Source organism: Streptomyces sp. NBC_01306, from assembly GCF_026340465.1.
GTDB lineage: Bacteria > Actinomycetota > Actinomycetes > Streptomycetales > Streptomycetaceae > Streptomyces.
In genome coordinates, this window is the sequence record NZ_JAPEPC010000001.1 from 1,712,228 (window position 1) to 1,825,426 (window position 113,199).

Below are 113,199 nucleotides of genomic sequence, written 5' to 3' on the forward strand. Positions count from 1 at the left end.
GCCGCCGCGTTCGTACTGCCGCTGGCCTGGCTGGTGCTGGCCTCGTTCGACGACGGGGCGAACCTGCGGGTACGGGTGCCGGCGTCGCCCACCCTGGACAACTTCTCGGCGGTCCTCACCGACGAGATCACCTTCACGCCGATGCTCAACAGCCTGGTGCTCTGCGGCAGCGCGACGGTGCTGACGGTGGTCTGCGCGGTCCTCGCGGCGTACCCGCTCTCCCGCTACCGCTCGCGGTTCAACCGGCCGTATCTGCTCACGATCCTCTTCTCGACCTGTCTGCCGATCACCGCGGTCATGGTCCCGGTGTACGGACTCTTCGTCCAGGTCAATCTGATCGACACGGTGTACGGCACCGCCCTCTTCCTCGCCACATCCCAACTCCCTTTCGCCATCTGGCTCATGAAGAACTTCATGGACGGTGTCCCGAAGGTGCTGGAGGAGGCGGCCTGGACGGACGGGGCGTCCATGGCACAGACTCTGCGGCGGGTGGTGCTGCCGCTGATGGGGCCGGGGGCGACGGTCGTGATGATCTACACGTTCATCATGCTCTGGGGGAACTTCTTCGTCCCGTTCATGCTGCTGCTCAGCCCGGACCAGCTGCCCGCGTCCGTCACGATCTTTACGCTCTTCGGCAACTACGGATCAGTGGCCTACGGTCAGCTGGCGGCCTTCTCGATCCTCTACTCCACGCCCGTTCTGGTGCTGTACATCCTGATCTCACGGCGGCTGGGCGGCGGCTTCGCGCTGGGAGGGGCGGTCAAGGGGTGAGCCCGGAGGGAGGCGAGACGGAGATGGCCACCCCCCGTACTTTTCTCCACATATCAAGACTGTGTGAACAACCCGTATTCGCGGGACCACACTTGCCCTTACCGTGTGCCCGTGCACCAGACCCCGCCCTTCGATGCTCCCGCCGCACGCCGCCTCCGCGAGGCGCTGGGCATGGCACCCGGCCACGTCGCCTACGGGCTCCGTGCCCAGTACGGACTGCTCGTCACGCCGGATGTGGTGGCCGCCTGGGAACGCGGCCTCCAGTCACCGACCGCACGGGAACTGACGGCGCTCGCCGGGGTGCTGTGGTGCTCCCCCGGTGACCTGCTGATGGAGGCGGTCACCCTGCGCGAACACCGGCTGGCCCGCGGGATGGCGCCGGAGGACGTCGCCCAGCAGGTCGGCATGGACACCGGGGCGTATCTCAAGGCCGAGGAGTCGGGCCGCTGGCGGGGCAACGAACGCCAGTCGGCCGCGCTCGCCGAGGCCCTCTCGCTGACCCCTGCGGCGTTCCTGACCGCGACGGGCCGCGACGGCGAGCTGGCCGGGATCCTGACCAGTGCGGTGACAACACGCTGGCAGGCCCACGTCAAAGCCATGGCCAAGCTCGTACCGCTGTCCCGCCCCGAGCTGGAGCGGGTGCTGGAACAGCTGCACTCCGACTACCAGGCGCTGATGGTGGCGACCCTCAGCTGGGGGTCGACGGAGTCGGCCGGTGCGGGCGACGCGGGGCAGGCGTTCCTGGACGCGATCGTGCCGCGGTTCTGGGAGCTCGCCGGGGACTGAACAGGGGACTGGACAGGGGACTGGACAAAGGGCCCTAGAAGACCGACTCCGCCTCGTACATCCGGCTCTCGTCGACCGTCTTCAGATGGGTCACAGCGTCCGCCAGCGGCACCATCGCGATGTCCGTGCCGCGCAGCGCCGTCATGTTGCCGAAGTCGCCGCGGTGCACCGCCTCCACCGCGTGCCAGCCGAAGCGCGTCGCCAGGACGCGGTCGTACGCGGTGGGGGTGCCGCCGCGCTGGACATGGCCGAGGATGACCGGCCTGGCCTCCTTGCCGAGCCGGGTCTCCAGCTCGACGGCGAGACGGGTGCCGATACCGGCGAAGCGCTCGTGTCCGAACTGGTCGATGACGCCCTTCTCGTACGGCATGGATCCCTCCGCCGGGTGTGCGCCCTCGGCGACGCAGATGACCGCGAACCGCTTCCTGCGGGAGAAGCGCTCCTCGACCATCTTCACCAGGTCGTCGACCTCGAAGCGGCGCTCCGGCAGGCAGATGCCGTGGGCGCCGCCCGCCATGCCGGACTCCAGGGCGATCCAGCCCGCGTGCCGGCCCATGACCTCGACGACCATCACCCGCTGGTGCGACTCGGCAGTGGTCTTCAGCCGGTCGATCGCCTCGGTCGCGACACCGACGGCCGTGTCGAAGCCGAAGGTGCGGTCGGTGCCCGAGATGTCGTTGTCGATGGTCTTGGGGACGCCCACCACGGGCATCCCGGCGTCGGAGAGCATCCGGGCCGCGGTGAGGGTGCCCTCGCCGCCGATCGGGATGAGCGCGTCGATGCTGTACCGCTCGGTCAGCTCGGCGCAGTTCTCGGCGGCCTCGCGCAGCCGGTCGCGCTCCAGGCGGGCGGAGCCGAGGATGGTGCCGCCGCGGGCGAGGATGCCGCTGACCGCATTGAGGTCGAGGGGGCGGTAGTGGCCGTCCAGCAGGCCCTTGAAGCCGTCCTCGAAGCCGATGACTTCGTCGTTGTGCCCGGCCACGGCACGGTGCACGACCGACCGGATGACGGCATTGAGACCGGGGCAGTCGCCGCCCGCGGTGAGGACTCCGATGCGCATCGTGCTGATTCTCCTGCTCCTAGTGGTACCTGCGAGCCGTGCCGATTCTTCCACGGCCGCTCACCGTGGGGTCGTCGCGGCCGTCCCGTACGCAGGCGTGGACAGGCGGCCTAGCCAGCCCCGAGGGTACTGTCAAGAGGGCGCGCGGGGCCCCGGCGAGCGCCCCCCGGGTCCCGGCGGCGCTGTCCGGGAGGCCCGGAAACACCAGCACGAGGCACATGAGGCAGAGGACGGAGAACACGCGTGACGCGCAGCGTGTACGTGACCGGGATCGACCGCGGCGACGGCCGCCAGGTCGTCGAGCTGGGGGTCATGGAACTCCTCACACGCCAGGTGGACCGGGTCGGGATCTTCCGGCCGCTGGTGCACGACGGTCCTGACCGGATGTTCGAGCTGCTGCGGTCCCGCTACCGGCTGAGCCAGGACCCGGCGTCGGTGTACGGCATGGACTACCACGAGGCGTCCGCCCTCCAGGCCGAGCAGGGCACCGACGAGCTGGTCTCGCACCTGGTCGGCCGCTTCCACGAGGTGGCGCGCGGGTACGAAGTGGTGCTCGTCCTCGGCACCGACTTCGCCGCCACCCAGCTCCCCGACGAGCTGGCCCTGAACGCCCGGCTGGCGAACGAGTTCGGTGCGTCCGTGATCGCCGTCGTCGGCGGCAAGGGGCAGCCGCCCGAGTCCGTACGCTCCGAGACCCGTAACGCCTACCGCGCGTACGAGGCGCTGGGCTGCGACGTCATCACCATGGCGGTGAACCGGGTGGCCCCGGGCGACCGCGCCGAGCTGGCCGCACAGCTCGCCACGCAGCTTCCGGTGCCGTGCTCGGTGCTGCCCGACGAGCCGGCGCTGGCCGCGCCGACGGTCGCCCAGATCAGCCACGCGCTGGGCGGCACCGTCCTGCTCGGCGACGAGGCGGGGCTGGCCAGGGACGCGCTGGACTTCGTGTTCGGCGGGGCCATGCTGCCGAACCTGCTGAACGCGCTGACGCCCGGCTGCCTGGTCGTCACCCCCGGCGACCGGTCGGACCTGGTGGTCGGCTCGCTCGCCGCGCACAGCGCGGGCACCCCGCCGATCGCCGGTGTGCTCCTGACGCTGGACGAGCGTCCCGGTGAGGCGATCCTCAAGCTGGCCGGGCGGCTGGCGCCCGGCACCCCGGTGGTCGCCGTGACGGGCGGTTCGTTCCCGACCGCGGGTGAGCTGTTCGCCCTGGAGGGCCGGATGGACGCGGCGACCCCGCGCAAGGCGGAGACCGCGCTCGGCCTCTTCGAGCGCCATGTGGACACCGCGGAGCTGCTCGACCGGCTCTCGGTGGCCCGCAGCGGCCGGGTCACTCCGATGATGTTCGAGCACGAGCTGCTGGAGACCGCGCGGGCCGACCGCCGCCGGGTGGTGCTGCCCGAGGGCACCGAGGAGCGGGTGCTGCGCGCCGCCGACATCCTGCTGCGCCGCGGGGTCTGCGACCTGACGCTGCTCGGTGATCCGGAGACCGTCCGCAAGAAGGCGGCCGACCTGGGCATCGACGTATCGCTCGCCGATGTCACCGACCCGGTGACATCGGAGCTGCGCCAGCGGTTCGCCGAGGTGTACGCGAAGCTCCGCGCGCACAAGGGCGTCACGGTCGAGCTGGCCTACGACGTGGTCGCCGACGCCTCGTACTTCGGCACGCTGATGGTCCAGGAGGGCCTGGCCGACGGCATGGTCTCGGGCGCGGTGCACTCGACGGCCGCCACGATCCGCCCCGCCTTCGAGATCATCAAGACGAAGCCGGACGCGTCGATCGTCTCGTCGGTGTTCTTCATGTGCCTCGCCGACAAGGTGCTCGCGTACGGCGACTGCGCGGTCAACCCCGACCCGGACGACCGGCAGCTGGCGGACATCGCGATCCAGGCGGCGGCGACCGCCGCGCAGTTCGGTGTGGAGCCGCGCATCGCGATGCTCTCGTACTCGACCGGCACCTCGGGCTCGGGCGCGGACGTCGACAAGGTGCGCCGGGCCACCGAGCTGGTCCGGGCGGCCCGGCCGGATCTGCTGATCGAGGGGCCCATCCAGTACGACGCGGCGGTCGAGCCGTCCGTTGCCGCCACCAAACTGCCCGGGTCGCCGGTCGCGGGACAGGCCAGCGTGCTGATCTTCCCCGACCTCAACACCGGCAACAACACCTACAAGGCCGTGCAGCGCTCGGCCGGCGCCGTGGCGGTGGGCCCGGTGCTCCAGGGGCTGCGCAAGCCCGTCAACGACCTGTCGCGCGGCGCGCTCGTCGAGGACATCGTCAACACCGTCGCGATCACCGCGATCCAGGCTCAGGGCGAGGGCCGGAGCCGGGCCCAGGAGGGATCCGTATGACCGCCACCCGTGTTCTCGTTCTCAACTCCGGCTCCTCGTCGCTGAAGTACCAGCTGCTGGACATGGCGGACGGCAGCAAGCTGGCGACGGGGCTGGTCGAGCGGATCGGCGAGGCGGCCTCGCGCTGTGTGCACACGCTCCTCGCACACGGCGGCTCCACCCGAGACTCCACCCGTGAGCAGAGCGGCCATATCGCGGACCACGCCGCGGCGCTGAAGGCCATCGCGGCCGAGCTGGACGCCGACGGGCTCGGTCTGGACTCCCCCGAGCTGGCGGCGATCGGCCACCGGGTGGTGCACGGCGGGCTGCGGTTCACCGCTCCGACCGTCGTGGACGACGCGGTGCTCCAGGAGATCGAGCGCCTGGTGCCGGTCGCCCCGCTGCACAACCCCGCGAACATCATCGGCATCCGCACCGCCCGCGAGCTGCGCCCCGACCTTCCCCAAGTGGCCGTGTTCGACACCGCGTTCCACACGACGATGCCGGAGTCCGCGGCCCGGTACGCCATCGACGTGGAGACCGCGGACGCCCACCGCATCCGCCGGTACGGCTTCCACGGCACCTCCCATGCGTACGTCTCGCGGAAGACCGCCGCGCTGCTGGGCCGGACACCCGACGAGGTCAACGTCATCGTGCTGCACCTCGGCAACGGGGCGTCGGCGTCCGCGGTGGCGGGCGGGGTCTGTGTGGACACCTCCATGGGGCTGACGCCGCTGGAGGGCCTGGTGATGGGGACGCGTTCCGGTGACATCGATCCGGCCGTGATCTTCCATCTCACCCGGGTGGCCGGAATGTCCGTGGACGAGATCGACGCGCTGCTCAACAAGAAAAGCGGTCTGGTCGGGCTCTGCGGGGACAATGACATGCGGGAGATCGTCCGCCGGATGGACGAGGGCGACCGGCGGGCGGAACTCGCATTCGCCATCTACATACACCGGCTGAAGAAGTACATAGGGGCTTATACCGCGGTACTCGGCCGGGTGGACGCGGTGGCATTCACCGCGGGCGTCGGCGAGAACTCGGCTCCGGTGCGTGCGGCCGCCGTCGCGGGGCTCGACGGGCTGGGTCTCGCGGTCGACGCCGGGCTCAATGCCGTGCGTTCCGACAAAGCCCGGCTGATTTCTCCGGAGGGTTCCCGGGTGGCTGTGGCCGTGGTTCCGACGGACGAGGAACGTGAAATCGCGCAGCAGGTATACGCCTTGGTGAATGACTGACACCTGAGCGCCCTGCCGCCCATTTGTACTTTCCGCCAGACGGAATATTCCGTTGCGAAACAAACCGATAGGATCCGCCTCATGCGCCGTTCCAAAATCGTCTGCACACTGGGCCCAGCCGTCGACTCCTATGAGCAGCTGAAAACGCTCATCGAGGCCGGCATGAATGTGGCCCGTCTGAATATGAGCCACGGGTCCCACGCGGAGCACGAGGAGCGGTACCACCGCGTCCGCAAGGCTTCCCAGGACACCGGCCGCGCCGTGGGGGTACTCGCCGACCTCCAGGGCCCCAAGATCCGCCTGGAGACCTTCGCCGAGGGCCCCGTCGAGCTGGTACGCGGTGACGAGTTCACCATCACCGCCGACGACGTCGCGGGTGACAAGACCATCTGCGGCACCACCTACAAGGGCCTGCCCGGCGATGTCGTCAAGGGCGACCCGATCCTGATCAACGACGGCAACGTCGAGCTCAAGGTCGTCGAGGTCGAGGGCCCCGAGGTCAGGACCATCGTCATCGAGGGCGGTGTCATCTCCGACCACAAGGGCATCAACCTGCCCGGCGCAGCGGTGAACGTCCCGGCCCTGTCCGAGAAGGACATCGACGACCTGCGGTTCGCGCTGCGGATGGGCTGCGACCTGGTCGCGCTCTCCTTCGTGCGGGACGCGAGCGACGTCATCGACGTGCACAAGATCATGGACGAGGAGGGCCGCCGGGTCCCCGTCATCGCCAAGGTCGAGAAGCCGCAGGCGGTCGCCCACATGGAGGGTGTCGTCGCGGCCTTCGACGGGGTCATGGTCGCCCGTGGCGACCTGGCCGTCGAGTACCCGCTCGAAAAGGTCCCGATGGTGCAGAAGCGCCTCATCGAGCTCTGCCGCCGCAACGCCAAGCCGGTGATCGTCGCGACCCAGATGATGGAGTCGATGATCACCAACTCGCGCCCGACGCGCGCCGAGGCGTCCGACGTCGCCAACGCCATCCTCGACGGCGCCGACGCGGTCATGCTCTCCGCGGAGTCGAGCGTGGGCGCGTACCCGGTCGAGACCGTCAAGACGATGTCGAAGATCGTGGTCGCCGCGGAGGAGGAGCTGCTCTCCAAGGGCCTCCAGCCGCTGGTGCCCGGCAAGAAGCCGCGTACCCAGGGCGGTTCGGTGGCCCGTGCGGCCTGCGAGATCGCGGACTTCCTGGACGCGAAGGCGCTGGTCGCCTTCACCCAGTCCGGCGACACGGCCCGCCGCCTCTCCCGCTACCGCACCTGCCAGCCGATCCTGGCCTTCACCACGGACGAGGCGACCCGCAGCCAGCTCGCGCTGAGCTGGGGCGTCGAGGCGTACGTGGTCCCGCACGTGGACAACACCGACGCGATGGTCGAGCTGGTCGACGCCGAGCTGCTGAAGCTCAAGCGCTACAGCGACGGCGACCGCATGATCATCACCGCGGGCTCGCCCCCCGGCGTCCCCGGCACCACCAACATGGTCCGGGTGCACCACCTGGGCGGCGAGGACACCCAGAGCTGACCCCCCGCTCCGTACGGCTGTGGCCCGCACCCCCTCACCGGGGTCGCGGGCCACAGCCGTACGGGGCGGACACCGGTTGGTCTGCTTGCTTCACACGGCTGCTTCACGCGACTGCTTCACGCGACTGCTTCACACGGCTGCTTCACACGGCTGCTTCACACGGCACACGGAGTCGTGGCCGGGAGGCGGCCGGCGCGGAAGGCCGCCGGTGACACTCCCATGAGTGTGTGGAAGTCGGCCGTCATATGGGACTGGTCGTAGTAGCCGGTGTCGGATGCGAGGCCCGCCAGCCTCGCGGAGCCCGCCCCGGCCAGTACGGTGCGGACGCGCTGGATCCGGGCGAAGCGCTTGGGCGGCAGACCGATCCGGTCGGTGAACAGATGGCGCAGGTGGCGTTCGCTGACCGACAACCGCCGGGCGAGCGCGGCGACCCGTTCGCCCGTGGTGGACAGCGAATCGACGGCCTCGCGGAGCAGCAGGTCGTGGGCGTCCGTGCCGCGTGACTCCGATCCGTGGTGCAGGCTTTCGAGCAGTGCCTCCTCGATGCTCCGCAGAGCCGGTCCTGGGGCGGTCAGCTCGTTGAGCCGGTGTGCGAGCCGGGTCGCCCGGTCGCCCCACAGGTCGGTGAGCGGTACGGCCCGGTCGCGCAGTTCGCTGACCGGGACACCGAACACCGGCCTGGCCGCGCCAGGACGCAGCCGGACCCTGACGCACATCGGCAGTTCCTTGCCCGGATGGCAGGAGGCCCGGCTGCGCGGGCCGACCACGCGCAGGTCGCCGTCCCGCGCGCCGGTCCTGCGGTAGACCAGTGCGGTGGCGGCGTCGGGCAGGTGCACCAGTGGCAGAGCGCTGTCGGGCCGCATCAGCGTCACGTCCGCGATCCAGGGCCGGAGCGCGGGCGTCGGGATCATCGCGTTCACGCCGGCCGCTCCGGGGCACTGCCGATTTTTCCTATAGCCGTGCGGCAGCGGGCGGCAGAGTGCTCGGCATGATCCTTGTTACGGGTGCGACAGGCACCATCGGCACTGAAGTGGTCCGGATCCTGGCAGAGCGCGGCGAGCGGGTCAGGGCCATGACGCGGAATCCTCAAGGCGCGCGTCTGCCCGCGGAGTTGGTACAGGCGGTACAGGCGGATTACGGCAACCGTGACTCCCTCGACGCCGCGGTGGCCGGGGCCGACGCGGTCTTCCTGCTGAACGCGCCGGGTCCCTGGATCGAGCAGCACGACCTGGCGATGCTCGACGCCGTACGGTCCCACGGCGTCGGAAGGGTGGTGAAGCTGTCGGCCATCGGCACCGGCGAGAACACCGGGCTCCGGGTCGGCGCCTGGCACCTTCCCGGCGAGCGGGCGCTGCACCAGGGCGAGGCGGCCTGGACGGTCCTGCGGCCCAGCAGCTTCGCCACCAACACCCTGCACTGGGCCTCCCTGATCCGGTCGGGGCAGCCGGTTCCCAATCCGACCGGCGACGGCGCCCAGGGCGTGATCGATCCACGTGATGTCGCCGAGGTCGCGGTCGCGGCGCTGACCACGCCGGACCACGCGGGCAGGACGTACACCCTGACAGGTCCCGAACTGCTGAGCCTGCCCGACCAGGTGGACGTCCTGCGGAAAGTGCTCGGCCGCCCGATCGAGATCGTCGACGTGCCGCTGGACGTGGTGAAGCAGCAGCTGATCGCCGCCGGCCGGGACCCGGAGTTCGCCGAGGGCGCGGTGCACGGACAGCGGTTCATCGCCGAGGGGGGAAACGCCCGGCTGACCGGTGACGTGACGGCCGTGCTCGGCCGCGCGGCGCGCACCTACGCCACCTGGGCCGGCGACCACCGGGACACGTTCGGCGTATGAGGACTGCCCCGCCGCCCCCGGCTTCCCGTTCACCACCCGCCCCTGCCGGACATGAGTGGGTCCCCCGCTCTCTCAGGAGTGCCGGTGATAGGCCTTGTTGGCGATGCGCCAGCTGTTGTCGGCGCGCGCCAGCAGGAAGATATCGGTGAACGTGTCCGCGCCGTGCCGGAGGGTCATGGTGGCGGTCGCGACGGTGCCGTGGACGTCGACTGCGTCGATGCGGCGGGAGCGGGCCGGTTCGTCCGGGGCGGGCCGCCCCTGGAAGAGAGCGCAGTACTCCGCCAGGCGCCACGAGACGAATGCGCCGTCCCGGATTCCCTCGATATGGGCGGTGGGCAGGAACGCGTCGCGGAAGTGGACGGGGTCGCCGGTGGCGTGTCCGCGGATGTACGCGCGGAGCGGTTCGAGCACCGCGTCCTCCACGGCGGGGACCGTGGCGGCGACGGCGAAGTCGGCCTCGGGGCCGGCCGGGGTGTGGGCCAGGCCGGCCGCGCCGCGCAGGGGGGTGTCCGACGCGGCGGCCAGCAGGTCCATGTCCTTGGCCAGCGCACCGATGGTGAATTCGGCCGTACCGGCGTCCGGCCGCTCGGCGAGGAAGGAGCGTTTGCGGGCCACGAGCCCACCGAGCTGGCCCAGTTCGAGAACGTCCAGCGCCTGGGCGCGGCTCAGTCCGATGGCCTCGGCCTGCCGCAGTGAGTCGCGCAGCGCGAGTACGGCCCCGGCGAGGCTGTTGTTGGCGATCAGTTTGAGCGCGGCGGCGGTGGAGGCGTCGTCGACGCGTCGTACGGTGCCGAGCGCTTCCAGCACCGGCCGGGCCCGGTCGAGTGCGTCCTGTCCGGCGGCGGCGAGAATCCTCAGGGTGCCGGCGGCGGCAGCCGGTACGGAGCCGAGCACGGGCGCGTGGATGTAGGACGGGCCGCACTGCCGGGCCAGCTCCGACGCCTCGGCGGGAGCAACGGTGCTGGTGTTCAGCACCACCGTGTCCGTGCGCAGCGCGTCGCGGACGTCGTCGAGAACCTGCCGGCAGGCGGGCCCGTCGAACAGTGCCAGGAGTACGAGATCGGCCTTGGCCACGGCTTCGTTCGCGTCGCCGGTCACCTCGGCGGTGCCCGATGTGCGCCCGGAGCGTGTCCAGCCGACGACATCCCAGCCCTGGGCGGCGAGTCGTGCGGCCATCGCGCCGCCCATGCGCCCCAGGCCGAGGACAGCGACGGTGTATGGCGTGTGTGGTGCGGTCATGCACGCAAGAGTGGTGCAGGGCGAAGGCTGCGACAAGCGCAGATTTCGCAGGCCGGCCATGCGAGTTGGGCATACCGTCTGCGCATACCGGCTGTGTGCACCGGCTGTGTGCACCGGCTGTGTGCACCGGCTGTGTGCACCGGCTGTGCATACTCGCCTCCATGGAACTGAGTGTGTGGCGAACGTTCGTGACCGTGTGCCGCCTCGGGTCGCTGTCGGCGGCGGCGGCCGAACTCAGCCACACGCAATCGGCGGTCTCCCGGCAGATAGCCGGGCTGGAGCGGCAGATCGGGGTGCCCCTGGTGGAGCGCCATGCGCGTGGTGTGCGTCCGACAGCTGCCGGCGAGGTGTTCCGGCGCCACGCCCTGGCCACGCTCCATGAGGCCGACCGCGCCGTACGTGCCGCACGGGACGTTCGCGACGGGGCGTTCAGCCGGCCGCTGGCCGTCGGCGCCGCGCCCTCGCTGGCCGCCGGGATCGTTCCCGAGGCCATCCGGGCCCTGCTGGAGCAGACCGGGTCCGTCCGCTGGAGCCTGGTCCCCGGTCTGAGCGCGCAGCTGCACCAGCGTGTGATCGGCGGCGATCTGGACATCGCTGTCGTCACCGACGCACCACCGGGGCTGGCCCATGACCCGCGGGTGGAGCGGCGGTTCCTCGGCCTGGACGAGATGGTCGTCGTCCTGCCCGCCGGCCATCCGCAGGCCGGGGAAGGCCTGGTGCACATCCGGACGCTGGCCGACCAGACCTGGGCCGAGGACAACGACGGCTCGGCGGCCCTGCTGCGCCAGCACGCGGCCCGTGCCGGAGTCAGCGCCCGCATCGACCTCACCGCGGCCGATCTGCTGGGCAAGCTGGCTCTGGTGGCAACAGGGCACGCCATCGCGCTGATACCCGGGGTGCTGACGTGCGCGCTGCGGGCCGACGTCACCACCGTGGGCCTCGTCGATCCCCCGACCCGCGGCATCTACACGATCGCACCACGCCGTGACCCGCACCCCGCCGCGGAGACCCTCCACAGGCAGCTCGCCACGCTGGTCACGGACCGGCCATGACCGGGGCCTTCGTTGGGATCAGGCCGGGCTCGCGGGCCACAGCCGTGTCCCGCGGGCCGTGTGGGGGTCACTCCGGGCCGGACTCACCGGCCCGCCGGTAGTGCAGCAGGACGACGCCGTTACCGAAGCTCCGTGACTCCGCCAGGTCGAGACCGGCGAAGGCCCCCGCCGCCGGGAAGAGCGGCGTGCCCCCGCCGATGAGCACCGGGTGGACGTAGATGTGGAACTCGTCGATCAGCCCGTGCGCCATGAAGGACGCGGCGAGACCGGCCCCGCCGAGCGACAGGTCCCCGCCGGGCCGGGCCTTGAGCGCGCGCACCTCGTCGGGGACCACTTCCCGTACGACGGTGGTGTTCCAGTCGGCCCGCTCCAGGGTCCTGGAGTACACGGTCTTGGGCATCTCGCGCCAGATGGCGGCGAACTCCTTCATCGGCTCGCTGATGGACGGGTCGGCGTCCGCGGTCGGCCAGAAGCCCGCCATCAGCTCATGGGTCACCCGACCGTCCAGGAAGCCGCCGAGCGTCGCCAGGTACGCGTTGACGTGACGGTGGACTTCGTCGTCGATCCGGTGCCAGCTGATGTCCCGCCCGGGTCCTTCGCTGTACCCGTCCAGGGACATCGACATCGTCAGGATGATCTTTCGCATCGCGGTCCTCGCAGGGGTCCGGCCGTAACGGAGTCTCCCGTAACAGGATGGACCGGAACAGGATCACCCGTAACGGGATCTGCCCGGAATGTCACGGGCGGCCCGGAGAATACGCCCGCCCCGCCCGGAAAACCCGTCAACCCGCCACGGCCGCAGCGGACTCGCCGCCCGGCTGCCGGGAGCGGACGGACGCGGCCGCTCCGAGGACCAGCGCGAGGCCCACGGCCAGCAGATGCTCGCGCCCCGCGAGGTTCGGCCTGAGCATCGAAGGGACGACGATCACCGCGGTGGTCAGCAGGGCGAGCACCGGGGCGCGCCGGACCACGGCCAGATAGGCGAAGAGTCCCGCCACGGCGGCGGACGGGCCGGTGTCGAGGACGTGCGCGGTCTCGGGCGGCAGTCCCAGCGGGCCGTGCCCCAGCGCGATCATCACCCGGGCGCCCAGCGTGCCCGCGAGGGACGTGGCGCAGGCGATCAGCAGCGTACGGGTGCGGCCGAGGACGAGTTCGGCGAGCGCGAAAGCGAGAAACAGCTTGGGCAGCCCCGCCCACACGGGCAGCCCGGGGTCCGTGAGGACCAGTGAGACAGGGGTACGCAGCAGGACGAGCGGCAGGGGCAGATCGCCCCGGACCTCGCCGGTCAGCCGTATCGCGACGGCGCCCGTACGGGTCCGTATGAGCTCATGGACGACGATCACCGCGAGGACGGCCAGGATGCCGAGTGCGACGCCGGGCACCCCGCGCCTTCTGAACTCCCGCGCGGGCTCGACCACGATCCGCAGCCACTCGCCGCGCAGCAGGTCCTTGCCGTACGCGGTGAACCGGCTTGCGGCGGCGCGCAGTTGTATTCGCCTGGCGGATCCGTCTGTTCGCCCGGCGGGCTCGGGTATTCGCCCCGCGGGCTCCGGTATCCGCCCGGCGGGCCCGCTCCCGTCGTCGCCGGTCGCACGGCAGCCGTCGACAGCCCCCACCGCTCACTCCCCCATGCTCCCCGCCACCCGATGACACGGGCCACGGCCGCGCCCCCGGACGCCCGCACGACTCCGCGATTCTGCCCCACCGGCCCGGTAGTGCGTGGACTGTAGCCGAGGGGGCTACAGCCTGGGGTCGATCACGATCTTACCGACCTCGGTTCCGTCCAGCACGTACTGCTGGCCGGGCGCCAGGGCGTTGACGGCCTCTTGGGCCCTGGCCATCGGCAACCGGTGCGTGACCAGGGATTCCGCCGCGGCGCCCAGTCGCTCCACCATCAGAAGGGCGCGGTGGAACGACTCGGGGGTGTAGCCGGAGACCGCCACGAGCCGCGCGTCCTTGGCGAGCAGGTGCCGGTAGGGATTGATGCTGGCCTCGCCCACATCGGAGAAGTGCCCGAGCTCCAGGTAACTTCCCCCCTTGCGAAGGCAGGAGAGACCCTCCGGCAGAACCGCGGGAGCCCCCACACACTCCGCAACCGCGTCGAAGCCCAGGCCGCCCGGGCTGGCGGCGATGGCCAGCCGCACGCGTTCCTCGGGGTCGGGCGTCCCGTCGATGCTGATGGTGGTGTCGGCACCGAGCTCTTCGGCGATGCGCAACCGGCGCTCGGGGCCACCGATCGCGACGATGCGGGCGGCGCCCAGAGCCTTGGCCGCGGCGACCGCGAGCAGGCCGATGGTGCCGGTGCCCTGCACGAGCACACTGTCACCGAAGGCGACACCTGCCCGGCGCATACCTTCCACCGGGGTGGAAGCAGGCTCCGCCAGAACCGCCGCTTCCGGGCTCGCCTCGGTGACGAACACCCGCGCCCTGCTGGAGTTGCACAGCACGTACTGTCCCCAGCCGCCGCCCGCTTGACGCTCTTCGGGGACCGAGAAACCGATGACGTCGAAGTTGTCGCAGTCGGGGACCGGCCGCGCACGGCGGCAGGACGGACAGGTGCCGTCCGGAGTCGCCGGCATCACCACAACCCGGTCGCCCGGCCGCACCGGCCGGCCCGTGACGTCCGTCGTGAAATCGGCGCCCGCCTCGGCAACCGTGCCGACGACCTCGTGACCCGGTGTGACGGGGTAGCGGAATCCGGGAATGTCGCCCTGACAAATGTGCAGGTCCGTGGCACAGACGCCGGAAAGCTCGACGCGTACGAGGAGATTGTCCCGCTGCACCTTAGGCATCGGCTGCTCGCGCACGTCGAGGGCGGCGCCGGGGCCTTCAAGCGTGACTACCTTGTTGGTATTCATTTCTCAGCCTTTCTTGTCCTGCTGCTCATGCGATGAGGTGCTCTGTCGTGCTTCCTACGGCCGGGTCGCCGCTTGTTCCGGGTCGGGGTCCTGCATGAGAGCCGACCTGCCACCGTCGACGAGCAGGCTGGTACCGGTGATGAACCCGGCCTCCTGCTCATCGGCAAGGAAGCGGATGGCCCGCGCAACGTCCTGGGGCATGCCGATGCGCCGCACAGGATGCAACGCCTCGACCCGGGCCCGTTCGCGCGCAGGGTCGGCGAAGCCGCCGAAGTACGTTTCGTTGATCGGGGTGTCGATGTAGCCGGGGCACACCGTATTGACGCGGATGCGCTCCGGCGTCAGTTCCAGCGCGAGCGACTGCCCGAGGGCGACCACTCCTGCTTTCGCGACGTTGTACGGGAAGGAGCCGGCCATGGTGGAGAAGGCGTGGTTCGACGCCACATTGACGATGGCGCCCGGCCGTTCCAAGGAGCGCGCCGCAGCCTTCGAGCACAGCCACACGGCTCGCAGATCGAGGTCCATGGCATGCTGCCACTGCGCGATCGACGTGCCGAGCGTCCCGGTGAAGACGTTCGCCCCCGCGTTGTTGACCAGCACGTCGAGTCGCCCGTACACCGCGTGGGCGGTATCGATCAGGTGCTCAGCGGCCCCCTCCTGCGTGAGGTCGGCCGTGGCGACACCGGCGTGGCCGCCCGCACCACGGATGGCACGCAGCGTCTCGTCGCACTCCTCGCTCCGTATACCGTGAACGACCACGCGGTACCTGCTCGCCGCGAACAGTTCGGCCGTCGCCCGGCCGATGCCGCGGGTCGAACCGGTCACCAGGACGACGCGTTCCGACGAATTCATTCCACTCCTTCGTTGCCCCGGGGGACGAACGTCCCGTCACGCAGGCTCGACTCGATCTGTTCCAGGGAGCGCCCGGTCGTCTCGGGCACCCGGAACACGACGAAAACGATCGCGGCGACGTTCAGCGCCGCGTACACCCACAGCATTCCGGTCAAGGAGATGCTGTCGACCAGGGTCAGGGTCGTCATGGAGACCAGGAGGTCGGCCCCCCACAAGGTGGTCGCGTGGGCGCTCATCGCCTTGCCCCGTACCGGAAGCGGGAACAGTTCCGACCCCATGAGCCAGGCGACGACCTGCATGCCCAGGCTGTTGAACGCCATGTAGAGCAACATGAACAACATGACCGCCCACCCGGCGTTCCCGGCGAGTGAAGCCGCGCCCATGACGACAAGGCTCAGCGCGGAGCCAGGCAGGGTCCACAGCATCAGCCGACGCCGGCCGATACGGTCCACGGTCATCGCTCCGAGGATCACCATCAGCGTCTCGACAGCACCGACACCGACGGTCCCGAGCAGTGCAGTCGACTCCCCGAACCCGGATTCGGAAAGGAAGGTCGGCGCGTAATAGACGATGGCGTTGATGCCTGTGACCTGCGCGAACAAGGCCACGCCGAGTCCTGCCAGCAGCGCGGGGCGCAGCCATCGCGCGCTCAGCTTCTCCTTGCGTTTCCCCTGCTCAGGAAGGGCGCTGACCTCGCGAAGCTCAGCTTCCGCCTCTTCGGGGCTCGTGCGCAGCCGACGCAGCACGTTCCTGGCCCGCTCGGGTTGACCGTGCGCGACCAGCCAGCGCGGGCTCTCCGGGAGAAAAGCCGTGGCTGCCACCAGCAGCAGCGCGGGGATGACCGCGACCGCGACCATCCACCGCCAGGACCAGGAGCTGTGGGTCGTATAACCGACGACGGCGGACACCAGCACTCCCGCCGCGATGAGTACCTGGTACATCACCACCAACCGCCCGCGCCGGGACGCGGGCGCGATCTCGGCGATGTAGATGGGGATGACCTGAGACGACCCTCCCACGGCCAAGCCCAGGACGAGGCGCGAGCCGATCAGTATCTCGACATCGGGGGCGAGCGCGGAGCCGACGGTTCCGATCGCGAAGACGGCCCCGACCAGCACGGCCGCGAACTTCCGCCCCCGGCGCTCCGACAGCCGGGCCGAAACGAGGGCCCCGACGATGGCGCCGGCCAGGATCGAACTGGTCACCAACTCCTTTCCCTGGGAGCTGAGATGAAAGTCCTGCGTGATGGACAACAGGGCGGTCGAGATGATGCCCGTGTCGTAACCGAAGAGCAGTCCGGCGACCGCCGCCACGCCCGCGGCGACGCCCAGCAGCCGCCCGTCCCCGGATGCCGCGGATTGCTCTGTTGCCTTTGCGACGCTGTCCGGTGGCATTGGCATGGCCTGAACCTTTCGAAGCAATGGTAGTATCAAATGACTATCAGCGCCGGAGTGCGGGAGTCAAGATCCAGTCGCAGTGACTTGAGGACCGGGTTTCCGGTGTGCATGCCCGCGGCAGCAGCCCGAGCCGTTTTCGCGTCGGGCCGGGGGCGCGGGCCATCGGCCGCACGACCCCGCGGAAGGCCGCAACGTCCCGGTCAGCAGCGCTGCGCCATCAGGCCGGAAGGGATTCCCGGCCCGCTCGCCAGCGGTTCGAGGAGGACGGCGTCAATGAGTGCGGCGAGGGCGGAGCCCTCCGCGGCCGTACAGTCCGGGGACGCGCTCCCTCAGAGCAGTTCTTCCGTCTCGGTCCGGGCGCCTGCCAAGATCGCCCGCAGTTCGCGCAGTTGGGCGGCACGGACGGGCGAAGTGAGCCGCCGGCGGATCACCTGCGGATCGTAGAGATTCCATTCAGCCGGCGGTCGCACCGTGATGCCTGCGGGGCCGGCTCGGGGGATCCAGCAGCGCCCTGTCGGGTGACACGCGCTCTCGGGGACGCGAGCGGGCTCGGCGGCCCGCATACGGCTGTGGCCCGCGCCCTCGAAGCAGAGGGTGCGGGCCACAGCCGATTCCGCGGCTCCCGGACGTTCTCGCGCCGGCGGATCAGGCGCCGGTGAAGTAGTTCTGGAGACCTGGCACATGGAGCGTGCCGCCGAACTGGCCGGCCTGCTTCACCGTTACGTTCGTGAAGAACGCAAACGGCACGTTGATCGGCGGCGGGGTGTCCGGGCTGAACGTGATCGGGATGAGGCCGAAGAGGTTGCCCTTCAGCGACTCCGTGTACATCGTCACCTGGCCGTCGCGGATGGTCGACGTCGAGCCCGCCGCGCCCTTCACATGGCCGGTGGCCCCGTTCGGGCCGACGGTCATCTGGTGCAGGTCCTTGATGTCCAGCGAGGACGCGGTGAACTTCAGGACCTTCTTGATCTTGCCGCTGCCCGTCCTGACCTCGACGATGCCCTTGTAGTCCAGGCCGTTGAGGGTCAGCATCGAGCTCTTCAGCGTCCACGGGTCGTCGGGCAGGGCCGGGATGCCCTGTTCCAGATCGGCCGCGGCGAGTGCCTTCGGGTCGGCGGTCGGGCACGGGTAGGACGGCTTGGCGCCGTCCGGGATGGCCGTGTCCTTCTTGGGGTCGAGGCCCTTGGCGTCCGAGGGGAGTTCCTTGACCGTCTTGCCGGCCTCGGCGGCCGCCTCGCGGATCTTCTCGGCGGTCTTGTCGGCCGTGCTCTTCGCCGCGCCGGTGACCTTGCCGGCCGCGTCCGCGACGGAGCCCGCTGCCTTCTTGTCCGCCGCCTTCTTCTCGGCGGCCTTCTTCTCGGCAGCCTTCTTCTCAGCGGCTTTCTTCTCCGCGGCCTTCTTCTCGGCCGCGGTCTTGGCCGTCGCGGAGGACGACGGGTCCGGGGACGGGCTCGCGGTGTCCTTGTCCGGGTTGAACAGGTGCTTGAGCGCGTCACCCACACCCAGCGGGTCCAGCGGGTTCTTCGACTCGGTCGCGGCGGGCGACGGGGACGCCTGGTCCGAAGCGGACGAACCCGACGTGGATTGCGTCGACTTCTTCGTGGAGCCGGTCGCCGACGGTGTGGCCGACGGGGACGGGGCGTCACCGGCCTTGGCGTCCTTCTTGGCGTTGGCGTCCTTGGCGTCCTTGGCGTCCGTCTTGGCCTTGTCCGAAGCCGACGGGCTCGGCGAGTCCGACGCGCTGTCCGACGGGCTCGGCTCGTCGGAGCGGGACACACACGGTCCGGACGCGAACGGGATGTCGCCGTGGTCGTCGGCCATCGCCAGCTTGGGGGTGAGACCCATCCCGACGAACACCGCGGTGGGCATGGCCGCCAGGGCTATCGCCTTGCTCGTGGGTATGTGCAGCTTCGTCAGCAGCGACTTCCTGGGGGCCGCGTGACGGCCGCCTCTTCTCTCCGGGAAGTCGTCGCCTTCGGTGGTACTCAGCTGCGCTTCGTCACCCCGCACGGTGCCTCCCACCGTTGGCATCCACTGTCGTGTCCTTGTCATACGCCCGGGACGGCTGCTCCGGGACGGCCGGTGCGTGGCCGAAGGGGAGGAACTCGTCCACGGGAGCCGTGCCTTCGGGCGTGCTTCCGTGCGGAGTCCCGTCCTCGGAACCGCCCTGGGCCGGCACCGCCGGGTCGGCGTTGGGCTTCGCGGGCGCCCAGGAGAGCGAGAGCGCCCCACCGACCATCGACAGCAGGAAGCCGACGACGAAACCGCCGATGTTCGCCACCGGGAGGGAGATCAGCGCCAGCAGGATCGCCGCTACCCCCGCGAACGCCTTGACAGCGGCGTGGTACCACATCGTCACACCGAGCGTGACGAGCAGCACGCCGATGATCAGCGACCCGGCACCCGCGGTGGTGGACATCGCCAGCGTCACATTGCCGAGGTGCATGTTGGCGTACGGGAAGTAGGCGATCGGCACGCCTCCCGCCATGGTGAACAGGCCCGCCCAGAAGGGTCGGTTTCCCCGCCATGCGCGGAAGCGAAGCCGCCAGTGGGTGAAATCGCGGGAACCTGTGGACTCGGCGCTCATGGAAAACAGCTCCCTGGTACCGGTGTTGCTCTGAGAAGTAGGGGGTTCGGGCGGCCGCAGCGCCGACTGCGCGCTCCGGCCGCCCGGGTGTGCTTAGTAGCACTCCTGGACGCCCGGCTTGAGCCTCAGGCTCAAGTTGCTGAGCTTGAAAGTGCCGGCCGTGGTCGCCCACGCCGTCTGCTTCACGTGCTTCAGCGTCGCCTCATCGGCGCGCTGCGCGAAGCCGTTCGGATTGACGGCCTTCTCCGTGCCGTGCTCGATGCCCGTCTTGTTCGACGGGTCACCGGCCGCTACACCGATGTCGATGTTCTTGAACGTCGCATCGGCGTCGAGGCTCGCGACATCGAGGTACAGATTCGTCGCCTCGACCGGCTTCTTGGCGTCGGTGCCCGCGTGCAGCTGCAGCGTGACGCTGCCAAGGCCGAACGGCAGGTTGGGTGTGACCACCGACTGGCACATGTTGTTGATCGTGGCGCTGCTGAACCCCGACACGGCCACCGCGTGGGCGGCGCTCTTGCCGTTCAGGTCCTTGCCGGTCGCGACACTGCCGTACTGGACGAAGTCCTGCCCGACCAGCTGGTCGGCACTGACCTTGAAGCTCTGGCCGGACACGCTGAACGAAGCGGCGAGCGCACCCTGCGCGAGGCCGACGCCCACCGCAGCGGTGGCGACCACGCTCGGCACCATGACAAGCGCGAACCGCTTCCATCTGGTTCCGCCACGTACCTGGGAACTCACTTAGTTTCCTCCTTCTCGGACGTACATCTCCGGATCGGGTTCGAAGCCCGTCCTGGGATGGGAGAAGTGCTACGTCCTCGGGAAGGAGAGCGCCCGGTTCAGAAGCGCGAACCGCGTCCGAAGCACCGGCGATCACCCCCGAGCGACAACCACTGGCCACGCCTTCGCGCAACCGCTGGACAGGCCCCGCCGGGTGGCAGGAACCCCCCTGTCCCGCAGCCGGCGCCACTGCCGCCGACCGGCTCGGTGGGGACCCAAGCGGCCACGCCGCGACCGGATGTCGCGCCGGTGCGTGATTGGACCGAGCCTGGCCGATCGTGGTGCATTCGCGGCTGTGACACAAGGGGCTCGTTACCGGCTAGTAACGGCTCGATAACCGAACCGCGACCGGCCGATATCGCGCGGACACACAGGGTGGGGCCGACGCCGGCGCTACATCGGGCGGTAGGCGACCATAACCGGGCAGAAGGAGGTACCTGATTTACTCGGAGTAACAGACGGCCGCAATTGCCAAGCTTTGGCAAAGTACGGCCGTCGGTTATCGCTGTGTCGCCAAATCGTCAGCATCAACCCGCCGACGCCGCGCGTTTAGTGACTGTTCAGAACCCTCGTCAGAACAACACGCGCGCCAGGGCGGAACGGGCGGCGGTCACCCTCGGGTCGTCGGATCCGATCACTTCGAAGAGCTGGAGCAGATGGACCCGTGCGGCCTCGCGGTCGTCACCCACCGTCCGCTGCACGGTCTGGACCAGACGGCCGAAGGCGTCCTCGATATGACCGCCCACCAGATCGAGGTCGGCCGCGGCGATCTGCGCCTTGACATCGGCGGGGCTGTCGGCCGCGTCCTTCCGGACCTGCTGGGGGTCCAGACCCTGGACCCGGCCGAGCAGTTCGGCCTGGGCGAGGCCGAGCTTGGCCTCCTCGTTGGCCGGGTCCTGCGAGAGGACATTCCGGTACGCCTGGACCGCGCTGTCGAAGTCATTGGCGTCCAGCGCCTGTACGGCCGCTTCGAGCAGTGCGTCATAGGGGCCGGCCGGCACCTCGGCGGGCTCGGCGTCCGCGGCGGGCGGCTCCGCTTCCGGGTCCACCGGGATCCCGGTGATCCCGAAGCGCTCCTCGCCGACCTGGATCAACTGGTCGAGGGTCTGCCGGATCTGGGCCTCGGGCGCCGCACCCTGGAAGAGCGGGAGGGCCTGCCCGGCGACCACGGCGAAAACGGCCGGAATCCCCTGGATCCCGAACTGCTGCATCAGCATCTGGTTGGCGTCGACGTCGACCTTGGCGAGCAGGAAGCGGCCGTTGTACTCGACGGCGAGGCGCTCCAGCAGCGGGCCGAGCTGCTTGCAGGGCTCGCACCACTCGGCCCAGAAGTCGATGACGACCGGGACCTCGGCGGAGCGCTGGATGACATCGCGCTCAAAACCGGCTTCGTCGACGTCGATCACCAGCGAGACGGGCGAGACGGCCGCTGCGCCGCCCTGCCTTGCGGTCTCGGCGCGCGCCTGCTCCGCTTTCTGCCGGGCCTCGCCGGCGGCCTTCACTGCGGCGAGGTCGACGACGCCGCTCATGGACATGTTCCTAGGCTGCATACGTACATCCTCCCCCCTCCGCCACTCGTTCAGGAAAGCCGTTCAGGAAAGCTGTCGGCGTAATCCGCCGGTGGTGCGGGCCCGGCCCGTCCGTACACCCCCCGCCGGATGCGGGGCGTACGGATGGACACGGACCATCAGTCCGACCCCGATGAGGGGCCCGGGACAGGCGCAGGGTCCCCACCCAGGCGCCAGTGGCTCTGTTGTGCTGTTGTGCTGTTGTGTCACCCGGTTGTCGCGTGGTCGTCGCGTGGTGCTCGTGCAGCAGGGGCGCGCTTGCGCCTCTTTACGCTACGAGTCGTAGCGTAACTGGTCGACCGGGAGCAGGGCGTAAATTCTCCGACGGTTTCCCGTGATCTGACTCACGGCGGCTGAGCTACTGACCGGTATGGTCGCGGTCATGCCCTTCAGCAAGCCCACCCGAACGGGTCGCCCACGCTCCGCAGAGGCCGATACCGCGATCCTCGTGGCGACCAGAGCCGCGCTGGTCGACCTGGGCTGGTCGAAGCTGACGATGGGCGAGGTGGCGACCCGCGCCGGAGTGGCCAAGACGACGCTCTATCGCCGCTGGTCGCACAAGAACGAACTGGTCGTGGACGCCGTGGCGGTCCTCTTCGACGAACTCGAACTCCCCGACCGGGGCAGTCTGACCGCGGACATCGAGGGCGTGGTGCTCCAGTTCGCCGCGCTCCTCGCGCGGCCCGAGACCAAGACCGCGCTGATGGCGGTGGTCGCCGAGTCGATCAGCGACGAGGCGCTGCGCGCCCGGATCCGCTCGGCCATCGTCGACCGGCAGAAGCGGCTGGTGACCATCGGCCGCGAACGGGCCCAGGCCCGGGGTGAACTCCCCACCGAGGACGACCCCGAGGCCTCGGCCCGGCACACCGACCTGATCTTCGACGTGGTCGCGGGCGCGGTGGTGCACCGGGCCCTGGTGAGCGCGGAGCCGGTGGACGAGGAGTGGGCACGCGAGTTCACCGTGCTGCTCTGCTCCGGGCTGAGTGCCCCGGCCCCGCCCGCCTGATCCCCCGGCCCGCCTGATCCCCGGTCCGGACCCGGCGGCGGTCCGCCGCCGGCGGGTGCCGCGGCCGGACTGGGCAGCGGTCGGACTGGGCAGCGGTCGGACTGGGCAGCGGTCTGCCCGAACGGGTGCCGGTCAGACCTGGTAACGGTCCGCCGCGAACAGGTGCAGATGCTCCGCGATCCACTCCGATGTCTGCTTCAGCCCGTCGGTGAGCGCGACTTCGGGCTGCCAGCCCGCCCATTCGCGGGCCCGCGAGTTGTCCGAGAGCAGCCGCTGGACCTCGCTGCCCGAAGGGCGGAGCCTGGCCGGGTCGACGACGACCTCGGCGTCCCGGCCGGAGGCCGCGATCAGCGCCTGCGCCAGGTCCCCGATCGAAATCTCCTGGCCGGTACCGAGGTTGACGCTCTCGCCCAGCGCCCGGTCGCAGTCGGCCAGCGCGAGGAAGCCGCGCGCGGTGTCCGTGACATAGGTGAAGTCACGGGTCGGCGTGAGCGAGCCGAGCTTGATCTCCCGGGCCCCGGAGTGGAGCTGGGCGAGGATGGCCGGGATGACGGCGCGCGCGGACTGCCGGGGGCCGTAGGTGTTGAAGGGCCGCACCACCGTCACCGGCAGCTCGAACGCGTGCCAGTGGGACAGCGCCATCATGTCGGCGCCGATCTTGGACGCGGAGTACGGGGACTGCGGCTGGAGCGGGTGCTGTTCGCTGATCGGGGCGGTGAGCGCGGTCCCGTACACCTCGCTGGTGGAGGTGTGCAGAAGACGGCGTACGGAGTGCCGGCGGCAGGACTCGGCGATGTTCTCGGTACCGACGACATTCGTGGCGACGTACGCGCCGGGGGCGTCGTAGCTGTAGGGGATGCCGATCAGCGCGGCGAGGTGGAAGACCGTGTCGCAGCCCGCCACGGCGTCGTCGACGCGGCCCGCGTCCCGGACGTCGCCCGCCACCATCTCGACCTGGGAGCTGCCCAGATGGCGGGCGAGGTGCCCCTTCTCGCCGTACGGCTTGTAGTGGACGAACGCCCGGACCCGCGCCCCCTGCTCCACCAGGAGGTCGACCAGGGTCGAGCCGATGAAGCCCTCGGCTCCGGTGACGAGGACGGTGCGGTTCTGCCAGCTGGACGTGGTCGGCGAGGTGGTCATGGGGTGAACTCCTTTGCGTGGGACAGGCTTGAGTGGGAGAGGACGCGGGCGGCGAGCAGATCGGCCGCCCTGGCGTGGGTGGAGGGGCCGGCGGCACCGCTCATCGCGGCGAGCCGGGCGGGGTCGGCGAGGAGTGGGCCCGCCACTTCGGCGAGCCGCTCCGCCGTCGTCTCCTCGTCGGCGATCAGCACCCCGGCCCCGGCGTCGCTGAGGACGCGGGCGTTGTGGGTCTGGTGGTCGCCCGGCGCGTGCGGATACGGGACGAGGATCGCGGGCACCCCGGTGGTGGCGAGTTCGGCGACCGTGGCGGAGCCGGCCCGGCAGACCACCAGATCGGCCGCGGCGTACGCGAGGTCCATCCGGTCCAGATAGGGCACGGCGCGGGCGATCCGGCAGCCGCCCTCGTCCGCGAGCCGGGTCCGGGCCGCCTCCAGGGCGGCCGGACCGGTCTTGATGAGCAGATGGACGTCCGTACGCGCCTGCCAGCGGGCCGCGAGCCCGACCGCGGCGGCGGTGAGCCGGGCGGCGCCGAGGCTGCCGCCGTTGACCAGCAGCAGCCGCGCCCCGGCGGGGACACCGAGCGCCCGGCGGGCCTCCGCCCGCAGCGCGGGACGGTCGAGCGCCGCTATCGGTGCGGCGATCGGCATCCCGACCGTCTCCGCGTTCTCGCCGCCCGCGAGGTGGGCCCGGCTGCGGTCGAAGGCCACGGTGAGATGCGGGGTGAGCCGGGCCGCGAACTGGTTGGCGCGGCCCGGCACCGCGTTGGACTCATGGATGACGCTGGGCACCCCGGCCATCCGGGCGCCGAGTATCACCGGCGCGCTGGGGTAGCCGCCCATGCCGACCGCGACATGGGCCCCCTGCTCGCGCAGGATCGTCCGGCACTGCACGCCCGACTTCAGCAGGGCGGCCGGCAGCAGATAGCGCCGGGCGCCGAGCGCCGGGTCGAAGGGGATCATGTCGACGGTGTGCAGCGGGTATCCGGCGCCGGGTATGAGCGTGGATTCGAGGCCGCGTTCGGTGCCGACGAAGGAGATCACCGCGCCGGGTACGGCCCGGCGCAAGGCGTCGGCGAGGGCCAGGCCGGGGTAGATGTGACCCCCGGTGCCGCCCGCACCGATCACGACGGAGAGTGGTGTGCGCATGGGCAGCACACTCGCGTCGGGGCGTAAGAAGGTTCTAAGAGCCGGGTTTGGCAGGCTTTGCTCCATGAACCCGCATCCGTACTCGCACTCGCAGACGCCGCCCGTGAGCCCCCGGCAGCGAAAGATCCTGGTCGTGGACGACCAGCCGGAGGTACGCGTGGCGGTCGAGGACGGCCTCAGCGTCGAGGGGTACGGGGTGCAGGGCGCGGCCGACGGTCTCGCCGCCCTGTCGGCCGTCGCCGCCTGGCAGCCGGACGCGATCGTGCTCGACGTGATGATGCCGGTGCTCGACGGCCTCGCGGTCTGCCGCCGGCTGCGCGCCGTCGGCGACCGTACGCCGGTCCTGGTGCTGACCGCGCTGGACTCGGTGAGCGAGCGGGTGGACGGCCTGGAGGCGGGCGCCGACGACTACCTGGTGAAGCCCTTCGCGCTCGACGAGCTGATCGCCCGGGTGCGGGCGCTGCTGCGGCGGGCCGCGCCGGTCGAGGAGGAACCGGGCGCGCTGTCGTACGGCGATCTGACGGTGGATCCGGAGACCCGCACCGGGCGCCGGGCGGGGCGTCCCATCGAGTTCAGCAGGACCGAGTTCGCCCTGCTCGATCTGCTGCTGCGCCACCCGGGGCAGGTCCTCACCCGGGAGCTGATCCAGGAGCGGGTCTGGGGCCAGGACTTCGGTCCCGACTCCAACTCCCTGGCAGTGTACGTCGGTTACCTGCGCCGCAAGCTGGAGGCGGCGGGTGAACCGCGCCTGGTCCACACCGTGCACGGGGTCGGTTACCGGCTGGACACGGCGTGAGCGCCCGCGGTGACGGGGGCCGCAGCCGCCGGGCGCCGTCCCACCGGCTCGGTGCGCGCTGGCGCCGCCGCCGTCCGCTGCGCACCCGGCTCGCCCTGACCGCTTCGGCGGCCGTGGCCCTGGTCGCGCTCGGGGTGTGCGCTGCGGCCTTCTTCGTCGAGCGGTACGAGATCTACCACCAGCTGGACCTCAATCTCATCCAGTCGGCGGCGGTGTCCGGCGGCGGGCGCGGCGGCGGGACGCCCGGGGTGGTCGAGGGCCAGTGCCAGTTCCTGGCGTCGCCCGCCTGCTCACAGATCGTGCCGGCGCATCCGTCGGCGGACCCCGCGAAGCCGTACCTCCTGCCGGTGTCGGGAGCGGTCCGTGAGGTCGCCGCGGGCACCCGCGCACCGTACTTCAGCAACATCACCCTGGAGGGGCGTCCCACCCGGATGCTCACCACCACCTTCGGCCACCGTGAGGCGGTGCAGGTCGCCCTGCGCGCCGACCCGGTGGAGAAGAGCGTGCGGCGGACGGCCCAGCTGCTCGCTGCGGTCGGCGGCGCCGGGGTGCTGATCGCCGCGGCGCTGGGCTACTGGGTGTCGCGCACCGGTCTGGCGCCCGTCGCCCGGCTCACCGGGGCCGCCGAGCGGATCGCGGCCACCCGGGACCCCCGCCACCGCATCGAGCTGCCACCGGGACCCGCGACCCGGGAGGACGAGATCACCCGGCTGGCCACCACGTTCAACACCATGCTGGGTGAGCTGGAGCAGTCGGTGACCGCCCAGCGCCGACTGGTGGCGGACGCCTCCCACGAGCTGCGCACCCCGCTCACGGCGCTGCGGACCAACGCGGAACTCCTCGCCCGCGCCGACCGGTTGACCACCGCTCAGCGCGACCGGGCGGCCGGCGCCCTCACCCGGCAGATCCACGAGGTGACGACGCTGGTGAACGACCTGATCGAACTGGCCCGCGACGAGGAGCCCGTACCGCTCGTGGAGAGTGTCCGGCTGGCCCCGCTGGTCGAGCACGCGGTGACGGCGGCCCGCGGCCACTGGCCGGGGATCGCCTTCACCGTGGAGACGGCGGCCGACCCGGCACTGAACGGCGTACCGGCGCGGCTCTCCCGGCTGATTGCCAATCTGCTCTCGAACGCCGCGAAGTTCTCGGGCGACGGCGGTGAGGTCGAGACCGTCCTCACCTCGACGGAACTGACCGTGCGCGACCACGGGCCGGGGATCGCGCCCGATGACCTGCCGTATGTCTTCGACCGCTTCTACCGGGCCCGCGCCGCCCGCGCGCTGCCCGGCTCCGGCCTGGGTCTCGCGATGGCCCGCCAGATCGCCCGAGCGCACGGGGCGGAACTCACCGCGGAGCAGGCGCCGGGCGGCGGGGCGCTCTTCCGGCTGCGCCTGCCGTGAGGCCGGGAGGCCGGGGATGTCACCGGGCGAGGCGGCCGAGCAGTGACGACGCGGCGAGCACGCCGAGCGCGGCGGCCACCACCAGCACCGCGTAGTCCAGGCCCAGATGGGCAGGGGTGCCGAGCAACAGCCCGCGCAGGGCGTCGACCTGGTAGCTCAGCGGATTGGCCTTGCTGATCGCCTGGAGCCAGCCGGGCATGATCGCGACCGGGTACAGGGCGTTGGAGCCGAAGAACAGCGGCATGGTGATGGCCTGTCCGATCCCCATCAGCCGGTCGCGGGTCAGCACGATCCCGGCGATGGTCATGGACAGACAGGAGAAGAACGCCGAGCCCAGGATCACGATCACGGCAACGCCGAGCAGCCGCAGCGGGTTCCAGGTCAGGGCGACGCCGAGCAGTGCGGCGATGACGATCACCACGACCGCCTGGATCAGGGCCTTCACTCCGGCGGCAAACGCCTTGCCGGTGATCAGGGCGGCTCTGGGGGTCGGTGTGACCAGCAGTTTGGTGAGGATTCCGGCATCACGCTCCCAGATGATCTGGATGCCGTAGAAGATCGCGATGAACATCGCGGACTGGGCGATGATGCCGGGCGCGAGATAGTCGATGTACGGGATGCCGCCGGTCGGGATGGCTCTGATCCGGGTGAAGGTCTCACCGAAGATCAGCAGCCACAGCGCCGGCTGGACGGCCCTGGTGTACAGCTCGGTGCGGTCGTGGCGCAGCTTCTGCAGCTCGACCAGGCACATGGCCGCGACCCTGGCCGGCACCATCCGCGGGCCGGTGCGCGGCTTCGGCGGGACCAGCAGCAGCCCGAGCCCGGCGCGGGTGGCGTCAGCCGACGCGGGTCGCGGTGCGGCGGGTGGAACGGACATCGCGGAACTCACCTCCCTGCTCGTCGAGACCGCTGCCCGCGACGTCCCGGAAGACGTCCTCCAGCGTGGGTTCGGTGTCCTTGGCGGTGTCCTTGCCGTGGGCGGTGTCCTTGCCGTGCACCGGGTCCTTGCCGTGGGCGGCGGGGGTGCCCTCCGTGGAGGCGGTGGTGGGAGCGGCCGTGGACCCCGCGGGACCCGTGGAGCCTTCGCTCCGGGCTCGGCGGCGCTCCCGCAGGTCGGCTCTGAGCTCTTCGGGGGTGCCGAGCGCCCGTACCCGGCCCTGGTGCATCAGCGCGAGCCGGTCGCAGTACTGCTCGGCCTCGTCCATGTAGTGCGTGGTCACGAGGACGGTCATCCCGGTGGCCTCGCGTACGGCGTCGATGTGCTCCCAGACGCTGGTCCGGGCGATCGGGTCGAGGCCGATGGTCGGCTCGTCGAGAATGAGCAGCCGGGGCGCGCTGACCAGCGCCTGGGCGAGTTCGAGGCGGCGGATCATGCCGCCCGAGTAGGTCTTGGCGAGCCGGTCGGCGGTCCCGTCGAGGCCGACGGCGGCCAGCGCCTGGCCGACCCGCTCGGCCCGTTCGCGCCGGGAGACGTCGAAGACCCGCGCGAACAGCTCCACGTTCTCCCGTGCGGTCAGCCCTGCGTCGGCGGAGAGCTGCTGCGGTACGTAGCCGAGCAGGCGCCGCACCGCCATCCGCTCCTTCGCCGCGTCGTGCCCGAACACCCGCACCCGGCCGGCCGGGACCGGCAGCAGGGTGGTGATGCAGCGGATGACGGTGGTCTTGCCCGCGCCGTTCGGGCCGAGCAGGCCGAAGACCTCGCCTGCGGCGACGGAGAGGTCCACACCGTCGACGGCCCTGGTCTCACCGAAGGCGTACTCCAGTCCGCTGCAAGCGACGGCCGCCGCGCTGCCGGTCTCCCCCAAGCCGCCGTTGTCACCGCCCTTGTCGCTGCCCTTGTCGCTGCTCCGGCCGGCGCTCATGAGCCCTCCACTTCCTCGTGCAGGTGCCCGGCGAGCCGGCGCAGCGCGGGGAGCGCCGCCGCCAGGGCCGCCCGGTCCTCGTCGGACAGCCGGGCCACCTGGGCCCGGACCAGCTCGCCACGCCGCGTCTGCCAGTCACGCAGCCGCTCATGGGCCGCCGGGGTGAGCCGAAGCCGCACCGAACGGCGGTCGTCGGGGTCGCTCTCGCGGGTCAGATATCCGGCCCTGGTGAGCTGGTTGACCAGTGTGGAGACCGAATTGCCCGCCACATAGAGCTCCTTGGCGGCATCCGAGACCCGGATCCCGGGCCGTGCGCCGACCAGCCGCAGCAGCTCGGCCTGCGCCCCCCGCAGGGGCGGCGAGGTGAGCCCGCGCCGCAGCCGCCGCCGGACCAGCCGGTGCACACCGGCCAGCACATCGGCGAGCGAGTCCGGGAACTCGTCGGTGGCCATGAGCCCATTTTAGCTCTGCGTCAGAGGTAACCACCAGTGCGCGACCCGGTACCGGCCCCGCACGGGAACCGGGTGCCCGGGACGCACGGGAACCGGGTGCCCGGGGGCGCCGCCCCCGGGCTCGCCGTCCCTGCTCAGAAGCCCGGCGGCTCCGTGTAGATGCCCCACTCGTCCCGCAGTACCCCGCAGATCTCGCCGAGCGTCGCCTCCACGCGGACGGCGGCCAGCATCGGCTCGATCATGTTCGAGCCGTCCCGGGCGGCTGTGAGCAGCGCGTCCAGGGCGGTCCGTACGCGGGCGTCGTCCCTGGCCGCCTTGCGGACCACCAGTTCCTGGACCTGGTCGCGCTCCACCTCGTGGCTGACGCGGAGGATCTCCAGGTCACCGGTGACCGATCCGTGCAGGCAGTTGACGCCGACGACGCGCTTGTCGCCCTTCTCGACCGAGCGCTGGTACTGGAAGGCGGACTCGGCGATCTCGCCGGTGAACCAGCCGTCCTCGATACCGCGCAGGATGCCCGAGGTGACCGGGCCGATCGGGTGCTGCCCGTCGGGGTGCGCCCGCAGACCGCGCTCCTTGATCTGGTCGAAGATCTTCTCCGCGTCGGCCTCGATGCGGTCCGTGAGCTGCTCGATGTACCAGGAGCCGCCCAGCGGGTCCGCCACATTGGCGACGCCCGTCTCCTCCATCAGCACCTGCTGCGTCCGCAGGGCGATCTCCGCGGCCTGCTCGCTCGGCAGCGCGAGTGTCTCGTCCAGCGCGTTGGTGTGCAGGGAGTTGGTGCCGCCGAGGACCGCGGCGAGCGCCTCGACCGCGGTCCGTACGACGTTGTTGTACGGCTGCTGCGCGGTCAGCGAGACCCCGGCCGTCTGGGTGTGGAAGCGGAGCCACTGCGCCTTGTCGGTCCGCGCGCCGTAGACGTCCTTCATCCAGCGCGCCCAGATCCTGCGCGCCGCACGGAACTTGGCGATCTCCTCGAAGAAGTCGACGTGCGCGTCGAAGAAGAAGCTCAGGCCCGGCGCGAAGACGTCCACGTCCATCCCGCGCGAGAGGCCGAGCTCCACGTAACCGAAGCCGTCAGCGAGGGTGTACGCCAGCTCCTGCGCGGCCGTCGCGCCCGCCTCGCGGATGTGGTAGCCGGAGACCGAGAGCGGCTTGTACGCGGGGATGGCGGCGGCGCAGTGCTCCATCAGATCGCCGATCAGGCGCAGATGCGGCTCGGGCTGGAAGAGCCACTCCTTCTGCGCGATGTACTCCTTGAAGATGTCGGTCTGGAGCGTGCCGTTGAGCACGGCCGGGTCGATGCCCTGGCGCTCGGCGGCGACCAGGTACATACAGAAGACCGGGACGGCCGGGCCGCTGATCGTCATCGATGTGGTGACATCGCCGAGCGGGATGTCCTGGAAGAGGATCTCCATGTCGGCGGCCGAGTCGATGGCGACCCCGCAGTGGCCGACCTCGCCGAGCGCCTTCGGCTCGTCGGAGTCGCGGCCCATCAGCGTCGGCATGTCGAAGGCGACCGAGAGACCGCCGCCGCCGTTGGCGAGGATCGTCTTGTAGCGCTCGTTCGTCTGCCGGGCGTTGCCGAACCCGGCGAACTGCCTGATCGTCCAGGTGCGGCCGCGGTAGCCGGTGGGGTGCAGGCCGCGGGTGTACGGATACTCACCGGGCCAGCCGATCCGCTCGAATCCCTCGTAGGTGTCGCCGGGCCGTGGCCCGTACACCGGGTCCACCGGGTCGCCGGACAGGGTCGAGAAATCGGCGTCCCGCTTGCGGGCCTTGTCGTACCTGGCCTGCCAGCGACGGCGGCCCTCTTCAATGGCGTGAGCGTCCATACCCACGAATTTACTAGGACGTCCTAATAAATGTCGATGGCAGACCGCCCGCACATCGTGCGGGCGGCGGTGTTACGCCTTGTTACGCCTTCGCTGCGACCGGGGCCGGCTCGGTGATCCGGGGCTCCAGCTCGCGGGAGATCTTCCGCTCGACGAAGAAGGCCGCGGTCGGGACCGTGCCCGCCAGCAGCACCCAGATCTGCTTGGCGACCGGCCACTTCGCCTTGGAGCCGAGGTCGAAGGCGAAGATCAGGTAGACCACGTACAGCCAGCCGTGCGCGATGCCGACCACGCTGACGAAACCGGTCGCCCCGTTGATGTCCAGCAGGTACTTGGCGATCACGCCGAGGGTCAGCAGGACCAGCAGCACACCGGTGACGTAGGCCATCACGCGGTAGCGGGTCAGCACGCTTCGTTTCATGGAGTCGAGCGTATCCGGGCGCTATGGGCGATCTTCGGCGGGGTTGCCCTTGGGACGGGAGCACCCGCCCCAACCCCCGGCGGACCGGCCCACAGGGCCCGGCACGACACAGCACGGCCCGCGACGGCGCTCCCGCGCCCCCGCCGCCGGTCCCGCGCGCTACTCCTCGAAGTCGTCCGCCGCCACCCGCAGCGGCCTGAGCATCGAGAAGATCTCGCCGCACCCCTCCGCGTCGTACGCGGACAGCCCGAACTCCATCTTCATCAGATCCGCACTGGCCGCCTCGACGACCTCGCGGCCCTTGTCGGTGATGGAGGCCAGCGTGCCGCGCCCGTCGTTCGGGTTGGGGCGCTTGTCGACCAGGCCGGACGTGACCAGCCGGTCGACGGTGTTCGTCACCGATGTGGGGTGCACCATCAGCCGCTCGCCGATCTTGGACATCGGCAGTTCGCCCGCCTTGGAGAAGGTGAGCAGCACCAGCGCCTCGTAGCGCGCGAACGTCAGCCCGTACGGCTTGACGACCGCGTCGACCTCCGCGAGCAGGATCTGGTGGGCGCGCATGATCGAGGTGATGGCGGCCATCGAGGGCACGGGGCCCCAGCGCTGCTGCCACAGTTCGTCGGCGCGCGCGATGGGATCGAAGGGAAGGCTGAGCGGCTTCGGCACGGCATTGACCCTACCGGCCGGTCATATGACGGTCAGCCCCGTCTCGCCCTTCGGTCCGCGGACCGAAGGGCGGGAGCGGGACGCGAACGGGCCGGAGTCACCCGGCGAGGTGCCGCTCGACCGTCTCCACCTTGGAGGTCAGGCCGTCCGTCACACCCGGCCTGATGTCCGCCTTGAGCACGAGCGAGACCCGGGGGGAGCGCTGCTCGACCACCGCGACGGCGCGCTTGACGACGTCCATGACCTCGTCCCACTCGCCCTCGACCGAGGTGAACATGGCGTCGGTGCGATTCGGCAGACCCGACTCCCGTACGACGCGGACGGCATCGGCGACGTACTCCCCCACGTCCTCACCGACGCCCAGCGGGGTGATCGAGAAAGCCACGATCATGACGCGACCACGCCTTCGCGGCGCGCCCGGGAGGCGATCACCGCGTCCTCGGCCTCGCGGCGCAGCTTGCGCTCGGCGAAGAAGCCGCCGATCGGCACCACGGAGAGCACGAGATAGACGATGCCGGTCCTGGCCGACCACTGGGCGCGCTTCCAGGCATCCGCGCAGAAGACCACGTACAGGATGAAGAGCAGGCCATGGATCCAGCCCAGCACGGGCACCGGGTTGAAGGAGGTGGTGCCCTTGAGCACGACGCCGATCGGCAGGAGCAGGAAGTAGGACACCGCCTCGGGAGCGGCTACCAGCCGGAACCGGCGGAGGGCAGAAGCGGTCTTGAGGTCCACGGGGGAGCAACCTTCCCGGTTGAGGGGCACAGGAGCGATCTTGTGAAAGTACGCACAAGCTTGCCCCATTGTGTCAGTCGCCCTTCTCAGGGCTCCTTCAGGGTGCATATACGCCCAGGGGCGCTGTTCGTGCCTCCTCCGGCCCGTTACCTTCGGACCGTGGCTCAGTTCCGACTCCAAGGCAGCAAGATGCTCGCCGTCGACCTGACAGGCGACGCCGTCAAAGCGAAGAACGGCGCGATGGTCGCCTACGACGGCCAGATGACCTTCAAAAAGATGTCCGGCGGCGGTGAGGGGCTCCGCGGGATGGTGACCCGGCGCCTCACCGGCGAGCAGATGAGCGTGATGGAGGTGCGCGGCAAGGGCACCTGCTACTTCGCCGACCGCGCCACCGAGATCAACCTCGTCGCCCTGCACGGCGAGAAGCTCCACGTGGAGGCGAGCAACCTGCTCGTCACGGACGCGGGGCTGCGCACCGGCACGACCTTCACCGGGCTGCGGGGCGCGTCCCAGGGCAACGGCCTGTTCACCACCACCGTCGAGGGGACGGGGCAGGCCGCGGTGATGTCGGACGGCCCCGCGGTCGTCCTGCGGGTCAGCCCGCAGTACCCGCTGCTGGTCGACCCGGGTGCGTACATCGCGCACACCGGCAGCCTCCAGCAGCACTTCCAGACCGGGGTCAGCTTCCGGACCTTCATGGGCGAGGGGTCCGGCGAGTCGTTCCAGATCCGGTTCGAGGGTGAGGGGCTCGTCTACGTGCAGCCCAGCGAGCGCAGCACGATCGGGGGTGATGTCTGATGCCGTTCACCGAGATCAACTCGAAGATGGTCGAGGCCACGGTGGTGCCGGGCCAGAAGCTCTACAGCCAGCGCGGGGCGATGCTCGCGTACCGGGGCGATGTGACCTTCACTCCGAACATCCAGGGCGGTCAGGGCGGCGTGATGTCCATGATCGGGCGGCGGGTGGCCAACGAGGCGACGCCGCTGATGACGGTGGAGGGCCGGGGCACGGTGATGTTCGGGCACGGCGGCCACCACATCCAGGTGATCTCACTGGCCGGCGACACCCTCTATGTGGAGGCGGACCGGCTGCTGGCGTTCGACGGTTCGCTCCAGCAGGGCACGATGTTCATGGGTTCGCAGGGCGGGGTCATGGGGATGGTGCGCGGCCAGGTCACCGGGCAGGGGCTGTTCACCACGACGCTCAAGGGCCACGGAGCGGTGGCGGTGATGGCGCACGGCGGGGTCGTGGAGCTGCCGATCACCCCGCAGGGGCCGGTGCATGTGGACCCGCAGGCGTATGTCGCCCACCACGGGGACGTACGGAACAAGCTGTCGGCGGCGCTCGGCTGGCGGGAGATGGTGGGGCGCGGCTCGGGCGAGGCGTTCCAGCTCGAACTGTCCGGCAGCGGCGCGGTCTATGTGCAGGCATCGGAGGAGAAGCTGTGACGGGACCGGTGGTCCATGACCCGATGACGCTGCCTGCCAACGACAACGTCAACAAGTACACCTTCTGTGTGGAACTCAGCGGCAGCCAGTGGTTCCTGCAGAAGGGCAAGATGATCGCCTACTACGGGCGGATCGACTACAACGGCTTCGGCAACGGCCGGTTCGACCATCTGCTGCGCAGCAGCTTCCACTCCCCGATGCACGCCGCGGACTGGGTCGTGGCGGAGGGCTCGGGCAAGATGCTGCTCGCCGACCGGGCCTTCGATGTGAACTCGTTCGACCTGGACGACGGCAATCTCACGGTCCGCTCCGGGAATCTGCTGGCGTTCGAGCCGTCGCTGTCCCTGAAGCAGTCGATCGTGCCCGGCTTTCTGACCCTGATCGGTACGGGGAAGTTCGTGGCCGCTTCGAACGGTCCGGTCGTCTTCATGGAGCCGCCGATCCGGGTCGACCCGCAGGCCCTGGTGGGCTGGGCGGACTGCCCTGCGCCGTGCCACCACTACGACCATGCCTATCTGACGGGGGTGCTGGGCGGGATCCGGTCGTTCACCGGCCTGGGGGGTGTGTCGGGCGAGGAGCACCAGTTCGAGTTCGTGGGCGCCGGGACGGTGCTGCTCCAGTCGACCGAGGCGCTGCTGCCCGAGAAGCCGACCGGCTCCGTGCCGAACGAACCGGGCGTTCCCGGTGGGCAGGGACCCCGTTCCGGCCAAAACAGCCCAGGAGCGCGCTTTCCCGGCCAGGTCGGGGATCTTCAGCGCCGCTTCGGGCTGTGAGCGATAGCCTGCGGAGTGTAACGTCGAACATCTGAACCCCCGGCATATGCACCGGATCGGGATCGCCGCCACGATCGGGATCAAGGTGGCGCACTGGCGCGCGCCGGGGAGTGCAACCCCCCATGTTGTCCAATATTCAACTTCTTAGGTAGAATTCTCATTATGGAGACCGAGACGGCCACCCGCTGGCTGAACGATGCTGAGCAGTGCTCCTGGCGCACCTACCTGGACGTGAACAGGCTGCTGACGTACCAGATGGAGAAGGACCTCCAGCCGTTCGGCCTGACGATGAACGACTACGAGATCCTGGTCAATCTCTCCGAGGCCGACGACCGGCGGATGCGGATGAGCGATCTCGCCGCCGCCACCCTTCAGTCGAAGAGCCGCCTGTCGCACCAGATCACCCGGATGGAGAAGGCCGGCCTGGTCCGCAGGGAGAACTGCGAGTCGGACCGGCGTGGCCTGTTCGCCGTCCTCACCGACCTCGGCGGCGAGACCATGCAGAAGGTCGCACCGCACCATGTGGCCTCGGTGCGCAGACACTTCATCGACATGCTGACGCCCGAGGCACTGGCCGGACTGCGCGAGTCACTGACGCCGGTCGCCGATCAGCTGCGGGGGCTGCGCAAGGGGTAGGGCCCCGCCCTACGGCGTCCCGCCACCGGCGAGATACCCGGCGACCGCGGCCCGGTCGGGCAGGCCCGCCCTGGCGCCGGGCGCCGTGCAGGACAGACCCGCCGCGACGGCGGCAAAGCGTGCCGCGTCGACCGGTTCCGCCCCGCGTTCCAGTTCGGCGAGGTAACAGCCCACGAAGCAGTCACCTGCCCCGGTGGCGTCCTGGACCCGTACATCGATGGCCGCTCCGGCCAGGGTGTCACCGGCAGGTGTGTGCAGCCGCCACCCGTGAGCGCCATCGGTGACCAGCAGATGCGTACGGTGCGACACCGCGGCCGCGCCGGCGCCCTGGCCGATCAGCCGCTCCGCCTGCGTACGGCCGATGATCGCGTGCTCGGCCACCGACAGGGCCGCCTCCGCGGCCTCGGCCGACTCGCAGCCGTCCATGTCGACGACCGTGCGCAGGGCCGGAGCACCGGCCAGCAGCGGGGCGGCCCAGGGGAACCGGTAGCCGTCGAGATAGAGCCACCCGCCCCCGGCCCGGGAGAGCGACCGCACCACCTCCGCCACATGCTCCTCGGTCACGTCGTCGTCCTGGCTGATCACGGAGCGCTCCCCGTCCGGAGTGACGAGGATGACCGCGGTGGTGAGGTGACCCCGGCGCGAGGTCCACGCCACGTCCACGCCCTGAGCGCCGAGCCCGTCGAGGAAGGCGGTGCTCAGCAGATCCGGCCCCACCACGCCGGCGAACCTGGCGTCGGCTCCCATCCGCGCCGCGGCCGTCGCCGCGTTCGCGCCCATCCCCCCGTCATGGCGCCGGATGCCGAGCGCCTGTACGCGGCTTCCGGGCCCCGGGAGGGCGGGAACGTTCACCGTCAGGTCGCTGTTGCCGTACCCGCAGAAGACGATCATGAAAGAAGAGCACCTCATTCGCCGTGGAACTGTCAGTCCGCCGTGACCGGGCCGCTGCGACCAGGCCGCTGAGACCCGGGCCAAGTCCCCTTTACGCGCGAGAGCCCGGCGTCACCGAGTCGTCGCCCGGACAGGCAAAGCCGGACACGCAAAGCCCGGACAGCCGAAGTTTTCCAAGCTGACCCGTTGACCAAACGTCATGACGTTCGCATAATTTCGGCATGGCTTGGGATGACGAAGACTTGCTGGACGGCCCCGTACCGAAGTGGCATCAGATCGCCGAGCGTCTGCGATCGGCCATCTCCGACGGCGAGTTCACGGCCGGCGACGCGCTGCCGTCCGAGACTCTGCTCACGCGGCGCTTCGGCATCAGCCGGACCACCGCCCGCAGCGCCCTGAACGAGCTGGAGGGCGACCAGTTGGTCAGCCGCCGGTCGGGAAAGGGCACGATCGTGCTCCCGCCCAAGGTCGAGCAGCCGCTCAACCTGCTGGCCTCGTTCTCGGACGACATGCGGGCCCGCGGCCTGGCGCCGGGCTACCGGCTGGTCTCCGTCACCGTGCTTCCGGTTCCGGCACAGGTCGCCAAGGAACTGGGGCTGTGCGAGGGCGACGAGGCGGTCTGCGTGGACCGGGTGCTGCTCGCCGACGGTGAACCGATCGCGTCCAGCCTGTCGTGGCTGTCACCCCGGATCGTCCCCCCGGCCGACGCACCGCCCGAAGCGGCGCTGCGTAACTCCTCGCTGTACGAGTGGATCGAGCGCACCACCGGTACGCGGATCGGCTCGGGCGAGGAGTACATCGAAGGAGGAGTCGCCGACGCGCAGTTGGCGCAGCGGCTGGCCGTCACCAAGGGCGCTCCGATCCTCATCGCCCGCCGCCGCTCGCTCTCGACGGCCGCCCTCCCTCTGGAGTACGTGGTGATCACCTACCGGGCCGACAGGTACCGCTTCCGGATCGAGCTCACCCGCCCATGAAAAAGACAGCGGTCTTCGTCGGGGACACGGTGTTCGACACCACGATTCGCGTGGGCTCCCTCCCCGCCGCCGACGAGAAAGTGGTGAGCGACCACCTCACCGACTCGGTGGGAGGTGTGGTGACCAACGCGGCCGTCGCCTGCTCCCTCACCGGAACGCCGACCAGGCTGGTGAGCTCCGTGGGAACGGACGCGGCGGGCCGCGAGTGCGCCGCGCAGGCGGAGAGCCTCGGCCTCGACTTCCGGCCCGAGGTGTCGGCCGGTGCTTCGAGCCGGGCCGTCATCACGATCGCCGAGGACGGCGAGAAACACCTCATTCTCGTACCGGGTGCGCGGATGTACCCGTCCGAAGCCGTCTGCCGGCAGCTCTCTCTCGCGCACACCGGGTGGCTGCACACGGCCGTCTACGACCCGGAGGCCGCGCGGACCGTCATATCCCGGTGCGCGGAGAGCGGGGTTCCCTGGTCCGTCGACCTGGAGCCGGCGACGTTCCCGGAAGGGATCGAGACGCTCGCCGACCACATCGACGGCGCCGCCACGGTGTTCTGCAACGCTCATGCCGCGCGTGCCATCGGTCCCGCGGCGGTCCGGACCCTCTTCGAACTGGGCGCCCGCTCCGTGGTGTTCACCGAGGGCTCGCACGGGGCGCGCTGGTGCGCGCCGGGCTGTGCGGAGGTCACCGTTCCGGTCGTACGCGACACCGCCCCGGTGGCGGACACGACAGGAGCGGGCGACTGCCTGGCCGGGTCGTTCGTCGGCATGATGCTCGACACCGGTGACCCGCTCGAATCGCTGCGCTATGCGGTGACGGCGGCCTCCCGCAGCTGCTCGGGGCTGGGCGGCCACCCGTCCTACGCCACGAGGGCCGAGGTGACGCGGCTGCGACGGGCCACCGGCGCACCTGCCGCTTCCGGCAACGCGACACCACTCAACGCACCGGTCACGCCGTCATTCCGAGGAGGTTCGCATGACTCTGCTGAGTGAGGAGACGGAAGTCTTCGAAGCAGCCCCCGGGCAACGGTGCGCCGTACTGTTCCTGGCCCGTCGGCGTACACCGGGTCCCGGGGACGCGGGCCGGTCCGCACGGGCGGTCGCCGAGCAACTCGACGTGCTCCGGGCGCAGGGCTGGTTGCTCTCGGTCGACGGCATTCTCGCCGGGGGCGGCCGCCGGTCGGCGGACACACCGACCGTGTACGACACGGGGTTCTCCCATGACGTCGATTTCGTCGGCATGTTCGAGGCCCCCACCGCGTCGGACGCCCTCGACGGGACGCTCGCGCTCGAACAGGCGGGGTGGGCGCGTCTGCTGCGGACCGAATGGCTCATCGGGCCGAAGGAGTTCCTGCCCGTGGTCGGTCCCGCGTCCCGGGGCGAGGAGGACGGCTGGGGCTTCTTCGCACTCTGGAAGTGGAACAGCGCCTGGCAGGCCGCCACCGCGGAGGAGCGGCGCGCGTACGACCTGGAGTGCGACGACGCCTTCTCGTCCGACGTACGCAACGGCGCCGCCATCGCCGGCCGGTACCGACTCGACAGCGCGAGCCAGTGGGACCACGTCGGGGTCTGGCGGGTGCCGAGCGTGGCCATGGTGCAGGCGGCGATGCGCGAACACACCCGGGTGGCGGACTTCAAGTTCACCACGTCCCGCCACTACATCGGTCGTCGGACAAGGCTCGACGACGCCTTCCGGAGGAAGTGACATGAACGAGGTCGTCTGGCTGCACCACTCCCTGCCCCGCACCGCGTGGTTCGACCTCGAACCCGCGGCCCGGGAGCGGTACGAGCAGGCGTTCCAGGAACAGCGCGACGCGTCGGAACGGCTGGGCGGGAGAGGCGGCGGACGCTTCCACGTCCGCGGACAGAGCGACTACTCCCAGGTGGAGATCTGGTTCTTCCCCACCGCCGAGCAGGCCTTCGACCACTGGTCCCGCCTGGTCACCGCCGGATACACCACCTGTTTCGAGTTCTCCAATCAGGTGGGGCAGGCCGATCCGGCCGACGCCCCCTTCACCTGACTCATTTCCACCTGACTCAACTGAAAGGACCCCATGAACAACCCGGTTGACAGCACCGCAGACGAGCGAGCGCTCGGTGTCTTCCCGCCGAAGGAGTCGGCCCTGGGCTCGATCTTCGGCACCGACCGCGTGGTCATCGGTGTCGTGCACTGCCCCCCGCTCCCCGGCAGTCCCCACTACCGCGGCGAGCCGCTCGCGGACGTGATCCGGTTCGCCGTGGAGGAAGCGACGGCGTACCAGCAGGGCGGGGTGCACGGACTGATCGTGGAGAACGCCTGGGACCTGCCCTTCCCCAAGCCGGAGGACCAGGGCTTCGAGACAGCGGCGAACCTGGCGGTGATCAGCGACCACGTACGCGAGAAGGTGGGCCTGCCGGTCGGTGTGAACGTCCTGGCGAACGGGGCGCACTGCTCGATAGCCACCGCCCAGGCCGCCCAGTCGGCTTTCGTACGCGTCAACCAGTGGGCGAACGCCTATGTGGCCAACGAGGGCTTCATGGAGGGACTGGCCCCTTCGGCGACGCGCTACCGGGCGACGCTCAGGGCCGAACAGCTCAAGGTGTTCGCGGACGTCCACGTCAAACACGGTTCGCACTCCATCATCGCCGACCGGTCCCTGGCGGAGCAGACGGAGGACGCCGAGTTCTTCGACGCGGATGTGCTCATCGCGACCGGCGGACGCACCGGTGACGAGGCCGCCGAGAGCGAGGTCCGGGGCATCATGGACGCCACCCGGCTGCCGGTGATCATCGGTTCGGGAATGAACGAGGACAACGCGGAGCGGCTGCTGTCGCTGTGTCACGGCGCCATCGTGGCCTCGTCGTTGAAGGAGAACGGCCGCTGGTGGGGCCGGGTCGACAGGACGAAGGTCAGGGCCTTCACCCGGCACGCCGAGAAGGCGGGCTACCAACTGCCCTGACGGGCAGCACGATCGGCCATTCAATCGGCCATTGAACGGCTGGTGGTCCGTCCGGAGCCACCGGGCGCCCCGCGCCTGTGGGCCGGGCCCACCAGCCAGGCGCCGGCGGCCGCACCGCAGCCGCCGGAAGCGGCACAGCACGCGGGATTTCGCAGGCAGCCGTGTTTTCCGTTCCGGCCGTGTCGGTCCCGGCCAGGAGCGCGCGCCGGCGCGGCCGCTGCCCTGTCTCCGGGCCCGCCGGAATCCACCCACTCACCGGCGGCGCCCGGTTGCGACAGCGGAGGTACGCCCCATGCAAGCACGACATTCAGGACATTCAGACGCGCAGTCGGCGCGGTCCGGCCCCCTCACCGCGTCCCTCAGTACGTCCCTCAGTACGTCCCTCAAGGAGAGGAACGCGGACATATGGAACCGGACGCTCACCATGCGGTTCGTCCGCGACGTCACCCACGACACCGTCAGCGACGCCGTCTTCGCCCGATACCTGCTGTTCGAGCGGGAGTTCGTGGACACCGCGGCCCGCCTCGCGGGCGCGGCAGTGCGCGAGGCGCCCGGCGCCGCCGCGTTGGCCGGGCACGCCCGTACGCTGCACGCCCTGGTGACGGACCAGTACGCCTACTTCACCCGGGCGTTGGAGACCACAGGCGTGCCGGAGGTCGGTCCGCGGGCGCAGGAGCAGGCATCGGTACTCACCGAGGAGGTCCTGGACGCCGCCGACGCCCTCGGCTATCCGGCCATCGTGACGTGTATGTACGCGGCGGAGTCGCTGTACGAGAACTGGTGCCGCACGGCCGACCACTCACCGTCGGCGCGCAGTGAGATCGCGGACTGGGTCCACCTGCACACGGTCGAACCCTTCACCGCCCAAGTGCGGTTCCTGGAGGCCGAGATCGACGCGCTGGAGATCCTCCCTGAGACGGCGGAGGACCTGGTCAAGGTCTTCGGAAGGGTCCTCGAAGCCGAGATCGGTTTTCACGAGGCCGCCTACGCCGAGTAGGACCCGGCGCAGCCCGATCCGGCGCACCCGGGCCGCATGCGCAGCCCGGGCCGGACGGCCGTCGGGCCCGTCCGCGCCATGACGCTCATGAACGCACATTCCTGACTGGCCGACCTGTCCTGGCCGGCGACAGCCACCGCTACTGATCGCTCGGAGAAACACGGAAGGTGGAGCGATGCCGGACGCACACGGACACAGCAACATCCTCGACAGGATCGGCATTCCGCGAAGTCTGGCAGCGGGATATCTGGCGCTGGCGTTCTTCATGATCGGGGACGGTGTCGAACAGGGCTATCTCTCCGCGTTCCTGAACGACCAGGGTTTCGCCGCCCACCGGGTCGCGCTGATGTTCACTCTCTACGGGGTGACCGCAGGGGTCTCCGCGTGGATGGCCGCCGCCCTCTCCGACGTCTTCGGACCACGCCGTCTCATGGCGGTGGGCGTCGCCGTCTGGGTGGTGTTCCACGTCCTGTTCATCACCCTGGGGGTGACGGAGCACTCCGGGGTGATGCTGCTCGTCTGCTACGGGTTGCGCGGGTTCGGGTATCCGCTGTTCGCCTACGGGTTCCTCATGTGGATCGTGCGGACGGCGCGGCCGGAGAAGCTGGGCGTGGCCGTGGGCTGGTTCTGGTTCGCCTACATCGCCGGTTTCTCCACCCTGAGCCCACTGATCGCCAAGGAGAGCATCGCTCTCATCGGGCCGTTGCCGACGCTGTGGTCGGCCCTGCTGGTGATAGCCGTCGGTGCGGTGATCGCGCTCAACGTGCACGCCCCTGGCGGGGACCGCCCGGTCGCCCGCCCGGAGGAGGACCCGCTGCGCGGGCTGGTCAAGGGCGTCTCCGTGCTCTGGCAGGAGCCGAAAGTGGCCGCGGCGGGGCTGATCCGGGTCGTGAACGGTGTCTCCCAGTTCGGGTTCCCGGTCTTCCTGCCGGTCTACTTCACCAAGTCCCTCGGGTTCCCGCTCGGCGACTGGCTCACCATCTACTCCGTGATGTACATGGTGAACCTGGGGTGCAATCTGCTCGCCGGGTACTGGAGCGACAAGTACGGAGTCACCACCGTGCTCCGGTGGATGGGCTGTGTGGGCTGCGCCGTCACCACCGTGGCCTTCTACTACATACCCACCGCGACCCACAGTTTCTGGCTGTCCCTGATCACCGGGAGCGCGTTCTGCGCCTGCCTGGCCGGGTTCTCCCCGATGTCCGCTCTGATGCCGCAGATCGCCCCCCGGCGTACCGGAGCCGCCATGGCCGGGCTCAACCTCGGGGCAGGTCTCGGCACGGCGGCCGGTCCCGCCCTGGTCGGCCTCTGCCTGACACCGCTGGGCGTGGAGGGCGTGATGTGGGTGTTCGGCGCCTGCTACGTCGTCGGCGCCCTGCTCACGGCGTTCCTCAGGCTCCCCGCGCACAAGGGCTCGCCCGTACCCGCCACCGAACTGTCCGCTCCCTGAACGGAAGCACCCGCGGCGCCGGATCCAGTGCGGGCCCGATCCGGACGGAAGGCCCTACTGGGCCCCCCGGCCGTCCTGGCTCCGCGCGGCGGGCAGGTCCAGGGCGAAGACGGCGCCGTCGCCGACGGTGAGTGTCCCGCCGTGCCGGTGTGCCACGTCGCGGGCGATGGCCAGGCCGAGACCGGCGCCGCCCTCGTCACGGGTCCGGGCGTCGTCGAGCCGTACGAACCGCTCGAAGATCTTCTCGCGCTTCCCGGGAGGCACTCCGGGGCCGTCGTCGGCGACCTCCGCGACGATCCTGCCGTTCCGCTGCCGTACGGACACCTCGACCCCCGAGCGGGCATGGCGCTGGGCGTTGTCCAGGAGGTTGCCGATCACCCGCGCCAACTGCCCGCGCGAGCCCTCCACTTCGAGACCTCCCGCGGCGTGGACGGTCACCGGGACCCGGCCCGTCTGCCGCCGCGACACCTCCTCGCTCACCAGCTCCCCCAGGTCGATCCGCGCGGCACCGGGCCGCTCCCCCGCGTCCAGCCGGGCGAGCAGCAGCAGGTCGGCTGCCAGCTCCTGGAGCCGTACGGTGTCCGCGACCGCGCCCTCGACGTCCAGCAGACCGGGGTGCGCGGCGCCGACCTCCAGCTGGGTGCGCAGACTCGCGATGGGGCTGCGCAGTTCGTGCGAGGCGTCCGCGACGAACCGCCGCTGCCGGTCGACGGACTTCTCCAGCGCGGTGAGGGTCGCATTGGTGGTACGGGCCAGCCGGGCGACCTCGTCGTGCGAACGGGGCTCCGGTACCCGCCGGGCCAGATCCTCGGACGCGGTGATCGCCGCCATCTCCCGCCGGATTCCCTCGACGGGGCGCAGAGCGCGCCGGGTGACCAGCCAGGTGACGCCCGCGACGACCACCAGCAGGGCGGGGAGCCCGACGAGCATCGCGCCGCGGAGCGAGCTGACGGCGCTCTCCTCGGTGGTGAGGGGGGCGCCCGCGTAGACGATCAGGGTGTCGTCGCTGCCGTTGGTCACCTCGACGGCGGCGAACCGGTAGTCGGCGGTGTCACCGTCGACGGTCGCCGTGCCGGAGCTGAAGCGGGCGTCGTCGTGCGAGACCTCACCGCGCGGCGGATCGTCGTCGTCGTGGTCGTGGTCCGCCTTGGAGGCCACCGGATGCACGGCGGTGGTCGCCGTCCCGGTCACCGCTTCCAGGTCGTCGCTCGCGGCGCGCAGCTTGCCGTGCTCGGAGACCACCTGTACCGGATTCTCGTCCGAGTCGGGCAGGTCGAGCTTGTGGAACGGGACGTCGAGCGCCACCTGCGATGCGACGTTCTGGGCGGCGACCTCGGCGCGCAGATCGGTCTGGCCGGTGAGGTTCGACCGCAGGACGAGCAGGAGGGAGACCCCCGCGGCGACCAGCGCGACAGCGACGACGACCGTCGCGCCCAGCGCCGCCCTGGCCCGTACGGAGCCGAAGAGGCGCCTCATCCGGCGACCAGCCGGTAGCCGGCGCCGCGCACGGTCTGGATGAGGTCGGCGCCCAGTTTGCGGCGCAGGGCGCTCACGTACACCTCGACGATGTTCGGGTCGCCCTCATAGGCGAAGTCCCAGACGTGCTCCAGTATCTCCGGCTTGCCGACCACTTCGCCCTGGCGCACGACGAGCTGCTCCAGGACCGCGAACTCCTTTGCCGTGAGGGTGACTTCGGCGCCCGCGCGGTGTACGCGGTGGGTGGCGGTGTCGACGGTGAGGCTCCCCGCGGTGAGCACGGGCGACGGCCGGCCGGCGGCTCGCCTGCGGAGCAGCGCCCTGATCCTGGCGACGAGGACCACATAGGAGAACGGCTTGGTGAGGTAGTCGTCCGCCCCGGTGTCCAGCCCCTCGGCCTCGTCGTACTCGCCGTCCTTGGCGGTCAGCATCAGGATGGGGACGTCATGGCCCGCCGCCCTGAGGGCCGCGCAGACCCGGTAGCCGTTCATCCCGGGCAGCATGATGTCGAGCACGACCAGGTCGTACGGGCCCTCACTGGCCAGGTGCAGTCCTTCGAGCCCGTCGTGCGCGACATCCACGGCGTAACCCTCGGCAGTGAGTCCGCGGGCGAGGGACACCGCGAGTCTCTTCTCGTCCTCCACGATCAACAGGCGCATGGGGACAGCTTCGCAAATGGAAGCTGAAGGGATCTTCAGCAGGCTTCAGGCTGCGTTCAGCACTCCCCCGGCAGATTGGAACCTGTCCGAAGCAGTCGAGCCGGTCACGGCACCGGCCACACGGAGGGAACCTCATGAAGCGCAACTACGTCATCGCATGTGTCGCAGCGGCGGCCCTGGCAGCGGGTGGCACGGCCACCGGGGTCGCCCTCGCGGACGGCGGCGGCTCGGGCTCATCCCCGGCTGCCACGTCCACGACGGCGTCGGCACGGGCCGCGAGCACCGCGTCCGGTCCGGCTCGCGCATCTTCGGGCTCCGGCCCGGGTGGCGTCGCGACGGTCGACGCGGTGGTCCGCTCGGCCGAGGCGTACGAACCCGGTACGGTCACCTCCGCCGAACTGGACCACGGCCGCTGGGAGGTGGACCTCTACGGCAAGGACCGCGTCTGGCACGAGATCCACCTGGACCGCAGGACCGGCAAGGTCGTCTCGTCGCGCCAGGACGGCGGTGACCAGGACGACCGCAAGGGCGCCCCGGTCACCGCGGTCCGCGCCGCGGCGGCGGCCCGCGGAGCCGTCCCGGGCACGGTCACCTCGGTCGAGCTGGACAACGGCCGCTGGGAGGCCGAGGTGACCGCGCACAACGGCGCCCGGCACGAGGTCTACATCAACCTGACCACCGGCAAGGTCACGTCCGAGCACCTGAACCGGCACCAGCACGACGGCGACGACGGGGCCGACGACTGACCCGGCCCAGGACCGGCAGGGCGGACGCGCCGGAGAGCAGGGCGGGAGCCGCCACCAGCGCGAAACAGAGCGCGAGCGGAACGCGCCCGACCAGGACGCCGACGGCCGCTGTACCGCCCGTGGACCCGGCGTTCACGGCGGTGTTGACCCAGGCGCCGGCCCGGGTGCGGGCGTCCGGAGCCGCGCTCTCGTCAGCGATCAGATACGAGGTCGTCAGCGCGGGCGCCACGAAAAGACCGGCCAGAGCGGTGGCAGCACCCAGCACGGGGAGATTCGGTGCGAGCCCGGCGCCGGCCAGGCTGAGCCCGAGGCCCGCGGCGAGCAGCGCGAGCCGCAGCCGGGCGGGGGCGTGCCAGCTGACCGCCCCGTTGACCAGCCCGCCGACCACGCTGCCGGCGGAGAGCGCGGCCAGCACCCAGGCCACGGCAGCGGGCCTGCCGTGCCGCGCGGCGTCGGCGACCACCAGCAGATCGAGCCCGCCGAGTGCCAGTCCCACCCCCGCGGCCACCACCACGGGCTGCCGGGGCCACCGGGACCGTACGCCGGCAGGACCGGTGGGGCCGGGTGGTGAGCCGGCCGGCCGGAGGTCTCCGGGCGGTGAACCGGCGCTCTCGCGGTGCGGGCCCGCGGCGACCGGCGACGTCACCAGGGCCACGGTTCCCGCCAGCACCAGGAGAGCGCTGACGGCGACTCCTGCCGAGGGTGAGGCGCAGGCCGTCAGAGCGCCGACGAGCAACGGCCCGGCGACGTAGAGCAGTTCCTCCGCGACCCCGTCCAGGCTGTACGCGCACTCCAGCAGCTCCCGCTCGGGGACGAGCCGGCGCCACAGAGTCCGCATGGTCGGCCCGAGCGGTGGCGTCCCCGCACCGGCGGCCGCGGCCAGTGCCGCGATCAGCGGCGGGGGCGTGCCGGGGTGCCGGGTGGCGGCGGCGAGCACCAGGAGCAGCAGGGCGTAGCAGCCCGCCATCGGGACGAGTGCGCGGCGGGGGCCGTAGCGGTCGACGAAGGCGGCTCTGACGGGCGAGAGGCAGACGCTGGTCGCCCCGAAGAGCGCCATGGCGGTACCCGCGAGCGCGAAGGAGCCCGAGGCGTCCTTGACGGCGAGTACGAGGGAGAGGGAGACCGTCCCGTAGGAGAGACGGCCGATCAGGGCGGCACCGAAGGTGCGGCGGGCGTGCGGGGGCCGCAGGACAGCGGCGTAGGACGGCATGGGGGTTCCTCGGAAGCGGCACGGACAGGACACCGGGTGGTCGGCCGGGTCCTACGCACGGGGGAGGAACATACGGTCACGGTAGCAGGGGCACCCTCAGGTCCGCCTGCCCCGCCGTCGCCCGACTGCCGCCGTCGGTTACCGTCCCGCTCAGCCCGACGGCCTTGCGCCCCGCGTCAGTTCGGCCGGCCCTGAGGACCTGCCGCCACCGCTCAGCCCGACGAGCCCTGCCTGCCGGCCGCCCCGGACGCCCCCTCCGCACCAGCCGCCCCGGACGCCCCCTCCGTCACGGCGTCCACCAGTGCGTCCGCCGCCGCGTACGGGTCCAGGCTGCCTGTGACGATGCGGTCGGCCAGGGCGTCGAGGCGGTGGTCGCCGCGCAGGTCGCCGATGCGTTCGCGCAGGGCCGTGACCGCGATCGTCTCGACCTCGTGGGCCGCGCGTGCTCTGCGGCGCTCGCCCAGGACGCCGTGCTCCTCCATCCAGGCCCGGTGCTTCTCCAGCGCCTCGACCACCTCGTCGACACCCTCGCCGCGCGCCGCCACGGTCTTCACGATCGGCGGGCGCCAGTCGCCGGGGCCGCGCGCCTCGCCCAGGCCCAGCATGTGGTTGAGCTCGCGCGCGGTCGCGTCGGCGCCGTCCCGGTCGGCCTTGTTGACGACGTACACATCGCCGATCTCCAGGATTCCGGCCTTGGCGGCCTGGATCCCGTCACCCATTCCGGGCGCGAGCAGCACCACCGATGTGTCGGCCTGCGAGGCGATCTCCACCTCGGACTGGCCGACGCCGACCGTCTCCACCAGGACCACGTCGCACCCGGCGGCGTCCAGCACCCGGATCGCCTGCGGGGCGGCCCAGGCGAGGCCGCCCAGATGGCCCCGGGTGGCCATGGAGCGGATGTAGACGCCCGGGTCGGACGCGTGCTCGGACATCCGTACCCGGTCGCCGAGCAGCGCGCCCCCGGAGAAGGGCGACGAGGGATCGACGGCGAGCACACCGACCCGCTTGCCGGCCCGCCGGTACGCGGAGACCAGCGCCGAGGTGGAGGTCGACTTGCCGACACCCGGCGAACCCGTCAGCCCGACGACGTACGCGCCGCCGGTCAGCGGGGCCAGCCGCGCCATCACCTCGCGCAGTTGCGGGGACGCCCCCTCCACCAGGGAGATCAGCCGGGCGACGGCCCTCGGCCTGCCCTCACGGGCCTGTTCGACCAGGGTGGGGACGTCCATGTCCACGTTCACAGCTCCGCTCAGTCCGATGCCGTATCCGGCCGGTTCCGTATCCGGGTGCCCGTCGCCGCCCGGACCGCTCCTACTTGGGTACGCGCACGATCAGGGCGTCGCCCTGACCACCGCCGCCGCACAGGGCTGCCGCGCCGACCCCGCCGCCGCGCCGCTTCAGCTCCAGCGCGAGGTGCAGGACCACCCGGGCGCCGGACATCCCGATGGGGTGGCCGAGGGCGATGGCGCCGCCGTTCACGTTCACCTTTTCCGGCGATACCCCGAGGTCCTTCATTGACTGGACGGCGACGGCCGCGAACGCCTCGTTGATCTCGATGAGATCGAGGTCGTCGACGCCGATGCCCTCCTTGCCCAGCGCGTGCTGGATGGCGTTCGACGGCTGGGACTGGAGGGAGTTGTCGGGGCCCGCCACATTGCCGTGCGCACCGATCTCGGCGATCCAGTCGAGCCCGAGCTCCTCCGCCTTGGCCTTGCTCATCACCACGACCGCCGCCGCACCGTCGGAGATCTGCGACGAGGTGCCGGCGGTGATCGTGCCGTCCTTGGCGAAGGCGGGGCGCAGCTTGCCGAGCGACTCCGCCGTGGTCTCGGCCCTGATGCCCTCGTCCTGCGAGAAGAGCACCGGGTCGCCCTTGCGCTGCGGAATCTCGACCGGCGTGATCTCGGCCTCGAACAGGCCGTTCTTCTGTGCGGCGGCGGCCCGCTGGTGGGAGCCGGCGGCGAAGGCGTCCTGCGGGGCGCGGTCGATGCCGAGGCGGGTGTTGTGCTTCTCGGTGGACTCACCCATCGGGATGGATTCGAAGGAGTCGGTGAGACCGTCGTACGCCATCGAGTCGAGCATCTCGACCGCGCCGTACTTGTAGCCCTCACGGGACTTCGGCAGCAGATGCGGTGCGTTGGTCATGGACTCCTGACCGCCGGCCACCACCACGTCGAACTCACCGGCGCGGATCAGCTGGTCGGCGAGGGCGATGGCGTCGAGCCCGGAGAGGCAGACCTTGTTGATGGTCAGCGCGGGGACGTTCATGGGGATGCCCGCCTTGACGGCGGCCTGGCGTGCCGGGATCTGCCCTGCCCCGGCCTGGAGCACCTGCCCCATGATCACGTACTCCACCTGGTCTCCGCCGATACCGGCCCGCTCCATCGCGGCCTTGATCGCGAAGGCGCCGAGGTCGGCACCGGAGAAGGACTTGAGCGAGCCGAGGAGCCTGCCCATCGGGGTCCTGGCTCCGGCGACGATCACGGAGGTACTGCTGTTCGTTCCAGACATGAGGCGCGGCCCCTTGGAAGAGAGTGAACGAGGGTTTACATGAATGTACTGAGCGGTCCTCCGCTCGTCATCGCCCCGCCCATGTGATCGCGCGCACGTTGCGTAACCATGTGTCGGCGCGCTGCACTGGGGGAATGCTGACGCGAATCGACCACATCGGGATCGCCTGCTTCGACCTCGACAAGACTGTCGAGTTCTACCGGGCGACATACGGCTTCGAGGTGTTCCACACCGAGGTCAACGAGGAGCAGGGCGTCCGGGAGGCCATGCTCAAGATCAATGAGACGTCCGACGGCGGTGCCTCCTATCTCCAGCTGCTGGAGTCCGTCCGTGAGGACTCCGCGGTGGGCAAGTGGCTGGCCAAGAACGGTGAGGGCGTGCACCACATCGCCTTCGGTACCGCGGACGTGGACGGCGACTCCCAGGATATTCGGGACAAGGGCGTCCGTGTGCTGTACGACGAGCCGCGCATCGGGTCCATGGGTTCCCGCATCACGTTCCTGCACCCCAAGGACTGCCACGGGGTACTGACGGAGCTGGTCACGGCGGCCGCACCGCACGGAACTGCCGGAGAAGCGGCAGAACCCGGAGAAGGGGAGTCACTGGCTCGTAAGGAGCACTGACCTCCGGATACCCGGGCCGGTAGAGTGGGCGGCTCCGGTCCGGGGCCGGATCGGGGCCTGTGACCCATGCCTCGTCGTTGATCTGACACCATTCCCCCCGGGGGCCCGTCGTCGCTGAGACGGCGGCGCTCGTACGGGAAGAGTGTGTTGCGACCAGGGGACGGATGGGACCGCGCAGTGCGGGGCTACGAACGCCAGGAGAGCCACCGGGCTGAAGACGACCATCTTTCGCGGTTCGAGGCCGAGATGGACCGGCTGAAGACCGAGCGGGAGAAGGCCGTCCAGCACGCCGAGGACCTCGGTTACCAGGTCGAGGTCTTGCGTGCCAAGCTCCACGAGGCGCGCCGCAGTCTGGCGTCCCGTCCTGCCTACGACCAGGCGGACATCGGTTACCAGGCCGAGCAGTTGCTGCGGAACGCGCAGGTGCAGGCCGACCAGTTGCGCACCGACGCCGAGCGCGAACTGCGCGAAGCACGCGCCCAGACGCAGCGCATCCTCCAGGAGCACGCCGAGCACCAGGCCAGGCTCCAGGCCGAGCTGCACAGCGAGGCGGTCACCCGGCGCCAGCGCCTGGACCAGGAGCTCTCCGAGCGCCGGCAGACAGTCGAGTCTCACGTCAACGAGAACGTGGCCTGGGCCGAACAGCTGCGCGCCCGGACCGAGTCCCAGGCGCGCAGGCTCATGGACGAGTCGCGCACCGAGGCCGAGCAGTCCCTGGCCGCGGCCCGCGCCGAGGCCGAGCGGCTGGTCACCGAGGCCCGCCAGCGCCTCGGCTCCGAGACCGAGTCGGTCCGCAGCGAGGCCGACACCATCCTGCGCAGGGCCCGCGCCGAGGCGGAGCGGCTGCTCACCGCCGCCTCCACCCAGGCGCAGGAGGCCACCACCCACGCCGAGCAGCTGCGTACATCCACGACCGCCGAGTCCGACCAGGCCCGCCAGCAGGCCGCGGAGCTCAGCCGCACCGCCGAGCAGCGGGCCCAGGAGGCCGAGCGCGCGCTGCGCGAGGCACGGGCGGAGGCCGAGAAGGTCGTCACCGAGGCGAAGGAGGCTGCGGCCAAGCAGCTCACCACGGCCGATTCGGTCAACGAGCAGCGCACCCGCACCGCGAAGGCCGAGATCGCCCGGCTCGTCGGCGAGGCGACCAAGGACGCGGAGGCCCTCAAGGCGGAGGCCCAGCAGGCACTTGAGGACGCCCGCGGCACCGCGGAGCGGATGGTCACGGAGGCGAGCGACAAGGCCAGGACGGCAGCGGCGGAGGACACGGCCGCACAGCTGGCCAAGGCCGCCAGGACCGCCGAGGAGGTCCTGACGAAGGCCTCCGATGACGCCAGGTCGACCACCAGAGCCGCGGCCGACGAGGCCGAGCGGATCCGCCACGAGGCGGAGGCGGAGGCCGCGCGGCTCAGCGACGAGGCCGCCGAGTCCGCCGAGCAGCTCAAGGGCGCGGCCAAGGACGACACCAAGGAGTACCGGGCCAAGACGGTCGAGCTCCAGGACGAGGCACGCAGGCTCCGCGGCGAGGCCGAGCAGCTGCGGGCCGACGCGGTCGCCGAGGGCGAGCGCATCCGCGGCGAGGCCCGCCGGGAGGCCGTGCAGCAGATCGAGGAGGCGGCGCGGACCGCCGAGGAGCTGCTGGCCAAGGCGAAGGCCGACGCGGACGAGGTGCGCTCGGGAGCCACCGCCGAGTCCGAGCGGGTACGCGCCGAGGCCGTCGAGCGCGCCACGACGCTGCGCACCCAGGCCGAGGAGACGCTGGAGCGCACCCGCACCGAGGCCGGGCGGCTGGCCACGGAGGCGGAGGAGCACGCCGAGGAGACCCGCACCCAGGCCGAGGAGGCCGCCGGTGTGCTGCGCGAGGAGAACGAACGCGGCATAGAGGCCCGCAGGGCCGAAGCAGCCGACGAGCTGGCCCGGCTGCACACCGAGGCCGAGGAGCGGCTGAGCGGCGCCGAGACGGCGCTCGCCGACGCCCGCGCCGAGGCCGAGCGGCTCCGCAAGGAGACCGCGGACGAGACCGAGCGGCTGCGCACCGAGGCGGCCGAGCGGGTCCGCACGCTCCAGACGCAGGCCGAGCAGGAGGCCGAGCGGCTGCGCGACGAGGCCGCGGCGGACGCATCGCAGGCACGTGCCGAGGGCGAGAACATCGCCGTACGGCTGCGCAGCGAGGCCACCGCGGAGGCGGAGCGGCTCAAGTCCGAGGCGCAGGACAGCGCCGACCGGATGCGCGCCGAGGCCGCAGCGGCGGCCGAACGCGTCGGTACGGAGGCGCAGGAGGCGCTGGCCGCCGCGCAGGAGGAGGCCAACCGGCGCCGCCGGGAGGCCGAGGAGACCCTGTCGTCGGCCCGTGCGGAGGCCGAGCAGGAGCGGGGCCAGGCGCGCGCCCAGAGCGAGGAGTTGCTGGCCTCCGCGCGCAAGCGGGTCGAGGAGGCGCAGGCAGAGGCGGCGCGGCTGGTCGAGGAGGCGGACCGCAGGGCCGGCGAGCTGGTGTCGGCGGCCGAGCAGACCGCCCAGCAGGTACGGGACTCCGTCGCGGGCCTCCAGGACCAGGCCGAGCAGGAGATCGCCGGGCTGCGCTCGGCGGCGGAGCACGCGGCCGAGCGGACCAGGACGGAGGCGCAGGAGGAGGCGGACCGGGTCCGCTCCGACGCGCACGCCGAACGGGAGCGCGCGTCCGAGGACGCGAGCCGGATCCGCAGCGTCGCCCAGGAGGAGGCCGAGGCCGCCAAGTCGCTGGCCGAGCGCACCGTTTCGGAGGCGATCGCCGAGTCGGAGAAGCTGCGCTCCGACACCGCCGAGTACGCCCAGCGGATGCGGACCGAGGCCTCCGACACGGTGGCCTCGGCCGAACAGGACGCGGCCCGCGCCCGTGCCGACGCACGCGAGGACGCCAACCGCATCCGCTCGGACGCGGCGGGCCAGGCGGACGCCCTGATCGCGGAGGCTTCCGGCGAGTCGGAGCGGATGCGGGCCGAGGCGGCCGAGACCGTCGGCTCCGCCCAGCAGGCCGCCGAGCGCATCCGGGTGGAGGCCGAGCGGGTCAGGACCGACGCCGCCGCCGCTGCCGAACAGCTGCGCGCCGAGGCCCAGTCGGAGTCCGACCGGATGCTGGACGAGTCCCGCGAGGTCGCGTCCAAGCGCCGCGCGGACGCGGCGGAACAGGCCGACCAGCTGATGTCCAAGGCCCAGGAAGAGGCGCTGCGCACCGCCACCGAGGCCGAGGCGCAGGCCGACACGATGGTCGGGGCGGCCCGCCAGGAGGCCGACCGGATCACCGCCGACGCGACCGTCGAGGGCAACAGCCTGGTGGAGCGGTCCCGTACGGACGCCGACGAACTGCTCGTCGGCGCACGCCGGGACGCGACCGCCATAAGGGAGCGGTCCGAGGAGCTGCGGGACCGGGTGACGGCCGAGATCGAGGAGCTGCACGAGCGGGCCCGCCGCGAGACCGCCGAGCAGCTCAAGTCCGCGGGCGAACGCGTCGACAAGCTGCTGAAGGCGGCCGCCGACCAGCAGGCCGAGGCCGCGGAGAAGGCCAAGGAGCTGGTGTCCGACGCCGAGTCGGAGGCGGCCAGCGTCCGGATCTCCGCCGTCAAACGGGCCGAGGCGCTCCTGAAGGAGGCCGAGCAGAAGAAGGCCGTTCTGATACAGGAGGCCCAGCAGCTCAAGGCGGACGCCGCGGCCGAGTCGGACCATCTCATCGAGGAAGCCACCCACGAGCACGATGTGCTGATGCGCCGTCGGGCGGACATCCAGGCCGAAATCTCCCGTGTCCAGGACGTACTGGAGGCGTTGGAATCCTTCGAGGCGCCGACCGGGAGCGGCAAGACCGCAGACGGCGTCAAGGCGGGCGCGGCGGCGGGCGGAACTCGTCCGAGTGGCAAGCCTTCTGATGGCTAGCCACTCAAAAGGCTGGACATTCTCCAGATCAAACGGGCATCCGCTCGATGACACGCCGCTTCGGCCCCTAGGATTCCCCCTATCACCTCACCGGTCTCATTCGACAGGAACCCCATGAGCGACACTTCCTCCCCATTCGGCTTCGAGCTCGTGCGGCGTGGTTACGACCGCGGTCAGGTGGATGACCGCATTACCAAGCTCGTCGCCGACCGTGACAGCGCTCTGGCACGGATCACCTCTCTGGAAAAGCGCATCGAGGAACTCCACCTTGAGACGCAGAACGCGCAGGCCCAGGTCAACGACGCGGAGCCGTCGTACGCGGGTCTCGGCGCGCGCGTCGAGAAGATCCTCCGGCTCGCCGAGGAGGAGGCGAAGGACCTCCGTGAGGAGGCCCGTCGCGCGTCCGAGCAGCACCGCGAGCTCGCCGAGTCGGCCGCCCAGCAGGTCCGCAACGACGCCGAGTCGTTCGCCGCCGAGCGCAAGGCGAAGGCCGAGGACGAGGGCGTCCGGATCGTCGAGAAGGCCAAGGGCGAAGCGTCCACGCTGCGTTCCGAGGCCCAGAAGGACGCGCAGTCCAAGCGCGAGGAGGCCGACGCGCTCTTCGAGGAGACCCGCGCCAAGGCCGCCCAGGCCGCCGCGGACTTCGAGACGAACCTGGCCAAGCGCCGCGAGCAGTCGGAGCGCGACCTGGCTTCGCGTCAGGCCAAGGCCGAGAAGCGTCTGGCCGAGATCGAGCACCGTGCCGAGCAGCTCCGCCTGGAGGCGGAGAAGCTGCGTACGGACGCCGAGCGCCGCGCCCGTCAGACGGTGGAGACGGCTCAGCGCCAGGCCGAGGACATCGTGGCCGACGCGAACGCCAAGGCCGACCGGATCCGCAGCGAATCGGAGCGCGAGCTCGCGGCGCTCACCAACCGCCGCGACTCGATCAACGCGCAGCTGACCAACGTCCGCGAGATGCTGGCCACGCTGACCGGTGCCGCGGTGGCCGCCGCCGGTACGCCGGCCGACGAGGAGTCGGCCTCCCACGGAGTCCCGGCGCAGCAGACCCGCTGAGCCGCTCGACCTGCTCAGCCGCTGAGCCGCAGATACGCTGCCTCTCCCCCGGGGTCGCGTCTCGCTGATCCTCAGTACGTCCGCGGTCCCGCGTACCGCGAGCAAGCCCCCCGTCATTCCGGTGGCGGGGGGCTTGTTGTGCGCCTAACGTGGCTGCGTGCTGCCCTCAGGATCCGCGTGGCCCGGCCGGGGGCAGGGGGAAGGCCGGGCGAACCACCAGAAACGACGAGGCGGAACGCAGTGATCGAACTCTCGGGGCTGACCAAACGCTACGGCGAGAAGACGGCGGTCGACCAGCTGACCTTCAGTGTGCGGCCGGGCATCGTCACCGGCTTCCTGGGGCCCAACGGCGCCGGGAAGTCCACCACGATGCGGATGGTCCTCGGCCTGGACAACCCCTCGGGCGGAGACGTCCGGATCGACGGCAAGCACTACCGGGACCTCAAGGACCCGCTGCGGCACATCGGCGCACTGCTCGACGCCAAGACCATGCACGGTGGGCGCACCGCCCACAACCATCTGCTCTGTCTCGCGCAGAGCAACGGCATTCCGGCGTCCCGGGTCGGCGAGGTGCTGGAGACCGTCGGCCTCTCGGCGGTGGCGAAGAAGCGTGCCAAGGGCTTCTCCCTCGGCATGGGGCAGCGGCTCGGCATCGCCGGGGCGCTGCTCGGCGACCCCGAGATCCTGATGTTCGACGAGCCGGTGAACGGTCTGGATCCCGAGGGCATCCACTGGATCCGCAACCTCATGAAGGCCCTTGCCGGGCAGGGCCGCACGATCTTCGTCTCCTCGCACCTGATGAGCGAGATGGCCCTCACCGCCGACCACCTGGTCGTCATCGGCCAGGGGCGGCTGATGGCCGACACCAGCATGTCGGAGTTCATCGCGGAGAACTCGCGGTCGTACGTACGGCTGCGCTCCCCGCAGCGGGAGCAGCTCTTCGACGTACTGCACGAGGCCGGGTACAAGCCGGTCCCGGCGGGCGACGGCTCGCTCGAAGTGGACGGCACCGCCGCGGCCGACATCGGCGAACTCGCCGCCCGGCACCAGCTCGTCCTGCATGAGCTCAGTCCCCAGCAGGCTTCACTCGAAGAGGCGTTCATGCAGCTCACCGCGGAGTCGGTGGAGTACCACGCACACGGCAGCACCGACAGCCCGCCGCCGGGCGCACCGCAGCAGCCTGGGCAGCAGCCCGGCTGGGGCCAGAACCCGCCGCAGCCCGGACAGCAGCCCAGGTGGGGCCAGAACCCGAAGAGGGGGGCCTGACCATGGCGGCCGCCCAGGTGATGAAGTCGGAGTGGACCAAGATCCGCTCGGTGCAGTCCACGGTCTGGACGCTAACGAGTGCGCTGGTGGTGACGGTGGCGTTCGGGGCGCTGTTCAGCGCGCTGTCGAACAACCAGTTCAGCAAGTTGAACCGCTCGGACCAGCTCACCTTCGACCCGACGTCGGTGAGTTTCGCGGGGATCGTGCTCGGTCAGCTGGCGCTGATCGTTTTCGGGGTGCTCGTGGTCTCGAACGAGTACAGCACCGGAATGATCCGGATGTCGCTGGCCGCGGTCCCACAGCGTGGCACCTTCTACACCGCCAAGATCGTGGTGGCCACGGTCCTGGCGTTCGTCATCAGTGTGGTGACGAGCTTCCTGACGTACTTTCTCGGCCAGGCGCTGCTCGGTGTCCACCGCTCCCACATCGGGGACCCCGGTGTGCTGCGGGCCGTGTTCGGTGCCGCGCTGTACATGACACTGATCACGATGTTCTCGATGGGCATCGCCTCGCTGTTGCGCAGTCCCATGCTGTCGCTGGGCATCCTGATGCCGTTCTTCTTCCTGATCTCCAACATCCTGGGGAGCGTCTCCGCCACCAAGAAGGTCGGCCAGTACCTCCCCGACCAGGCCGGGAGCAAGATCACCCAGGTGGTGCCGGGCAGTAACAGCGCCCCGTACGGGCCCTGGGAGGGGCTGGGCATCATGGCCCTGTGGGTGGCGGCCGCGGTGCTCGCCGGCTATGTGCTGCTGAAGAAGCGCGACGCCTGACGGCCGCTCCCGGGCCCGGTGGCCGGAAGGCGACGACGGTCACGACTTGGCTGGAACCGTCAAGGCCTGGATATCCTCCTCACTCATACGGGGGTGTTCGGCCGAATGCGGCCAGGCCCCGACGACACGAAAACGTCGATGGGGCTGGAGAATGATCGAGGCAGTCGGCCTGACGAAGCGCTACGGCGCCAAGACGGCCGTGTACAACCTTTCCTTCCAAGTGCGGCCCGGCACGGTGACCGGCTTCCTGGGGCCCAACGGCTCCGGGAAGTCGACCACCATGCGCATGATCCTCGGCCTCGACCAGCCGACCTCCGGCCATGTCACGATCGGCGGCCACCCCTTCCGCAAGCTTCCGAACGCGCCCCGGCAGGTCGGCGCGCTGCTCGACGCCAAGGCGGTGCACGGCGGCCGCAGTGCGCGCAGCCATCTGCTCTCGCTGGCACAGCTCTCCGGGATCCCGGCGTCCCGGGTCGACGAGGTGCTCGGCGTCGTCGGCCTCCAGGAGGTGGCCCGCAAGCGCTCCAAGGGCTTCTCGCTCGGCATGGGACAGCGCCTGGGCATCGCCGCGGCCCTGCTCGGCGACCCGCAGGTGCTGCTCTTCGACGAGCCGGTCAACGGCCTCGACCCGGAGGGCATCCTCTGGGTCCGCAATCTGATGAAGTCCCTTGCGGCGGAGGGCCGTACCGTCTTCGTCTCGTCGCACCTGATGAGCGAGATGGCCCTCACCGCCGACCATCTGATCGTGATCGGCCGCGGCCAGCTGCTCTCGGACATGAGCATCAAGGACTTCATCTCGCACAACTCGGCCGACTTCGCGCGGGTCCGCACCCCCGACGTGCCGCAGCGCGAGAAGCTGACGGCCGCGCTCACCGAGGCCGGCGGGCAGGTCATGCCGGAGCAGGACCTCGCGCTGCGGGTGACCGGGCTGCCGCTGGCGCGGATCAGCGACCTCGCGCACGACGCCGACGTACGGCTGTGGGAGCTCTCGCCGCACCAGGCCTCGCTGGAGGAGGCGTACATGCGGATGACGCAGGGGGCGGTCGACTACCGCTCCACGGCGGACCAGCTGTCCGGCTTCGAGCAGCCCGGCCACCCGCTGCCGGTGCCGCCCGAGATGCCGCAGCAGGGCTGGTACGCCCCGCCGCCGCCCGGCCAGAACCCGTACGCCGCTCCCCCGGCCGCCGCGCCCGCGCCGCCCGCCACCGGCCCCGCAGCGCCGCAGGCGACCGCCCCCGCGCCCGCTCCCGCCCCGAAGGACCACCGATGACGACCCCCGCTTCCGCGCCGTTCCAGCCGCCGCAGCAGCAGCCGCCACTGCCCCACCGGACTCCGTCCTACGTGTCGCCGATCCCGGTGACCGACGCACACCTCGGGCACGCCATCGCTTCGGAGTGGACGAAGATCAAGTCGGTCCGCTCCACGATGTGGACGCTCGGCGTCCTGATCGTGCTCGTCTTCGGCATCGGTCTGCTGTCGACGGTCGCCATCAGGTCGTCCGGTTCCACCATGAACGGCACCCCGGTGCTGAGCATGGGGTTCTTCGGCGTGCTGCTCGGCTCCATGTGCGTCATCACGCTCGGCGTGCTGACGGTGGCGTCCGAGTACGGAACCGGCATGATCCGTACGACCCTGACCGCCTGCCCGAGCCGGGCGCGGGTGCTCGCGGCGAAGGCGATCGTCTTCTTCCTGCTGGCGTTCGTGATCCTGCTGGTGACGACCGCGCTCGTCGCGATGTTCCAGTACGCGATGCTCAAGGGGACGGGCGCCCGGACGCCGGACGGCCGGGAGTGGATCCAGGCGACGGTGGGCGTCAGCCTCTATGTCGCTCTGCTGGGGCTGCTGTCGCTGGCCGTCGGCTCGCTGATCCGGCACTCGGCCGGCGCGATCACGGTGATGCTCGGGGTGGTGCTGCTCCCGCTGGTGCTGGCGCTGTTCATGTTCGCGCAGTCGCTGTCCACCCTGCGCGAAAAGCTCTTCGAGTACTCGATCCCCAACCAGCTCAGCGCCTTCTACAGCACCTCGGTCTCCAGCACAGGACCGTCCGGCTGGGAGCCGCTGTGGATCCTGCTCGGGGTGACGGCGGTGGTGTTCGGGGGCGCGGTCGCCGCGCTCAGCAGCCGCGACGTCTGAGACGGCCGGCCAGACCTGCTGAGCTGCTCAGTACTTCGGCGCGTTACGGGACCGCTGCACCCTGGAGGTGCGGCGGTCCCTGGCGTTCCAGCAGGCCTTGTGCCAGTGCCTGCGGTCGTCGACCCCGCCGTACTCGGGCCAGGCCACCACATGCGGCACCCCCGAGGGAATCTCCTGGTCGCAGCCGGGGCAGCGGTAGCGCTTGCCCTGCGCGCTCGCCCCGCTGACCATGCGGACCGACCACTCCTCGCCCTGCCAGGACTCGGTGGCCTGGAGACCGAAGCGGTCGGGCCCCCCACCCCCGCCGACGGACTCGCTCGGCTTCTCGCCCCCACGGGGGCGGTTGCGGCGCGGGGACACGTAACACCTCACGGGGCAGAGCGGACAGTTTCTCGCTCAGTCCAGCCTACGGGCAGCGGAACGCCACATCCGTACCGCTCACCGTGAGAACGTGAAAGCCCCGGGGCCCTGCTTGGGCCCGACCGGCGCGTGGGGGGCGGCGTCGCGGGGTCCGGCACGCACGCTCGCGGCGTTGTCGTCGGTCGCCATGCCTTGCTCCTCCGCCTTGCGACCGCACGCACCAGACCCCGCTCCTTCTCCCGCCCCCCATGCGCCGGCCGGGCTTACCGGAAAATCACAACAACTTTGCGTTGGGCCGTGCCTTTGGCACGTGTCAGGCGTTGTTGCCAGTAAGGGGAGAGTCGCGTCGGCCGCAAGGAGGCAGAAGGCGATGCGTGTTGGGGCATTTGTACTGGCAGCCCAGTTCCCGGGGCAGGGGCAGGAAGAGGCACTGCACCGCGCGGTGCGGTCCGCCGAGGTCGCCGAGGAGTCCGGGCTCGACGCGGTCTGGCTGGCCGAGCACCACTTCGTACCGTACGGGGTGTGTCCTTCGGCCGTGACGCTGGCCGCGATGATGCTGGGCCGCACCCGGCGGATCCAGGTCGGTACGGCGGTGAGCGTACTGCCGACCGTGCACCCGGTCGCGCTGGGCGAGCAGGCGGCGTTGCTGCACATCACATCCGGCGGGCGGTTCAGCCTCGGTGTGGGACGCGGCGGGCCCTGGGTGGACCTGGAGGTCTTCGGCGCGGGGCTCGGCGCGTACGAGAGCGGCTTCCCGGAGTCGCTGGACCTGCTGCTGCGGTGGCTGCGCGAGTCCCGGGTGTCGGCCGGCGGGGAGCGCTTCCGCTTCCGCGAAGTCCCGGTCGTACCACGGCCGCAGGAGCTGCGGTGCGGTGAGGTGCCGGGCCCCGAGGTCGTCGTGGCGTGCACCTCACCGGCCAGTGTGCGGCTCGCCGCCGAGCGCGGGCTGCCGATGCTGCTCGGGATGCACTCGGACGACGAGGAGAAGGCCGACATGGTCGCGCTGTGGCGAACGCACGCGCGGGCAGCGGGAGTTCCGGCCGGGGCCGTGGCCGACGCCGGGCATGTGGCGGCCGGGGTGGCGCAGATCGCGGACCGCCGGGCCGAGGCGGCGGAGACTCTGGTGAAGGCGATGCCGGGCTGGCTCAAACAGGGACTTGACGCCCATGTGACCGTCGACGGCAGGCATCGCGCGATGCGGGACCCGGTCGCGTACACGGAGATGCTCTGCCGGATCCATCCCGTGGGCCCTCCCCGTCTGGCTGCCGACCGGCTCGCGGCCACGGCGGAGAGGACCGGCATCACACGGTTCGCGATGCTGGTGGAGGGTTCGGGCGATGTAGCGGCCACCGAGGAGAACCTCCGGCTGATCGGAGCCGAAGTCCTCCCGCGGTTGCACTGATCCGGTGGAACCGGGCGCTGCCGCTCCGGCAGCCAAGACACCTCCAGTGGTGCGGAGCGGCAGCCCGGCGCGTCAGCAGTCCCTGAGTTCCGGAGACTGGTTCAGCAGCTGACCCCTGATCGAGGTGAAGCGGCCGAGCCGCTCATCGACCGAGGGGTCCAGCGGGAAGACCGCCACACGGTGGCAGTTCTGGAATGCCAGGCGCACTCCGAAATGCCGCTGCAGCGCTCCACGTATCGCGTCACTCGCGAGTGCGCGCAGCAGCTGGCCGCGCGCCTGCTCATTGGGGGGAGGCGTCTGGTTGTCGGCGAACTCGCCGCCGTCGACCTTCAGCTGGACCGCCAGAGAGCTGATCATCTCCCATGCGTAGGGCAGGGAGGTCCGGACGCAGTCGATGAAGTCCGCTTCATCGACCTCGCCTCGCTCGGCCTGTTCGAGTAGGGCCGGTGAGACGTCGAGCGACATGGGTTCTCCTCTCGCGACCCCGGAGTAGCCGGGGCCTTACGGGCAGGGACGGAGGATCGCGACGCAGAGTACACGCGCGACAACCTCCTGCTTCCACGGTATGCGTGTGCAGGCGCCCGCACCAGGAGAATGGGCACACAACCGGCCAATAACGAACGGGGTTGTTCAGGGCGAATCGCGTACAAGCCGCGATGTCGAGTAGCGTTGCCGACCATGCGTCTCGTCATCGCCCGCTGCTCCGTCGACTATGCGGGCCGCCTCACCGCCCATCTGCCGTCCGCTCCGCGCCTGATCCTGGTCAAGGCCGACGGAAGCGTCTCGATCCATGCGGACGACAGGGCGTACAAGCCCCTCAACTGGATGTCCCCGCCCTGCACTCTGAAGGAGGGGACAGGGGACGACACCGGTCAGTGGACGGTCGTGAACAAGGCGGGCGAGAAGCTCATCATCACGATGGAGGAGGTCCTCCACGACTCCTCGCACGAGCTGGGTGTCGATCCGGGGCTCATCAAGGACGGCGTGGAGGCGCACCTCCAGGAACTCCTCGCCGACCGCATCGAAACCCTCGGTGAGGGTCACACTCTGATTCGGCGTGAATACATGACGGCGATCGGCCCCGTGGACATCCTCTGCCGGGACGCGGACGGCGGGACCGTGGCCGTCGAGCTCAAGCGGCGCGGCGACATCGACGGCGTGGAGCAGCTCACCCGCTATCTCGAACTGCTGAACCGGGATCCCCATCTGGCCCCGGTCAAGGGCGTGTTCGCGGCACAGGAGATCAAGCCGCAGGCCCGGGTGCTGGCCACGGACCGCGGGATCGAGTGCGTGGTGCTCGACTACGACGCGATGCGGGGCATCGAGGACGACAAGCTGCGGCTCTTCTGAGGAACGGGAACAGCTGCGACAGCTAGGACAGCTACGACAGCTGAAACGGAAGGCCCCGGCGGATGTCCGCCGGGGCCTTCCCCTGTGTCCGTGCCGGCTGGGTGCCGTGCCGCCTCAGCCCGCCGAAGGGGACGAGTCGGGCGAGGGGGACGCCGATGCGTCTCCCGGAGGCGTGGACGAACTCCCGCTGTCCACCGGCCCGCTGGAGGCCGTCGAGGGCCGCATGGCGCTCTGGGTCGTCGAGGGGGAATTGGCGGGCGGCGGGTCCTCTGTCGTGGAGTCCGACGGGCTGGGGCTCGGGCTGCCCGGGTCGCTCGGCGACGTGGACGGGCTGCTGGGCGGCGAATGCGAGGGCTTGGTCGGCGGCGTCGACGGCTTCGTGGGCGGCTTCCCGCTGGAACCGGACGGCTTGTCCGACGGTGACGAGGGCTTGCCGCCCGGGGTCGACGCGCCGTCCGACGGTGTCGGGGTCCCGGAGGGCCGGCCGCTGTCGGTGGCGCTCGGGGAGGCGGGGGCCGAGGGGTCGGCGGTTCCGCTGCCGGTCGAGCCGTCGGAGCTCCCCGGCGTGCTCTGCGTGGGCTCGTCGGCGCTCATCCCGTCCTTGCCACCGCCGTCGTTGACGGAGCGGCCGGGCGTGCCGTCCCCGTCCCCGGAGTGGCTGTTGCTCGTCGCGCCGAGGGTCACCACGGTGCCGAGCACTCCGGCGAGCAGCACACCGGCTCCGGCCGCGACCAGATTGCGCCGGGCGCCTCCCAGGACCGTACGGCGCCGGCCGTGCGGAGCGGCGCCCTCCGGGGACACCTGCTGGGTGACCAGCGTGATGTGGTCGTGGGGCGCCGGGGAGAGCGAGACGACCGCGCCCGCGGCGCCCGGACCGACGGGCGTCTGGGCCATGTCCTCGTGTGCGGGCGGGAGCACCTCGGCGCCCTGCGGCGGGGTGTCGCCCGGCACATAGCCGCCCAGCGAGGCGGCGCCCGAGCGGTCGGCGATGAGCGCGAGCGCCCTGCGCCCGGCGACCGTACCCGCCTTGTCCGCCAGCGCACCGCGCAGCGCTATGGAGGCCTCCAGCTCGGCCAGCGCCCGGTCCGGGTTGCCGGTGCAGAGCGCCAGTACGCCCAACTCATGGTGGAAGTAGGCCTCTTCGGCGACCTCGCCGGAGAGCCTGGCCGCCTCCTGGCCGGTCCGCAGGGCGCGTTCCCAGGCGCCCCAGTGCAGTGCGGCAGCGAAGGCGGGGGCGGCGCTGCGGGCCAGCAGCACGGCGGCGCTGGGGTGTCCGGCCTCCGAGCCGGGCACGAGTGCGCTCATCGCCGCGAGGACGGCGTCGGCCTCCGCTGCCGCCCGCTCGGGTGCCACCGAGGGGTGCCCGGCCCACCAGGCGTAGTGCTGGGCGGTGGTCAGCGCGTACCCGGCGGAGTCGTCGGCGTATCCACCGGCCTCCAGCTGCTGGACGACGCCGGCGGCCAGCCGGTAGTGCGAACCGGCCGGGGAGAGCAGCCCGGACCCGGCCAGCTCCCCCATCGCCGCGTCGGCGTGGGTGTCGCCGACCAGTGCCGGCAGATGGGCCTGGTGCGGCACCTCGCCGCCGAGCGCCACGGCGAAGGCCAGCGTGGACCGTGCCGCGTCGCTGAGCCGCTCAGCGAGCAGCTGGGCGGGCGCCGCCCCCTGTCCCAGGGTGGGCAGCGGTACCTCGGGGGCATCGCCGGGCGGGCCGGCGGCGGCACCGGAGCCGCCCGGGAAGGCGTCGTCGGTGCTGGGTCCCGGGTAGCCGGGGCCGGCGCGCAGCAGGTCGCGCTGGCGCAGCAGCGCCGCCGCCTGGACGAAGCGCAGCGGCAGCCCCTCCGACTCGAACCACAGATCGCCCGCCCAGTTGGCCTCCTCCTCGGTGAGCGGCCGCTCCACGGCGCGCTCCAGGAGGTCGAGCGAGGCGCTGCGCCCGAGACCGCCGAGGAAGACCTCCTCCAGGTGGGACTCGGGGAGCGGGGCGGTCACCTCCGGGGTCGCGGCGAGCAGGAAGGCGCACTCGGGGGTGGCGTCGAGCAGTTCCTCCAGTGCGGTCCCGCCGAGCTCCAGGTCGTCCAGGACGACGATCGCGCCGATCCCGTTGACCAGGGTGAGCAGCTCGGCCCTGTCGGGCCGGTGCAGCGGGGCCCGGTAGACCGCGGCGAAGAGCCCGTACAGCAGGTCGGCGGCGGTGCGGTGGTACCCGGAGAGCCTGACGACCCCGTCCGGCGCGAAACCGGAGCAGTCCCGGGCCACGGCGTCCAGCAGCGAGGTGCGCCCGGAGCCCGCCGGGCCCGTCAGACGTACGGACCGCCCGCGCGCCAGCAGCCGTACCAGCCGCTCGTGCTCCTCCTGCCGCTCCAGCAGCGGGAGTTCGGGCCCTGCGGGTCCTGGCGGCACCGGCGGGCCCGCCGCGCGCAGCAGGGCCGTGCGCTCCTCGGCGGTGTACCGCTCCGGGGCGCCCGGGTGTTCGCCCGGCGGGCAGTGTTCAATCTCACTGCCGTCGACAGGGTTCACGGTCACCAGGAAGTCGCCGGTGACCAACCGCACGGTACGGGCGCGGGCAGGCGCCTGCTGCGCGAGGTCGGGCGCGAGCGGGTCCCGCGGCGGTCTGGGCGAGGCCGGCCCTCCGGGCCGCCCCGGACGGTGGCCGGAATCCTGGCCGTACTCGTCCGGTCCGCTCTTCTTCGGATCCATAGGTGAAAGCCCCCAGCTGGCGTTGCGCGCGGTCTGCCTTCCCGGCCTCGCACACCACGCTGTCGCTTCTGGTCCGGCGCCTACCGCACATGGGTTCGTCAATCAGTAGGCGACCGAACCCTAGACCTTCAGCCAGTATCCGTCACCACTCGGGGTCCCCGGCGCCGGGGACGGCCCCCCGCGGGCGCCCCAGGAGCGGTACGCCGGGTCCGTCAGACGCGGGGCAGGCATTCGGCGGCGATTCCGCCCTCGATGGCCAGAATGCGGTGCAGCCGGGTCGCCACCAGGAGGCGCTGCATCTGCGGCGGCACCCCGCGCAGGACGAGCCGGCGGCCGCATCTCCCGGCACGCCGGTGGACGCCCATGATCACCCCGAGTCCGGTGGCGTCCCACGAGTCGAGTTCGGTCAGGTCGAGCACCAGATCGCCGACACCGTCGTCGACAGCCGAGTGCAGGACCGTACGGGCGTCCGCCGCGCTGCGAACGTCGAGGCGGCCCCCGACGACCAGCTTGGCGTGGTCGCCCCTGATATGCATATGCGCTCCCCGGGAGTTCTCGGACTCCGTCACGTCTTTCACGTCTGTCACTGAACTGACTGCCCCGCCGGGAAACAAGTTGCCGTCCGTAAGCGAACCGATACCGAATTCACCCAACCGGGTGATCTCAGGGGCGAGCTGTGCGATTCAGTGCTTGTAGAACCCCTGCCCGCTCTTGCGGCCGATGTCACCCGCATCGACCATTCGGCGCATCAGCTCGGGCGGGGCGAACTTCTCATCCTGGGACTCTGTGTAGATGTTGCCCGTGGCGTGCAGCAGGATGTCGACACCGGTCAGATCCGCGGTGGCCAGCGGGCCCATCGCGTGCCCGAACCCGAGCTTGCAGGCGATGTCGATGTCCTCGGCGGTGGCCACGCCCGACTCGTACAGCTTTGCCGCCTCCACGACGAGCGCGGAGATGAGCCGGGTGGTGACGAAGCCCGCCACGTCGCGGTTGACGACGATGCAGGTCTTTCCGACGGACTCGGCGAACTCCCTTGCGGTGGCCAGGGTTTCGTCGCTCGTCTTGTACCCGCGGACCAGCTCGCACAGCTGCATCATCGGGACGGGCGAGAAGAAGTGCGCGCCGACGACCCGCTCCGGGCGCTCCGTCACCGCCGCGATCTTGGTGATCGGGATCGCCGAGGTGTTGGAGGCGAGGACCGTGTCCTCCCGTACCAGCTTGTCGAGCGCGCGGAAGATCTCGTGCTTGACCTCAAGCTTCTCGAACACCGCCTCCACGACGATGTCGGCGTCGGCGGCCGCGTCCAGATCGGTGGTCGTGGTGATCCGTGCGAGAGCGGCGTCGGCGTCGGCCGCCTCCAGCTTGCCCTTCGCGACGAACCGCGCATAGGACGCCTTGATGGCGTCGGTGCCGCGGGTCACGGCTGCATCGGTGACATCGCGCAGAACAACGTCCCAGCCGGCCTGGGCCGACACCTGCGCAATTCCGGAACCCATGAGTCCGGCTCCGATGACAGCGAGCTTCCTGGCCAATTGGCACCCCTTAAACGGCATTCTGCGAACGGCTCTGGGGCGGAGGCTATAGGGAGCCGGGCACCTTGTGGTGGCTAAGAGATGCGCGTCACGTCCCACATGGCGGACATCACACTCCGGGGCGTCACCCTCAGCCCCTTACTGCGTAGTTGAGCACTTTCTCCCCCAGGACCTCTTCCATGTCGTCGAGGAGATCCAGGGCCCGACGGGAGACTTCGTCCGGCGCGTGCCCGGCGATCATCTCGTCACCGATCCACGCCATCAGCGTCGACTGGATCCAGGCGAGCTGACCGGCCACCAGGGTCGGGAGCGTGTCGGAGCCCGCCGCGCCCGTCTCCTCGCGCAGCGCCGTCTCCACATTCGCCAGGGACTGCTGCTGGATGTGCCACATCCGGGAGCGCAGGGAGTGCGCGTCCTGCACGACGCGCAGGAACCGGTCGTAGCCGTCGAGGAGCCCGACCGTGGGCGAGACCGCCGTTACCTGGTCCCGCAGCTCCCGCAGGACCGCGCCCGCCGCCGACTCCCCCGGGTCCCGGCCGCGCACATAGCGCGCGAGCCGGTCCACCACGCCCTTGCTGCGGTCGAGGAACAGGTCCTCCTTGGCCGGGAAGTAGTTGTACACCGTGTTGACGGAGACCTCCGCCGCCTCGGCGACCTCCGCGACGGTCACCTCGTCGAAGCCGCGCTCCAGGAACAGCCCGGTCGCCACATCGGAGATGTACTGCCTGGTCCGGCGCTTCTTGCGCTCCCTGAGCCCCTCAGCCATGCCCCGCATCGTATGCGGGCCGCTGGGCACGGTGAAAGCTTGGGGTGACTGCAAAATTTATATCCATTGCAAAAATACAGCGTCTCTGTTTTTCTGAGTGCCATGCCAATCATCAGTACGTCCGGGCTGGCCCGGACCTTCGCCACCAAGGCCGGCCCGGTGGAGGCCGTACGCGGGATCGATCTGACCGTCCGGGCAGGCGAGATCCTGGGCTTCCTCGGACCCAACGGCGCGGGCAAGACCACCACGCTGCGGATGCTCACCACCCTGCTGGCGCCCAGCGCCGGCGCGGCCACCGTCGCGGGCTGCGACCTGGTACGGGACCCGGCGGGCGTCCGCCGGAAGATCGGTTACGTCGCCCAGTCGGGCGGTGTCGACCCCCAGATGTCCGTACGCGAGGAGCTCGTGACCCAGGGCCGCCTCTACCGGCTGAGCCGGGCGCGCGCCGCAGCACGCGCCGGCGAACTCGCGGCCGAACTGGGCCTCACCGCACTGCTCGACCGCAAGTGCGCCTCGCTCTCCGGCGGTCAGCGGCGGCGCCTGGACCTGGCGATGGGCCTCACCCACCGGCCGGAAGTGCTCTTCCTCGACGAGCCGACCACCGGCCTCGACCCGGGCAGCCGGGCCGATCTGTGGGAGCTGGTGCGCGGGCTGCGGAAGGAACACGGCACCACGGTCATCCTGACCACGCACTACCTCGACGAGGCGGACGCGCTGGCCGACCGGCTGGTCGTCGTGGACGAGGGCACGGTGGTGGCCGACGGCACGCCGGGCGCGCTGAAGCTCCAGTACACCGGGTCCATCGACGCCACCCTCCAGGACGCCTTCCTCGCCATCACCGGCCGCACCGCCGCACCCGAAGAGACCGCCCCCGTAGCCGTGTAGGAGCCCCCTCGCATGTTCATGCACGACACCGCGCTGATCTTCGGCCGCTATGCCCGGCAGACAGCGCGCTCAAAGTTCCAGATCCTCTTCGGCGTTCTGATGCCGTTGCTCTATCTGCTCTTCTTCGGCCCGCTGCTGACCGGTCTTCCGCTCGGCTCGCAGGGCGACTCCTGGCAGATCCTGGTCCCCGGGCTGCTGCTCCAACTCGCCCTGTTCGGTGCGTCGTTCAGCGGCTTCGCCATCATCATCGAGAACCAGACCGGAGTGTTCGAGCGGATGCGGGCCACCCCGGTCAGCCGGCTCGCGCTGCTGCTGGGCCGGGTGCTGCGGGACGCCGTGCTCTTCGTCTTCCAGTCCGTCCTGCTGGTCGTGACGGCGCTGGTGATGGGGCTGCGGGCACCGCTCGGCGGCGTACTGATCGGCTTCGCCTTCGTGGGCGTCCTCACGGTGGCGCTCGCCTCACTCTCGTACGCGCTGGCGCTGAAGGTCTCCAAACCGCACGAGTTCGGCCCGGTCATCAACGCGGTGACCATGCCGTCCATGCTGCTCTCGGGGCTGATGCTCCCGATGGCGCTGGCCCCGGGCTGGCTGAACGTGCTGTCGCACTTCATGCCGTTCCGCTATCTGGTGGACGCGGTACGGGCGGGCTACGTGGGCGATTACACCAGTACGGCGATGCTCTACGGGGTACTCGCGGCCGGGGCGCTGGCAGCCGCCGCCGTGACGGTGGGCACACGTGTCTTCCGCAGGGCCGGCGCCTGACCGAGGCCTACTAGGCTCGGCCGCATGGTCAATCTGACGCGTATCTATACCCGTACCGGCGACAAGGGCACCACCGCACTCGGTGACATGAGCCGGACCGCCAAGACCGATCTGCGGATCTCCGCGTACGCCGACGCCAACGAGGCCAACGCGGCCATCGGGACCGCCGTCGCGCTCGGCGGCCTGCCGGACGAGGTGGTGAAGGTGCTCGTCCGCGTCCAGAACGACCTGTTCGACGTGGGGGCCGACCTGTGCACGCCCGTGGTGGAGGACCCGAAGTATCCGCCGCTGCGGGTGGAGCAGTCGTACGTCGACAAGCTGGAGGCCGACTGCGACCGTTTCCTCGAAGACCTGGAGAAGCTGCGGAGCTTCATCCTGCCCGGCGGCACGCCCGGGGCGGCGCTGCTGCACCAGGCGTGCACGGTGGTGCGCAGGGCCGAGCGGTCGACCTGGGCGGCGCTTGAGGTACACGGCGAGGTGATGAACGCACTCACCGCGACCTATCTGAACCGGCTGTCCGACCTGCTGTTCATCCTGGCGCGCACCGCGAACAAGGAGATCGGTGACGTGCTGTGGGTGCCGGGCGGCGAGCGGTAGGGACCAGGGGCCTCTGCATGGCCAACTAGCCTCTTACGTAAGCCAGTTGGCTAAGCCACATCGACTCTCCCCCAGACTCCGTCCGGGGGACCCCCAACCAACGAGCTCCTACTTTTTAAGCCACATTGACTCGTTGGCCGGGCGGTGCCGCTTCCAGCCAGGCGAGGAAGCCGGTCAGCGCGTCCTCGCTCATCGCGAGTTCGAGCCGGACACCCTGGTGCGAACATCGCAGCACGATCGCATCAGAAAGGAGCGCCAGTTCCTCCTCGCCCTCCGGCGTACGCCGGGAGACGACTTCGATGGACTGGCGCTCCAGAGTGCGGCGCGGGCGCGGGGCGTAGGAGAAGACGCGGAACCACATGATGCGGTCGCCGCTGTACCGGGCCACCCCGTACACCCAGCCTTTGCCGGATACGTCGGGTTTCTCCGGAAGGTCCCAGCGGACACTGCAGTCGAAAGTGCCCCCGGAACGCTGGATCAGCCGCCGTCGCAGGCCGAAGACGAAGAGTCCCACCGCTACCAGTACGACGACCAGGCCGCACACAAGCAGAGCGAGGATCATCTACACCGACCTCCTCGCCTCATACCGTAAGGGACCTGGTTCTGCATCGCCTCAGCCGCGACCCGGTCCGGATGCTTCCGGACGGGCCGCGGCTGAGGTGAAATCTCGGTGGGAGTCGTCAGTTCCCCGTCACTGCGCGCAGTCGGACGTCGGCGCGCCGCTCGGCGACGGCGTCGTCCTCCGACTTCGCACTCTCCAGCGCACGCTCGGCGCGCTGGACATCGATCTCGTCAGCCAGCTCCGCGATCTCGGCCAGCAGCGAAAGCTTGTTGTCGGCGAACGAGAGGAAACCGCCGTGCACAGCGGCAACGACCGTCCCGCCCTCGCTCGTACGAATGGTCACCGGGCCCGATTCCAGCACACCGAGCAGCGGCTGGTGATTGGCCATGACCCCGATGTCGCCGGACGCGGTGCGCGCGACAACCAGAGTCGCCTCGCCGGACCAGACATTACGGTCCGCCGCGACCAGCTCGACGTGCAGCTCAGCAGCCAAAGGAGGCTCCTCGGGTCACCACCCGGCACTGCTGCCGGGTGTTGGGTCAAAGTCTAATGGGCGTACGGAGAGGGGCGGGACACACCCGCCCCTCTCCAGGAGTCTGATGACTCACATGGGGCAGCGATCAGGAGACGCCGAGCTCCTTGGCGTTGGCCTTGAGGTCCTCAATGCCACCGCACATGAAGAACGCCTGCTCGGGGAAGTGGTCGTAGTCCCCGTCGCAGATCGCGTTGAACGCGGTGATCGACTCGTCGAGCGGCACGTCCGAACCGTCCACGCCGGTGAACTGCTTGGCGACGTGGGTGTTCTGCGACAGGAAGCGCTCGACACGCCGGGCACGGTGGACAGTGAGCTTGTCCTCCTCGCCCAGCTCGTCGATACCGAGGATCGCGATGATGTCCTGGAGGTCCTTGTACTTCTGAAGGACACCCTTGACGCGCAGCGCGGCGTCGTAGTGGTCCTTCGCGATGTAACGCGGGTCCAGGATGCGGGACGTCGAGTCCAGCGGGTCGACCGCCGGGTAGATGCCCTTCTCCGAGATCGGACGGGACAGCACGGTCGTCGCGTCCAGGTGGGCGAAGGTGGTCGCCGGCGCCGGGTCGGTCAGGTCGTCCGCGGGGACGTAGATCGCCTGCATCGAGGTGATCGAGTGTCCACGGGTCGACGTGATGCGCTCCTGCAGCAGACCCATCTCGTCAGCCAGGTTCGGCTGGTAACCCACCGCGGACGGCATACGGCCGAGCAGGGTGGACACCTCGGAACCGGCCTGGGTGTAACGGAAGATGTTGTCGATGAAGAAGAGCACGTCCTGCTTCTGCACATCGCGGAAGTACTCCGCCATGGTCAGACCGGCAAGCGCGACACGGAGACGGGTGCCCGGGGGCTCGTCCATCTGACCGAAGACAAGCGCCGTCTTGTCGATGACGCCGGACTCGGCCATCTCCTCGATGAGGTCGTTGCCCTCACGGGTACGCTCACCGACGCCCGCGAACACCGACACACCGTCGTGGTTGTTGGCGACGCGGTAGATCATTTCCTGGATCAGCACGGTCTTGCCGACACCGGCACCACCGAACAGACCGATCTTTCCACCCGTGACGTACGGGGTGAGAAGGTCGATGACCTTGATGCCGGTCTCGAACATCTTGGTCTTCGACTCAAGCTGGTCGAAGGCCGGGGCCTTGCGGTGGATCGGCCAGCGCTCGGTGATCTCCGACTCGGCCTCGGGGTGGTTCAGGATCTCACCGAGGGTGTTGAACACCTTGCCCTTGGTGATGTCACCGACCGGCACCGTGATGCCGTTGCCGGTGTCGACCACCGGGGCCTGGCGGACCAGGCCGTCGGTGGGCTGCATCGAGATCGCGCGGATCACGCCGTCACCCAGGTGCTGGGCGACTTCGAGGGTCAGCGTCTTGAGCTTGCCGTCCTCGGCCGGGTCAGCGACCTCGACCTTCAGCGCGTTGTAGATCTCCGGCATCGCGTCGACGGGGAACTCCACGTCGACGACCGGGCCGATGACCCGGGCAACGCGGCCCGTGGCGGCGGCGGCCGTCGCCGCCTCGTCGATAGTCGTCGTCATTACTTGTCACTCCCCGCGGTCGCGTCGGCCAGGGCGCTTGAGCCACCGACGATCTCGCTGATTTCCTGGGTGATTTCGGCCTGGCGGGCCGCATTGGCAAGCCGGGAGAGGCTCTTGACGAGGTCCCCGGCGTTGTCGGTGGCCGACTTCATCGCACGGCGGCGGGCGGCGTGCTCGGAAGCAGCCGACTGCAGCAGCGCGTTGTAGACACGGCTCTCGACGTAACGCGGCAGCAGTGCGTCGAGAACGCCCTCCGCCGACGGTTCGAACTCGAACAGCGGAAGCGCATCGGCCTTCTTGTCCGACTGCTCGGCGGACTCGTCCAGGCTGAGCGGCAGCAACCGGTTCTCGACCGGCGTCTGCGTCAGCATCGACTGGAACTCGGTGAAGACGATGTGGAGTTCGTCCAGACCGCCTTCGGCCGTGTCCTGCTGGACCGCCGCGATCAGCGGAGCCGATACCTGCTTGGCATCCGCGTACGTCGGGTTGTCGGTGAACCCGCCCCACGACTCCACGACCTTGCGCTCGCGGAAGCCGTAGTAGGCGACGCCCTTGCGGCCGACGACATAGATGTCGACGTCCTTGCCCTCACCGCGGAGCCGCTCGGTGAGCCGCTCCGCCGCCTTGATGGCGTTGGAGGAGTACCCGCCGGCCAGACCGCGGTCGCTCGTGATGAGCAGAACTGCGGCCCGCGTCGGGTTCTCGGCCTCCGTGGTCAGCGCGTGCTTCGTGTTGGAGCCGGTCGCCACCGCGGTCACCGCACGGGTGAGCTCGGTGGCGTACGGCATTGATGCCTGCACCTTGCGCTGCGCCTTGACGATGCGCGAGGCGGCGATCATCTCCATCGCCTTGGTGATCTTCTTGGTCGCGGTGACGGATCGGATGCGACGCTTGTAGACCCGGAGCTGGGCTCCCATGAGTCAGGTCCCTTCCGTCGTCACTTGGAGGCGCTGACGGCCGGCGCGTCCTCGCCGAGGAGCTTGCCGTCCGAGGTCTCGAACTGCCGCTTGAACGCTGCGACGGCGTCGCCGATCGCGGTCACGGTGTCGTCCGACATCTTGGCGCCCTCGCGGATGGAGGTGAGGAGCTCCTTGCGCTCGCGGCGCAGGTGGTCCAGCAGCTCTTCCTCGAAGCGGCGAATGTCCTCGACCGGTACGTCGTCCATCTTGCCGGTGGTGCCGGACCAGACGGAGACGACCTGCTCCTCGACGGGCATCGGCTGGTACTGGCCCTGCTTCAGCAGCTCGACCATGCGCTTACCGCGCTCCAGCGAGGCCTTGGAGGCCGCGTCCAGGTCGGAACCGAAGGCGGCGAACGCCTCCAGCTCGCGGTACTGGGCGAGGTCCACACGGAGCCGGCCGGACACCTGGCGCATGGCCTTGTGCTGGGCGGAGCCACCGACACGGGAGACCGAGATACCGACGTTGAGCGCGGGCCGCTGGCCGGCGTTGAACAGGTCGGACTCCAGGAAGCACTGACCGTCGGTGATGGAGATGACGTTGGTCGGGATGAACGCCGACACGTCGTTCGCCTTGGTCTCGACGATCGGGAGGCCCGTCATCGAACCGGCACCCATGTCGTCGGAGAGCTTCGCGCAGCGCTCCAGCAGACGGGAGTGCAGGTAGAAGACGTCACCCGGGTAGGCCTCACGGCCCGGCGGGCGGCGCAGCAGAAGCGATACGGCGCGGTAGGCGTCGGCCTGCTTCGAGAGGTCGTCGAAGATGATCAGGACGTGCTTGCCCGCGTACATCCAGTGCTGGCCGATGGCCGAACCGGTGTACGGCGCCAGGTACTTGAAGCCGGCCGGGTCGGAAGCCGGAGCAGCGACGATCGTCGTGTACTCCAGGGCGCCCGCCTCCTCCAGCGCACCGCGTACGGACGCGATGGTGGAGCCCTTCTGGCCGATGGCGACGTAGATGCAGCGGACCTGCTTCTTCTCGTCGCCGGAGCGCCAGTTGTCGCGCTGGTTGATGATCGTGTCGACGGCCAGGGCGGTCTTGCCGGTCTGGCGGTCGCCGATGATCAGCTGACGCTGGCCACGGCCGATCGGCACCATCGCGTCGACAGCCTTGTAGCCGGTCTGCATCGGCTCGTGCACCGACTTACGCACCATGACGCCCGGAGCCTGCAGCTCCAGCGCACGGCGGCCGTCGGTCGCGATCTCGCCGAGGCCGTCGATCGGGTTGCCGAGCGGGTCGACAACGCGGCCGAGGTAGCCCTCGCCCACACCGACCGAGAGCACCTCTCCGGTGCGCTGCACCGGCTGGCCCTCCTCGATACCGCTGAACTCACCGAGTACAACAGCACCGATCTCGCGCTCTTCCAGGTTCAGCGCAAGACCGAGCGTGCCGTCCTCGAACTTCAGCAGCTCGTTCGCCATCGCCGAGGGAAGACCCTCGATCTTGGCAATACCGTCGCCGGCCACGCTGACCGTACCGACCTCCTCGCGCGAGGCCGCGTCCGGCTTGTACGACTGGACAAAGTTCTCCAGCGCATCCCGGATCTCCTCCGGCCGGATCGTGAGCTCCGCCATCTGGGTTCCCTGCTCTCCTTGTTGGGCCTGAAGTCTTTGGGGGTCTGGGGGCGGCCCCCAGGAATCTTCTGCAATTTCTGCACGGCCCAACCGGGCCGCTCTTCTTTGTTGTGCAGTGCTGCCGGCAGCTGTCAGCCGGCCAGCCGCCGGGACGCCTCGTCGAGACGTTCGGCGATGGTGCCGTCGATGACCTCGTCGCCGACCCGCACCGAGATCCCGCCGAGGACCTCGGGGTCCACGTCCAGGTTCAGGTGCATCCGACGGCCGTAAAGCTTCGCCAGTGCGGCACCGAGACGCTGCTTCTGCCCGTCCGTGAGCGGCACCGCCGATGTGACAACGGCGACGACACGGTCCCGGCGTGCGGCAGCAAGCTTGGACAGGGTCTGCAGACCCGTCTCCAGGCTACGTCCCCTGGGGTGCGTCACGAGACGCACGACCAGACGCTCGGTCACCGGGTTGGCCCGGCCTCCGAGCAGGCTGCGCAGCAGCTCCGTCTTGGCAGCGACTGTCGCCGCACGGTCGGTGAGCGCGGAGCGCAGTGCGGTGCTCGACTCGACGATCCGGCCGAACCGGAACAGCTCGTCCTCGACGTCGTCCAGTGCACCGGCCTGCTGGGCCGCGGTCAGATCGGCGGTGGCTGCGAGCTCCTCCAGCGAGTCGACCAGGTCGCGCGAACGCGACCAGCGGGAGCGGACCATACCGGCGGTCAGGTCGGCGGCGGGGCCGTCCACCTGTCCGGCCAGCAGCCGTCCCACCAGCTCGGCCTTGGCCTCGCCCTCCCGCGCCGGCTCGGTGAGGACCCGGCGCAGGGTCACCTCGCGGTCGAGCAGCCCGGTGACCTGTGCCAGCTGGTCCGCGAGCTGCGCGGCGTCGACCGACGGGGTGTCGGTCAGCGCCTCCAGACGCTCACGTGCAGCGGCCAGCGCCTCGCGGCTCGCACCGTTCATCGCGCGGCCTCGGCCTTCGAAGCGCTGCCCTCAAGGTCGTCGAGGAAGCGGTCGACCGTACGGCTCTGCCGGGCGTGGTCCTCAAGGGACTCGCCGACAAGCTTTCCGGCCAGCTCGGTCGCGAGCTTGCCCACGTCCTGACGGAGCGCGGCGGCCGTGGCCTTGCGGTCCGTCTCGATCTGGGCGTGACCCGCGGCGACGATCTCCTCGCGCTGCCGCTGGCCTTCCGCCCGCATCTCCTCGATGATCGTGGCGCCCTGCTCGGTCGCTTCCTGGCGCAGGCGCGCGGCCTCGTGCCTGGCCTCGGCGAGCTGCGCCTTGTACTGATCGAGCGTCTGGGTCGCCTCGGCCTGAGCCTCGGCCGCCCGCTCCAGTCCGCCCTCGATCGCGTCCTGCCGCTCGTTCAGAGTCTTCTGGATATTCGGCAGAAGCTTCTTTCCGAGGAAGCCGAAGACGATGAAGAAGCAGAGCAGGCCGACAATCAGTTCCGCCGTATCGGGGATGAGCGGGTTCTCGGAGCCCCCCTCCGCCAGGAAGAGCATCATGTCTGAACCTTTCGTCGAATGTGGCTACCGGTCTGCTTCAGATCAGCTGCTGAAGACAAAGGGAACGACCAGACCGAGCAGCGCGAGCACCTCACAGAGGGCGAAGCCCAGGAACATGTTGGTGCGGATGATCGGCATGGCCTCGGGCTGGCGGGCCATGGCCTCGATGGAGTGGCCGAAGACGACGCCGATGCCGATGCCGGGGCCGATCGCGGCGAGACCATAGGCGATGGCGCCCATGCGGCCGGGGACGGTGGAAGCGGCGAGGTTAACAAGGTCGGCAGACATTTTCCGGTCTTCCTATGTGATGCGGTCCGTTGGGAGGATTCCCAGCGGAAGGGCGGTGGGACGTGCAGAAGGGTCAGTGACCCTCTTCGAGCGCTCCGCCGATGTAGATGGAGGCGAGCAGCGTGAAGATATAGGCCTGCAGGAACTGGATCAGTACCTCAAGGGCGGTCATGGCGAGCGCCAGCAGGAACGAGCCGCCTGCGACGGCCGACAGGAGCGACGGCGTCAGCAGGTACCAGCTGGCCACGCTGAACATGACGATCAGCATGTGTCCCGCGAACATGTTGGCCCACAGCCGCACCGCGAGGGTGAACGGCTGAAGAATGACCTTCTGCAGGAACTCCAGGACCACGATGAGCGGCGCGATGGGCTTGGGAAGCCCTTCGAGCCACACCAGGTTCTTGATGCCGCCGGCGAAGCCGTGCTTCTTGAACGTCAGGAACATGTAGGTGACCCACACCAGGAGGGCGAGAACCACCGGGTACGCGAAGCGCGCCGTGGAGGGGAACTGTGCCAGCGGAATGACCGACATCAAGTTCATGATCCACACGAAGAAAAAGATCGAGGTGAGGAAGGGGACGTACTTGTCGCCCTTCTTGCCGATCACTTCCCGCGCGATGCTGCGGGCCACGAAGGTGTAGCCGATCTCGCCGACCAACTGCAGCTTCCCGGGCACAAGCTTCGGCTTGTTGAACGCGGCCCAGAAGAAGCCGACCACGATCAGCATGCAGATGATCGCCAGGAGCATCGGCTTGGTGAAGTCGAAGCTGCCGATGCTGAAGATCGGCTTGAAGTCGAACGAGTGGAGGCCCGGCGCCGGGAACGCGCAGTCCGCATTGATATGGCACCCGCTTTCAGCGAGCAGCGTTTGGGCACTCACCCGTGACTCCTTCGTCGTGACGCATAAGTAACGGCAACCTTGTGTCTCAGCGCGGCTGCTGGAGCCGCTTTTCGGCACTGGGGACGTGGTGGTGTGGCGGTGCCTCCGCGGTCCGCTGGAAGCATCCACCGAGGACCGGGCATCCCGGATTCCGCGCCGTGTTCACAGCTGCCGGGCCGAGTACGCCGCCGGTCGTGAGGGCTGCGTCCTCCTCCGCTCATCAAGCGGGAGGGGCCTTCACTGGAAGCGATTCCGGACGATAGCAGACCGGGACGAACTCCCTTTAGGCCCCCCCTACACCGCATGATCAGGACTCCGTCTTCGCCAGGTCCGCCGTTCCCTTGGCGGGAACGGAAGGCTCGGGATCCACATAGAGCATGCGGCTGGTGAGACTGTGACGAACCTGGCCTCCCACCCATGCCAGCGCGGTGACCAGCAGAGTGAGGGCGAATGCGCGGCCGTTGAACAGTGTCGTGTGACCGAAGGCAACGACGAAGACACCGATGAGCAGGATCTGCACGGCATAGACGAGCAGTCCGGCCGTCATCGCCACCTGGGGCTTGTCCCGGGTGATGCGCATCAGGGCGGCGAACCCGGCCACGAAGAAGACACCGACGACGGCCAGCGCCACCAGCCCGCCGATCAGGCCCTTCTCGCCTGCGACGAACGCACTGACAACAGTGGCGACAATGCCGATGGGGGCAGCGATGATCGTCGAGCCCCGGAGGATCCGGGCGTCGTTGGACGGCATGCGAACAGCTCCAGAAGGAGTTGGGGGGTGGATATGCATGTGGTGACTGACGGCGACTCGTCGATGGTCTTACGTCGATCAGAGGTTAGCGCCGGGAGTTGCGCCGGAAGACAGCTACGGGTGGCCCAAAAGGCCTTCGCATCAAGGCCTTTCAGTGCTCCAACCGGTGGTAGTGAACGCTATCACAAACTATTTGATGAGGTCTTTACCCTGGGAGTGTGCTGCCCGTCACACATGAGAGTGAACCTGCGCGTCTGTGCATGTCCGCCGCCGGTTTGCCTGATATTGGGGCCTGTTGAGCGAAATACTCAACGCCACGTTCCGGCTTCGCGCCGATCAGGGAGCCCGGATCGGGGACCAATTGCGGTAGCCCCGTTGACGCCTGCGGGAATCGGCTCGCTTCCGTTCAAGTCGATATGCGGAACGGGATCTTCCATTTCGAGCGAATTGCCCGACTCGTCATATTCCGCCGCGCCTGCCGTCTCCGGTTCCGTTCCGGCGGCCGCGCGACGGCGCCCGCGGTAGCGGGGCGGGACGAAGCCCTGGGCCCACTTCGGAGCGCGCGGTGTGAAGCGCGGCATGAGCAGCAGTGCGAGACCGACCGCGCTCAGCGCGACGACGGCCAGCAGGATCCAGGTGGACGAGGAGCGCACCGAATAGGCCAGGGCGCCGAAGGCGAACAGGGCCGACCAGAAGTACATGATCAGCACTGCCCTGCTGTGCGAGTGGCCGATCTCCAGGAGCCGGTGGTGGAGGTGACCGCGGTCGGCGGCGAACGGCGACTGGCCGTTCCAGGTACGCCGGACGATCGCGAGCACCAGGTCCGCGAAGGGCACCGCGATGATCGTCAGCGGCATCAGGAGCGGGATGAAGACCGGGAGCATCGCGTGAGTGGCCTCACGTCCGCCGCCGAGGTTGAGGCTCATCGCGTCCGGGTCGACCTGGCCGGTGACCGAGATGGCGCCGGCCGCGAGGACCAGCCCGATCATCATCGATCCCGAGTCGCCCATGAAGATCCGGGCGGGATGCATGTTGTGCGGCAGGAAGCCCAGGCACATCCCCATCAGTACGGCGGCGAAGAGGGTCGCCGGTGCGGCGGCCTCGATTCCGTACCCGTACCAGATCCGGTACGCGTACATGAAGAAGGCAGCGGCCGCGATGCAGACCATGCCGGCCGCGAGACCGTCCAGGCCGTCGACGAAGTTCACCGCGTTGATGGTGATCACCACCAGCGCGACGGTCAGCAGAGTGCCCTGCCACTGGGTGAGCGAGACGGTGCCGACACCGGGGATGGGCAGCCACAGGATCGTCAGGCCCTGCATGACCATCACGCCCGCCGCGATCATCTGGCCGCCGAGCTTGATCAGGGCGTCGATCTCGAACTTGTCGTCCAGGACACCGATGATCCAGATCAGTCCGGCGCCGGAGAGCAGCGCGCGCGGTTCGTTCGACAGCGTGAAGACGCTGCCGAGGTTCTGCAGATGAGCCGCGACCAGCAGCCCGGCGCAGAGGCCGCCGAACATGGCGATGCCGCCGAGCCGCGGCGTCGGTTCGCGGTGCACATCACGGGCCCGGATCTCCGGCATCGCCCCGGCCATGATGGCGAACTTCCGCACCGGCCCGGTCAGGAGATACGTCACCGCGGCCGTGACGCAGAGCGTCAGCAGGTATTCACGCACGGGCTGCCCCACAGATATCGCTGGCCATCTCAGCCCCACACCTTAGCTTCGGCCTGCATAAGGTTGAGGACACACGGGTAGCTCCGATGGTTGCACGACAACCGCTCTAGCCCGAATTCGACGGAAATCTCCTGGCCAGTTCGCGGACTTCTTCACGGGTCCCTCGCTCTTCACGCAGTGCGGCCGAGAAGAACCCGGCGATCTCGGCCATCTCCGGCGCCGCCATGCCCTGGGTGGTGACGGCGGCGGTGCCCAGGCGGATGCCCCGCTCGTCACCGTAGGGCAGTGCGCAGGTGTCCAGGACCATCCCGGCCGCCGCCAGCAGGGCCCTGGCGGTCCCGCCGCCGGTGCCCAGCGGCCCCGGGTCCGCGGTGATCAGATGGGTGTCGGTCCCTCCGGTGGTGATCGCGAAGCCCTCGGCGGCCAGCCCGGCGGCGAGCACCCGGGCGTTCTCCACCACCTGGTGCGCGTACGCCGCGAACGCCGGCGCCGCGGCCTCGCCGAAGGCGACCGCCTTGGCCGCGATCGTGTGCATCTGGGCGCCGCCCTGGGTGAAGGGGAAGACGGCCCGGTCGATCCGGTCGGCGAGCTCATCCCCGCAGAGGATGAGACCGCCGCGGGGACCGCGCAGCACCTTGTGCGTGGTGGCGCAGACCACATCGGCGTACGGCACGGGGCTGGGCGCCGCTCCCCCGGCGATCAGGCCCATCGGATGGGCGGCGTCCGCGATGAGATAGGCGCCCGCCTCGTCGGCGATCTCCCGGAAGGCCGCGTAGTCGGGGTGACGGGGGTACGAGATGGAGCCGCAGACGATCGCCCGGGGCCGGTGCTGCCGCGCCAGCGTCCGTACCTGGTCGTAGTCGATGAGCCCGCTCTCCGCGTCCACGCCGTACCCGACGAAGTCGAACCAGCGGCCGGAGAAGTTGGCGGGCGAACCGTGGGTGAGATGGCCGCCGTGCGGAAGACCCATGGCCAGCACCGTGTCACCGGGGCGCAGAAGGGCCGCGTACGTCGCCAGGACGGCCGAGGAGCCCGAGTGCGGCTGGACGTTCGCATGCTCGGCTCCGAAGAGCGCTGTGGCCCGCTCACAGGCGATCCGCTCGGCGAGATCGGCCAGCTCACAGCCGCCGTGGTAGCGGGCGCCGGGGTAGCCCTCGGCGTACTTGTTGGCGAGCGAGGAGCCGAGAGCGGCCAGCACGGCGGGCGAGGTGAAGTTCTCGGCTGCGATCAGCTGGAGCGAGGTGGCCTGCCGCTCGTCCTCACCGAGGAGCACATCGGCCATCTCGGGGTCCTGCCTGCGCAGCGCCTCGAAGCCGGCGGGGTGCGGGCCCGCGGGGTGGGGTGCAGTGGTGGTGACCGGCATCGTGTGCTCCTCGGCGTCCCGTCCAATGTAGGACGGGCCGCGCGGGGGCGCCTGCCGGTGTTCTGCCGTACGGCGGACAGCTCCGCCACACCGTGGGCCGTGGTGGCGCTCAGTGCGGCGCCGCGACCCCCGTGAGCGCCGTGACCACCGGATCCAGTGCCTGGTTGATCTCGTCGCCGATCGACCGGAAGAACGTGATCGGCGCTCCGTACGGGTCGTTCACCTCGTCCGCCTCGACGGTCGGCGCCAGCAGCCACCCGCGGAGCGCGGCAGCGGCCCGGACCAGCGCCCGCGCCCGCTCCACCACGCCCTCGTCGAGCGCGTCCGGCAGCGTCGCCGGGTCTATGGCCCTCACCAGCCGGGTGAACTCCTTCAGCGTGAAGGTCCGCAGCCCCGCGGAGTGGCCCATCGAGATGACCTGAGCCCGGTGGTCGCGGGTCGCGGTGAGGACCAGATCGGCGCGGATCACATGGTCGTCCAGCAGCTCGCGGCCGAGGAAGCCCCCGGCGTCCGCGCCGTAGTCCGCGAGCACGGTCGCCGCGTTGGCCTCCATCGGGGCGCCCTCGTGGCCCCAGGTGCCGGCGGACTCCACGATCAGGCCGTCGCCGAGCCCGGTGCCGAGGCGGTCCGACAGGGCATGGCGGGTCAGCCGCTCGGTGATCGGCGAGCGGCAGACGTTGCCGGTGCTGACGTGGAGGATCCTGAACGTGCCGCCGGAGGCGGACGCGCCTATGCCACGCCCCTCAGGGGCTGTCAATTGGCCACCTCAAGGTCGGGTACCACCTTGCGCAGTTCCTCGGCGGAGAGCGCGCCCGCACGGAGCAGGACGGGGACCGTGCCGGTGACGTCGACGATGGACGACGGGACGTTGCCCGGGGTGGGGCCGCCGTCCAGGTAGACGGAGACGGAGTCGCCGAGCATCTCCTGGGCAGCGTCGCAGTCCTCCGGCGCCGGGTGGCCGGTCAGGTTGGCGCTGGAGACGGCCATCGGGCCGACCTCCGTGAGCAGCTCGATGGCGACCGGGTGCAGCGGCATCCGTACGGCGACGGTGCCACGGGTGTCCCCGAGGTCCCACTGCAACGACGGCTGGTGCTTGGCCACGAGCGTCAGCGCGCCCGGCCAGAACGCGTCGACCAGCTCCCAGGCCTGCTCCGAGAAGTCGGTGACCAGGCCGTGCAGGGTGTTCGGGGAGCCGATGAGGACAGGGCTCGGCATATTGCGGCCGCGCCCCTTGGCGTCCAGCAGATCGACGACGCCCTCGGAGCTGAAGGCGTCGGCGCCGATGCCGTACACGGTGTCCGTCGGAAGGACGACGAGCTCGCCCCGGCGGACGGCGGACGCGGCTTCACGCAGACCGGTGGTGCGGTCGGTCGCATCGTTGGTGTCGTATCGCCGTGCCATTTAGCGAGCCTCCCTGAGCAAAGCCTGAGCCTGAGAAATCTGGTCCTGAGAAATCTGGTGCGGAACCGGTCCTGCGATCGTCACGGCAGAGCCTTGCGGGCCGTGGCGAACCGGGGCCGGTTGTTCAGGTCGGGGTGGTCGGCCGCGTCGGCCCAGCCCCGTTCCTCGGTGAAGATCCACGGGACCTGGCCGCCCTGGGTGTCCGCGTGCTCGATGACGACGACGCCGCCGGGCACGAGGAGACGGTGGGCGGTGCGCTCGATACCGCGGATCGTGTCGAGGCCGTCCTCGCCGGAGAAGAGGGCCATCTCCGGGTCGTGGTCACGGGCCTCGGGTGCGACGTACTCCCACTCGGTGAGCGGGATGTACGGCGGGTTGGAGATGACCAGGTCGACCTGGCCGTCGAGTTCGGGCAGGGCGCTGAAGGCGTCGCCCTGGTGGACGGTGACCCTGGACCCCTCGGCGTTCTTCCGGGTCCAGCGCAGCGCGTCGTCGGACAGCTCCACGGCGTGCACGCGCGAGCGCGGCACCTCCTGGGCCATGGCCAGCGCGATGGCGCCGGAGCCCGTGCAGAGGTCGACGATGAGCGGTTCGACGACGTCCATCGCGCGTACGGCGTCTATGGCCCAGCCGACGACCGACTCGGTCTCCGGTCGGGGCACGAACACCCCGGGGCCGACCTGGAGTTCCAGATAGCGGAAGAAGGCGCGGCCTGTGATGTGCTGGAGCGGTTCGCGGGCCTCACGACGGGCGATGGTCTCCCAGTAGCGGGCGTCGAAGTCCGCGTCCTTGACGTTGTGGAGCTCGCCCCGCTTGACGCCGTGCACAAAGGCGGCGAGCTCCTCCGCGTCGAAGCGCGGGGAGGGCACGCCGGCGTCGGCCAGCCGCTGGGTGGCCTGGGCCACCTCGGCAAGCAGCAGGTTCATGCGGTTCTCCAGTACGGGCCGGCTACTACTGGGCGGCGGCGAGCTTGGCCGCGGAGTCCGCGTCCACACACGCCTGGATCACTGCGTCCAGGTCGCCGTCGAGCACCTGGTCCAAGTTGTACGCCTTGAAGCCGACGCGGTGGTCGGAGATCCGGTTTTCGGGGAAGTTGTATGTCCGGATCTTCTCGGACCTGTCGACGGTGCGGACCTGGCTGCGGCGCACGTCGGACGCTTCCTGCTCGGCGGCCTCCTGGGCGGCGGCGAGCAGCCTGGAGCGCAGGATGCGCATGGCCTGCTCCTTGTTCTGGAGCTGGCTCTTCTCGTTCTGGCAGGAGGCGACGACACCGGTCGGCAGGTGGGTGATGCGGACCGCGGAGTCGGTGGTGTTGACCGACTGCCCGCCGGGGCCCGACGAGCGGTAGACGTCGATCCGGAGGTCGTTGGAGTGGATCTCGACATCGACCTCCTCGGCCTCGGGCGTGACGAGCACACCGGCGGCCGAGGTGTGGATGCGGCCCTGCGACTCGGTGGAGGGCACGCGCTGCACCCGGTGCACACCGCCCTCGTACTTCAGCCGCGCCCAGACGCCGTGGCCGGGCTCGGTCGCGCCGTTGCCGCCCTTGGTCTTCACCGCGACCTGGACGTCCTTGTAGCCGCCCAGCTCGGACTCGGTGGCGTCGATGATCTCGGTCTTCCAGCCGACGCGCTCGGCGTAGCGCAGATACATCCGCAGCAGGTCGCCCGCGAACAGCGCGGACTCGTCACCGCCCGCGCCCGCCTTGACTTCGAGGAGCACGTCCTTGTCGTCGCTGGGGTCGCGCGGCACCAGGAGCAGCCGGAGCTTCTCGGTCAGCGCTTCGAGCTGCTTGTCGAGCACCTTGACCTCGGCCGCGAACTCCGGGTCGTCGTAGGAGAGTTCACGTGCCGTCTCGATGTCCTCCCCGGTCTGCTTCCAGGAACGGTACGTGGAGACGATCGGGGTCAGCTCGGCGTAGCGCTTGTTGAGCCTGCGCGCGTTGGCCTGGTCGGCGTGGACCGACGGGTCCGCGAGCTGTTCCTCAAGCGTGGCGTGCTCGCCGATCAGTTCCTCGACCGCCTCGAACATCGGGGGTTTCCTGCTTTCGTACGTCAAGAAGGGCGCTTCCGGGACGGCAAAAGCGCCGGTCCGGGCGCTCCGGTGAGGAGCGTCCGGGTACCGGCGCAGTAGCTCGCTACTTGGCGGCGGAGTCCGCGGCCTTCTTGCCGAAGCGGGCCTCGAAGCGGGCCACACGGCCACCGGTGTCGAGGATCTTCTGCTTGCCCGTGTAGAACGGGTGGCACTCGGAGCAGACCTCGGCACGGATGCTGCCTTCGGCGAGGGTGCTGTGAGTGGTGAACGAGGCACCGCAGGTGCAGCTGACCTGGGTCTCGTGGTACTCGGGGTGGATGTCGCGCTTCAAGGTGACTCCTAGTTTCGGGAGGGCGCCGGGTCGTGCGGGCGGAATTGTCCGTACGTGAACCGGGGCCAGCGGACCAGTCTGCCAGGAGTGGCCCGCCCGTCAAAATTTCGGACAGTCGGTGAACCGGGGGCGGACCGGATCTATTCCGCCCGCCACCGCGGGATCCGGCTCCCCCGGCTGTTCACGACCCCGTTACGACCTTGCCCGCGTCGCCCTTGTCGCCCGCGGAGCCCTTGGTGGCGGAGGCCGGAATCGGCTTGTCCTGCTTCAGCGCGGCCCACACCTGCTTGGACTTGGCCTCCAGCGGGATGACGCGGTTGGGGTCCGCCGGGTCGTACTCGACCGGCATCGTCACCATCTTCGTGGAGCCCGCGCCGATGCCCTTGAGGCTGTCGGCGAAGGACGCCAGGCTCTTCACGGAGCTGATGTCCGAGTCGGTGGTGACGGCCTTGGTCGCGGTGTCCGCGAGGCTGTAGAGCTTGTCGGGGCTGCTGAAGATCCCCACGTGCTTGACCTGGGTGATGAGCGCCTTGATGAAGGCCTGCTGGAGCTGTATTCGCCCGAGGTCGCTGCCGTCGCCGACGCCGTGCCTGGTCCGTACGAGACCGAGCGCGTCCTGCCCGTTGAGGGTGTGGGAGCCCGCGGCCAGATGCAGATGGCTCTTGTCGTCGTTGATGGCCTTGCTGGTGGTGACCGGTACGCCGCCCAGGTCGTCGATCAGCTTCTGGAAGCCGGCGAAGTCGACCTCCAGATAGTGGTCCATGCGGATCCCGGACATCTGCTCCACGGTCTTCACCGCGCAGGCCGGGCCACCGGTCTCGTACGCCGTGTTGAACATGGCCTGCTGGGCTCCCGGGGCGTTCGCGCCCTTGGAGGTGGTGCAGTCGGGGCGGTCGACCAGGGTGTCGCGCGGTATCGAGACCACGCTGGCCTTCTTGTGACCCTTGTACACGTGGACGACCATCGCGGTGTCCGAGCGGGCGCCGCCCTCGTCCTTGCCGTACTTGGAGTTGGCGCCGGCCCGTGAGTCGGAGCCCAGCACCAGGATGTCCATCGAACCGTTGTCGACGTTGTGCGGGCGGTCGGCGCCGAGCTGGGCGTTGATGTCGACACTCTTGAGATTGCCGTCGAGCTTGAAGTAGATGAAGCCGAGGCCACCGCCACCGAGCACGACCACTCCGGCTGCCACCCATGCCGTGATGATCAGCGCCTTCCGGCGCGAGGTGGCCTTCTTGCGGCGTGCGCCGCTGCCACGTATTCGGCTGCCCTTCTGCGGCTCGCCCATGTCCCCTCCAGCTTTCTCGGTGGTCCCGCTACCCCCTGTCCCGAAGTTCAGGCGCGGTCTGTCGTCACTAGTGAGACGACGTTTCTCGCGAAAGAGTTGCACAACGCGCTGTGACTCCGGAGCGGCCCCGACGTCACGGACGGTAGCCGGGATTTCTCCGTAAAAGCGGCCCTCACCTGGGGTTTTCTCTCCGGGGCCGCAGGCTGTCGTGAGCCGGTGCGGGGGCGTGCGCTGTGGCGAAGATCTCTGCGGGCCCGGCAGCGGCACGACGGACGGGTGAGCGGCACGTGAGCGGTGTGTGGAGGCTGTGCGTGGAGACCTGGCGTGCGGGCGGTCCGGCCGCCGTACGGGACTGGCCCGCCGCGTCACTTCCGTGACGGGGCGGGCCAGTTGACGTTCCGTGACGGAAGGTCAGTCGTTGCCGTTGCCGGACGCAGGTGTCGTCTTGGCGATCTGCATCAGGAACTCGGCGTTCGACTTGGTCTTCTTCATCTTGTCCAGCAGCAGCTCGATCGCCTGCTGCGAGTCGAGCGCGTGGAGCACCCGGCGCAGCTTCCAGACGATGGCGAGCTCCTCCGCGTTGAGGAGGATCTCTTCCTTACGCGTACCGGACGGGTCGACGTCCACAGCCGGGAAGATGCGCTTGTCGGCGAGCTTCCGGTCGAGCTTGAGCTCCATGTTGCCGGTGCCCTTGAACTCCTCGAAGATCACCTCGTCCATGCGCGAGCCGGTCTCCACCAGCGCGGTGGCGAGGATGGTCAGCGAGCCGCCGTCCTCGATGTTCCGCGCGGCACCGAAGAAGCGCTTCGGCGGGTAGAGGGCGGTCGAGTCGACACCACCGGAGAGGATGCGCCCGGAGGCCGGGGCCGCCAGGTTGTACGCACGGCCGAGGCGGGTGATCGAGTCGAGCAGCACGACCACGTCGTGACCCAGCTCCACGAGACGCTTGGCGCGCTCGATGGCCAGCTCGGCGACGGTGGTGTGGTCCTCGGCGGGCCGGTCGAAGGTCGAGGAGATGACCTCGCCCTTCACCGACCGCTGCATGTCGGTGACCTCTTCGGGACGCTCGTCGACGAGGACGACCATGAGGTGGCACTCGGGGTTGTTGACCGTGATCGCGTTGGCGATGGCCTGCATGATCATGGTCTTACCGGTCTTCGGCGGGGCCACGATCAGACCACGCTGGCCCTTGCCGATCGGCGCGACCAGGTCGATGATCCGGGTCGTCAGCACACCCGGGTCGGTCTCCAGACGGAGCCGGTCCTGCGGGTACAGCGGGGTCAGCTTCTGGAACTCCGGGCGCCCGCGGCCGGATTCGGCCGCCATGCCGTTCGCCGAGTCCAGGCGGACGAGCGCGTTGAACTTCTCGCGGCGCTCGCCGTCCTTGGGCTGGCGGACGGCTCCGGTGACGTGGTCGCCCTTGCGCAGGCCGTTCTTGCGGACCTGGGCGAGCGAGACGTACACGTCGTTGGGGCCCGGCAGGTAGCCGGAGGTCCGGATGAACGCGTAGTTGTCGAGGATGTCCAGGATGCCCGCGACGGGGATCAGGACGTCGTCGTCGGCGACCTGCGGAGCGTCACCGAACTCCTGGCGCTCACCGCGGCGGCCACGGCGGTCGCGGTAGCGGCCACGGCGGCCGCGGCGGCCTCCGTCGAAGTCGTCCTCGTTCTCGTCGGCGCGGGGGCCGTTGCCGCCCTGGTTGCCCTGGCGCTGGCCGCGCTGGCCGCCGCCCTGCTGGTCGTCGCCCTTGCCGCCGCGGTCACGGCGGTCACGGCCACCGCGCTCGCCACGGTCCTGGCGGTCGCCGCGCTCCTGGCGGTCGCCACGGTCGCCGCGCTCACGCCGGTCACCGCGCTGGCCGCGGTCCTGGCGGTCGCCACGACGCCCCTCAGCGGTGTCGGTGGCCGCCTCCGCCCTGGCCTCCTTGGAGTCCTTGGCGTCGGCCGGCGCATCGGTCTTCACGCCGGTGGCCACGGACTGCTCGGCCTCGGTCTTGACGGCCTTGGTTCCGACGGCCTTGGTCTCGGCGGCGGACGACGTGGCAGCCGCGGGCTCGGGGCTGCCGGCCTGTGCGGTGGCGCGGCGACGGCGCCGCTCACCGGTGGGCTGGTCGTCGTTGGCGGGCTGGCCGGGAATGTCGATCTGCTGCTGGCCCCCGGACTTCTCGGCCGCCGCGGGCTCGTCACCCGTACGGGACTTGGAAGTGGCGCGGCGCTTCGGCTTGGTCTCGGCCGTGTCGGTGCCGCCGGCATCGGCCTTGGCGCTCTTCGGCGCGGACGAACCGGCCTGCGCCTCCTTGATGACCTCGATCAACTGGCTCTTACGCATCCGCGCAGTGCCCTTGATGCCGAGGCCGGACGCGACCTGCTGCAGCTCGGCCAGGACCATGCCGTCGAGGCCGGTGCCGGAGCGGCGGCGCCGTGCGGTGCTGCCGGTGGCAGCACCGGCGGCGGACGCGGCCTCGACAGAGTTGTCGGCAGTCACGCCCATCAGATCGGTGGTGTCGCTCACGAAGGGTCCTTCCCTGGAGCGGGCGTCGGCCTGTCTGGCTCGGCGACCGGTTGTGCTGTCCGACTGCGGTTCTGATCTTGACTGATCGCGAACCGACGCCGGGGCGGTGGTCCGCCGGGGTACGGCGGAGGGCAAGACGTGCATGGGGTCCGGCAGAGGCCGGTTCCGGAGCGTGCTCGAAACTGCTCAGGCAGGCTGTCAGGCAGTTTGGGAGGCTCCCGGAAGAAAAGGCGGTCCCTGATGGGGACACTGAGCACCGCGCCACAAAGGCGTCGAGTACTGACTTGAGGTTAACACTACCGGATCCAACAAATATTCCCCCTCTCGTTCACCGGCAACCGGACGTGCGTCCAGGCACCCAGTGGCGGGCCGCTCAGGTACCCAGTGGCAGGACGCTCGTACCGGTGGCGTCGAGGGGCAGCCGGTTGGCCGCCCACCCTTCGCCGGCCAGGCGTGCGACCTTGTCGGCCGCACTGTTCTCGACCAGCGCGAGCACTGTGGGGCCCGCGCCGGAGATCACCGCGGGGACGCCGTCCGCCCGCAGTCGGTTGACCAGGGCCACGCTCTCGGGCATCGCCGGGGAACGGTACTCCTGGTGCAGCCGGTCTTCGGTGGCGGCCAGCAGCAGCTCGGGGCGCCTGGTCAGCGCCTCCACGAGCAGGGCTGCGCGGCCCGCGTTGGCGGCCGCGTCCACATGGGGGACGGACCGCGGGAGGAGGCCACGGGCCGTCTCGGTGAGCACCGGCCTGCCGGGGACGAAAACCACCGGAACGATGGAGTCCGCCGGATCCATCCTGATGGCGCGGGCGGTTCCGCCGTCGGTCCAGGCCAGTGTGAAGCCGCCGAGGAGGCAGGCGGCGACGTTGTCGGGGTGGCCCTCGATCTCGGTGGCGAGTTCGAGCAGGGCCTCGTCGTCGAGTTTCTCGGCGCCGCCTATGGTCACGGCCCGGGCGGCGACGATACCGGCGCAGATGGCGGCGGAGGAGGAGCCGAGGCCGCGGCCGTGCGGGATGCGGTTGGCGCAGACGACTTCGAGGCCGCGCGGCTGCCCGCCGAGCAGATCGAAGGCGGTGCGCAGCGACCGTACGAGCAGATGGCTCTCGTCGCGCGGGAGCGTCTCGGCGCCCTCACCGGCGATGTCGACGTGCAGCCCGGTGTCGGCGACCCGGACGACCACGTCGTCGTACAGCCCCAGCGACAGACCGAAGGCGTCGAAGCCCGGTCCGAGGTTGGCGCTGGTGGCAGGGGTGCGCACCCGGACGGCGGCGGCACGGAACGCGGGACCGGCCATCGCTCTGACGACTCTCCTTGTGAGACTGCGAGTCTGGTTTCGACCGCGGGATTGTTACGGGGAATTCCGCTGTGCTTTCCGGGAGAACACTCCCCCGGGACCCCTGGACCGGACAACCCCGACAGGCCGAACGGGCACCTGCGGGCCATCACAGCAGCAACACCGCGGCACATGCGGCGGGGTGGGTTGCCTACAGCTTATCGAAGGAAGGTTCTGTCGCGACATAGGGCGCACAGGAGGCGCACGATGCGTGTCGCACGCTACCCATGCGCTCCGGGCCGGACCGGGCCGCCGGACGGCCCGTCCGGCGGGTGATGCGGCAGCTCAGGGGCACAGCCGGGGCACACCTGAAGCACAACCGCACAGCCCGGGGCCCGGTCCGGACGGACGGGCCCCGGCGGGCGGGCCGGGAGCTACGGGACCAGGCCCAGCCGCTCGGCGGCCACCACGGCGTCGACCGGGACGGTGACCGGCTGCGGCGCTCCCGCGACGGCCCAGTCCGGGTCCTTGAGGCCGTTGCCGGTGACCGTGCAGACGATCCGCTGGCCGGGGTCGACCTTGCCCTCTTCAGCGGCCTTCAGCAGACCGGCGACCGAAGCGGCCGAAGCGGGCTCCACGAAGACACCCTCCTGCGAGGCCAACAGCCGGTACGCGGAGAGGATCTGACGGTCGGTGACCTCGTCGATGAAGCCGCCGGACTCCTCGCGCGCGTCGAGCGCGAACTGCCAGGAGGCCGGGTTCCCGATCCGGATCGCCGTCGCGATGGTGGAGGGGTCCTTGACGATCTCGCCGCGGACGATGGGGGCGGAGCCGGAGGCCTGGAAGCCCCACATCCGGGGGGTCCGGGTGGCCATCCTGTCCGCCGCGTACTCCTTGTATCCCTTCCAGTACGCCGTGATGTTACCGGCGTTGCCGACGGGCAGCACATGGATGTCGGGGGCGTCACCGAGCGCGTCGACGATCTCGAAGGCTCCGGTCTTCTGACCCTCGATACGGGACGGATTGACCGAATTGACCAGCGCCACCGGGTAGTTGTCCGAGAGCGAGCGGGCCAGCGTCAAGCAGTCGTCGAAGTTGCCGTCCACCTGGAGGATCTTCGCGCCGTGCACCAGCGCCTGACCCATCTTGCCGAGGGCGATCTTGCCCTGCGGCACCAGGACCGCGCAGACCATTCCGGCCCGTACGGCATAGGCGGCCGCCGAGGCCGATGTATTGCCGGTGGAGGCGCAGATGACGGCCTGCGCGCCCTGCTCCTTGGCGTGGGTGATCGCCATGGTCATGCCCCGGTCCTTGAAGGACCCCGTGGGGTTGGCGCCCTCGACCTTGAGGTGTACCTCGCAGCCGGTGCGCTCGGAAAGGACCTGCGCGGGGACGAGCGGCGTACCGCCCTCACGGAGTGTCACGACCGGTGTCGTGCTCGTGACCGGGAGACGGTCCCGGTACTCCTCGATGATGCCGCGCCACTGGTGGGTGCCCTTGGTGGTCATGGGTCCTTACTCCCCTTCAACACGCATGATGCTGGCGACACCGAGCACGGTGTCGAGCTTGCGCAGCGCCTCGACGGTCCCTGAAAGGGCGGCGTCGGGCGCGCGGTGGGTGACGACGACGAGGGATGCCTCGCCGCCTCCGTCCTGCCGGCCCTGCTGGCGTACCGTGTCGATCGATACGCCCTGCTCGGCGAAGACCGTGGCCACCTGGGCGAGAACACCCGGTTTGTCGGCCACGTCGAGGCTGATGTGGTAGCGCGTGACGACATCGCCCATGGGACTCACGGGCAGCATCGTGTACGCCGACTCGCCGGGCCCGGTGGCCTCGTTGAGCCTGTTCCGGCAGACCGCGACCAGGTCGCCGAGGACCGCGGACGCGGTGGGTGAGCCGCCGGCGCCGGGGCCGTAGAACATCAGCTGCCCGGCGGCCTCGGCCTCGATGAACACCGCGTTGTACGCCTCGCGCACCGAGGCCAGCGGGTGGCTGAGCGGGATCATCGCGGGGTGGACACGGGCGGTGACGGACTTGCCGTCGGCGGCGCGCTCACAGATGGCGAGCAGCTTGACGGTGCAGCCCATGCGCTTGGCGGACGCGATGTCGGCCGCGGTGACCTCGGTGAGGCCCTCGCGGTGGACGTCGTCGAGCCGTACCCGCGTGTGGAAGGCGATTCCGGCGAGGATCGCGGCTTTGGCCGCCGCGTCGAACCCCTCGACGTCCGCCGTCGGGTCGGCCTCGGCGTAGCCGAGCGCGGTGGCCTCGTCCAGCGCCTCCGAGTACCCGGCGCCGGTGCTGTCCATCTTGTCGAGGATGAAGTTGGTGGTGCCGTTGACGATGCCCAGGACGCGGTTCACCTTGTCGCCCGCGAGCGATTCGCGCAGCGGGCGGACGAGCGGGATCGCACCGGCCACGGCGGCCTCGTAGTAGAGGTCCCTGCCGTGTCCCTGGGCGAGCGCGTGCAGCGCGGTGCCGTCCTTGGCGAGCAGCGCCTTGTTGGCGGAGACGACGCTCGCGCCGTGCTCGAAGGCGGCGGCGATCAGCGTACGGGCGGGCTCGATGCCCCCGATGACCTCGATCACGACGTCGATGTCCCCGCGTTTGACCAGGGCCATCGCATCCGTGGTGATGAGCGAGGGGTCGATGCCCTCACGGACCTTGGAAGGGCGGCGGACGGCCACACCGGCGAGCTCGACGGGGGCGCCGATGCGCGCCGCGAGGTCGTCGGCGTGCGTCGTCATGATGCGCGCCACCTCTGAGCCGACGACTCCACAGCCCAGCAGCGCCACCTTCAGCGGACGCGTACGCATCATCCGACCTCACTTCTCATACTTCTACGTTTGGACCAGTCTCACTCACCGGACGGGGGTTTCTGTCCCCCGTCCGGATTCTGAGATGACTATTTCACTAGCCGACATCGAGGCGCAGGAGATCTTCCTCCGTCTCACGCCGGACGATCACCCGGGCCGCACCGTCCCTGACGGCGACGACGGGCGGGCGCAGCGCGTGGTTGTAGTTGCTCGCCATGGCACGGCAGTAGGCGCCGGTGGCCGGGACGGCGAGCAGGTCGCCCGGCGCGAGGTCCGCGGGCAGGAACGCGTCCTTGACCACGATGTCGCCACTCTCACAGTGCTTGCCGACCACCCGGGCGAGCATCGGCTCTGCGGTGGAGGTGCGGGAGACCAGGGCCACGCTGTACTCGGCGTCGTAGAGGGCGGTACGGATGTTGTCGGACATCCCGCCGTCGACGCTGACGTAGGTGCGCAGCCCTTCGAGCGGCTTGATGGTCCCGACCTCGTACAGCGTGAAGGCGGTGGGCCCGACGATGGCGCGCCCCGGCTCGACAGAGATACGCGGGGTGGCGAGACCGGCCGCCTCGCACTCGCGGCTGACGATCTCGCCGAGTGCCTTGGCGATCTCCTGCGGCTCGCGGGGGTCGTCCTCCGAGGTGTACGCGATGCCGAGGCCGCCGCCGAGGTCGATCTCGGGGAGCTCCACGCCGTGTTCGTCGCGCACTTCGGCGAGGAGCTGCACGACCCGGCGCGCGGACACCTCGAAGCCCGCCATGTCGAAGATCTGCGAGCCGATGTGCGAGTGGATGCCGATGAGTTCGAGCCCGTCGAGCTTGAGCGCCCTGCGCACGGCTTCGGCGGCCTGGCCGTCGGCGAGCGCGATCCCGAACTTCTGGTCCTCGTGCGCGGTGGCGATGAACTCGTGGGTGTGTGCCTCGACGCCGACCGTCACCCGGATCTGGACCCGCTGGCGCACTCCGCGGCTCTGCGCGATGTGGGCGACCCGGACGATCTCCTGGAACGAGTCGAGCACGATACGGCCGACTCCGGCCTCGACGGCCCGCTCGATCTCATCGGCGGTCTTGTTGTTGCCGTGGAAGGCGATGCGTGCGGCGGGCATCCCCGCGGCGAGCGCGGTGGCCAGCTCGCCGCCGGAGCAGACGTCGAGGTTGAGCCCCTCCTCCTGGAGCCACTTCACGACGGCGCGCGAGAGGAAGGCCTTGCCCGCGTAGAACACGTCCGCGTCCCGCCCGAAGGCGTCGGCCCAGGCCCGGCACCTGGCCCGGAAGTCGGCCTCGTCGAGGAAGTAGGCGGGGGTGCCGAACTCCTCGGCCAGCCGGGTCACTTCGATGCCGCCGACGGTGACGACCCCGTCCGCGTTACGGCCGACCGTACGCGACCAGACCTTCTCGTCCAGGGAGTTGAGGTCATCGGCGGGGGCGGAGTAGTGGCCCTCGGTGTAGACATCGGCGTGCCGGGGTCCGGCGGGGTGTGCGGAACGGCTCATCTCTTCGCTCTTTCAGATGTGTTCGGGTGCGCTGATACCGAGCAGGGACAGGCCGCCTGCCAGCACCGTCCCGGCGGCCTCGGTGAGGGCGAGCCGGGAGCGGTGGGCGGCCGAGGGTTTCTCGTCCCCGACGGGGAGCACCCCGATGTGGAACGCCAGGAAGGCATCGGCGACCACGACGAGCTGCCGGGCGATCCGGTGCCCCGCGCCGAAGGACGCGGGGGCGGTACGGGGGGTCTCGCGGGGGCCGGGGCCGGTCGCGGACTCGACGGCCGCCGGGTAGTCGGCGAGGGCGGCGACCAGCGCGGCTGCCTCGCGGTCCCGCTCGCAGGCCGCGTCGTACTCGGTTCCGTACGCGGCACGGAAGCCGAGATCACGGGCGTTGCGCAGCAGGGCGCGGCTGCGGGCGTGGGCGTACTGCACCCGGAACAGCGGATTGCTCTCGCGCCGCACCAGCAGCCCGGCGCCGGCGCCGCCGAAGAGGGCGCCCCAGCGGGCGGCGTCGAGGCGCGGGTGGTCGGTGGCGGTGGCGGACGTCCCGCGGGCCGGGCCGCCGGTGCCGGCCGGGGCCGTCGCAGGGTGCGGCTCCGTCCCGCTGCTGCCCGTCCCGTACCTGGCGCCCTCCGCGAGCACCGTGCGTACGACCGTGCCGGAGCCGTCGGGCACCAGCGTGAAGTTCAGAAAGCCCGGGCCGGTGATCTCGACCCGTTCGATCCCCCGCGTACCGGCGATCCGCTGCCGCAGGGCCTCGGCCACCGCGCGGGGGGCCATCCCGGCGGGGCCGGCGAGCTGGAGCGCCGCGCTGGTCGCGTAGTCGCCGCGCCCGCCGGGCCTGGGCCGCTCGACCCTGACCCGCTCGGGAACGGGCACGGACAGGGCACCCTCGTCGACCGCGCGGCGCACGGCGCACGCGACGGTACAGGAGAGCTCTGCGGGAGTCACAGGTCCAGCGTATGGGAGAAGGGGGGCCACTCCGCGAACCGGTTTCGCCATCCGGTCAGCCGAGGGTGCTCCCGGCCCACCCGGCGGGCCTGCTGCCGCCGGGATTGCTCCGGTCCGGCCCGCCGGCGGGTGACTGCCGGCGCATCAGCCCGCCCACGAGCCGGACCAGGTCGGCCGGCTCGAAGGGTTTGGCCAGAAAGGCGTCGACGCCGGAGGCGAGCCCGCTCTCCACCTCCTGGTGCGAACAGGCGCTGATGATCGCGAGCGGGAGCCGGCTGGTCCGCGGGTCGGCACGGAGCCGGGCGGCGGTGCGCAGACCGTCGAGACGGGGCATGACGACGTCGAGGGTGATCACATCAGGGGAGACCCGGTGGACGACTTCCAGACATTCGGCACCGTCGGCCGCGGTCACGACCTCGAAGCCCTCCAGTTCGAGATTGACCCTGATCAGCTGCCGGATGACCTTGTTGTCGTCGACAACGAGCACCCTGCCGTACGTGCCTGACACACCCACGAGCGTAGAACCGCGGCCACCACCGCGTCCGGGTTTTGCCCACTTCCACCCCGTGCGGGCACCGAACGCCGGTCACCGCCCAAACCTGTTCCTGGTCACCCCCGCTGAGCTGGTAGGGTTCTACCCGTCGCCGCTCAACGCAGCGACAACGCCCCCGTAGCTCAGGGGATAGAGCATCGGCCTCCGGAGCCGGGTGCGCAGGTTCGAATCCTGCCGGGGGCACCGTGTTTCAGGTGCCAAATAGGCCCTCTGATCAGGCAATATGCCTGACCAGGGGGCCTGTGGCGTATGTGGCGGCGCCCCACCGGAACCACCCCCTGTCCTCTGCTCCATTCGACCCGGGCAGCCAGGGCGTTGTGCGGTGGCACCGTTGCCCAGATGTGTCCGGCGGGCGCGGAGCCGGGCACCGCCCGCGCCCCGGCTTCTGTGCAACAGGCGCTCACCGCACCGGCGGGCACTGCCGTCCCATGGCCGCGCAACGTGCTTCGAAGCCCGGGGGCAGCCAGTCGCCCTGAAGCAGACGGGGGTGCGCGGGAAAGGCGGCGCGTGCGGCCAGGACGAAGACCAACGAGGCCCAGAGCGTGTGCAGTTGTACGGTCATGTAGCCGTTGCCGTACGTGTCCTGGAAGCTGCACTGGACGATCTCGGGCGCGATCAGCTCCACCGAGTCCAGGCCCGTCCAGCCCAGGTCCAGCGGGTTCTGCTGCTGGCCGAAGACCGCGCGGCGGTCGGTGACCGTGAGTTCGCCGGGGCCGTCCGGTATCCAGCGGGGTTGCGCGTCGGCGATCGCCCTGTTCCTGCGGGCCGCGTTGCCCACCGCCGAACCGACCATGCTGCCGATCACGAAGGAGGCGGAGCCGAACGCGACCGTGCTGCTGTTCACGTACGAACCGTTGCCCAGGGCCCGCCAGGTCGAGCGGGCGGCCGGGCCGACCGCCAGGGACAGTTCGCCCTGGTGGAGCCGCGCCCTCGTGGGAATCGGCGCCCGCCCGCCGATACGGCCCGCTCCGAGGTCGTGCACCAGGCCGCAGGTGTACAGCAGGTGGTCGTCCAGCACGTTCCAGCCGTGCTGCTCCGTGATGTCCGGGCCTTCCCCGCGCCACTTGGATCCCATGGTTTCCCCCGATCTCCCGTTCCCGGCCCCCCTTTCCGGCCGGTGACTGACATCGTAGAGATCGTTCCGTGGCCGCCGCCCCATGTTTCGCCGGGGACCCGGCCGGCAAGCCGGGTCCCCGACCTCACAGGGCAATACGCCTAGCCGCGCGGTGGGCCGCCGCGTCCCGCCGAGGTCGCCCCGCGCCCGGGATCTGCCGACCGGGTGCCCTCACCGTCCGGCACGACCGGCTCGCTCAGGCCCAGGCCTGCGCCTCCGGAGACACCGGCCATCTCGGAGCCCAGCGACTCCGGCGACAGCACCCGGTGCTTGCGGCCCACCCTGCCCGTCAGCAGCGAGGAGAGCGCGGCCACCAGGCAGGCCGCCACCGCGAACCAGAAGGCGATGACCAGCCCCTGGTGGAAGGGGCCGGAGATCAGATGCGGGAAGAACTCCTTACTGGTGAGGTGCTTGCCGCCGTCCGGCAGCTTGGTCAGATGGTCCCCGAGGAGCTGCTGAAGGGGGTTGTAGCCGAGGAAGGCCGCGAAGAGCACGGCGATCGGCGGGAGTTGGGACACCTGCGTGGCCTCGGCGCCGGGCACGCCCTGCGACACCAGACCGTCGTGCATCGCGCTCGGCAGGCTGTGCGAGAGGCCCGCGATCATCAGGCTGAAGAAGATGCCGATCGACAGGACCATCGCGGAGTTCTGGAAGGTCGCGGTCATCCCGGATCCGGCGCCGCGCGACTCGGCGGGGACGGCGTTCATGATCTCGGCCCGGTTCGGTGAGGCGAAGAGGCCGGAGCCCACGCCGTTGACCACCAGCAGCAGCGCGAAGATCCAGTAGTGGAAGTCGGTGGGCAGCGTCATCAGCGCCAGGAAGCTCACCGCGGTGAGCAGCGCGCCGCCGACCGTGAAGGGCCGCGCCCCGAGCCGGTCCGAGAGCCAGCCCGAGAGCGGGGCCGAGAGCAGGAAGCCGACGGTCAGCGGGATCATGTAGATACCCGCCCAGAGCGGGGTCTTCTCGAAGCTGTAGCCGTGCAGGGGCAGCCAGATCCCCTGGAGCCAGATGATCAGCATGAACTGGAGGCCGCCGCGCCCCAGCGCGGTCAGCAGGCTGGCGATGTTGCCCGCGGTGAAGGCCCGCAGCCGGAAGAGCGAGAGCCGGAAGAGCGGCTCGGCCACCTGTGTCTCGATCCAGACGAACGCCCCCAGCACGACCACCCCGCCGATCAGCGCGGCCAGCACCCACGGGTTGAGCCAGCCCATGGTGCTGCCGCCGTAGGGCTGGATGCCGTACGTGATGCCGACCAGTACCGAGATCAGCCCGACGGCGAACGTGACATTGCCCCACCAGTCCATCCGCGCCTTGGCCCGCACCCCGGTGTCGTGGAGCTTCAGATACGCCCAGATGGTGCCGAAGACGCCGAACGGCACCGACACAAGGAAGATCATCTTCCAGTTCACCGGGGCCAGCACACCGCCCAGGATCAGCCCGAGGAACGAACCGGCGATGGCGGCGATGGAGTTGATGCCCAGCGCCGTACCGCGCTGGTTCGCCGGGAACGCGTCGGTGAGGATCGCCGTGGAGTTGGCGAAGAGCAGCGCACCGCCGACCCCCTGCGCGATGCGCCAGCCGATGAGCCAGAGCGCGCCCGCGCTGCCGTCCATCCAGGTGACCGAGAGCATGACCGAGCAGAGCGTGAAGGCGGCGAAGCCGAGGTTGTACATACGGACCCGGCCGAACATGTCGCCGAGCCTGCCGAAGGTGACCACCAGCACCGCGGTGACCACCATGAAGCCCATCAGCATCCAGAGCAGATAGCTGGTGTTCGCGGAGTCCAGCGGGTCAAGATGAATGCCGCGGAAGATGTCCGGAAGCGCGATCAGCACGATCGACTGATTGATCATCACCATCAGCACGCCGAGCGTGGTGTTCGACAGCGCGATCCACTTGTAGTGCTCCCCCGGTCCGGCCGGGGGCGACGACTCTGCGGGTATTCGACCGGTCATGCCCACGATGCACGTTCCCCTCTGCGCGCGCCCCTGCCCGCCGACACCGGTGGACACGGGTCGTTAGTTGACGCAAGCAATCTAACTCTTGTAGGTGGCATCCACATTTCGTGGCGGCGGGAAGATCCGCTCGCAGGCCGGGGCGGTGCGCCCCCTTTACCCCTCGCGCCCCAGAGGCCACGAGCGGCGATGCGCGGGCGCGAGGTCCGGAACCTCCAGCAAAGATGCACGTCAGGCGGCACACGACCCGGCGCTCCATGGATTCGGCGGGGGCGCGGGCGCGGGGCGCACGACCCTGTCATGGGTCGTACACATATTTGATTTATGACTCAGGTCACAGATCTGCCATAGCGGGCGGCCATCGCATGGAAGACCTCCTTGGGCTCCCAGCCGAGTCCGGCGTACGGCGAGTCCGGAGCCCCCGCAGCCGAACCCCCCGGAGCGGTACCCCTGGCAGCTGAACCGCCGAGCACCGGTGCATCCAGCATCTTCACCACGCCGTACGCGGCCATGTCCAGGTCATGGCGGGGGTCGTCGGGGCGGTGCGGTGCTCCGTAACCGGCGAAGCTGAACCAGAACGCCGCGTCGAAGCCCTCCTCTTCGAACACCGTGAGCAACTCGTCGAAGTAGCGGACCTGTTCCCCCTCGTCCCGGGTGTACTCGCCGTCGAGCGCAGGGGGTTGCGCCTGCTCGTCGACGATCGTCCAGCCGGTGCCGCCCCGCAGGCCCGCGCCCCGGTAGGTGCAGCAGCCGAACTCCGTTGCCACCACGGGCTTTCCGTGTGCCAAGTGCCCGCGGACCTCTTCCCGGAAGTGCTGCTCGTTGTGCGCGGCGCGGTAGGCGTCCACACCCACGATGTCGAAGGGCGTCCAGTCGATCCGCTCCCAGGGGCCCGACGCATAACTCAGCCGGCCGCCGAAACGCGGCCGTACGGCTTCGGCCGTCTCCCGGAGGAACCCTCCGAGCTTCTCCATCGCCTCCGTGTACAGCGCGCGCCGGTCCCCTCCGGCGGCTCCCTTCAGCACCGCCATCCGCTCGAACAGGGTCGCCCCCGCGAAGAATCCGTGGTTGAAGAGGGTGATCTCGCAGCCGGTGACATAGACGGTTTCGGCACCGGTACGCCGTACCGCTTCCGCCCGGTCCGCGCAGTCGAGCAGGACGTCGCGCAGGGCGTCGGGCCGCAGACCGCAGGGGAAGGGCGCGAACCAGACCTCCAGACCGGCGGCGGCCGCGGCCTCCGCGGCGGTCGACAGCCGGTCCGGGTCGCCGCCCGAGACCCGGACCGCGTCACAGTGCAGCTCGTCGGCGATGATCCGCATCTCGCGGCGGACGACGCCGGGGTCGAAGTCCTGACGTGAGATCTCCTCGCCGATCGGGGTGAATCCGGTGTCGTAGTTGATGCCGTGGCGTCGCATGGGGCTGCTCTCTCCGTCTCGGGGTCCGGTATTCCGGCCGTGGGGTGGTGGGTGGCACCGCGTCTCGCTGCCTTGCCGTCTCGCCGTCCCGGCGTCAGGCCGCCTGCCCGGTGCCGGTGGCCGTGTTGATGCCCGTGGCGCCGGTGGAAGTGGGGCGCGCCTGGGCGGCAGCGCCGGTGGAAGCGGGGCGGGCCTGCGCGGTGTCCGCTGTACGGGCGGCCACGTCCGCCGCCACCAGCTTCTCCATCGGACCCGCCGCGAGTCCGCCGCCCACCAGCATGGCCAGGACCACGAAGCAGCCCATGATCACGTTGCCGAGCCAGACCATCGTGTCGACCGGCAGGGAGTACACGGCGATCACCCGGACCACGCACTCGGCGAGCAGGGCGACCCCCCAGACCAGCGAGAACAGCGACTCCAGGCGGCGGAAGGGCCGGGATTCCACCGAAAGCCGTTCCCACGACGCGGCCTTGTCCTGGCTGCTCTTGACGAGCCAGGGCTTCAGGCCGGCGGACATCAGCGGCCTTCCGATCAGGACGGAGATCAGCACACCGATGCCGACCGCGCTGCTGCCCGCGCTGTCCTTGACGAGCATCAGCCGCGGGTCACCGGTGAGCATGGTGAGCGACAGGCCGACGACGTTGACGAAGAGGATCAGGGCGGCGAGACCGTTGACCCGGCGCTCCTTGACGATGCCCCACACCGTACGCACGGCGGGCAGGGCGCTGCTCCAGGCGAGGGCGGCGACCGTGCCCATGCCCTCGTGCTTGAGGAGGTAGTAGGCACCCATCGGGATGACGATGTCCACGACCAGCGGACTCATGCTCTTCTTCGGGTTCTCCGTCGCGTTTTCCATGCGTACAGCTTCGCGAGCGGAGGGGGGTCCCCGGCAGATGCAGCTGTCCTCAACCCGGCAGGACATTTGTCAGTGCCGCGTCCGTGATTCGTCAGCGATTCGTCAGTACTTCGTCAGTACTTCGTCAGTGCCGGAGCATGACCCGGGACGGGCAACCAGCCCTGGCGCAGGGCCGGGTGACGCCGCGTGTCACGCCGATGCGCGCTTCTTCCCGCGCGTCCCTGAAGCCCCGCTGCCCGCCGCCGTCTTCTTGGAGCTGCTGCTCCTGGCCGACGTCCCGCCGGCTGAACTCTTCTTGGCTGTCGTCTTCTTCGCAGCGGTCTTCTTCGCGGTGGTTCTCTTCGCCGCGGCCTTCTTCGGGGCCGCCCGTCCCGAAGTAGCCTTCTTCTGGGCGGACTTGGGCTTTTCGGTCTCGGCCTTGGTGTGCGCTCCCCCGCCCCCGCCCTTCGCGTCCGCCTTCCGCCTGCCGCCCGGCCGCAGCTCCCGGACCTCGGCGTCCTCCCCGTCCCCGGTTCCTGCTGCCCCTTCCCCTTCTTCGCCCTCTTCGCCGCGCGTGGACTTGGCTGCCCGCACGCTCTTCTCCAGCGCCGACATCAGGTCGATGACCTTGCCCGCACCGGCGTCCGCCGCCGGCTGGGCGGGGGCCTCCTCGCCGGACGTCTTCGCGGCGATCAGTTCCTCCACCGCCTCCCGGTAGTCGTCGTGCAGCGAGTCCATCTCGACCTCGCCCAGGGTGTCCATCAGGGTGTCGGCCAGGTCGAGTTCCGCGTCGCGCACCGTGACGGAGGTTTCCGGGGCTGCCCCTTCGTACGACCTGATCTCGTCCGGCCAGAGCAGGCCGTGCATCGCGATGGCGTCGCCGACGACCCGCAGCATCCCCAGCCGCTCCCGCCCGCGCAGTGCGAACTTGGCGATGGCGACCCGGCGGCTGCGCTTGAGCGCCTCGCGCAGCAGGGTGTACGGCTTCGCGGCCGTGGGCCCGCCGGCGACCAGGTAGTAGGCCGCGCCCATCTGCAACGGGTCGATCGAGTCCAGCGGCACGAACGCCACGATGTCGATCGTCTTCGCGGTCGGCAGCGGCAGCGCGGCCAGGTCCTCATCGGTGATCGGGATCATGGAGCCGTCGTCCGCCTCGTACGCCTTGCCGATCTCGTCGGCGGTCAGCTCCTCGCCGTCCAGCTCGCAGACCTTCCGGTAGCGGATGCGGCCGCCGTCGGCGGTGTGGATCTGCCGGAAGGAGACCGAGTGGTTCTCGGTGGCGTTCACCAGTTTGATCGGGATGCTGACGAGGCCGAAGGAGATGGCCCCGTTCCAGATGGATCGCACGATGGCTCCTGTCCGTCAGTACGGCACTGTCCTGCCCTGACCAGTCTCCCGACAGTGCGGCTTCTCTGCCACCGGCTCACTGCGGGGCTACTCCATGGGGGCGCGCGCCGGGCCTGACCGGCCTTGGGTCTTCCGTCCGGATCCGGCCTGATCCGGACGTCAGACCCCCTGATCCAAAACGCAGACCCTACGGGTGCTCGGACGTCAGGTAGCGGTGGACCGTCGGGGCGAGCCAGTCGACGATCTCGTCACGGGACATCGCCACCGCGGGCTCGATGCGCAGGACATACCGGGCGAGTGCCATGCCAAGGATCTGCGAGGTGACGAGCGCGGCACGGCGAGGGGCGTCGGCGGGGTCGGGGCAGACAGCGGCAGCCACCGGTCCGACCTGCCCGGCGAAGATGGCCCGCATCCGCTCGGCCCCCGCCTCATTGGTGACGCCGACCCTGAGCAAGCCCGTCAGCACCTCGTCCTGGTCCCAGCGGTCCAGGAAATGCCGGACGAGGACCGCGCCGATGTGCCCGTCCGGCAGTGCGGCCAGGGCGGGCAGCCGCAGATCGATCGTGCACGCCGCGGCGAACAGCCCCTCCTTGGAGCCGTAGTAGCGCATCACCATCGAGGGGTCGATGCCCGCGTCACGGGCGATGGCCCTGATCGTGGCGCGTTCGTATCCGTCGGCGGCGAACCGCTCCCGGGCGGCTTCGAGGATCGCCGCCTTGGTGGTGGCGGCAGATCGGCGCGGGACGGAGGAGTCAGACATGCCAACGAGCGTAGGCCAACAGGCGTTGACATGCCATCTCGGCCCGCTCTAGCCTTGCCAACAAGCGTTGGCCCACAGGTGTTGGCCAGCAAAGGTCGGCATGTGCCATTCGGAGGCCGCCATGACGGACACGCACAGCACCGGAGCGAACTGCACGGACACCACCGACGTACTGATCGTGGGCGCCGGCCCCACCGGACTGCTTCTGGCGGGCGACCTCGCAGCCCAGCAGCTGTCGGTCACCGTCATCGAGCGGCGCCTGCCCGGGACGGGCAATCCGACCCGCGCCTTCGCCGTCCACGCCCGCACCCTTGAGCTGCTCGACGCACGCGGTCTCGCCGACGACCTGATCAGGACCGGCACCCGCATGGAACGGATGCTCCTCTTCGGCCGCGCCTCGCTCGACCTCACCCGGCTGCGGACCCGATTCCCCTTCCTCCTGATCACCCCGCAGTACGAGGTCGAACACCTGCTGAAGGCCCGCGCGCTCAAAGCCGGCGTGGACTTCCGCTACGGAACGGAGCTGATCGGCCTCAGCCAGTCCCCCACCGCTGACACCGTCACCGCCGACCTGCGCGGCGCCGACGGGACCCGCTCCACCGTCGAGGCCCGGTATCTCACCGGAACGGACGGGGCGCACAGCGCGGTCCGCCGGTCCCTCGGGCTGCCGTTCCCCGGCGAGTCGGTGATCAGGTCCATGATCCTGGCCGATGTCCGGCTCACCGGGACACCCCCCGAACTGCTCACGGTGAACGGTGTGGGCGACGCCTTCGCCTTCATCGCCCCGTTCGGCGACGGCTGGTACCGCGTCATGGGCTGGCACCGCACCCGGCAGGCCGACGACAACGATCCCGTGGAGCTCGACGAGTTGCGCGAGATCGCCCGCCTCGCGCTCGGCACCGACTACGGGATGCACGACGCCCGCTGGCTTTCACGCTTCCACAGCGACGAGCGCCAGGTGCCGGCCTACCGCACCGGCCGGGTCTTCCTCGCGGGCGACGCCGCCCATGTCCACTCCCCGGCGGGCGGCCAGGGCATGAACACCGGCCTCCAGGACGCGGCGAACCTCTCCTGGAAGCTCGCGGCCGTCCTGCGCGGGCAGTCCGCCGACCCTGAGAAGCTCCTCGACAGCTACCACGCGGAGAGGCACCCGGTCGGGTCGCAGGTGCTGCGCGCCAGCGGAGCGATCATCCGTCTCGCCATGGCCGGGACGCCGTGGCAGCGGACGGTGCGCGCCGCCGTCGCCCACCTGCTCTCCGCCGTACGGCCGGCCTCGGACAAGGTCATCGGAAGGATCTCCGGCATCGGCATCTCGTACCCCGCCCCCAAGGGCAGCCACCCTCTGACGGGCACCCGGGCACCGGCCCTGCGCCTCGCCGAGGGGCACCTGCTGGAGTTGTTACGGGACGGGGCCTTCGTCCTGATCACACCCCCGGACACCCCCGAACACACCGGGCCGGCCCCGCTCGTCCACGCGCACTGGACGGACGACCGCGCCACCACCCTGCTTGTCCGTCCCGACGGATACATCGCCTGGGCGGGTACGCGCCCCGCCCCGCAGACCCTGGACGCGGCACTGGGCCGATGACCGGTCGCCGATACTCACTCTCCGCATTTCGTGGGATTCTCGACATATGTCCCCGATTACCGAGGTGGAGGGGCGGCGCCTGGCACTCACCCACCTCGACAAGGTCCTCTATCCGGCCACGGGCACCACGAAGGGCGAGGTCCTGCACTACTGCGCCAGCACGGCGGGGGCGCTCCTCGCCCATCTGCACGGCCGCCCGGTCTCCTTCCTGCGGTACCCGGACGGCCCCGGCGGCCAGCTGTTCTTCACCAAGAACGTGCCGCCGGGCACCCCTTCCTGGGTCCATACGGCGGAGGTGCCGCGCTCCAGGAGCAGGGACGCGCGCCAGGTGCTGGTGCAGGACCTGTCGAGCCTGATGTGGGCGGCCAATCTGGTGGTCGAGTTCCACACACCGCAGTGGCAGGCCGACGCACCGGCCCTCGCCGACCGGCTTGTCCTCGATCTGGACCCCGGGGCCCCGGCCACCGCCGTCGAGTGCTGCACGGTGGCGCTGTGGCTGCGTGAGCGGCTGTCGGCGGACGGGCTGACCGCGTACGCGAAGACCTCGGGCTCCAAGGGGCTCCATCTGCTGACACCGCTGGAGCCGACGCCTTCGGACGACGTGTCGGCGTACGCCAGGACGCTCGCGGTCGAGGCCGAGGCCGCCCTGCCCGATCTGGCCCTGCACCGGATGAAGCGGGCGCTGCGGCCGGGCAAGGTCTTCGTGGACCACAGCCAGAACGCGGCGGCGAAGACCACGGCGGCGCCCTACACCGTGCGCGCACGGACCGAACCGACCGTCTCCACGCCGGTGACCTGGGAGGAGATTGCGGGGTGCGCGGCCCCCGCCGACCTGGTCTTCAGGATCGACGACATCGGCCCCCGGCTCCAGCGGTACGGCGATCTGCTGGGCCCGCTGATCAACCTCAACCGGGCCAGGCCACTGCCCCGCACCTGACCCGGCAGTCCGGCAGCCCGGCAGCCCGGCAGCCCGGCAACCCCGCACCCCCGGCCCGCAATTCGCAGCCCGCGCCCGCCCGGTCACACCCGCAGCCAGGTCCTCCGGTCGCGGGCCGTCGCGTACAGCGACTCGATGTCGGCCGGCTTCAGTACACCGCCGAGCCCGGCCAGCGCGCCCACCTCGCCGTCCCGCAGCAGCCGTACGCCCACCTGCCCGCCGTCCCGCAGCAGCCACGCCTGACCCGGCCGGGCCCCGGAGGCGCCGGGGCCGCCGCGTTCCCCGGCGCCCCGCGCCGCCGTTTCCACCCGTGCCGCGCCGACGATCCCGAGCACCGGACGTACCGCCGTGGCCAGGGCCAGCGCTGCACGCTCCGCCTCGTGGCGGGCCCAGCGCAGCTGTGGTTCCGGCTGTCCGCGCCCGGCCGCGACCAGCGGATCCGCGATCCGGACCGTCCGCTTCCAGGCGTACAGCGTCCGCACGGACAGCACCCCGGCCGGGCCGATCAGGAGATGGCCGATATGCCCGCCGCCGGGCAGCGGCACCGAGTGCAGCACCCGCCACCCCGCGCCCTCCAGCGTGTCCAGCTCGGCCCCCAGCGCCTCCTGGGCGGTGAGCGCGTCGAGCGCGGCGCGCCGGGGAGCGGGCCGGAAACGGGAGACGGCGATCCCCGCCAGGGCGGCGTGCAGCGCCTCGCCGGGCCGGTTGGGTGCGAGGTCGTCGTCGGGGTGCAGGGTGAGCAGCGCGAGTTCCGCCGGGGTGGGGACCGGCGGCGGGCCCACCTCGGGGTCCCCGCTCAGATAGGGCGCGAGGGCGTCGAGCACCTCGGCCCTGTACTCGTCCAGCACCAGGCTGACCTGGCCCGATTCCCGGTCGTACCAGGCAGCGGCCGGGCCTCCCGGCAGCGTGACGTACAGCCGCGTCCGGCCCTGGTACCGCCCCGGTGTCACCTTGAGTTCCGCCATGCCGCATCACCCCACCCCGACCATGGGAACAGCCCGGGCGCCGCAGGGGCAAGAACCCGGTTACGGTGTACCGCGATTACCGACCAGGAGGGGACCCATCATGATCATTTTTGGCAGCAGAGGCTATCTCTACCAACTGGCCATACTGACGCTGGTGTGCGGACAGTGCGGGAACCCGTCCGCGCACACACTCCGTAAGCGCGTCACCAAGTTCACGCTGTTCTTCGTGCCGCTCTTCCCGTTCTCCACCAAGTACGCGACGCAGTGCACCTTCTGCGGTGTCGAGAACCGGGCGACCAAGGAGCAGGCCGAGCAGCTTCTCGCACAGAGCGCAGGCCAGCCGCAGGGCCCGCAGCAGGGATACGGCCCGCCCACGCCGCAGCAGCAGGGCCAGAACCCGTACCAGCGGTGAGCCGCACCGCCGCCCGGCGCGGGTCCGGGCGGCCCTGACACAGCGTCACACCTGCACCGTCCCGCAGCTGTCCGGTCACCGCCCCCGCCGCGCGCGGCACCGGCTCCCCATCGGCGCACGGTGACATTAACGGACATAGCGTCACCGTCTTGCTACGTTGCCTGGCATGACCGCAACGACGGCGGACGCTCCCCCGCCCGAACTACGTCTGCCGAAGCGTCGGGGCGTCGAACTGGTGCTGCTGATCGGCGCCGTACTGATCTCCGTCTACGGCTACATCGACGTCGGACTCGCCAAGAACGACGCGGTACCGGCGGACACCCTGAACTACGGTGCGGGTCTTGGCCTGCTGGCGCTCCTCGCCCATCTCGCCGTCCGCTTCCGCGCCCCGTACGCGGACCCGTTGCTGCTGCCGATCGCCGTGCTCCTCAACGGCATCGGCCTCGTGCTCATCTACCGTCTCGACCTGGAGACCCCGGGCAACAGCGCGGCCCCCACCCAGCTGATCTGGTCCACGCTCGCCGTGGCGCTGTTCATCTGCTGTGTGCTCTTCCTGCGCGACCACCGGGTCCTTCAGCAGTACACCTACCTCTCGGTCGCCGCCGCCCTGGCCCTGATGATCATCCCGATCTTCTTCCCGGCGGTGAACGGCGCGAAGATCTGGATCCGGGTCGGCGGTTTCTCCATCCAGCCCGGCGAGTTCGCCAAGATCCTGCTCGCGGTCTTCTTCGCCTCGTACCTCTCGGCCAACCGCAACGCGCTCTCGTACACGGGCCGCAGGATCTGGCGGCTCCAACTGCCCACCATGCGCGTGCTGGCACCGGTGCTGGCGATCTGGCTGATCAGTGTGGGCGTCCTCGTCCTGGAGCGCGACCTCGGGACCTCGCTGCTCTTCTTCGGCCTGTTCGTGATCATGCTGTACGTGGCGACGGGCCGGCTCAGCTGGATCGCCATCGGCATGGTGATGGCCGCGTTCGGCGCGTTCGTCGTGGGCAGCCTCGAACCCCATATCCGCGGCCGCGTCGAGGACTGGCTGCACCCCTTCGCCTCCATCGACGCGGGCCAGGGCGCCAATCAGCTCGCCCAGTCGCTGTTCGCCTTCGCGGCCGGCGGCATCCTCGGCACCGGTCTCGGCCTCGGCCACTCGATCCTCATCGGCTTCGCCGTGAAGTCCGACTTCATCCTGGCCACGGCGGGCGAGGAGCTGGGGCTCGCCGGGCTCGCCGCGGTCTTCCTGCTGTACGCCCTGGCGGTGGCCCGCGGCTACCGGGCCGGGCTCGCGCTCCGCGACTCCTTCGGCCGGCTGCTCGCGATCGGTCTCTCCTCGATCCTGGCGATCCAGGTGTTCGTGATCGCGGGCGGGGTGATGGGGCTGATCCCGCTGACCGGTATGGCGATGCCCTTCCTCGCCCAGGGCGGCTCCTCGCTCGTCACCAACTGGGTGATCGTGGCGCTGCTCATCCGGATCAGCGACTCCGCGCGCAGACCGGATCCGGGGTTCGTGGAGACCGGGATCATCGCGCCGATCGTGGAGGACGAGTCGTGATCCGCTACATCCGGCGTGCCGCCGCCTGCTGTCTGCTGCTCCTGGTCGCGCTGCTGGCCAACGCCGCCAGAATCCAGGTGTTCCAGGCGGACTCGCTGGACAAGAACCCGGCCAACCGCCGCCAGACCATTGCCCGTTACCACGAGCCGCGCGGCAACATCCTGGTCGGCGGGCACAGTGTCACCGGGTCGAAGGACACCGGCCAGCAACTGCGGTACGAGCGCACGTACCGCGACGGACCGCTGTACGCACCGGTCACCGGCTACGCGTCGCAGACCTACGGCACCACCCTGATCGAGAACGCCGAGGACGGCATCCTGTCCGGCACCGACTCGATGCTCGCCCCCTTCCCGCTCTGGAACGAACTGACCCGCGCGCAGCAGCCGGGCGGCAGCGTGGCCACCACCATCAAGGCGTCGATGCAGGAGGCCGCGTACAACGGGCTCGGCGGCAGGCGTGGCGCGGTCGCCGCCGTCGAGCCGTCGACCGGGAAGATCCTGGCGCTGGTCAGCAGCCCTTCGTACGACCCGGGGGACCTGTCGGGCACCGGCCCGTCCGTCAGCAACGCCTGGTCGCGGCTGACCGGCTCCGCCGACCAGCCGATGCTCAACCGGGCCATCCGGCAGACCTATCCGCCCGGTTCGACGTTCAAGATCGTGACGGCGGCGGCCGCCCTCGACTCGGGCGTGGTCACCGATATGAACGCGGACACCGACACCCCCGATCCGTACACGCTGCCCAACACCACGACCGTCCTGCCGAACGAGGCGAGCGGCTGCGGGAACGCCTCACTCGCGTACGCCATCGAGGTCTCCTGCAACACCGTGATGGCCAACCTCGGAGTCAAGGTCGGGCTCAGCGGGATGGACGACGCGGTCGGGAAGTTCGGCTTCAACGACGCCGGCCTGAGGATCCCCTCCGGGGTGGCCAGGAGCAACTTCGACACCGACATGAGCAAGGACCAGCTGGCGCTCTCGTCGATCGGGCAGTTCAACACCTCGGCGACACCGCTGCAGATGGCGATGGTCTCGGCCGCCGTCGCGAACGGGGGCGAGCTGATGTACCCGCATCTGGTCGACGAGACCCGCGCCAGGGGCGGCCGGGTCGTCAGCCGCACGGGATCGAAGTCCTACCGCCGGGCGATGGACGCCTCCACGGCTGTCCAGCTCCAGCAGATGATGGTCGACGTCGTGACCCAGGGCACCGGGTCCAACGCGGCGATCCCGGGCGCGACGGTGGGCGGCAAGACCGGCACCGCGCAGAACGGGGTCAACAACGCCGGTACGCCGTATGCCTGGTTCATCTCCTGGGCGAAGGCCGACGGTGCGAGCCAGCCGGCGGTCGCGGTGGCCGTCGTGGTCGAGGACGCGTCGGCCCACCGTGCCGACATCACGGGCGGCGGCTTCGCGGCCCCGATCGCACGGGCGGTCATGCAGGCCGCACTGGGACACTGACGGCGAGGCCGGCGGGCGGGCACCGGCAGCCGGCGCGGGTGGGACGAGGGGGACGCAGGTGGTGGCGATGAACGCGGCGGTGGCGGAAGCGCTGGGACGGATCGCACGGCTGGACCCCGCGCTCAGCGCCTTCACCGAGGTCTGGCCGGACGCGCCGCCGGGCGGCCCGTCACCGGGCCGCCCGGCGGACCACCCGGTGGACGGCGGGCCGCCGCGCTCCGAGGTTCCGCTCTCCGGGGTTCCGCTCTCCGGGATGCCGCTCTCCGGGATGCCGCTCTCCGGGGTTCCGTTCGCGGTGAAGGGCCCGTCCGGCATCCGCGGGTACGCGGCCCGGCGGCTGCGGGCCGCGGGCGCCGTCCCGGTCGGCTCGACGGCGGTGCCCGGGCCCGGGACGCACTGGCAGACCTGGGGTCTCGGCGCACACGGTCCCACCCGCAATCCATGGCGCCCGGACCGTACCCCGGGCGGTTCGTCGGCCGGGTCGGCGGTGGCGGTGGCCACCGGCATGGTCCCGCTGGCCACCGGGAGCGACGGTGCGGGATCGGTGCGGATACCGGCCGCGTGGTGCGGCGTGCTGGGCCTCAGGACGACGGCGGGGCTGCTGCCGTCGCCGGACAGGACCGGGCTGGCGTCGGCGGGTGTCCTGGCGGCCGGCGCCGACGGGGCGCAGGCGTATCTGCGCGCGGTGACGGGCCGGTACGAACCGTCCCTGCCGGAGTTCCCGGTGCCCGCCGTCTGGTCGGCCGACCTGGGCTTCGCCGCGGTGGACGACGAGGTGGAACGGGTCGCGAGGCGGGCCGTGGAGTGGATGGCGGCGGCCGGTCTCGTACGCCTCGACGCCACCTCGTACGACCTGCTCGACCCGTGCGACGCCTGGCTGGCGGTGCGCGGCGGGCAGCCGGACCTGGCCACGGCGGTCCGCGCGGAGAACGACCACCGGCTGGCGTCCCTCTTCGCCCGCGCCCCGTTACTGCTCACACCGGTGACACCGAATCGGCCGCATGGCCACGAAGGACCGGGCGAACGGTACTCGACCTCGCTGACCTGGGCTTTCAACCTCAGCGGCCATCCGGCGGCGAGCATTCCCGCAGGGTTCGGGCCTGACGGGTGCCCGGTGGGGCTGCAGATCGTCGCGGCACCCGGGCAGGACGCCTCGCTGGTGGAGATGGCGCGGGCCGCCGAGTCGATCATGGAAAGGAGCGCTTGGTCCGCTTCGCCCCACTAAGGGATCAATGCTATGAAACGAGGGTGACCGCACACCGCCGGAGCCCCGTGCCGCACCCGTCGCGCTGGGGGCTGCGCCGGAGCCTCGCCATGCAGGTGTTCGGTATGCAGGTGGTGCTGATCGTCCTGCTGGTCGCAGCCGCCGCTGCGGTGCTGGTGCTGCAGTCCAGGTCCGACAGTGTGCGCGGGGCGCGGAGCCGCTCGCTGGCCGCAGCCGAGGCATTCGCCCACGCTCCCGGGCTGCCGCGGGCGCTGCGCTCACGCGATCCGACGGCCGTACTGGAGCCGCTGGCGGAGGGCGCCCGCAAAGCGGCCGACATCGACTTCGTCACCGTGATGAACACCCAGGGGATCCGCTACACGGACCCCCAGCGCGCACTCATCGGCAAGCGGGCCTCAGGTGATCTGAGCAGGGCCGTGGCGGGGCACCCCTTCACCGAGGTCTTCTACGGGGCCCCGTCCGACGCCGTGCGCGCCGTCGCCCCCGTGCTCGACGGCCACGGCCATGTGGTCGGCCTGGTCGCGGCCGGGATCGAGATCAGCAATGTGACGGATCTGGTCAGCCAGAGGCTGCCGCTCTTCCTCGGCACCGCCGCGGCCGCACTCGCCCTGGCCACCATCGGGGCGGCGCTCGTCAGCCGCCGGCTCGGCCGCCAGACACACGGTCTGGGACCCGCCGAGATGACCCGGATGTACGAGCACAACGACGCCGTTCTGCACGCGGTGCGCGAGGGCGTGCTCATCATCGGCAGCGACGGGCAGATCCTGCTGGCGAACGACGAGGCGCGCCGGCTGCTCTCCCTGTCGCCCGATGCCGAGCTGGACCGGGTCGCGGACCTCGGGCTCGCCCCGGCCATGGAGCGGCTGCTGACCCGGGGCGAGGCGGTGACCGACGCCGTACACCTGACCGGGGACCGGCTGCTGGCGGTCAATATGCGGCGCACCCGGACCCGCGCCGGACTCGGCAGCAGAGTGGTGACCCTGCGGGACACCACCGAACTGCGCGCCCTGACCGGCCGCGCCGAAGTGGCGCGGGAACGGCTGCAGTTGCTGTACGACGCGAGCGGGCGGGTGGGCACATCGCTGGACGCCGTGCGGACGGCCGAGGAGCTGGCGGAAGTGGCCGTGCCGCGGTTCGCCGACTTCGTCACGGTGGATCTGACGGAGCCCGTGCTGTCCGGCGGGGAGCCCGGCGGCGCCTTCACCTCGATGCGGCGGGCTGCCGTGCGCGGTGTCCGCGACAGCGATGCGCTGGACCCGGCCGGCACCCGGATCGACGTGGTGC

The 113,199-nt window shown here is 70.4% G+C and carries 105 protein-coding genes, 1 tRNA gene and 2 pseudogenes (2 of these 108 only partly in view); 42 read left to right on the forward strand and 66 right to left on the reverse strand.

The annotated features are described in order from the left end of the window. Together OG385_RS07210 and OG385_RS07215 are read left to right on the forward strand one after the other, a co-directional pair. Positions 1–771, forward strand: partial view of a carbohydrate ABC transporter permease gene (locus tag OG385_RS07210; RefSeq protein WP_266852900.1) — the 3' portion only. 75 nt of this gene lie to the left of the window's left edge; the window shows 771 of its 846 coding nt (coding positions 76–846); the start codon falls outside the window, past its left edge; its stop codon occupies positions 769–771. A 111-nt stretch (positions 772–882) separates the two neighbouring features. Then, entirely contained in the window at positions 883–1,557 is a 675-nt protein-coding gene (locus tag OG385_RS07215; protein WP_266852902.1) for a helix-turn-helix transcriptional regulator, read from the forward strand. A 34-nt stretch (positions 1,558–1,591) separates the two neighbouring features. Here OG385_RS07215 and OG385_RS07220 read toward each other — a convergent pair whose 3' ends face one another. Further along, positions 1,592–2,617 carry an ATP-dependent 6-phosphofructokinase gene (locus OG385_RS07220; RefSeq protein WP_266852903.1) on the reverse strand — a complete coding sequence of 342 codons (1,026 nt, stop codon included), beginning with the start codon at positions 2,615–2,617 and terminating at the stop codon, positions 1,592–1,594. Positions 2,618–2,860: 243 nt separating this feature from the next. On the opposite strand from OG385_RS07220, the gene pta reads away from it, so the two are divergent. From pta to pyk, 3 genes are all read left to right on the forward strand, one after another. Further along, positions 2,861–4,960, forward strand: a complete 2,100-nt coding sequence (pta, locus tag OG385_RS07225) for a phosphate acetyltransferase (protein ID WP_266852905.1) — start codon at positions 2,861–2,863, stop codon at positions 4,958–4,960. Continuing rightward, positions 4,957–6,174: an acetate kinase gene (locus OG385_RS07230; protein ID WP_266852906.1), complete on the forward strand. Its 1,218-nt coding sequence runs from the start codon at positions 4,957–4,959 to the stop codon at positions 6,172–6,174. Before pta ends, OG385_RS07230 begins: the two co-directional genes overlap by 4 nt. An 81-nt stretch (positions 6,175–6,255) precedes the next feature. Then, positions 6,256–7,689 (forward strand): pyruvate kinase, encoded by a 1,434-nt coding sequence (gene pyk, locus OG385_RS07235; RefSeq protein ID WP_266852908.1) that lies wholly within the window; start codon positions 6,256–6,258, stop codon positions 7,687–7,689. 155 nt (positions 7,690–7,844) lie between these two features. On the opposite strand, the gene OG385_RS07240 is transcribed toward pyk, so the two are convergent. After that, on the reverse strand, positions 7,845–8,600 hold the full coding sequence (locus tag OG385_RS07240; RefSeq protein WP_266860695.1) for a helix-turn-helix domain-containing protein: 756 nt from the start codon (positions 8,598–8,600) through the stop codon (positions 7,845–7,847). Positions 8,601–8,677: 77 nt separating this feature from the next. Between OG385_RS07240 and OG385_RS07245 the strand changes: the two genes are divergently transcribed. After that, on the forward strand, positions 8,678–9,532 hold the full coding sequence (locus OG385_RS07245; RefSeq protein WP_266852910.1) for an NAD(P)H-binding protein: 855 nt from the start codon (positions 8,678–8,680) through the stop codon (positions 9,530–9,532). Between the two features lie 72 nt (positions 9,533–9,604). Here OG385_RS07245 and OG385_RS07250 read toward each other — a convergent pair whose 3' ends face one another. Next, complete coding sequence (locus OG385_RS07250) at positions 9,605–10,771, reverse strand: nuclear transport factor 2 family protein (protein WP_266852912.1); 1,167 nt, start codon at positions 10,769–10,771, stop codon at positions 9,605–9,607. A gap of 161 nt (positions 10,772–10,932) precedes the next feature. Here OG385_RS07250 and OG385_RS07255 point away from each other — a divergent pair, with 161 nt between their 5' ends. Continuing rightward, complete coding sequence (locus tag OG385_RS07255) at positions 10,933–11,823, forward strand: LysR family transcriptional regulator (protein ID WP_266852914.1); 891 nt, start codon at positions 10,933–10,935, stop codon at positions 11,821–11,823. A gap of 67 nt (positions 11,824–11,890) precedes the next feature. On the opposite strand, the gene OG385_RS07260 is transcribed toward OG385_RS07255, so the two are convergent. The 9 genes from OG385_RS07260 to OG385_RS07300 all read right to left on the reverse strand — a co-directional run bounded on the left by OG385_RS07260 (position 11,891) and on the right by OG385_RS07300 (position 21,844). After that, positions 11,891–12,469: a dihydrofolate reductase family protein gene (locus OG385_RS07260; protein ID WP_266852916.1), complete on the reverse strand. Its 579-nt coding sequence runs from the start codon at positions 12,467–12,469 to the stop codon at positions 11,891–11,893. 136 nt (positions 12,470–12,605) lie between these two features. Continuing rightward, the gene (locus OG385_RS07265) at positions 12,606–13,439 is read right to left on the reverse strand and encodes a hypothetical protein (protein ID WP_266852918.1); all 834 of its coding nucleotides are present in this window, start codon (positions 13,437–13,439) and stop codon (positions 12,606–12,608) included. A gap of 123 nt (positions 13,440–13,562) precedes the next feature. Beyond that, a complete protein-coding gene (locus tag OG385_RS07270; RefSeq protein ID WP_266852920.1) occupies positions 13,563–14,681 on the reverse strand; it encodes a zinc-binding dehydrogenase in 1,119 nt (372 codons plus the stop codon). Positions 14,682–14,735: 54 nt separating this feature from the next. Beyond that, positions 14,736–15,533 (reverse strand): SDR family NAD(P)-dependent oxidoreductase, encoded by a 798-nt coding sequence (locus tag OG385_RS07275; RefSeq protein WP_266852922.1) that lies wholly within the window; start codon positions 15,531–15,533, stop codon positions 14,736–14,738. Continuing rightward, positions 15,530–16,933 (reverse strand): sugar porter family MFS transporter, encoded by a 1,404-nt coding sequence (locus tag OG385_RS07280; RefSeq protein WP_266852923.1) that lies wholly within the window; start codon positions 16,931–16,933, stop codon positions 15,530–15,532. The genes OG385_RS07275 and OG385_RS07280 overlap by 4 nt, the downstream gene beginning before the upstream one ends. A 642-nt stretch (positions 16,934–17,575) precedes the next feature. Next, positions 17,576–18,940 (reverse strand): hypothetical protein, encoded by a 1,365-nt coding sequence (locus OG385_RS07285; protein WP_266860697.1) that lies wholly within the window; start codon positions 18,938–18,940, stop codon positions 17,576–17,578. Beyond that, positions 18,930–19,517 (reverse strand): DUF6114 domain-containing protein, encoded by a 588-nt coding sequence (locus tag OG385_RS07290; RefSeq protein ID WP_266852925.1) that lies wholly within the window; start codon positions 19,515–19,517, stop codon positions 18,930–18,932. Before OG385_RS07290 ends, OG385_RS07285 begins: the two co-directional genes overlap by 11 nt. Positions 19,518–19,610: 93 nt before the next feature. Beyond that, the gene (locus OG385_RS07295) at positions 19,611–20,255 is read right to left on the reverse strand and encodes a DUF6230 family protein (protein WP_266852927.1); all 645 of its coding nucleotides are present in this window, start codon (positions 20,253–20,255) and stop codon (positions 19,611–19,613) included. A 611-nt stretch (positions 20,256–20,866) separates the two neighbouring features. After that, complete coding sequence (locus OG385_RS07300) at positions 20,867–21,844, reverse strand: tetratricopeptide repeat protein (RefSeq protein ID WP_266852929.1); 978 nt, start codon at positions 21,842–21,844, stop codon at positions 20,867–20,869. A 400-nt stretch (positions 21,845–22,244) separates the two neighbouring features. On the opposite strand from OG385_RS07300, the gene OG385_RS07305 reads away from it, so the two are divergent. Beyond that, positions 22,245–22,868: a TetR/AcrR family transcriptional regulator gene (locus tag OG385_RS07305; protein ID WP_266852931.1), complete on the forward strand. Its 624-nt coding sequence runs from the start codon at positions 22,245–22,247 to the stop codon at positions 22,866–22,868. Between the two features lie 132 nt (positions 22,869–23,000). Here OG385_RS07305 and OG385_RS07310 read toward each other — a convergent pair whose 3' ends face one another. Further along, complete coding sequence (locus OG385_RS07310) at positions 23,001–24,008, reverse strand: GDP-mannose 4,6-dehydratase (RefSeq protein WP_266852933.1); 1,008 nt, start codon at positions 24,006–24,008, stop codon at positions 23,001–23,003. Continuing rightward, complete coding sequence (locus OG385_RS07315; RefSeq protein ID WP_266852935.1) at positions 24,005–25,153, reverse strand: glycosyltransferase; 1,149 nt, start codon at positions 25,151–25,153, stop codon at positions 24,005–24,007. The genes OG385_RS07310 and OG385_RS07315 overlap by 4 nt, the downstream gene beginning before the upstream one ends. Positions 25,154–25,217: 64 nt before the next feature. Between OG385_RS07315 and OG385_RS07320 the strand changes: the two genes are divergently transcribed. Beyond that, positions 25,218–25,949, forward strand: coding sequence for a response regulator transcription factor (locus OG385_RS07320; protein WP_266852937.1), 732 nt, complete (start codon positions 25,218–25,220; stop codon positions 25,947–25,949). Next, positions 25,946–27,349, forward strand: a complete 1,404-nt coding sequence (locus OG385_RS07325) for a cell wall metabolism sensor histidine kinase WalK (protein ID WP_266852939.1) — start codon at positions 25,946–25,948, stop codon at positions 27,347–27,349. Before OG385_RS07320 ends, OG385_RS07325 begins: the two co-directional genes overlap by 4 nt. Before the next feature lie 19 nt (positions 27,350–27,368). On the opposite strand, the gene OG385_RS07330 is transcribed toward OG385_RS07325, so the two are convergent. The 8 genes from OG385_RS07330 to OG385_RS07365 all read right to left on the reverse strand — a co-directional run bounded on the left by OG385_RS07330 (position 27,369) and on the right by OG385_RS07365 (position 33,320). Then, positions 27,369–28,226 (reverse strand): ABC transporter permease, encoded by an 858-nt coding sequence (locus tag OG385_RS07330; RefSeq protein ID WP_266852941.1) that lies wholly within the window; start codon positions 28,224–28,226, stop codon positions 27,369–27,371. Next, on the reverse strand, positions 28,186–29,211 hold the full coding sequence (locus tag OG385_RS07335; protein WP_266852943.1) for an ABC transporter ATP-binding protein: 1,026 nt from the start codon (positions 29,209–29,211) through the stop codon (positions 28,186–28,188). The genes OG385_RS07330 and OG385_RS07335 overlap by 41 nt, the downstream gene beginning before the upstream one ends. Then, positions 29,208–29,663: a MarR family winged helix-turn-helix transcriptional regulator gene (locus tag OG385_RS07340; RefSeq protein ID WP_266852945.1), complete on the reverse strand. Its 456-nt coding sequence runs from the start codon at positions 29,661–29,663 to the stop codon at positions 29,208–29,210. The genes OG385_RS07335 and OG385_RS07340 overlap by 4 nt, the downstream gene beginning before the upstream one ends. Before the next feature lie 134 nt (positions 29,664–29,797). After that, entirely contained in the window at positions 29,798–31,498 is a 1,701-nt protein-coding gene (locus OG385_RS07345) for a methylmalonyl-CoA mutase (protein ID WP_266852947.1), read from the reverse strand. A gap of 82 nt (positions 31,499–31,580) precedes the next feature. Next, positions 31,581–31,919: a DUF3817 domain-containing protein gene (locus tag OG385_RS07350; protein ID WP_266852948.1), complete on the reverse strand. Its 339-nt coding sequence runs from the start codon at positions 31,917–31,919 to the stop codon at positions 31,581–31,583. Between the two features lie 159 nt (positions 31,920–32,078). Then, the gene (locus OG385_RS07355) at positions 32,079–32,585 is read right to left on the reverse strand and encodes a MarR family winged helix-turn-helix transcriptional regulator (protein ID WP_266852950.1); all 507 of its coding nucleotides are present in this window, start codon (positions 32,583–32,585) and stop codon (positions 32,079–32,081) included. A 97-nt stretch (positions 32,586–32,682) separates the two neighbouring features. Next, a complete protein-coding gene (locus tag OG385_RS07360; protein ID WP_266852951.1) occupies positions 32,683–32,976 on the reverse strand; it encodes an MTH1187 family thiamine-binding protein in 294 nt (97 codons plus the stop codon). After that, positions 32,973–33,320, reverse strand: a complete 348-nt coding sequence (locus tag OG385_RS07365) for a DUF3817 domain-containing protein (RefSeq protein ID WP_266852952.1) — start codon at positions 33,318–33,320, stop codon at positions 32,973–32,975. Before OG385_RS07365 ends, OG385_RS07360 begins: the two co-directional genes overlap by 4 nt. A 159-nt stretch (positions 33,321–33,479) precedes the next feature. Here OG385_RS07365 and OG385_RS07370 point away from each other — a divergent pair, with 159 nt between their 5' ends. The 4 genes from OG385_RS07370 (at position 33,480) to OG385_RS07385 (ending at position 36,177) form a co-directional block, all read left to right on the forward strand. Continuing rightward, complete coding sequence (locus OG385_RS07370) at positions 33,480–34,118, forward strand: AIM24 family protein (RefSeq protein WP_266852954.1); 639 nt, start codon at positions 33,480–33,482, stop codon at positions 34,116–34,118. Next, a complete protein-coding gene (locus OG385_RS07375; protein WP_266852956.1) occupies positions 34,118–34,768 on the forward strand; it encodes an AIM24 family protein in 651 nt (216 codons plus the stop codon). Before OG385_RS07370 ends, OG385_RS07375 begins: the two co-directional genes overlap by 1 nt. Further along, entirely contained in the window at positions 34,765–35,541 is a 777-nt protein-coding gene (locus OG385_RS07380; protein ID WP_266852958.1) for an AIM24 family protein, read from the forward strand. The genes OG385_RS07375 and OG385_RS07380 overlap by 4 nt, the downstream gene beginning before the upstream one ends. Before the next feature lie 162 nt (positions 35,542–35,703). Then, positions 35,704–36,177: a MarR family winged helix-turn-helix transcriptional regulator gene (locus OG385_RS07385; RefSeq protein WP_266852960.1), complete on the forward strand. Its 474-nt coding sequence runs from the start codon at positions 35,704–35,706 to the stop codon at positions 36,175–36,177. A 9-nt stretch (positions 36,178–36,186) separates the two neighbouring features. Here the strand turns inward: OG385_RS07385 and OG385_RS07390 are convergent, their stop codons facing one another. Further along, entirely contained in the window at positions 36,187–37,068 is an 882-nt protein-coding gene (locus OG385_RS07390; RefSeq protein ID WP_266852961.1) for a carbohydrate kinase family protein, read from the reverse strand. Between the two features lie 221 nt (positions 37,069–37,289). On the opposite strand from OG385_RS07390, the gene OG385_RS07395 reads away from it, so the two are divergent. The 7 genes from OG385_RS07395 (at position 37,290) to OG385_RS07425 (ending at position 43,418) form a co-directional block, all read left to right on the forward strand. Further along, positions 37,290–38,042, forward strand: a complete 753-nt coding sequence (locus OG385_RS07395) for a GntR family transcriptional regulator (RefSeq protein WP_266852963.1) — start codon at positions 37,290–37,292, stop codon at positions 38,040–38,042. Next, positions 38,039–39,025, forward strand: a complete 987-nt coding sequence (locus OG385_RS07400) for a carbohydrate kinase family protein (RefSeq protein WP_266852965.1) — start codon at positions 38,039–38,041, stop codon at positions 39,023–39,025. Before OG385_RS07395 ends, OG385_RS07400 begins: the two co-directional genes overlap by 4 nt. Further along, positions 39,009–39,737, forward strand: a complete 729-nt coding sequence (locus OG385_RS07405) for a hypothetical protein (protein WP_266852967.1) — start codon at positions 39,009–39,011, stop codon at positions 39,735–39,737. Before OG385_RS07400 ends, OG385_RS07405 begins: the two co-directional genes overlap by 17 nt. Before the next feature lies 1 nt (position 39,738). Then, positions 39,739–40,053 carry a hypothetical protein gene (locus OG385_RS07410; RefSeq protein ID WP_266852969.1) on the forward strand — a complete coding sequence of 105 codons (315 nt, stop codon included), beginning with the start codon at positions 39,739–39,741 and terminating at the stop codon, positions 40,051–40,053. A 33-nt stretch (positions 40,054–40,086) separates the two neighbouring features. Further along, positions 40,087–40,971, forward strand: a complete 885-nt coding sequence (locus OG385_RS07415; RefSeq protein WP_266852971.1) for a BtpA/SgcQ family protein — start codon at positions 40,087–40,089, stop codon at positions 40,969–40,971. A 424-nt stretch (positions 40,972–41,395) separates the two neighbouring features. Beyond that, entirely contained in the window at positions 41,396–41,968 is a 573-nt protein-coding gene (locus OG385_RS07420) for a TenA family protein (RefSeq protein WP_266852973.1), read from the forward strand. A gap of 175 nt (positions 41,969–42,143) precedes the next feature. Next, positions 42,144–43,418, forward strand: coding sequence for an MFS transporter (locus OG385_RS07425; RefSeq protein WP_266852975.1), 1,275 nt, complete (start codon positions 42,144–42,146; stop codon positions 43,416–43,418). Positions 43,419–43,472: 54 nt separating this feature from the next. Here the strand turns inward: OG385_RS07425 and OG385_RS07430 are convergent, their stop codons facing one another. Continuing rightward, positions 43,473–44,894: a HAMP domain-containing sensor histidine kinase gene (locus tag OG385_RS07430; RefSeq protein ID WP_266852977.1), complete on the reverse strand. Its 1,422-nt coding sequence runs from the start codon at positions 44,892–44,894 to the stop codon at positions 43,473–43,475. Continuing rightward, on the reverse strand, positions 44,891–45,553 hold the full coding sequence (locus OG385_RS07435; protein ID WP_266852979.1) for a response regulator transcription factor: 663 nt from the start codon (positions 45,551–45,553) through the stop codon (positions 44,891–44,893). Before OG385_RS07435 ends, OG385_RS07430 begins: the two co-directional genes overlap by 4 nt. Positions 45,554–45,687: 134 nt before the next feature. Here OG385_RS07435 and OG385_RS07440 point away from each other — a divergent pair, with 134 nt between their 5' ends. Beyond that, the gene (locus tag OG385_RS07440; RefSeq protein ID WP_266852981.1) at positions 45,688–46,299 is read left to right on the forward strand and encodes a PepSY domain-containing protein; all 612 of its coding nucleotides are present in this window, start codon (positions 45,688–45,690) and stop codon (positions 46,297–46,299) included. On the opposite strand, the gene OG385_RS07445 is transcribed toward OG385_RS07440, so the two are convergent. The 3 genes and pseudogenes from OG385_RS07445 to OG385_RS07455 form a co-directional block, all read right to left on the reverse strand. After that, positions 46,241–47,509: an MFS transporter gene (locus tag OG385_RS07445; protein WP_266852983.1), complete on the reverse strand. Its 1,269-nt coding sequence runs from the start codon at positions 47,507–47,509 to the stop codon at positions 46,241–46,243. The genes OG385_RS07440 and OG385_RS07445 overlap by 59 nt on opposite strands. Positions 47,510–47,787: 278 nt before the next feature. After that, a pseudogene (meaB, locus tag OG385_RS07450) lies at positions 47,788–48,738 on the reverse strand (methylmalonyl Co-A mutase-associated GTPase MeaB); the annotation flags it as partial. A gap of 82 nt (positions 48,739–48,820) precedes the next feature. Next, positions 48,821–50,020, reverse strand: coding sequence for an acetyl-CoA C-acetyltransferase (locus tag OG385_RS07455; RefSeq protein WP_266852984.1), 1,200 nt, complete (start codon positions 50,018–50,020; stop codon positions 48,821–48,823). A 134-nt stretch (positions 50,021–50,154) separates the two neighbouring features. Between OG385_RS07455 and mce the strand changes: the two genes are divergently transcribed. From mce to OG385_RS07490, 7 genes are all read left to right on the forward strand, one after another. Then, positions 50,155–50,643: a methylmalonyl-CoA epimerase gene (gene mce, locus OG385_RS07460; RefSeq protein ID WP_266852986.1), complete on the forward strand. Its 489-nt coding sequence runs from the start codon at positions 50,155–50,157 to the stop codon at positions 50,641–50,643. 177 nt (positions 50,644–50,820) lie between these two features. After that, positions 50,821–54,540, forward strand: coding sequence for a polarized growth protein Scy (scy, locus tag OG385_RS07465; protein ID WP_266852988.1), 3,720 nt, complete (start codon positions 50,821–50,823; stop codon positions 54,538–54,540). Positions 54,541–54,654: 114 nt separating this feature from the next. After that, on the forward strand, positions 54,655–55,593 hold the full coding sequence (locus OG385_RS07470) for a cellulose-binding protein (protein WP_266852990.1): 939 nt from the start codon (positions 54,655–54,657) through the stop codon (positions 55,591–55,593). Between the two features lie 240 nt (positions 55,594–55,833). Continuing rightward, entirely contained in the window at positions 55,834–56,859 is a 1,026-nt protein-coding gene (locus OG385_RS07475; protein WP_266852992.1) for an ABC transporter ATP-binding protein, read from the forward strand. 2 nt (positions 56,860–56,861) lie between these two features. Further along, positions 56,862–57,629 (forward strand): ABC transporter permease subunit, encoded by a 768-nt coding sequence (locus tag OG385_RS07480; protein WP_266852994.1) that lies wholly within the window; start codon positions 56,862–56,864, stop codon positions 57,627–57,629. A gap of 151 nt (positions 57,630–57,780) precedes the next feature. After that, the gene (locus OG385_RS07485) at positions 57,781–58,899 is read left to right on the forward strand and encodes an ABC transporter ATP-binding protein (protein ID WP_266852996.1); all 1,119 of its coding nucleotides are present in this window, start codon (positions 57,781–57,783) and stop codon (positions 58,897–58,899) included. Beyond that, positions 58,896–59,762 (forward strand): ABC transporter permease subunit, encoded by an 867-nt coding sequence (locus OG385_RS07490; protein WP_266852998.1) that lies wholly within the window; start codon positions 58,896–58,898, stop codon positions 59,760–59,762. Before OG385_RS07485 ends, OG385_RS07490 begins: the two co-directional genes overlap by 4 nt. 27 nt (positions 59,763–59,789) lie before the next feature. Here the strand turns inward: OG385_RS07490 and OG385_RS07495 are convergent, their stop codons facing one another. After that, positions 59,790–60,122, reverse strand: coding sequence for an ATP/GTP-binding protein (locus OG385_RS07495; protein ID WP_266853000.1), 333 nt, complete (start codon positions 60,120–60,122; stop codon positions 59,790–59,792). Positions 60,123–60,492: 370 nt separating this feature from the next. On the opposite strand from OG385_RS07495, the gene OG385_RS07500 reads away from it, so the two are divergent. After that, on the forward strand, positions 60,493–61,524 hold the full coding sequence (locus tag OG385_RS07500; RefSeq protein ID WP_266853002.1) for an LLM class flavin-dependent oxidoreductase: 1,032 nt from the start codon (positions 60,493–60,495) through the stop codon (positions 61,522–61,524). 72 nt (positions 61,525–61,596) lie between these two features. Here OG385_RS07500 and OG385_RS07505 read toward each other — a convergent pair whose 3' ends face one another. After that, positions 61,597–61,989, reverse strand: coding sequence for an SCO5389 family protein (locus OG385_RS07505; RefSeq protein ID WP_164267472.1), 393 nt, complete (start codon positions 61,987–61,989; stop codon positions 61,597–61,599). A gap of 213 nt (positions 61,990–62,202) precedes the next feature. Between OG385_RS07505 and nucS the strand changes: the two genes are divergently transcribed. Further along, a complete protein-coding gene (nucS, locus tag OG385_RS07510) occupies positions 62,203–62,874 on the forward strand; it encodes an endonuclease NucS (protein WP_164267471.1) in 672 nt (223 codons plus the stop codon). 114 nt (positions 62,875–62,988) lie between these two features. On the opposite strand, the gene OG385_RS07515 is transcribed toward nucS, so the two are convergent. From OG385_RS07515 to OG385_RS07530, 4 genes are all read right to left on the reverse strand, one after another. Beyond that, positions 62,989–65,571 (reverse strand): ATP-binding protein, encoded by a 2,583-nt coding sequence (locus tag OG385_RS07515; protein WP_266853006.1) that lies wholly within the window; start codon positions 65,569–65,571, stop codon positions 62,989–62,991. Between the two features lie 212 nt (positions 65,572–65,783). Further along, a complete protein-coding gene (locus OG385_RS07520; RefSeq protein ID WP_266853008.1) occupies positions 65,784–66,107 on the reverse strand; it encodes an STAS domain-containing protein in 324 nt (107 codons plus the stop codon). A 147-nt stretch (positions 66,108–66,254) separates the two neighbouring features. Further along, positions 66,255–67,103, reverse strand: a complete 849-nt coding sequence (locus OG385_RS07525; RefSeq protein WP_266853010.1) for a 3-hydroxyacyl-CoA dehydrogenase family protein — start codon at positions 67,101–67,103, stop codon at positions 66,255–66,257. A 130-nt stretch (positions 67,104–67,233) separates the two neighbouring features. After that, complete coding sequence (locus OG385_RS07530; RefSeq protein ID WP_266853011.1) at positions 67,234–67,869, reverse strand: TetR/AcrR family transcriptional regulator; 636 nt, start codon at positions 67,867–67,869, stop codon at positions 67,234–67,236. A gap of 102 nt (positions 67,870–67,971) precedes the next feature. Between OG385_RS07530 and OG385_RS07535 the strand changes: the two genes are divergently transcribed. Genes OG385_RS07535 through OG385_RS07545 form a run of 3 tightly spaced genes read left to right on the forward strand, consistent with a single transcriptional unit; the run spans position 67,972 to position 70,113 of the window. Next, positions 67,972–68,754 (forward strand): ABC transporter ATP-binding protein, encoded by a 783-nt coding sequence (locus OG385_RS07535; RefSeq protein ID WP_266853013.1) that lies wholly within the window; start codon positions 67,972–67,974, stop codon positions 68,752–68,754. A gap of 12 nt (positions 68,755–68,766) precedes the next feature. Then, positions 68,767–69,516, forward strand: coding sequence for an ABC transporter permease (locus tag OG385_RS07540; RefSeq protein ID WP_266853015.1), 750 nt, complete (start codon positions 68,767–68,769; stop codon positions 69,514–69,516). A 24-nt stretch (positions 69,517–69,540) separates the two neighbouring features. Continuing rightward, a complete protein-coding gene (locus OG385_RS07545; RefSeq protein ID WP_266853017.1) occupies positions 69,541–70,113 on the forward strand; it encodes a cob(I)yrinic acid a,c-diamide adenosyltransferase in 573 nt (190 codons plus the stop codon). Between the two features lie 115 nt (positions 70,114–70,228). On the opposite strand, the gene OG385_RS07550 is transcribed toward OG385_RS07545, so the two are convergent. From OG385_RS07550 to OG385_RS07670, 25 genes and pseudogenes are all read right to left on the reverse strand, one after another. Further along, entirely contained in the window at positions 70,229–70,675 is a 447-nt protein-coding gene (locus OG385_RS07550; protein ID WP_266853019.1) for a DUF2550 domain-containing protein, read from the reverse strand. 118 nt (positions 70,676–70,793) lie between these two features. Then, the gene (locus OG385_RS07555) at positions 70,794–71,168 is read right to left on the reverse strand and encodes a F0F1 ATP synthase subunit epsilon (RefSeq protein ID WP_266853021.1); all 375 of its coding nucleotides are present in this window, start codon (positions 71,166–71,168) and stop codon (positions 70,794–70,796) included. Between the two features lie 127 nt (positions 71,169–71,295). Continuing rightward, on the reverse strand, positions 71,296–72,750 hold the full coding sequence (atpD, locus tag OG385_RS07560) for a F0F1 ATP synthase subunit beta (RefSeq protein WP_266853023.1): 1,455 nt from the start codon (positions 72,748–72,750) through the stop codon (positions 71,296–71,298). Next, positions 72,750–73,667: a F0F1 ATP synthase subunit gamma gene (locus OG385_RS07565; protein ID WP_266853025.1), complete on the reverse strand. Its 918-nt coding sequence runs from the start codon at positions 73,665–73,667 to the stop codon at positions 72,750–72,752. Before OG385_RS07565 ends, atpD begins: the two co-directional genes overlap by 1 nt. A 20-nt stretch (positions 73,668–73,687) precedes the next feature. Further along, positions 73,688–75,283 (reverse strand): F0F1 ATP synthase subunit alpha, encoded by a 1,596-nt coding sequence (gene atpA, locus OG385_RS07570; RefSeq protein WP_266853027.1) that lies wholly within the window; start codon positions 75,281–75,283, stop codon positions 73,688–73,690. Positions 75,284–75,414: 131 nt separating this feature from the next. Then, entirely contained in the window at positions 75,415–76,230 is an 816-nt protein-coding gene (locus OG385_RS07575; protein WP_266853029.1) for a F0F1 ATP synthase subunit delta, read from the reverse strand. Further along, the gene (locus tag OG385_RS07580) at positions 76,227–76,772 is read right to left on the reverse strand and encodes a F0F1 ATP synthase subunit B (protein WP_266860699.1); all 546 of its coding nucleotides are present in this window, start codon (positions 76,770–76,772) and stop codon (positions 76,227–76,229) included. The genes OG385_RS07575 and OG385_RS07580 overlap by 4 nt, the downstream gene beginning before the upstream one ends. A gap of 45 nt (positions 76,773–76,817) precedes the next feature. Next, positions 76,818–77,063 (reverse strand): ATP synthase F0 subunit C, encoded by a 246-nt coding sequence (gene atpE / locus OG385_RS07585; protein ID WP_266853030.1) that lies wholly within the window; start codon positions 77,061–77,063, stop codon positions 76,818–76,820. A 73-nt stretch (positions 77,064–77,136) separates the two neighbouring features. Next, positions 77,137–77,943, reverse strand: a complete 807-nt coding sequence (gene atpB, locus OG385_RS07590) for a F0F1 ATP synthase subunit A (protein WP_266853032.1) — start codon at positions 77,941–77,943, stop codon at positions 77,137–77,139. A gap of 307 nt (positions 77,944–78,250) precedes the next feature. Continuing rightward, positions 78,251–78,694 carry a hypothetical protein gene (locus OG385_RS07595; protein WP_266853034.1) on the reverse strand — a complete coding sequence of 148 codons (444 nt, stop codon included), beginning with the start codon at positions 78,692–78,694 and terminating at the stop codon, positions 78,251–78,253. Between the two features lie 308 nt (positions 78,695–79,002). After that, positions 79,003–80,385 carry an MraY family glycosyltransferase gene (locus OG385_RS07600; RefSeq protein WP_266853036.1) on the reverse strand — a complete coding sequence of 461 codons (1,383 nt, stop codon included), beginning with the start codon at positions 80,383–80,385 and terminating at the stop codon, positions 79,003–79,005. A gap of 94 nt (positions 80,386–80,479) precedes the next feature. After that, on the reverse strand, positions 80,480–81,736 hold the full coding sequence (gene glyA / locus OG385_RS07605) for a serine hydroxymethyltransferase (protein ID WP_266853038.1): 1,257 nt from the start codon (positions 81,734–81,736) through the stop codon (positions 80,480–80,482). Between the two features lie 109 nt (positions 81,737–81,845). Then, on the reverse strand, positions 81,846–82,493 hold the full coding sequence (locus OG385_RS07610; RefSeq protein ID WP_266853040.1) for a protein-tyrosine-phosphatase: 648 nt from the start codon (positions 82,491–82,493) through the stop codon (positions 81,846–81,848). Continuing rightward, positions 82,490–83,137 (reverse strand): L-threonylcarbamoyladenylate synthase, encoded by a 648-nt coding sequence (locus tag OG385_RS07615; protein ID WP_266853042.1) that lies wholly within the window; start codon positions 83,135–83,137, stop codon positions 82,490–82,492. The genes OG385_RS07610 and OG385_RS07615 overlap by 4 nt, the downstream gene beginning before the upstream one ends. Positions 83,138–83,217: 80 nt before the next feature. Next, entirely contained in the window at positions 83,218–84,063 is an 846-nt protein-coding gene (prmC, locus tag OG385_RS07620; RefSeq protein ID WP_266853044.1) for a peptide chain release factor N(5)-glutamine methyltransferase, read from the reverse strand. A 25-nt stretch (positions 84,064–84,088) separates the two neighbouring features. Continuing rightward, on the reverse strand, positions 84,089–85,168 hold the full coding sequence (prfA, locus tag OG385_RS07625) for a peptide chain release factor 1 (RefSeq protein WP_266853045.1): 1,080 nt from the start codon (positions 85,166–85,168) through the stop codon (positions 84,089–84,091). 106 nt (positions 85,169–85,274) lie between these two features. Then, positions 85,275–85,502 (reverse strand): 50S ribosomal protein L31, encoded by a 228-nt coding sequence (gene rpmE, locus OG385_RS07630; RefSeq protein ID WP_266853047.1) that lies wholly within the window; start codon positions 85,500–85,502, stop codon positions 85,275–85,277. A 181-nt stretch (positions 85,503–85,683) separates the two neighbouring features. Beyond that, on the reverse strand, positions 85,684–86,787 hold the full coding sequence (locus OG385_RS07635; RefSeq protein WP_266853049.1) for an LCP family protein: 1,104 nt from the start codon (positions 86,785–86,787) through the stop codon (positions 85,684–85,686). A gap of 411 nt (positions 86,788–87,198) precedes the next feature. Beyond that, the gene (gene rho / locus OG385_RS07640) at positions 87,199–89,298 is read right to left on the reverse strand and encodes a transcription termination factor Rho (protein WP_266853051.1); all 2,100 of its coding nucleotides are present in this window, start codon (positions 89,296–89,298) and stop codon (positions 87,199–87,201) included. Positions 89,299–89,671: 373 nt separating this feature from the next. Then, positions 89,672–90,589, reverse strand: coding sequence for a homoserine kinase (thrB, locus tag OG385_RS07645; protein WP_266853053.1), 918 nt, complete (start codon positions 90,587–90,589; stop codon positions 89,672–89,674). 413 nt (positions 90,590–91,002) lie between these two features. Then, a complete protein-coding gene (thrC, locus tag OG385_RS07650; protein WP_266853055.1) occupies positions 91,003–92,076 on the reverse strand; it encodes a threonine synthase in 1,074 nt (357 codons plus the stop codon). A gap of 6 nt (positions 92,077–92,082) precedes the next feature. Then, on the reverse strand, positions 92,083–93,384 hold the full coding sequence (locus OG385_RS07655) for a homoserine dehydrogenase (protein WP_266853056.1): 1,302 nt from the start codon (positions 93,382–93,384) through the stop codon (positions 92,083–92,085). A gap of 94 nt (positions 93,385–93,478) precedes the next feature. Continuing rightward, a complete protein-coding gene (lysA, locus tag OG385_RS07660) occupies positions 93,479–94,870 on the reverse strand; it encodes a diaminopimelate decarboxylase (RefSeq protein WP_266853058.1) in 1,392 nt (463 codons plus the stop codon). Between the two features lie 12 nt (positions 94,871–94,882). Beyond that, entirely contained in the window at positions 94,883–95,812 is a 930-nt protein-coding gene (locus OG385_RS07665; RefSeq protein ID WP_266853060.1) for a DALR anticodon-binding domain-containing protein, read from the reverse strand. A 55-nt stretch (positions 95,813–95,867) separates the two neighbouring features. Next, positions 95,868–96,369: pseudogene (locus tag OG385_RS07670) on the reverse strand (response regulator). Positions 96,370–96,476: 107 nt separating this feature from the next. Between OG385_RS07670 and OG385_RS07675 the strand changes: the two are divergent. Continuing rightward, positions 96,477–96,548: transfer RNA gene (locus OG385_RS07675), tRNA-Arg, on the forward strand. Positions 96,549–96,765: 217 nt separating this feature from the next. On the opposite strand, the gene OG385_RS07680 is transcribed toward OG385_RS07675, so the two are convergent. The 6 genes from OG385_RS07680 to OG385_RS07705 all read right to left on the reverse strand — a co-directional run bounded on the left by OG385_RS07680 (position 96,766) and on the right by OG385_RS07705 (position 103,788). After that, the gene (locus OG385_RS07680) at positions 96,766–97,440 is read right to left on the reverse strand and encodes a hypothetical protein (protein WP_266853062.1); all 675 of its coding nucleotides are present in this window, start codon (positions 97,438–97,440) and stop codon (positions 96,766–96,768) included. 140 nt (positions 97,441–97,580) lie between these two features. Next, a complete protein-coding gene (locus OG385_RS07685; protein WP_266853064.1) occupies positions 97,581–99,431 on the reverse strand; it encodes an MFS transporter in 1,851 nt (616 codons plus the stop codon). A gap of 329 nt (positions 99,432–99,760) precedes the next feature. Then, positions 99,761–100,846, reverse strand: a complete 1,086-nt coding sequence (locus tag OG385_RS07690) for a hypothetical protein (protein ID WP_266853065.1) — start codon at positions 100,844–100,846, stop codon at positions 99,761–99,763. A 94-nt stretch (positions 100,847–100,940) separates the two neighbouring features. Further along, positions 100,941–101,702: a VC0807 family protein gene (locus tag OG385_RS07695; RefSeq protein ID WP_266853067.1), complete on the reverse strand. Its 762-nt coding sequence runs from the start codon at positions 101,700–101,702 to the stop codon at positions 100,941–100,943. A 189-nt stretch (positions 101,703–101,891) separates the two neighbouring features. Beyond that, complete coding sequence (locus OG385_RS07700; RefSeq protein ID WP_266853069.1) at positions 101,892–103,028, reverse strand: Ku protein; 1,137 nt, start codon at positions 103,026–103,028, stop codon at positions 101,892–101,894. Positions 103,029–103,215: 187 nt separating this feature from the next. After that, the gene (locus OG385_RS07705; protein ID WP_266853071.1) at positions 103,216–103,788 is read right to left on the reverse strand and encodes a TetR/AcrR family transcriptional regulator; all 573 of its coding nucleotides are present in this window, start codon (positions 103,786–103,788) and stop codon (positions 103,216–103,218) included. Between the two features lie 121 nt (positions 103,789–103,909). Between OG385_RS07705 and OG385_RS07710 the strand changes: the two genes are divergently transcribed. Both OG385_RS07710 and ligD read left to right on the forward strand, forming a co-directional pair. Beyond that, positions 103,910–105,376, forward strand: a complete 1,467-nt coding sequence (locus OG385_RS07710; RefSeq protein WP_266853073.1) for an FAD-dependent oxidoreductase — start codon at positions 103,910–103,912, stop codon at positions 105,374–105,376. A gap of 46 nt (positions 105,377–105,422) precedes the next feature. Next, on the forward strand, positions 105,423–106,313 hold the full coding sequence (gene ligD / locus OG385_RS07715; protein ID WP_266853075.1) for a non-homologous end-joining DNA ligase: 891 nt from the start codon (positions 105,423–105,425) through the stop codon (positions 106,311–106,313). A gap of 83 nt (positions 106,314–106,396) precedes the next feature. On the opposite strand, the gene OG385_RS07720 is transcribed toward ligD, so the two are convergent. Then, positions 106,397–107,278: an NERD domain-containing protein gene (locus tag OG385_RS07720; protein ID WP_266853077.1), complete on the reverse strand. Its 882-nt coding sequence runs from the start codon at positions 107,276–107,278 to the stop codon at positions 106,397–106,399. Between the two features lie 100 nt (positions 107,279–107,378). Between OG385_RS07720 and OG385_RS07725 the strand changes: the two genes are divergently transcribed. The 5 genes from OG385_RS07725 to OG385_RS07745 all read left to right on the forward strand — a co-directional run. Continuing rightward, the gene (locus OG385_RS07725) at positions 107,379–107,690 is read left to right on the forward strand and encodes a zinc-ribbon domain-containing protein (protein WP_266853078.1); all 312 of its coding nucleotides are present in this window, start codon (positions 107,379–107,381) and stop codon (positions 107,688–107,690) included. Positions 107,691–107,856: 166 nt separating this feature from the next. Next, positions 107,857–109,236 (forward strand): FtsW/RodA/SpoVE family cell cycle protein, encoded by a 1,380-nt coding sequence (locus OG385_RS07730; protein ID WP_266853080.1) that lies wholly within the window; start codon positions 107,857–107,859, stop codon positions 109,234–109,236. After that, positions 109,233–110,690: a penicillin-binding transpeptidase domain-containing protein gene (locus tag OG385_RS07735; protein ID WP_266853082.1), complete on the forward strand. Its 1,458-nt coding sequence runs from the start codon at positions 109,233–109,235 to the stop codon at positions 110,688–110,690. The genes OG385_RS07730 and OG385_RS07735 overlap by 4 nt, the downstream gene beginning before the upstream one ends. A 67-nt stretch (positions 110,691–110,757) precedes the next feature. After that, entirely contained in the window at positions 110,758–111,915 is a 1,158-nt protein-coding gene (locus OG385_RS07740; RefSeq protein WP_266853084.1) for an amidase, read from the forward strand. Between the two features lie 89 nt (positions 111,916–112,004). Continuing rightward, positions 112,005–113,199 carry the start of a SpoIIE family protein phosphatase/ATP-binding protein gene (locus tag OG385_RS07745; RefSeq protein ID WP_266860701.1) on the forward strand. It continues 1,505 nt past the right edge of the window, so only the first 1,195 of its 2,700 coding nucleotides appear in the window; its start codon is at positions 112,005–112,007; its stop codon lies beyond the right edge, outside the window.

What these genes read in the sequence shown, in the direction of transcription:
- thrB (WP_266853053.1), bottom strand. Translation starts at nt 90,589, where the DNA reads ATGGCCGGTCCCGCGTTCCGTGCCGCCGCCGTCCGGGTGCGCACCCCT.
- OG385_RS07345 (WP_266852947.1), bottom strand. Translation starts at nt 31,498, where the DNA reads ATGGACGCTCACGCCATTGAAGAGGGCCGCCGTCGCTGGCAGGCCAGG.
- OG385_RS07480 (WP_266852994.1), top strand. Translation starts at nt 56,862, where the DNA reads ATGGCGGCCGCCCAGGTGATGAAGTCGGAGTGGACCAAGATCCGCTCG.
- OG385_RS07705 (WP_266853071.1), bottom strand. Translation starts at nt 103,788, where the DNA reads ATGTCTGACTCCTCCGTCCCGCGCCGATCTGCCGCCACCACCAAGGCG.
- OG385_RS07290 (WP_266852925.1), bottom strand. Translation starts at nt 19,517, where the DNA reads ATGAGCGCCGAGTCCACAGGTTCCCGCGATTTCACCCACTGGCGGCTT.
- OG385_RS07395 (WP_266852963.1), top strand. Translation starts at nt 37,290, where the DNA reads ATGGCTTGGGATGACGAAGACTTGCTGGACGGCCCCGTACCGAAGTGG.
- OG385_RS07300 (WP_266852929.1), bottom strand. Translation starts at nt 21,844, where the DNA reads ATGCAGCCTAGGAACATGTCCATGAGCGGCGTCGTCGACCTCGCCGCA.
- OG385_RS07595 (WP_266853034.1), bottom strand. Translation starts at nt 78,694, where the DNA reads ATGCCGTCCAACGACGCCCGGATCCTCCGGGGCTCGACGATCATCGCT.
- pyk (WP_266852908.1), top strand. Translation starts at nt 6,256, where the DNA reads ATGCGCCGTTCCAAAATCGTCTGCACACTGGGCCCAGCCGTCGACTCC.
- thrC (WP_266853055.1), bottom strand. Translation starts at nt 92,076, where the DNA reads ATGACCACCAAGGGCACCCACCAGTGGCGCGGCATCATCGAGGAGTAC.
- OG385_RS07680 (WP_266853062.1), bottom strand. Translation starts at nt 97,440, where the DNA reads ATGGGATCCAAGTGGCGCGGGGAAGGCCCGGACATCACGGAGCAGCAC.
- prmC (WP_266853044.1), bottom strand. Translation starts at nt 84,063, where the DNA reads ATGAACCTGCTGCTTGCCGAGGTGGCCCAGGCCACCCAGCGGCTGGCC.
- atpE (WP_266853030.1), bottom strand. Translation starts at nt 77,063, where the DNA reads ATGTCTGCCGACCTTGTTAACCTCGCCGCTTCCACCGTCCCCGGCCGC.
- OG385_RS07455 (WP_266852984.1), bottom strand. Translation starts at nt 50,020, where the DNA reads ATGTCTGGAACGAACAGCAGTACCTCCGTGATCGTCGCCGGAGCCAGG.
- OG385_RS07580 (WP_266860699.1), bottom strand. Translation starts at nt 76,772, where the DNA reads ATGCTCTTCCTGGCGGAGGGGGGCTCCGAGAACCCGCTCATCCCCGAT.
- OG385_RS07430 (WP_266852977.1), bottom strand. Translation starts at nt 44,894, where the DNA reads ATGAGGCGCCTCTTCGGCTCCGTACGGGCCAGGGCGGCGCTGGGCGCG.
- OG385_RS07505 (WP_164267472.1), bottom strand. Translation starts at nt 61,989, where the DNA reads ATGTCGCTCGACGTCTCACCGGCCCTACTCGAACAGGCCGAGCGAGGC.
- lysA (WP_266853058.1), bottom strand. Translation starts at nt 94,870, where the DNA reads ATGAGCCGTTCCGCACACCCCGCCGGACCCCGGCACGCCGATGTCTAC.
- OG385_RS07240 (WP_266860695.1), bottom strand. Translation starts at nt 8,600, where the DNA reads ATGATCCCGACGCCCGCGCTCCGGCCCTGGATCGCGGACGTGACGCTG.
- OG385_RS07550 (WP_266853019.1), bottom strand. Translation starts at nt 70,675, where the DNA reads ATGATCCTCGCTCTGCTTGTGTGCGGCCTGGTCGTCGTACTGGTAGCG.
- OG385_RS07255 (WP_266852914.1), top strand. Translation starts at nt 10,933, where the DNA reads ATGGAACTGAGTGTGTGGCGAACGTTCGTGACCGTGTGCCGCCTCGGG.
- OG385_RS07230 (WP_266852906.1), top strand. Translation starts at nt 4,957, where the DNA reads ATGACCGCCACCCGTGTTCTCGTTCTCAACTCCGGCTCCTCGTCGCTG.
- OG385_RS07530 (WP_266853011.1), bottom strand. Translation starts at nt 67,869, where the DNA reads ATGGCTGAGGGGCTCAGGGAGCGCAAGAAGCGCCGGACCAGGCAGTAC.
- OG385_RS07415 (WP_266852971.1), top strand. Translation starts at nt 40,087, where the DNA reads ATGAACAACCCGGTTGACAGCACCGCAGACGAGCGAGCGCTCGGTGTC.
- mce (WP_266852986.1), top strand. Translation starts at nt 50,155, where the DNA reads ATGCTGACGCGAATCGACCACATCGGGATCGCCTGCTTCGACCTCGAC.
- OG385_RS07565 (WP_266853025.1), bottom strand. Translation starts at nt 73,667, where the DNA reads ATGGGAGCCCAGCTCCGGGTCTACAAGCGTCGCATCCGATCCGTCACC.
- OG385_RS07725 (WP_266853078.1), top strand. Translation starts at nt 107,379, where the DNA reads ATGATCATTTTTGGCAGCAGAGGCTATCTCTACCAACTGGCCATACTG.
- OG385_RS07275 (WP_266852922.1), bottom strand. Translation starts at nt 15,533, where the DNA reads ATGAATTCGTCGGAACGCGTCGTCCTGGTGACCGGTTCGACCCGCGGC.
- OG385_RS07685 (WP_266853064.1), bottom strand. Translation starts at nt 99,431, where the DNA reads ATGACCGGTCGAATACCCGCAGAGTCGTCGCCCCCGGCCGGACCGGGG.
- OG385_RS07635 (WP_266853049.1), bottom strand. Translation starts at nt 86,787, where the DNA reads ATGGGCGAGCCGCAGAAGGGCAGCCGAATACGTGGCAGCGGCGCACGC.
- OG385_RS07425 (WP_266852975.1), top strand. Translation starts at nt 42,144, where the DNA reads ATGCCGGACGCACACGGACACAGCAACATCCTCGACAGGATCGGCATT.
- glyA (WP_266853038.1), bottom strand. Translation starts at nt 81,736, where the DNA reads ATGCCGGTCACCACCACTGCACCCCACCCCGCGGGCCCGCACCCCGCC.
- OG385_RS07335 (WP_266852943.1), bottom strand. Translation starts at nt 29,211, where the DNA reads ATGAGCGCCGGCCGGAGCAGCGACAAGGGCAGCGACAAGGGCGGTGAC.
- OG385_RS07305 (WP_266852931.1), top strand. Translation starts at nt 22,245, where the DNA reads ATGCCCTTCAGCAAGCCCACCCGAACGGGTCGCCCACGCTCCGCAGAG.
- OG385_RS07340 (WP_266852945.1), bottom strand. Translation starts at nt 29,663, where the DNA reads ATGGCCACCGACGAGTTCCCGGACTCGCTCGCCGATGTGCTGGCCGGT.
- atpA (WP_266853027.1), bottom strand. Translation starts at nt 75,283, where the DNA reads ATGGCGGAGCTCACGATCCGGCCGGAGGAGATCCGGGATGCGCTGGAG.
- OG385_RS07330 (WP_266852941.1), bottom strand. Translation starts at nt 28,226, where the DNA reads ATGTCCGTTCCACCCGCCGCACCGCGACCCGCGTCGGCTGACGCCACC.
- OG385_RS07360 (WP_266852951.1), bottom strand. Translation starts at nt 32,976, where the DNA reads ATGATCGTGGCTTTCTCGATCACCCCGCTGGGCGTCGGTGAGGACGTG.
- OG385_RS07470 (WP_266852990.1), top strand. Translation starts at nt 54,655, where the DNA reads ATGAGCGACACTTCCTCCCCATTCGGCTTCGAGCTCGTGCGGCGTGGT.
- OG385_RS07655 (WP_266853056.1), bottom strand. Translation starts at nt 93,384, where the DNA reads ATGATGCGTACGCGTCCGCTGAAGGTGGCGCTGCTGGGCTGTGGAGTC.
- OG385_RS07405 (WP_266852967.1), top strand. Translation starts at nt 39,009, where the DNA reads ATGACTCTGCTGAGTGAGGAGACGGAAGTCTTCGAAGCAGCCCCCGGG.
- OG385_RS07710 (WP_266853073.1), top strand. Translation starts at nt 103,910, where the DNA reads ATGACGGACACGCACAGCACCGGAGCGAACTGCACGGACACCACCGAC.
- OG385_RS07695 (WP_266853067.1), bottom strand. Translation starts at nt 101,702, where the DNA reads ATGGAAAACGCGACGGAGAACCCGAAGAAGAGCATGAGTCCGCTGGTC.
- OG385_RS07690 (WP_266853065.1), bottom strand. Translation starts at nt 100,846, where the DNA reads ATGCGACGCCACGGCATCAACTACGACACCGGATTCACCCCGATCGGC.
- OG385_RS07375 (WP_266852956.1), top strand. Translation starts at nt 34,118, where the DNA reads ATGCCGTTCACCGAGATCAACTCGAAGATGGTCGAGGCCACGGTGGTG.
- OG385_RS07440 (WP_266852981.1), top strand. Translation starts at nt 45,688, where the DNA reads ATGAAGCGCAACTACGTCATCGCATGTGTCGCAGCGGCGGCCCTGGCA.
- OG385_RS07420 (WP_266852973.1), top strand. Translation starts at nt 41,396, where the DNA reads ATGCGGTTCGTCCGCGACGTCACCCACGACACCGTCAGCGACGCCGTC.
- OG385_RS07500 (WP_266853002.1), top strand. Translation starts at nt 60,493, where the DNA reads ATGCGTGTTGGGGCATTTGTACTGGCAGCCCAGTTCCCGGGGCAGGGG.
- OG385_RS07350 (WP_266852948.1), bottom strand. Translation starts at nt 31,919, where the DNA reads ATGAAACGAAGCGTGCTGACCCGCTACCGCGTGATGGCCTACGTCACC.
- ligD (WP_266853075.1), top strand. Translation starts at nt 105,423, where the DNA reads ATGTCCCCGATTACCGAGGTGGAGGGGCGGCGCCTGGCACTCACCCAC.
- nucS (WP_164267471.1), top strand. Translation starts at nt 62,203, where the DNA reads ATGCGTCTCGTCATCGCCCGCTGCTCCGTCGACTATGCGGGCCGCCTC.
- OG385_RS07250 (WP_266852912.1), bottom strand. Translation starts at nt 10,771, where the DNA reads ATGACCGCACCACACACGCCATACACCGTCGCTGTCCTCGGCCTGGGG.
- OG385_RS07320 (WP_266852937.1), top strand. Translation starts at nt 25,218, where the DNA reads ATGAACCCGCATCCGTACTCGCACTCGCAGACGCCGCCCGTGAGCCCC.
- OG385_RS07435 (WP_266852979.1), bottom strand. Translation starts at nt 45,553, where the DNA reads ATGCGCCTGTTGATCGTGGAGGACGAGAAGAGACTCGCGGTGTCCCTC.
- OG385_RS07740 (WP_266853084.1), top strand. Translation starts at nt 110,758, where the DNA reads ATGAACGCGGCGGTGGCGGAAGCGCTGGGACGGATCGCACGGCTGGAC.
- OG385_RS07260 (WP_266852916.1), bottom strand. Translation starts at nt 12,469, where the DNA reads ATGCGAAAGATCATCCTGACGATGTCGATGTCCCTGGACGGGTACAGC.
- OG385_RS07545 (WP_266853017.1), top strand. Translation starts at nt 69,541, where the DNA reads ATGGTCAATCTGACGCGTATCTATACCCGTACCGGCGACAAGGGCACC.
- OG385_RS07280 (WP_266852923.1), bottom strand. Translation starts at nt 16,933, where the DNA reads ATGCCAATGCCACCGGACAGCGTCGCAAAGGCAACAGAGCAATCCGCG.
- prfA (WP_266853045.1), bottom strand. Translation starts at nt 85,168, where the DNA reads ATGTTCGAGGCGGTCGAGGAACTGATCGGCGAGCACGCCACGCTTGAG.
- OG385_RS07490 (WP_266852998.1), top strand. Translation starts at nt 58,896, where the DNA reads ATGACGACCCCCGCTTCCGCGCCGTTCCAGCCGCCGCAGCAGCAGCCG.
- OG385_RS07245 (WP_266852910.1), top strand. Translation starts at nt 8,678, where the DNA reads ATGATCCTTGTTACGGGTGCGACAGGCACCATCGGCACTGAAGTGGTC.
- OG385_RS07535 (WP_266853013.1), top strand. Translation starts at nt 67,972, where the DNA reads ATGCCAATCATCAGTACGTCCGGGCTGGCCCGGACCTTCGCCACCAAG.
- OG385_RS07485 (WP_266852996.1), top strand. Translation starts at nt 57,781, where the DNA reads ATGATCGAGGCAGTCGGCCTGACGAAGCGCTACGGCGCCAAGACGGCC.
- OG385_RS07220 (WP_266852903.1), bottom strand. Translation starts at nt 2,617, where the DNA reads ATGCGCATCGGAGTCCTCACCGCGGGCGGCGACTGCCCCGGTCTCAAT.
- OG385_RS07520 (WP_266853008.1), bottom strand. Translation starts at nt 66,107, where the DNA reads ATGCATATCAGGGGCGACCACGCCAAGCTGGTCGTCGGGGGCCGCCTC.
- OG385_RS07575 (WP_266853029.1), bottom strand. Translation starts at nt 76,230, where the DNA reads ATGAACGGTGCGAGCCGCGAGGCGCTGGCCGCTGCACGTGAGCGTCTG.
- OG385_RS07720 (WP_266853077.1), bottom strand. Translation starts at nt 107,278, where the DNA reads ATGGCGGAACTCAAGGTGACACCGGGGCGGTACCAGGGCCGGACGCGG.
- OG385_RS07310 (WP_266852933.1), bottom strand. Translation starts at nt 24,008, where the DNA reads ATGACCACCTCGCCGACCACGTCCAGCTGGCAGAACCGCACCGTCCTC.
- atpD (WP_266853023.1), bottom strand. Translation starts at nt 72,750, where the DNA reads ATGACGACGACTATCGACGAGGCGGCGACGGCCGCCGCCGCCACGGGC.
- OG385_RS07730 (WP_266853080.1), top strand. Translation starts at nt 107,857, where the DNA reads ATGACCGCAACGACGGCGGACGCTCCCCCGCCCGAACTACGTCTGCCG.
- OG385_RS07445 (WP_266852983.1), bottom strand. Translation starts at nt 47,509, where the DNA reads ATGCCGTCCTACGCCGCTGTCCTGCGGCCCCCGCACGCCCGCCGCACC.
- OG385_RS07390 (WP_266852961.1), bottom strand. Translation starts at nt 37,068, where the DNA reads ATGATCGTCTTCTGCGGGTACGGCAACAGCGACCTGACGGTGAACGTT.
- OG385_RS07270 (WP_266852920.1), bottom strand. Translation starts at nt 14,681, where the DNA reads ATGAATACCAACAAGGTAGTCACGCTTGAAGGCCCCGGCGCCGCCCTC.
- OG385_RS07315 (WP_266852935.1), bottom strand. Translation starts at nt 25,153, where the DNA reads ATGCGCACACCACTCTCCGTCGTGATCGGTGCGGGCGGCACCGGGGGT.
- OG385_RS07400 (WP_266852965.1), top strand. Translation starts at nt 38,039, where the DNA reads ATGAAAAAGACAGCGGTCTTCGTCGGGGACACGGTGTTCGACACCACG.
- OG385_RS07385 (WP_266852960.1), top strand. Translation starts at nt 35,704, where the DNA reads ATGGAGACCGAGACGGCCACCCGCTGGCTGAACGATGCTGAGCAGTGC.
- OG385_RS07615 (WP_266853042.1), bottom strand. Translation starts at nt 83,137, where the DNA reads ATGGCACGGCGATACGACACCAACGATGCGACCGACCGCACCACCGGT.
- OG385_RS07410 (WP_266852969.1), top strand. Translation starts at nt 39,739, where the DNA reads ATGAACGAGGTCGTCTGGCTGCACCACTCCCTGCCCCGCACCGCGTGG.
- OG385_RS07540 (WP_266853015.1), top strand. Translation starts at nt 68,767, where the DNA reads ATGTTCATGCACGACACCGCGCTGATCTTCGGCCGCTATGCCCGGCAG.
- OG385_RS07515 (WP_266853006.1), bottom strand. Translation starts at nt 65,571, where the DNA reads ATGGATCCGAAGAAGAGCGGACCGGACGAGTACGGCCAGGATTCCGGC.